Genomic DNA, 113,748 nt, shown 5'->3' on the forward strand with positions numbered 1-113,748 from the left:
TGACGACTACAATGGGTAGGTCGGCCTGATCACAGGCGAAAACAAAGGCGTGCTCATAGCGGCCGGTGGCTTCGACGACGATACGTTTGATGTTGTGGGTTTTAAGCACCTGAACGGTTTTGAGGATCTGTTCCTCATCGTTCGGGATCTGGAAATGGAGGTCCAGCGGATGCAGGACGATATCGAGTTTGGATTTGCCGACATCGACGCCGACGTTGATTTCAATTTGGCTTTCCATGCTACTCATAATAAGCTGACTCTGCCTTGCTATGCGGGCTCGAGGCCCCTATGACTGTTCGAGTTATGGCGATGGAGTCATGCAGCGCTACGCCCTTGTTACCGGTCTCTCGCAAGAGGATCCTACGTTCAATCGAGCTGCTGCATGAAGGCCCTCAATGGCCGTTGAGGGTGGGCCTCGACTTTACCCGGAAATCACACGTAATTATCCATACAAGGCATTTAAACGGAACTTGTAGTTTCCCCGCTGTAGTGGACACCTCGATCTAATGCAGACGAGGAGTGAAGTGCCAGCTTACAAGACCCAGAATAAGACGCGACAGTACACGAACGAGTCTAAAGCCAGAGCTATTAAGCTGGCACACAACGCCACTGCCTTTCTGTGACTAGGCGGCTCACTTTAGCGGCGATCACACTCTTAGCAATAACGCCCCTGTGGTTTGTCCGCTTTCCAGTAGTTGCTGCGCCTTTGCCGCCTTCGTTAGCGGCAGTATGTCGAAAATGTCGGCACTCATCCCGGCTTGCAGCTGCTGCATAACGGCCATGCCGCTGGTTTGGTATGACGCAGGGTCATCGATATATTGCAGCACGCTGGGGCGGATATAACCGACTGATTTGGGCAGTGACGAAAGCAAGATAGGGGTGGGCACTCCGGCTGCGTGACCGATACTGGCCACCAGGCCAAAAGGCGCTGCACAGGCCAGACTTTGCTCGAACGTCGCAGCACCGATGCCGTCAATGACATAGTCCACACCCCGGCCGTTTGTTAACCGTGCCACCTCTGCAACCGTATCCTGCTGCTTATACAGGATAAGATGCTCATAGCCTTTTGCTTTGGCTATAGACTGCTTGGCTTCGCTGCCGACGGTACCGATCAGGTTGACGCCTAACCGGGCCGCCCATTGGCCCAATATCTGCCCCAACCCACCGGCAGCGGCTTGAACCAGCATGGTTTCTCCAGCCTGAACCGGACGTATCCGCATCAGCAGCATATGGGCCGTCATACCTCTCAAGAGGCACGAGGCCACGACCTCCTCCGACACACCCTCAGGAATCAGCAGTAACCTGTCGGCCGGCAGATTGCGATGGCTGCAATAGCTGCCCAAGGGTAAACCTGCATAGGCGACTCTCTGGCCAATATGAAACCCTGTTACCGCGTCCCCCAGTGCTTCTACTATGCCCGTCGCTTCCACGCCGGGAACAGTTGGTAACTGGGGTAACGGATATTGTCCGGAACGAAAATAGATATCGACGAAATTCACGCCAATAAACGTTTGCCTGATGCGTACCTCTCTCGACCCCGGCGGGGGTAGGGAAGCGCTCGTTTCCTGCAGTACCGATGCAGGGCCGGTTTGCGTGATCTCAATGCGAATGGTTTCGGTCATAGTCTGTGCTCTTGCAGGGTTGAAAACGGTCGCAAGGCGCAGATTGCAACGTGCCTCGCTTGAAACCACTGTAGCCAAGACAGACCTGTATAAAAATTATCAAAAACAGCACAGGTTCTGTGCATAATTGCACAATGACTAAATTGAACTGGGACTATGTCCGCTATTTTCTGGCATTGGTGGAAGCTGGCAGCCTGTCCGCAGCAGCCCGCCAGTTGCAAGTTGAGCACAGCACCGTCGCACGCAGGCTGGACCAGTTGGAACGGCAGTTGGGCGTTCGCCTTTTTGATCGCATGCCCAGAGGGTGGCAACTGACCGGCGATGGAAAAATGTTGCTCGAGCCAGCCAGGCAGATGCAGGAAAGCGAGCTGCGGATTCAGCGCATCATGGATGGCCGCGTGTCGCTGAGCGGTCGGGTCAGAGTCTCTGTGCCGCCGATGTTGGGCCGCTATCTGCTGACGCCGCATCTGTTGGAGTTGCGCAAGCAGTTACCCCAGGTAGAGCTGGAATTGGTATCGGATCTGCAGAGCGCCGATCTTCACCGTCGCGAAGCCGATATCGCCTTGCGTCTGCACCGACCGGAACAACTGGACTTGGCTACCCGCAAATTGGCGGACCTTCCCTTTGGCCTGTTTGCCAGCCCGACGTATTTACATCTTCACGCACCGGAGCAATGGGAGTTTGTCGGCTACGAACACAGCATGAACGCGGCGCCACAGCAACAATGGCTGGAGTCTCAGTTGGGCGCACGCCGTGTAGTTTTTCGTTCCAACGATCTGCACCTTCTAGCCGCAGCCGTTGTTCAGGGCGTCGGCATCGGAATGCTGCCCCGTTTTTTGCAACCCGTTTATCCGGAATTGCAGCTCGTGTCCGATCCGGCTTGGCCGGTAAACCGCGAGCTGTGGCTGGTGATACACCCCGATTTACGTCGCTCTCCACGCGTGCGGGCGGTGGCGGATCTGATCAGTAGTTGGTTTGTGTAGAAGCGCTCTTTTCCCCATCGTGCCTATGTCGCAGATATGACAAAGGCACGTGTCTCTGTCCCACATTACACAGCCAAAGCATCTGTCGTTCGTTACAAACTCCTTTAAAAACAACGCACTTTTCGATGGCCCGCGGCTTGCAGATACCGATTCAAGCAGGTGATCTGCATCTGACAACCGGCCGCTGGCCAACTGAGGAGTGAATCCGATGGAGTTGACAGTCCTTAACGAAACACAAAGCGCAAGCAGCGGGGGATGCTCATCCAGTGGATGCGGCAGCACCGATGATCAGCTGAGCCACCTCCCCGACGATATCAAGCAGAAGGTGCACAATCACCCCTGCTACTCGGAAGAGGCGCATCACTACTTTGCCCGTATGCATGTGGCTGTGGCGCCGGCCTGTAACATTCAGTGCCACTACTGCAACCGCAAGTATGACTGTGCCAATGAGTCGCGCCCGGGCGTTGTATCCGAGCTGCTCACGCCCGATCAGGCGGTGATGAAAACCAAGGCGGTGGCCGCCAACATTCCGCAGATGACCGTGTTGGGCATTGCCGGCCCCGGCGATCCACTGGCCAACCCCGAGCGCACCTTCGAGACCTTCCGTCGCCTCAGTCAAGAAGCGCCCGATATCAAGCTGTGTGTGTCCACCAACGGTCTGGCGCTGCCCGATGCCGTTGAGGAGCTGGCCAAGCACAACATCGATCACGTCACTATCACCATCAACTGCGTTGATCCGGAGATAGGGGCCCAGATCTACCCCTGGATCTACTGGAACAACCGCCGTATCCGCGGCAAGAAGGGCGCCAAGATTCTGATCGAGCAGCAGCAGAAAGGGCTCGAGATGCTGGTTGCGCGCGGCATTCTGGTGAAGGTGAACTCGGTGATGATTCCCGGCGTGAACGACCAGCACCTCAAAGAGGTAAGCCGTATCGTCAAGCAGAAGGGGGCTTTCCTGCACAACGTTATGCCGCTGATCTCCGAAGCGGAGCATGGCACCTTCTACGGTGTCATGGGACAGCGCGGGCCGAGCAACGAAGAGCTGATGGATCTGCAGGACGAGTGCTCCGGCGATATGAACATGATGCGCCATTGCCGCCAGTGCCGTGCCGATGCCGTTGGCCTGCTCGGTGAAGACCGTGGCGACGAGTTCACCCTCGACAAGATTGCCGAGATGGATATCGACTACGAAGCGGCGATGAAAAAGCGCGCCGTCATCCATCAGGGAATCGCCGAAGAGCTGGCCGAGAAGGAGAAAAAGCGCGCAGCGCTGGCAGCGGTCAAGGTGCCCAGCGGGCCGGCGGCTGACAACACCCATTTCCGCCCGGTGCTGATGGCGGTTGCCACCAGTGGCGGCGGCATGATCAACCAGCACTTTGGCCATGCCACCGAGTTTCTGATCTACGAAGCCTCATCCAACGGTGTGCGGTTTATCAGCCACCGCAAGGTCGATCAGTACTGCATCGGTAACGATACCTGTGGCGAGAAGGAGAGTGCACTCTCGGGCAGCATTCGTGCGCTGTCCGGTTGTGAAGTGGTGCTCTGCTCCAAGATCGGGTTCGAGCCCTGGGGCTTGCTGGAAGAGGCCGGTATTCAGCCCAATGGCGAACACGCGATGGAGCCGATCGAAGAGGCGGTGATGGCGGTGTACGAAGAGATGATCGCCACCGGCCGACTCGATGAGGCCAAACCGGAAAACGCACAGATCAGCGCCTGAGGAGGTCAATCATGTCTTTGAGCATTATTGAAAGCTGCGTCAACTGCTGGGCCTGTTATGACGTGTGTCCCAGCGATGCGATCTACGACGCCAAGCCGCACTTCATGATCGATGCCAACAAGTGCACCGAGTGTGAGGGCGATCACGCCGATCCCCAGTGCGCGAGTATCTGCCCCATCGAGGGTGCGATTCTCGATGCCGCGGGTGACGCGATCAATCCGGCTGGCTCTCTGACCGGCATACCGCCTGAACTGATGGAAAAAGCGATGGCCGAGATTCAGGCCCGATAAACGGCGCGGGGGAAGGGCGATGACGCAGGTGGTGTTTTACGAAAAGCCCGGTTGCATCAACAACCGCAAGCAGAAGCAGTTGCTGGAAGCGGCGGGGCTTAAACTCGATGTGCGCAATCTTCTTGAGAGTGCATGGACACCACAAACACTGCGGCCCTTCCTCGGTGCCGATGTTTCAACCTGGCTCAACATGAGCCATCCGGGCATCAAGGCGGGCAGCGTACTGCTCGATCTTGAAAATCCCCATGCGGTGCTGGCACAGCTGTGTGCCGATCCGCTACTGATCCGACGTCCGCTGATGCAGATCGGCGGACACTATCTGCAGGGTTTCGAGACGCAGGTGCTTGAGCCTGTGTTCGGTCTGACGATACGACCGGAGGGTGATATCGAAACCTGCCCGAAGCGTCATACCGCGTCCGCGTGCACAGCGGAGGGCAGCTGAATGGCACTGGCAGCCTTGCAGATAGTAGACCGGTTCGAGCGACTGATGGCGGTCGCGGCGGGTGGAGAAACCGACCGTCATCTCGCTCACCTTTGTATAGGGCCCCGGCTGGGCCTTGGATGTCTGCCGCTGAACTTAGGGCTAAAGCCGTCAGCCTTTGCGCAGCTGATTGAACGCTGCTTTCCCGGCGGCGAGGTGCACCTGGCACTTGAAGCGCACGAGGCCCCTCTGCTGGAAACCCGCTCGGCCATGCGCGATGAACTCAGCATCCTGCGTGACGATGAGCGTCAGGAGCTGGTCGCACTACTGGAGGATTTTCGGGTGCCGTCGGTGCCGCGGGAGTTGTCACTGATTATCGCCACCGGTTGTCTGGGCGGTGATCACCTCTGGCGGGATCTGGGGTTCCCCCATCGCGGCACTCTGAGCGAGCTGATGGAGCGGGCCTACCCGGATCTGAAGGCGCTGAATAACCGAGACATGAAGTGGAAGCGTTTTTTCTACAAGCAGCTGTGCGAGCGCGGTGGGGGCTATGTGTGCCGGGCACCGAGTTGCGATCAATGCACCGCCTACCACGACTGTTTCGGGCCGGAGGAGTGACCCCGTGCGGGCGACCGGTACGGCTGAGAGCCGAACGTTAGACGATTGATCGCTAAGACGCCCGAACTGTCGGGCACTCAATTCCGAGGGATTGCTATGAGCACTGAACAGAAAATTCGTACGCAACTGGCCGAGAACCCGGTCCTGCTCTACATGAAGGGCACCCCCAGTGATCCCAAGTGCGGCTTCTCCCGCAACGCGGTGGAAGCGCTCAAGACACTGGAGGCGGATTACGCCTACGTGAACGTGTTGGAGGCCCCCTTTATCCGCGAGAAGCTGCCGAGCATATCCAACTGGCCAACCTACCCGCAGCTGTTTATCAAGGGCGAGCTGGTGGGCGGCAGTGATGTGGTGGTGGCGATGGTCGAGGACGGCAGCCTCAAGCCGATGCTGGATGCCGCAGGGGGTGCCTGATGCAGACCTGCGAAGTCGAAACGATTATCCAGGCGGCGATGCCCGAGGCGGATATCGATGTTAGCGGCGAGGAGTGCAACTTTACCGTCGCGATCATCAGTGAACGGTTCGAGGGCCAAAACCTGATGCAGCGGCAAAAAGGGGTGCTGGCGCTGTTCGAGGAGCCGCTTAAGACAGGCCGTCTGCACGCGCTGACCATCAAGGCCTTTACCCCGGCGCAGTATGCCGAGATGCAAAACACCTTTCTGGTTCAGCTGGAAAGCTGAAACCGGCATGACGATTCGAGGTGATGACGATGAAAACCACACACACGCAGGAAGATCCGGTTCAGGCACTGAATCAGTTTGAACATCTGGCCCATGAGCCGCAAAGCGGTCTTGGGCGCGGTTTGGCGCGTATCGCCATGCTGCTGGCCGCGGGCCGCTACTGTCGGCATCGTCATCTTTCGATCAGCCGCCAGTCCACTTTTCAGCGTAACCTGATGGAGAACCACCATGAGTACTGATGAAAACCTGTTTGACGAGGCGTTTGTGGAAGCGACAAACCGGCTGATCGAAATCGCCAACGAGATGGGCGCGAAGTATGGCGATCACAAGATGGGAGTAGCGTTTATCTACGCGGCGGCCCGTTATAACGCCTACATCGCGGCAGGCAGCGTCACCGATGCCGACGAGCTCGCCGGCAAGCGCGACAAGGCGGTGGAGTACTTCACCGACCGTTTTCGTCAGCTGTACGATGGCAACCTGCAGGATTACATCGCCAACTTCGATGAATACATGGGCGCGGCGGCCGAAGAAGAGGCGACAGCCGAAACCGCTCATTGAGCAGCGGTGAAGTAAAGCGGATCGACCCGTTCAAACCACCAGGTCGATCTGCTGCGATATAACGACTACCTCCCAACTAGCCACTTACCCTTCCGTATTTCCTTCGTGCTACCGATATCTCACAAATTCGGACACGAAAGTACGACTCCTTCGGCCAATGCAGACGCTTCACTTGCAGGTCTCCCTCCTTTACACTAAATTTCCAAAAACTGTCAGTTACCGAGAAAAACCATGAGCAATGGTCAGCAAGATCAAGTGATGACGCTTGAAGAGCTCTCCCTGTATCTCAAGCTGCCGAAATCCACCGTCTACAAGCTCGTGCAGGAGGGGCGCATACCCGGCCAGAAGCTGGGCAAGCAGTGGCGGTTCGGGAAACAGGCGATCGACCAATGGCTGAACACGCAGCAGACGCCGGAGGGGAGAAAATGAGCGCCTTTACTCCCCATCAAGGCACCTACTTCGCCTACTGGCTGACCCAGACCGGCAAGCTGCAGAACCAGATCTCCCGCACCATGGCGGCTGCCCGTGTGGATATGAACCCGCACCAGATCGAAGCTGCGTGTTTCGCGCTGAAATCGCCGTTGGAAAAAGGCGTATTGCTGGCGGATGAGGTGGGCCTGGGCAAGACCATCGAAGCCAGTCTTGTCATGGCGCAGAAATGGGCCGAACACAAGAAGCGTATTCTCCTGGTCGTTCCCGCGTCACTGCGCAAACAGTGGGAGCAGGAGCTGCAGGACAAGTTTGAGCTGCCCTCGATCATCATCGACAGCAAGGTAGCTGGGCGCCTGAAAAAAGAGGGGCTGAGCAACCCCTTCGATCAAATCGACAAGATCGTGATCTGCTCCTACGAATATGTGGCGAGTCAAAAGGACTGGGTACAGCTCATCGACTGGAATCTGGTGGTGTTCGATGAAGCGCATAAGCTGCGCAACATCTATCAGAACAGCAGTGGCAAGCGGGCCAAGGCGGTGGTCAAGGCGACCAAGGGCGCCGAAAGCCGGGTGTTGCTGTCTGCGACCCCGATCCAGAACAACTTGATGGAGCTTTACGGGCTCAGCCGAGTGATCGACGAACACTATTTCGGCGATGCAAAATCCTTTCGTAACCTGTATGTCAATCGACAAAAGGACAAAAACACGCTCGACGATTTGAAGCAGCGGATCCAACCGCTCTGCCATCGTACCCTGCGGCGGCAGGTGCAGCAGGAGGGGGGGATCAACTTCACCAATCGTTACTCGATCACCCAGGACTTCACGCCCACGGACGAGGAGTGGAGTCTGTACGAAAAGCTCTCCACCTACCTGCAGACCCCCGATATCCAGGCGATCGATCCCAAGGCGCGCCATCTGGTCAGCATCGGTTTGCGCAAGATACTCGCGTCCTCCACCTTCGCCGTCGCCGATACGCTGAAAGGCATGATAACGCGTCTGCAGGACAAACAGCTGCTCAATGAAGAGTCGCTGGATGATCTGGAAGAAGCCGACGACTGGATCGACGCCGATTTTGGTGAGACCGATTCAGGCGACGGGCGAGTAGAAAAGCTCAAGCAGGAGATCGAGGAACTCTCCGAGTGCTGCCGCCTGGCGTCCGAGATTACCCATAACGCCAAGGGCGACGCCCTGCTGGTCGTATTGCAAAAAGCGATGGATATGACCGAGCAGTTGGGCGGACAGCGCAAGGCCGTAGTCTTTACGGAATCCTGCCGTACCCAGCAGTACCTCAATACATTGCTGGAGAACAACGGTTTCAAGGGGCGAACGGTGCTGCTGAATGGCGCCAACAACGACGCACGCTCGCAGTCGGTCTACCGTGAATGGTTCGAAAAACACCAAGGCTCCGCCCGTATAAGTGGCTCCAAGGTAGCCGATATGAAGGCGGCGCTGGTAGATCGCTTCAAGAGCGACCAGGCCGATATCCTGATTGCTACCGAGGCAGGTGGTGAAGGTATCAACCTGCAGTTCTGCTCACTACTGATCAACTACGATCTGCCCTGGAACCCGCAGAAGGTGGAGCAGCGGATTGGCCGCGTGCATCGTTACGGGCAAAAGAACGATGTGGTGATCGCCAACTTCGTCAACCGCCGCAATCCGGCCGACAGGCGCGTATTCGAGTTGCTGCATGAAAAACTCAAACTGTTCGAGGGGGTCTTTGGTGCATCCGATGAAGTGCTGGGCGCCATTGCCGACAATATCGATATTGAACGCAGAATCTACGAGATCTATCAGCACTGCCGCACGGATGCCGCAATAGAGGAAGCGTTCAACCGGTTGCAGGACGAGATGAAAGAGGTGCTGGAGGTTCGAGAGGAAGCGGCCAGACAAACGCTGTTCAACAACTTCGACCGAGATGTGGTCTACAACCTGAAGACCCGCCGTGACGAGAGTCAGGACTTTCTCAAACACTACGAGCGTGTACTACTGGATCTCGCCAGTGCCGAGTTGCAGGGTGCAAGGATCGAGCGTAACCACTTCTTCTATCAAGGCAACCGTTATGACCTGACCTGGCCCCGGGCCGAGGAGAACGACTCTGAGTTTTTCCGGCTCCAGGCGACGGAGCACTTCCTCGCCTGGGAATTGGTACATCGCGCCAAGAAACGCATGCCGGATGCTGCCCATCTGATTTTTCATTATGATCGGCTGTCCGACGGACAGTACGCGGCACTGCAGCCCTATATCGGGCAGTCCGGCGCATTGCAGGCGATCAATATCACCTTCGAATACAACCGGGGGCGGTCGCGCGAGAACCGGATTGTCGTGTTGGCGAACACGGATAGCGGTGAAAAACTGCATCCGGATCATGCCGAGCATCTGTTATCCATCCCGGCCGCCTTGGCGGCGGGCGTGCCCGAAATCGATACCCTCTCTTTCGGGAGCTGGGTCGACTCGGTAGTGGCTGCACAGAGAGCCGCCACCGAACAACAGCTTGATCAATATCTCGAACAGGAGTCCGACAAGCTGGAACGCTGGGCGCAGGATAAACGTCAGGCCCTGATGCAAAGTGTCGAAGAGTTGGACGAGCAGATCCGCACCTTCAAGAGAGAGTCGCGTCAGTTGGCTTCGACAGCGGAGAAGATCCGGGCGAAGAAAGAGCTGCGTCAGCTGGAGCGTAAACGCGACGATGCGTTGAGTGAGTATCACGAAGCGAAAAAGGTGATCGAACGGGAAGAGGACCGCTTGCTCGACGAAGTCAGCGAAAAGCTGGAACTGAGTTGTACGGTCGATACCCTGTTCACCATTCGCTGGACGCTGCAGCGCTAAGCCCAAGACAGGCGAAGAGAGAACCTCGATGGAAAGAGAAAAACTGGTCAAAGAGCTGCTGTTCCATATTCGCCTGGGCGAAGACTCCAGCATCGAATTCAAGGCTGTCGAGTACGATGGACAGCGTGTGCGCAGCCCGAATGGGGACAAGATGGCGCACGAAATTGCCGCTTTCGCCAACGGTCAGGGTGGCCGTATTCTTCTTGGGGTTGAGGACAAGAGCCGCGATGTTATCGGAATCGAGGACGACAAGGTCTCCCTGACAGAGGAGTGGGTCGTCAACATCAGCCAGCAGAAGATAACCCCACCGGTGCGGGTGGATACCCGCCTGCTGCAGTTGCCCGACAAGGCGGGCGATCAGAAAACCGTGATCTGTGTCGAGATCCCGCGCAGCATCGCCGTGCACCAGAGCGTCGGCCGTTATTATCAGCGGGTTGGCTCTACCAAACAGGAGATGAAACCCGAGGTGCTGGCGCGGCTGTTTCAGCAGCGTTCCCAGTCGCGCCTGATCCGTTTCGACGAAACCCTGGTGCCGGGCACATCGACCGAGGATATCGACCCGAGCTTGAAACAGCGCTTCCTGCGTCCCGGCACTCCGGAGCAGATTCAGTTTCATAAACTGCACCTGACCGCGAAGGATGAATACGACGAAGGGCTCTCGGTGAGCGGTACCCTGCTACTGACGCCCAACCCGACCCAGTGGCTGCAAAACGCCTATATCCAATGCGTGCTCTATGCGGGCACAGAGCGGGATGCTCAGGACCAACTGGATGCCCAGGACTACACCGGCCCGGTGGATCAGCAGATCAACGGCGCGTTCGAGTTCGTGCGTCGCAACATGCGCGTGGAGGCGGTGAAAAGCATCGGTCGCCGCGATATCCCGCAGTACGACTTGGGTGCCGTGTTCGAGGCGGTCGTCAACGCCGTGGCACATCGCGACTACTCGATGACCGGTCGGCGTATTCGTCTGCATATGTTTTCCGATCGGCTCGAACTCTACAGCCCCGGCGCACTTTCCAACAACCTGACCATAGACGGCTTGATGGACAACACCGTGACCCGTAACGAAGCGCTGGTGAACCTGCTGAGCCGCTACTACAACGCGCGTGAGGAGGCCGGGCGTCAGGCACTTATCGAGCGGCGTGGCGAGGGGGTTCCCAAGATCGTCAATCGTAGCCGGGAACTGAGCGGTCGGGAGCCGGAGTATCGGCTGATCGACGACAATGAGCTGTTGCTGACCATCTATGCCGCAAGCAAGGAACGCTAAAGAACCATCTATGGGCCTGCAAGCACAGCTGGAAGCGCTGCTTGAACGCGGATTTGTTTAAATATCAACCGGGCTACGGACAGTTCGGCGATGCACGGCAGTTTATCGAGCAGCTTCGGAACAAACATTGGCGCAAGCGCTTTTTCTGGAGCGAAGCTGGTTATCCGAACAAATAGAAACACCTGAACGAAATTCGATCAACGGGCGCCGCCGTAACGGCGAACAAGGACACAGAATGACCGACCGCGATATACAACTGGACGGCAACTCGCTGAACACAAGCGAACAGCGCAAACAGGAACTCAAGCTGCTCTTCCCCGGCGTATTTACCGAAACGCGCAACGACCGGGGCGAACTGGTCGAGAGCATCGACTTCGAGCGGCTGAAGGCGGAGCTGGGCAGCTTCAGCGAGATCTACGACAACAAGCGCGAGCGCTACGGCATGGAGTGGCCGGGCAAGCGAGATTGCCTGCGTGTGATTCAGGCCCCCAGCCAGGCCACGCTTAAGCCCTGCCGTGATGAGTCGGTGGATTTCGACACCACCGAAAACCTGTTTATCGAGGGCGACAACCTGGAGGTGCTCAAGCTGCTGCAGAAGAGCTACTACGGCAAGGTGAAGATGATCTACATCGACCCGCCCTACAACACCGGCAAGGAGTTCATCTACCCGGACAACTTCGCCGAAAGCCTGGACACCTACCTGGACTACGCCGGACTGAAGGAGAAGGGCGGCGAAGGGCGCAAATTCAGCACCAATACCGCCAGCGAAGGGCGCTTCCACACCAAATGGCTCAATATGATGTACCCCCGCCTCTATCTGGCGCGCAACCTGCTGCGCGAGGATGGGGTGATCTTTATCTCCATCGACGATAACGAGGTGGAAAATCTACGCCGGATCTGTGATGAGATATTTGGGGAGGAGAATTTTATTGCCAATATTATCTGGCACAAAATGGATAGTCCAAAAAACTCCGCGAAGTATTTCAGCGAAGATCATGATTATGTTTTGCTATTTGCAAAGAATGCTGAAATCTGGAGGCCAAACTTACTTCCTCGTTCAGAGGAAATGATCGCTCGCTATAAAAATCCCGATAATGATCCAAGGGGGCCTTGGCTGTTGGGGGATTTGGCAGCGCGAAATTACTATAGTAAGGGTGTTTACTCAATTAAAACCCCGAGCGGTAAAGTTATACCTGGGCCTCCGGCCGGAAGCTATTGGAGAATAAGTAAAGAAAAGTTCGAAGAGTATGACGCTGATGGGCGTATCTGGTGGGGTGAAAGCGGAGATAATCGACCAGGTATTAAGAAATTCCTGTCTGAAGTGAGGCAGGGAGTTATTCCTCAGACATATTGGACTTGGAAAGAGGTTGGTAGTACGCGTAACGCGAAGCAAGAGCTGAGCAGATTGCTTGAGGCTAGCAGTGGTGACGAAATATTTGTCACCCCCAAACCTGTTGGTTTGTTAAAGCGAATTCTTCAAGTGTCTACTTCAAACTTTTCGAGGGATATTGTCCTAGATTTCTTTGCAGGGTCGGGTACTTTGTGTGAAGCAGTTTATACCCTTAACTCTCAAGACAAGGGGAATCGAAAATCAATTGCGGTTCAACTGCCTGAGGTGAGTGGCGTAAATGCGACTGTCTCTGATATGGCAAAAGAGCGCATCCGCCGAGCTAGCGCCAAAATCTGCTCCGAACTCGAACAAAAACAGGACTTCCAAACTCTGGAAAACCTCGACCTCGGTTTCAAAGTGCTGAAACTCGACCAAAGCAACTTCAAACAGTGGCAGGCTCCCGGCCGCGATATCGACGACTCGGCACTGCTGCAACAGATGGAGCTGAATGTTGATCATATCGACCCTGCTGCCACTCAGGAGGATCTGCTCTACGAGATTCTGATCAAGGCGGGCGTCAAACCCACCGAGCGGATCGAAATCATCGAGCTGGCCGGCCACAGGCTCTTCTCCGTGGGTGAAGATGCCCTATTTGTACATCTGGAGAATGAGATCGACCAACGCCTGATCGACGCCGTGCTTGAGAAAGCGCCGGGCCAGTTTATCTGCCTGGACAAGGCGTTCCACGGCAACGACCAGCTCAAGACCAATGCCGTGAAAACCTTTGCCGCCTACAACCAGGGCAAGGTAGGGATCGACCGCATCGACTTCAAGACAGTCTAAGGGACAGAGATGAAACTGAAGTTCGACCCCGGTCTCGACTACCAGAAGGATGCCATCGATTCAACGCTGGCGCTGTTCGAGGGACTGTCACGTGCGGAAAAGGTCTATACCGAGCGCGGTATCGCCAACCATCTGGACCTGAATCCGGAACTGCTGCTGAAAAACTTGCATGGGGTGCAGGAGGGCAACTTTATCGAGAAGTCGCGCAGCCTGATCGAAGATGACGATCTCTACGCCTTCCCCAACTTCTCGGTGGAGATGGAAACCGGCACCGGCAAAACCTATGTCTACCTGCGCACCATCTTTGAGTTACACAAGCGGTTGGGGCTGCGCAAGTTCATCATCGTGGTGCCCTCGGTGGCGATCCGGGAAGGGGTGCTGTCGTCGCTCAGGTTGATGAAAGAGCACTTCCAGGCGCTGTACGACAAGGTGCCGTTCGATCACTACGTCTACGACTCGAAGAACCTGCCGGTGCGCCAGTTCGCCTCCGCCAATACGCTGCAGATCATGGTGATCAATATCCAGGCGTTCCAGAAGGATGCGGATACCGAGAAGGGCGGTAACGTGATCCACCGTGAACTGGACCGCATGTCGGGTGCGCGTCCCATCGAGTTTATCCAGGAGGTGCGCCCGGTGGTCGTCATCGATGAGCCGCAGTCCGTCGATACCACGGTCAAGGCCAAACGCGCCATCAATCTGCTCAAGCCGCTGTTCGCGCTGAGATATTCGGCTACCCATAAGCACCCCTACAACCTGGTGTATCAGCTCGGTCCGGTAAAAGCCTACGACCTGAACCTGGTGAAGAGGATCGCTGTCTCCTCCATTCAGTCGGACAAGAACGTCAACCAGACCTACCTGAAGTTGGCGCAGATCGGCTACGCGGGCAAGGCCAAGACCCCGTCGGCCAAGGTGGTGATCTACGAGGACACCCCCAACGGCACCAAGGAGAAGACGGTCAAACTGAAGCAGGGCACCGATCTGTCCGATCACACCAACCGTTCCGGTTACCACGGATACGTGGTGGACGAGATCTACGCCGAGCCGGGTGCTGAATACGTGCGCTTCGCCAATGATGTAGTGTTAGAGCCGCAAGAGGAGCGCGGCAGTATTCACGACGAGGTGCTCAAGCAGCAGATCCGAGAGACGGTGGAGGAGCATTTCCGCAAAGAGCGCAGCCTGCAAAAGGCGGGGCACTCTGTGAAGGTGTTGTCGCTGTTCTTTATCGACAAGGTGGCCCACTACCGCTACTACGATGAAAACGGCGAACGCCAGAACGGCAAACTGGCGTGCTGGTTCGAAGAGGCCTATAACGCTGTAGCCGGTTCGACGCTATACAAGGACCTACCCAAACGGGACGTGGAACAGGTTCATAACGGCTACTTCGCCGAGGTGAAAAAACGCGGCAAGGTGGTGGAGCTGAAGGATACTTCGGGTACTACCGCGTCCGACGCCGATGTGTACGAGCTGATCATGCAGGATAAGGAGCGGTTGCTGGACGACGCCGAACCGCTGCGTTTTATCTTCAGCCACTCGGCGCTGAAGGAGGGCTGGGACAACCCCAACGTGTTCCAGATCTGCAGCCTGCGCGATATGGGCAGCGAGAAGGAGCGCCGTCAGACGCTTGGTCGTGGTTTGCGCCTGGCCGTCGACAGTAACGGCGATCGCATCCACGATCCGGCCGTAAACCGACTGACGGTGGTGGCCAGTGAATCCTTCGAGCAGTATGCCAAGGAGCTGCAGACCGAGATGGAGAAGGATATCGGCGGCGGCTTCAAGTTCGGCCGGGTTCCCTCCATCGCGTTCGCATCCCTGCAGCTGGAAGGCGAGGCCCCGCTGGGGCAGGAGCGCTCCAAGCAGCTATGGCATCTGCTGAAGGATGTCGGCTATCTCGACGCGAAAGGGGATATCACGGCGATGTTCCAGCCGGATGACCTGCTGTTCAAACTGCAGGTGCCCGATGAGTACGCGCCGCTCGAGCAGGATATTGTCGAGCGCCTGCGCAGCTTCATGTTTGCTGGTCGTATCCAGGACAACCGCAAGCGTGTGCAGGTGGCGTACAACAAACGGGTGGAGCTGAACCCGGATTTCGAAGCGCTGTGGCAGCGGATCAGCCAGAAGACCCGCTACTCCATCGCCTTCGATACACGGCAACTGATCGATCTGGCATCCCATAAGCTGCAGACCATGCCGCCGGTCAAGGCGGTGGCGCTGACCATCGAACAGACCCAGGCGACGTTGACCGATGCCGGTGTCGGTGCCGAACGCAAGATCCAGATACCGAAAACGCGCTACATCCATTCCCACGAAACGCTACCTGACCTGTTGGGCATCCTGCAGGAGCAGACCGAACTGACCCGCGCCACTCTGTTCGAGATCATCAAGCGGTGTAATCGCCTGCAGGAGTTCAAGGACAATCCGCAGGGCTTCATTACGGCGGCAAGCCAGGAGATTCACAAGGCGCTGAGCGAGTTGTTGGTGGATGGGATCAAGTACCAAAAGCTGGATGGCGAACAGTACAAAATGGAGCTGTTCAACGAACCGGAGCTGGAGGCGTATCTGGAGCGGGCCTATCAAGTTCAACATGGCGAGGTGGGGGGGCAGATCCAGACACCCTACGACTATATCGAGTATGACTCGATCATAGAGCTGAAAACCGCTCAGGCACTCGATGGCGCCGAGAACGTGAAGTTCTACTGCAAGCTACCGCGCTGGTTCAAGATCCCCACGCCGGTGGGCGACTATAATCCGGATTGGGCCGTGGTGTTGGAGGATGACAAGAAGGTGTACCTGATCCGCGAAACCAAGACCACGCACGATGCCGATAAACGCCGCAAGGAGGAGAACCTGAAAATCCAGTGTGGAGAAGCGCATTTCAAGGCGTTGGGCGGAGTAGATTACGCTGTCGCGACATCGGTGGCGGAGGTGGTGGCCCACGATTGAATGAGCAGATCGACCCGGTCAGACTACCAGGTCGATCTGCTGCAGCGTGCCGACAGAGCCGTTCTCATTGACATACAGCCCGGTAGAGCGGATCTGGCCGCTGAGTTGGTCACCCTGGGTGTAGAGGGAGAAGGGCGTCTCGACTGAACCGAGGTACAGCGCGCCGACTCCTTTCTCCTGAAGGCTTGCATACTGGTCTTCGCCGTCTGCCGTTCTGATCCAGATCTGCAGGCGGCCGTAGATACTGTCGCCCTCGTCGATAAAACCGTTTCCATCCTCATCGTAACGAGCCAGATCGGCAAAGCCGTTCCCGCTGATCGCGCCAAACATCTCCGAGCCATCGGTTGCTTTGCCGTCACCGTTCTTGTCCAGCATCAGCAGGCCGCTGTTGGAGGAGAGCGCCTTGATATTGTCCTGCTTCCCGTCGGCATCGATATCGAAGCTCAGCGTTTCGGCGGTCAGCTCGGCGGCTTGTCCGTTAAAGTTGATCACCAGTGGGTCTTTCATCTGCACGCCGGCGGTTATCACCACGTTCTCGCGCTCGGTTCGGCTGTACTCCATGCGAAGATCCAGCGCGATATCGATGGTCTTGCCATCGGCGGTGGTGAGTTTGCCCACCGCCGAGAAGCGGCTCGACTCAGAAACGGATGTTTCCTTGCTCCACTCGTACCGCATGCCGGTCTGGCCAGCGGTGGGCTCCGGTGCGGCCGTACCGGAATCCGGTAGCGTCACCTCCACAGGCTGGGCGTCTGTCTTAAGATCACTGGCGTCGAACAGCCTGATCTCGCGATTGCTGAACGTACTGACAATGGCGGCGAGCAGACGGATACGCGGCTCGGTTGAATCAAAATCCACAATCTTCTCATCAGTGTCGGCCGCCTCGGGCTGCGTCACCGGCTGCGGCGGCGTGCGCTCGATACGGGCCTCGGCGGTGGAGACATCCACTCTGAGTGAAGAACCGGAGTGCTCCCGCGTGACGGACCCCGTCAGATGAACATTGCCCTGTGCATCGGCCTGATAATGTTGCAGTGATTCGCGCTCATTCACGCGCTGCTGCTGATGGTGGGCGGCACTCATGCCGATCTGGCTACTGTTGATGATCATGACGTCGACACTCGGAGGAACAGAGTCGAGGTTATCGGCGATTCTGCTTAAAAATTGAGCAGAAATTATGCGGAAGAAAGGCAGCCCCTGAAGGGGCAAGGGCTGCCGGTGGCGCCGGGTCAGGCAACAGCGCCTGCGAGTTCCTCAAGCGGTCCGAAGAACTCGAAACGGATGCGCTCCTTGGGCACATTCAGCGCGCTGAGGCTCTGATAGCACGACTGCATGAAGGGTCTTGGGCCCAGGAAGTAGACATCGGGGCTTTTCTCCAGCGGCAGCAACGATGCCAGACGGGCCTGATCGAACATGCCGCTGGGTATCGCATGGTCGTGCGGCAGTGGTTCGCTGTAGCAATAGCTGACATGCAGGTTGTCGAACTCATCCTTGAGTGAGTCGACATCACTCTTAAAGGCGTGGGTCGCACTGTTCAGTGCGCCGTGAATGAAGTGAACCTCACGGCCCTGAGCCAGCGCCGGACGCAACATGCTCAGTGTGGGGGTAAGGCCCACGCCGCCGGAGAGTAGCACCAGAGGCCGATCACTTTCGTTGAGTACGAAATCGCCGCAGGGAGGTGTCAGGCGGACAATGTCGCCGGGGTTGAGATTGTCATGCAGGTGGTTTGATACAAGACCACCGGCTTCGCGCTTCACACTGATGCGGTAATAGGGTTTGTCCGGTGTGTCTGAGAGCGAGTAGTTGCGGCGGGTGGTCTGGCCGTCGATCTCGAGAATGATGGTGGTGTACTGGCCGGGCTTGAATGCGGCAACGGGCTGGCCGTCTACAGGCTCAAAGTAGAATGAGGTGATTACTTCACTCTCGCGTGTTTTGCCTACCAGCACGAACTCTCGCTCGCCCCGCCAGCCGCCTGTTTTGGCCTCGTTGGTACGATAGACGCCTTCCTCAGCGGTAATCAAGATATCCGCGAGCTGCTGGTACGCCTCACCCCAGGCGTTCAGCACTGCATCAGTGGCGGCCTCCCCGAGTACCTCCTTGATCGCAGCGAGCAGACACTCGCCAACGATGGGGTACTGCTCCGGCAGAATATTCAGCGAAGCGTGCTTGTGTACGATCAGGGATACTGCATCGCCGAGCAGCTCGAGACGATCGAGGTTGGCGGCGTAAGCAACAACGGCGTTGGCCAATGCCTGACGCTGGGTGCCCTGACTCTGGTGGGCCTGGTTGAAATAGGCTTTTACCTGCGGGTAGCGGGTGAACATCAGTGGGTAAAAAACCTCGGTGATGTCACGTGCTTTTTCCTTTACGGCGGGCAGGGTGGCGGCAACGATCTCCCGTGTTTGGTCTGACAGCATAGATCTCTCCTGTTGTGGTTGCGGCGTTTTCGCCGGATCTTTGTTGCCTGACTGTAAAGCGGGAATCGTGCCAGTTTTTAAAAGCTTGATTTTGCATGCATGTTTTGAAACCATTGTTTTTATGACGCTTTATCGGTTTTGTTAAATAAACAATGGTGTTGTCAAAATGACATCCTCTCCCATGGCGGACTCCATGATCTCGGTGGTGTCCGACCTCTCCCGCCAGATGACAGCCAACAGCCGGTATCAGCGGCTGTTGGATAGCATGCAGGGCCTTTTTCCCTGCGACGCGGTGGCTCTCTTGCAGCTGCGGGATACCACCTTGCATCCGGTGGCGGTGAGCGGGCTGTCGGACGATACGCTCGGGCGCACCTTTGTCGTTGAAGACCAGCCGAGGTTTGCGCGCATTCTACTCAGCCATGAGCCGGTTCGGTTCGAGGCTGGCTGCGAACTGCCTGATCCCTACGATGGCTTGATCGCGACAGCCGATAGTCCGCTGCATGTGCACGACTGTCTGGGTGTTGCGCTTTACATCGATGAACGGCCCTGGGGGCTGTTAACGCTGGATGCGCTCACCCCCGGAGTGTTCGACACCATCAATCCCACAGAGCTGCGCACCTTTATCCGACTGGCTGAGGCCACGATCCGGGTATCGACCCTGATTCAATCCCTGCAGCGGCAGGTGGTCCGAGAGCACGAAGTGGCGCGCTTGCTGGCCGCCGACATGAGCCGAAGTGAGTTGATCGGCGAAAGCCCCGCCATCCGAGGACTGATAGAAGAGCTTGATGTTGTCGCACGCTCGGACCTTGCGGTGCTGATCAGCGGCGAAACCGGCACCGGAAAAGAGCTTGTGGCCAGGCACCTGCACGCGGCCTCAAGCCGCGCCGATGCGCCATTGGTATACGTAAACTGTGCCGCATTGCCCGAGAATCTGGTTGAGAGCGAGCTATTCGGGCATACCAAGGGGGCTTTTTCCGGCGCCACTGGCACGCGCAGTGGCAAGTTCGAGCTGGCCGATGGCGGTACGCTGTTTCTCGACGAGATAGGCGAGATGCCACTGGCGACACAACCCAAATTGCTGCGCGCCCTACAGGCAGGCGAGGTGCAGCGAGTCGGCAGCGATCGCTACCATCGGGTGGATGTGCGTGTGATTGCAGCGACCAACCGCGATCTCAAACAGGAGGTTGCAAGCGGGCGCTTTCGTGCCGATCTCTATCATCGCCTGAGTGTCTATCCGGTACTGGTGCCGCCTCTGCGAGAGCGTGGGCGGGATATTCTGCTGCTGGCCGGACATTTTCTGGAGCTGAACAGACGCAATCTCGGGCTTGGCGCCTTGCGTCTGGATCGAAGCGCGCGTGAAGCTCTGCTCGCCCATGACTGGCCCGGTAATGTACGTGAACTGGAGCACCTGATCAGCCGTGCGGTGTTGCGTCTGTCGGCTACGCACCGAAAGCCCGGCAAGGTGCTCAGTTTGACCGCCGAGTTGCTGGCGCTGCCGTGCGATTCAACGACTCCAGTGCTGCTCTCTGACGTCACCGAGTATCAACAACGTTCACCCGGTACGCCCTCTGTTTTGAGCCTTCGGGAGGCAACCGATCAATTCCAGCGCGAACTTGTCTGCCGCGTTTTGCGACGCAAGGGGTATAACCGGACCGCCTGTGCCCGCGAGCTCAGTGTTGATCCGGGCAACTTCACCCGGCTGTTAAAGCGGCTGGGCGTGGATGTCGAGGAGATGAAACGTGAAGTCTGAACGGGATGAATCCCGGTTGAGAGCGCTGCTTGGCCTTGGTGAGAACACCACAAGCCACAACGAGAAACTGATCTCGGGGTTTGGGGCGATGCTCAGTATCTTTTTGGTGTACTACATCTCGCACTGGTATCTGGGCAGTCACAGCGGTGCGATGATGGTCGCATCCATGGGGGCGACAGCGGTGCTGCTCTTCGCTGTGCCCCATGGCACGCTCTCACAACCCTGGGCTGTGCTGGTGGGGCATACGGTATCCGGCGCCATCGGTGTAACCTGCCAGATACTGATGCCCGACAACCCGATGACGCCCGCTCTGGCGGTGGGGCTGTCGGTAGGAGCCATGCACTATCTGCGCTGTATCCATCCGCCGGGAGGTGCGACGGCCCTGACAGCCGTTGTCGGTGGCGATGCGGTGCATGCGCTGGGTTACGCCTACCTGCTGACACCGGTGCTGCTTAATCTGTTCTGCATGCTCGGCGTGGCGGTGGTGTTCAACGCGTTCTTTCCCTGGCGTCGCTATCCCGCGGTGCTGGCGCGGCGGCCCGAACACGCTGACCTGCCAGTGATGGACCGGCAGAGCAGTATGCTTACGCATGAAGACCTTGCAGCGGCGATGGAAAAGATTAACTCCTACGTGGACGTCACCTCCGAAGAGCTGGCGGAACTGTTCGACCTGGCGGTCGAGCATGCCACACAGTCACAACCGCATACGCATCCGTTGACCATTGGCGGCTATTACAGCAACGGCTCGTTTGGCGCCCAATGGGCGGTACGCGAAATACTCGATGGCCCTGATGACATGGATGCCGACCGGGACAGACTGGTGTTCAAAACAGTCGCCGGAGCCGGTAGCTACGAAACCGGCAGCTGTACGTTGCGCGAGTTTCGCGAATGGGCTAGGTTTCCCGTGGAATTCACTGGCGAGCGCTGGGTGCGCCGCCACACCTGAAGCAAGTTACTGAAAGCTGGGAATCCAGAGCTGGAATCGCAATGGCGAGAAGTGGCGTCTGGAGTTGCGTCAATCTGGAGAGAATATGGACATGCTCGCCACTGTATTTTTGGTTATATCCTTTATGGCTTTGGCTCTTTTACACCTGTACTGGGCACTCGGTGGCGAGTTTGGTGTAACGGCTGCACTGCCTGAAGCCAATGGTGCGCCGCTGTTTAAGCCGGATCTGTGGGCTACGTTGTTGATTGCGCTGCTGTTGGTGGCATTTGCAGGTCTTGCCGGGCTATTGGGGCTTGATACCGGAATATCCGAATCGCACCTTGGCCTTGCGGCGTATGCCGGTTTGGCTGTCGGGGGTGTGTTGCTGCTGAGGGCGATCGGTGAGACGCGGTATGTGGGTTTCTTAAAGCGGGTGAAGGGTACGCGTTTTGCGCGGTATGACACCTGGTTGTACTCGCCTTTTTGTCTGCTGGCGGGTTTGGCATTCCTGCATTTGGCATGGGGTAGGGTATAGCCTGAAAGCTGGCTCCTGTCGACCGAGCAGGAGCCAGCGGCTTATCAGGCCAGTGCGAGGGCGGCTTTTGTGCCGATCAGGGCGTCCCAGTCCTCTTCGATAATCTCAATCTTCTTCAGTTTGCAGAAACGGCGCTCCTTGTCGGTGGGCTCGGGTATAAAGGCCCAGCCCGCCGGTTCGTCCGCGGCGTAGATAATGTCGCTCATCACCATGCGTTCGGTGTCGCGGTTAAAGCGCATGCCAAGAAACAGGTACTGCTTATGTTGGCGGTACTCTTTCAGAAATGCAGGAATGGCAAACCCGCCCATCAACTCTGTTATGTAATCGACAAAATCCGCATCGGCAGCGATGTAGTTGGCCTCGGGCTTAGGTGCACCGTGGGGCTTGAACAGGATCGGTAGGGCCGGATTTACTGCCTCAAGCGCAATCTCCTTGTAGATGCTGCCGTCATAATGAAACAGCTTGAAGCGGTATTCGCTGGCCATGATTCGGGCCACGCCCATGATCAGGGTGTGCTCGGTGTCGGCGTAACTGTCCAGCAGTTGCGTATCGCGGTTGATGTCGACCACGTAGTTTGGCTTCAGTGCTGCCAGCCAGTCATGCAGTTGGCCGCGGCTCCACTGCTTTTCTCCATAGGTTTCGTTGAGAAAACGTGTCACGAAACTGCGGCCTTTTTTGTTCTCCATGCTCATGGCGGCACGGGGGAATTCGTACATCAGGCGCGGTGCCATCGGTTGGCCGCCGTTCATGGCCAGTATCAGGCTGTCGCTGTCGGCTGGGATGGGGCTGCCATCCAGTCGATTGGTGACATCCTTGAGCGCGCCTGCGCCGAGATAGGGGACAATCTGTCCGCTCTTAATACCGTCTGTTAGCTCTTCGTACATGGCTTTACCTTCCTGAGAGGGAGTGTGTGGGTCGCGCCGCGCCACCGGTTCTCGTATTACGGATGGAAACGGGCCCTTCTCAAGCGTCTGCAATAGTTACGCCACGCATAAGTTATTGATATTCAGAATTTATTTGTGAACGTTGCCACACATGTCACGGGCGATGTTGTGCTTTGTCGCATTTTCGACAGCTGATTTTGGCCTGACAAAGAGAAGGGTTTTTGTTGGTGTTCCGACAGCCGGGGGCTGATTTGTCGGGTCGAAAACAGCCACACGATCCCGCTGATGAGTAAAAAGTATTTATAAAACAAATAGATAGAATTTAATGCCCATTTTGGTACAGCTTTCGCAACGTTCAGGGCGAAGTTACGAAGGCCGAGGCGCTTACAGCGAAAGGCTGTGGGTCTGGGCTCGGAAGCTAAGTCCGAAACGAGGAGCAACACTATGGCAATGCGTCAATGTGCAATCTACGGTAAAGGCGGTATCGGTAAGTCTACCACTACTCAGAACCTGGTAGCCGCTCTGGCCGAATCTGGTAAGAAAGTCATGATCGTCGGCTGCGATCCGAAGGCTGACTCTACTCGTCTGATCCTGCACTCCAAAGCCCAGAACACCATCATGGAAATGGCTGCCGAAGCCGGCACCGTTGAAGACCTGGAACTGGAAGATGTTCTGAAAGCCGGTTACGGCGGTATCAAGTGCGTCGAGTCCGGTGGTCCGGAACCCGGTGTAGGCTGCGCTGGTCGCGGTGTTATCACCGCTATCAACTTCCTCGAAGAGGAAGGCGCATACGAAGACGATCTGGACTTCGTATTCTACGACGTACTGGGTGACGTTGTATGCGGTGGCTTCGCCATGCCGATCCGCGAAAACAAGGCGCAGGAGATCTACATCGTCTGCTCCGGCGAGATGATGGCGATGTACGCCGCCAACAACATCTCCAAGGGTATCGTGAAGTACGCCAACTCCGGTGGCGTGCGCCTGGCTGGCCTGATTTGCAACAGCCGTCAGACTGACCGCGAAGATGAACTGATCGAAGCTCTGGCTGAAAAGCTGGGTACCCAGATGATTCACTTCGTTCCGCGTGACAACGTGGTTCAGCGCGCTGAAATCCGTCGTATGACGGTTATCGAGTACGACCCGACTGCCGGCCAGGCTGATGAGTACCGTGCTCTGGCGCAGAAGGTCGTGGACAACAAGAAGTTTGTCATTCCGACTCCGGTAACCATGGATGAGCTTGAAGCTCTGCTGATGGAATTCGGCATCATGGACGAAGAAGACGAGTCCATCATCGGTAAGACTGCGGCTGACGAAGTCTAAGTACTGCACGTTGTCGGCAGGACGGGCAACCTGATGGTTGCCCGCTCCGAGGACGAACATGGGGCGGATTAGCCTCTGTTCGCAACCCAACATGTAAAGGAGACAGGTTATGTCTGTCATGTCACGCGAAGAGACCGAAGCGCTTATTAACGAAGTGCTCGAAGTCTATCCTGCTAAAGCCAAGAAAGATCGTGCCAAGCACCTGACCGTCAACGACCATGAGGTCGAGCAGTCCAAGAAGTGCATCACGTCCAACAAGAAATCCCTGCCGGGTGTGATGACCATTCGTGGTTGCGCCTATGCCGGTTCCAAAGGTGTGGTCTGGGGTCCGATCAAGGACATGATCCACATCTCTCATGGCCCGGTTGGCTGTGGTCAGTACTCCCGTAACGGGCGTCGCAACTATTACATCGGCACCACCGGCATCAACGCCTTCGTGACCATGAACTTCACCTCTGATTTTCAGGAGAAGGACATCGTATTCGGCGGTGACAAGAAGCTGGCCAAACTGCTGGAAGAGGTCGAAACCCTGTTCCCGCTGAACAAGGGCGTGTCTATCCAGTCCGAGTGTCCGATCGGTCTGATCGGTGACGACATCGAAGCCGTTGCCAAGAAGGCGACTGCGACAACCGGCAAGACTGTTGTACCGGTACGTTGCGAAGGCTTCCGCGGTGTATCCCAGTCACTGGGGCACCATATCGCCAACGACGCTGTACGTGACTGGGCGCTGGATAAGCGTGACGACGACAACAGCTTCCAGACTACTCCGTACGACGTTGCCATCATCGGTGACTACAACATCGGTGGTGACGCCTGGTCTTCCCGCATTCTGCTCGAAGAGATGGGTCTGCGCGTTGTGGCTCAGTGGTCCGGTGATGGCACCATCGCCGAGATGGAGCTGACGCCGAAGGTGAAGCTGAACCTGGTGCACTGCTACCGCTCGATGAACTACATCTCTCGTCACATGGAAGAGAAGTACGGCATTCCTTGGGTTGAGTACAACTTCTTCGGTCCGACCAAGACTGACGAATCTCTGCGCAAGATCGCCTCTTTCTTCGACGAGTCTATCCAGAAGAAAGCCGAAGAGGTGATCGCTAAGTACAAGGCTGAGTACAACGCGGTCATCGAGAAGTTCAAGCCGCGCCTGGAAGGCAAGAAGGTCATGCTGTACATCGGCGGTTTGCGTCCGCGTCATGTAATCGGCGCATACGAAGATCTGGGCATGGAAGTGGTCGGTACTGGTTACGAGTTCGCTCATAACGACGACTACGACCGCACCATCAAGGAGATGGGCAACGCAACCCTGATCTACGACGACGTGACCGGCTACGAGTTCGAAGAGTTCGTTAAGAAGGTCAAGCCGGACCTGATCGGTTCTGGTGTTAAAGAGAAGTACATCTTCCAGAAGATGGGTATTCCGTTCCGTCAGATGCACAGCTGGGACTACTCAGGCCCGTACCACGGCTACGATGGTTTCGCCATCTTTGCCCGTGATATGGACATGACGCTGAACAATCCGTGCTGGAAGAAACTCCAGGCTCCCTGGAAAGCGGAAGCGGCCGAAGAGGCTGCGGTTGCTGCCAGCGCCTGAACAGGCTGCTGAAGGTTCACGGCCAGTCGGTCGTGAACCCCACACCCACTTTGACCCGCTTGTTCACGGATTAGTGGCGCGGGAGGAGAGAATGAAATGAGTCAGTCAGTTGATAACATCAAGCCGAGCTATCCGCTGTTCCTTGAAGACGAATACCAGGACATGCTGGCCAAGAAGCGCGATAACTTCGAAGAGAAGCATCCGCAGACCAAGATCGATGAGGTCTTTGAGTGGACGACCACCCAGGAATATCAGGAGCTGAACTTCCAGCGTGAAGCGTTGACCGTTAACCCGGCCAAGGCGTGTCAGCCGCTCGGTTCCGTACTCTGTGCACTGGGCTTTGAGAAGACCCTGCCGTATGTGCACGGCTCACAGGGTTGTGTCGCGTACTTCCGTACCTACTTCAACCGCCACTTCAAAGAGCCGGTATCCTGCGTATCCGACTCCATGACCGAAGATGCGGCTGTTTTCGGTGGCCAGAAGAACATGTTCGACGGTCTGGAAAACGCCAAGGCGCTTTACAAGCCGGAGATGATTGCAGTTTCCACCACCTGTATGGCCGAGGTTATCGGCGACGACCTGAATGCGTTCATCAACAACGCGAAGAAGGAAGGTCATATCGAGCAGGAGTTCCCGACTCCGTTCGCACATACGCCAAGCTTTGTCGGCAGCCACACTACTGGCTGGGACAACATGTTCGAGGGTATTGCCCGTTACTTCACCCTGAACTACATGGAAGACAAGGTTGTCGGCTCTAACGGCAAGCTGAACTTCGTACCGGGCTTCGAAACCTATCTGGGTAACTTCCGCGTCATCAAGCGCATGATGGCGGACATGGATGTGGACGCCTGCCTGCTGTCCGATCCGTCTGAAGTGCTGGATACGCCGGCTGACGGCAAGTTCCGCATGTACGAAGGCGGCACCACCCTGGCCGAGATCAAGGATGCGCCTAACGCGCTGAACACCATCCTGCTGCAGCCGTGGCAGTTGGTGAAAACCAAGAAGTTCACCGAGAACACCTGGAAGCACGACGTGCCGAAGCTCAACATCCCGATGGGCCTTGAGTGGACCGACGAGTTGTTGATGAAAGTGTCCGAGATCACCGGCAAGCCGATCGGAAAGGCGCTGGAACTGGAGCGTGGCCGTCTGGTTGATATGATGACTGACTCCCACACCTGGCTGCATGGCAAGAAGTTTGCGCTGTACGGTGATGCGGATTTCGTCATGGGCCTGACCAAGTTCCTGCTGGAACTCGGTGCCGAGCCGATCCATATCCTGTGCCACCACGCCAACAAGCGCTGGAAAAAGGCGATGGAAGCGATTCTGGAAAGCTCTCCGTATGGCGCAGGTTGTGAAGTTCATATCGGCAAGGACCTGTGGCACATGCGCTCGCTGTGCTTCACCAACAAGCCGGACTTCCTGATCGGTAACTCCTACGGCAAAGAGATCTCCCGTGACACCCTCTACAAGGGCAAGGAGTTCGAAGTACCGCTTATCCGTCTTGGATTCCCGATCTTCGACCGTCACCACCTGCATCGCCAGACCACTCTGGGTTACGAAGGTGCCATGCAGATGCTGACCACCATCGTGAACGCTGTCCTGGATCGTCTCGACGACGAAACCCGCGGCATGCAGACCACCGACTTCAACTACGATCTGGTTCGTTAATTACGTACAGGATGTACGGTATCCCGCGGGCGCAAGGATGCGCAGGAGCGGGGCGATTAGAACCTAAGGTCCCTGCCGTCTGCGCAAGCAGCGGCAGGTTTCTCCACCTTGAGGGACAGGCCATGCCAAACGTAATGATCCGCCACAACGAGGGCAAGATGACCCTCTATGTTGCCAAGCGAGACCAGGAGGACGAGATCGCCTCCATCGAATTCAACTCCGACGATAGCTGGGGCGGCACCATCGAACTGACCGACGGCACCAAGTACTACGTCGATCCTCTGGATGCACCGCCGAAGCTGCCAATTACACTGCGCGCCAAGCGCGGGTAGGAGGGTAGAGCCATGGCAGACACACTTTCCCCCGAAGTTGCTCTGCGTATCGGGCTTGCCGCCCGGGCGCTCCCCGATACTGATCCCAAGCGGTTGATAAACGTGCTGGTACAGGCGCTCGGCCTGCCGATTACGCCTGCCAAGCTGGGCAGGCTTAAGGTTGCAAGGCTCAAGGTCGCGGCCGATGGTGAGCTTGGCGATATCGAGCACGAACACCTGAAAACCGCCGTTAATCTGCTCAAAGGGATCGGCGTACCGGTTGAGGATACGCCGGAACCGCTGCCGGAAGTGCAGCCCTATTCAGAAGGCGATATGCCCGGTTCTATCCGCGTTGCCTGTGCATCCAATCATGAAACACGGGTCGATGGGCATTTTGGCTCCTGCGCACGCTTTCTGATCTATCAGGTCTCGGACAGAGAGGTGCGCCTCATCGCTATCCGCAAGACGGGTCTTGCGCCTGAGGAGGTCGACAAGAATGTCTTTCGCGCCGATCTGATAGCCGATTGCCAGTTACTATACACCGTCTCCATTGGCGGACCCGCGGCGGCCAAGGTGGTCAGGGCCGGCTTGCATCCGATCAAACTGCCCAATGGCGGTGAAGCGGCCGAGTTGCTGGATGACCTCAAGAACGTTATCGGGCACAACCCGCCACCTTGGCTGGCCAAAGCGATGGGCGTCGATGCTCGTGAGCGTATCCGTTTTACCCAGACGGAGGAGGAGTTCGCATGATTGCAGAAGCCACCCTCAATGAGATCTGCGACTTCGCCTCAACTCAGGTGCTGGGTGAGGCGTTGATCAACGAGTTGCGAACCCGTTATCCCGATTACCACTTCACCTGGTGTTTCGAGGACGATATCGGCGCCACGGCCAAGCCCTGGACCGAGCGGGAAACCTTCAACCTGTATCTCGTCAACTCCAGCGACCACTGCTCGAAGTTGTCCAGCGACGCCGGGAGCGCGTCGGGCATCGTATTGGCGGAGGTGATCCCGGATGACGACTGAACGTGACGACGGAGACCTGACTCCGGTCGCCGACTGTCGCTTCTGCCGCTTTAAGGCCGATCTGCTGTTGACTGGGCGGTGCGTACCCGGCGATGTTTGCGTCGCTGCGCACAGTGGACGGCAGATCGACCGCTTTTTACGCGTCAATCCACATCTGGCGATCTACTACTTGCAGGACGCTTTCTGGGAGCGGCGCGCCATCGCCGTGCGATACGCCCCGCTCGATGCGCTCGATAAACTGATCAAAGACCCGGACGAGGCGGTGCGCCGTGCGGTGGCGTATCGCCTGCCGCGCGAGAAGTTGCTCTCGCTGATCGCGGATGAAGATCGTGAAGTACGCATCACCGTGGCCGATCGCATTCCGGTGGAGCATCTTGAGAAGCTTGCCAGTGACCCCGACTATCTGGTGCGAGCCTATGTCACCCAGCGCCTGCCGCAAGGGCGGCTGTTCCGCATGATCCGCGACCCCGACCGTCAGGTGCGCAAGCTCGTTGCCCGCCGACTGCCCCAAGTGAGCCTTGGCCTGATGATGCACGACCCTGAAGCCGAAGTGCGGCGCATCGTCGCCGACCGTCTGGAGGGGGAGGATGTCGTCCCGATGCTTAAGGATGTGGATTGGACGGTGCGACTGGCCGCGGCCATGAACGCGCCGCTGGAGGCGCTCAAGAGTCTGGTTGATGACCCCGACCCGGAAGTGCGCGATTTGGTAGCGTCGCGATTGGCGGGGTGCGCTCAACGCGAAGGCTCATGAACAGGATTCGGATCGGCCTCAAGCAGGCAGTGGCAATATTCCGTCAACCTTGAAGTCCTCAAGCTTGAACACATGGACCTCCCGAGACCTCAACTGTCGAAAGGAGGCCTCCTCTGCCGAGACTTCACAAAACCACTGGGATTGTTCCTGCGGGGTCTGCTGGGTAAACGCCTCGGGGGTAAACAACCCGACACAGAGCCCGCGTGCCCGGTCGCGTGCGGAGCGATACTCGAACACCTCCACGCCAGCGGAGCGCATGGCCGAACCGATAGACTGGGTCGCTGCATAGGTACGCGTGTGGGTTAGCTCGGATTCGTACTCGTTGAAAGGGGGCGCATGAAGCTGCACGCCCAGTGTGGTGGCATAGCTGACCGAAAAGAGCGTGTGCTCTGTCCGTATTCGGCTCTTCACCGGCTCCGCCCCCATCGAGTGCCAGAAGATGAAGCGGTAGTAAGCCGACTCGGCCAATGTAACCCCAACGCCCATGCCGCCATAAAAGAGGCTCGGCTCATGTGCACCACCAAAGCGGGAGCCCCAAAGCAGAGGAGGGTAGCGAAAGGGGGTCTTGAGCAGATAGTGAAGGTGAGTGGTGTTTTCAGGCGCTGGAGGTTTGATTTCTTCCAGCATCTCCTCCAAGAGCGCTTGCTCCTCCAGAGTATCGACATACCCCAGAGTTGCGACCTGCTCCTGGCTCTCTACCAGTCGATGCAGAGTGCCTGCTAATGGCGCGATGTGGGCTGATCCGTTGCACCTTTCCCAGATCATCAGATCTTGCCTCGAAGCCCATCTACGATTCGCGTGACGGTCATCAAGCCCTGAATGGTTGCGATCTGTTCAGCAGGGATGCCTGCCGTCAGTCTGTTGGGCGTGCGCATAAAGTGGCGTATCCACACCTGGTCGCCCCCGGTCAACGCAAACAGGGATCGCGCAAGTCTGATCAACAGCAGCGCGAGTTCGCCCTCCTTGGATTTGGGGTTCAGTACAAGGTTGCTTTTAAGTCGGCTGACAGCTGTTCTGTGTATCCCCAACACAGAGCCTAGTTCGCTTTGATTCAAACCGAGCTGTTTGGAAGCGTTTAGAACCGCTTTGGCCAACACGTTTTCAGCTTTAGGGTCGATGTGTGGAAGGGCAGACATAGTGTGTACCGTATGTTCAATGTGCACTAATTGTAGTCAAAAAGTTCATTTAGCACAAAGTTATGGATTTAGTACGGCCGGTGCATCACGTTACGCGCATGTGTGTTGCACCCATGAGGTTATGTCGGATTAGCGCCATTGCGCCTGTGGGATGTGAATTTGTCGTCTTTCGCACATTGCGACAGCAATAACAGTCAATAAAAACAACGCATTATCTGTGGCACAGCGGTTGCAACCGCACTCTGCAAGTGTTCCCCGATCGCTATTGTGTCGTGTAACCGGAGGGTCTGATGAAAGCCAAGGATATTGCCGAGCTGCTGGACGAACCAGCCTGCGAGCACAACAAAAAGTCCAAATCCGGTTGTGCCAAGCCCAAGCCTGGCGCCTCTGCCGGTGGCTGTGCCTTCGACGGGGCGCAGATAGCGCTGCTGCCGATCGCTGATGTTGCGCATATCGTGCACGGCCCGATCGCCTGTGCGGGAAGCTCCTGGGATAACCGCGGTACCCGCTCCAGTGGCCCTACGCTTTACCGTATCGGCATGACCACCGATCTGACCGAGCAGGACGTGATTATGGGCCGGGGTGAGAAGCGGCTGTTTCACTCCATAAAACAGGCGATCGACGGCTATAACCCGGCCGCCGTATTTGTTTACAACACCTGCGTGCCTGCATTGATAGGTGACGATGTGGACGCGATATGCAAGGCGGCAACCGAACGCTGGGGGACGCCGGTGGTGCCGGTGGACGGTGCCGGATTCTACGGCACCAAGAACCTTGGCAACCGCATTGCGGGCGAGGCGATGTTCAAGCACGTGATTGGCACCCGTGAACCCGATCCTGTACCCGAGCGGGCACGACGCGATGGTATCAAGGTGCACGATGTGAATCTGGTCGGCGAGTACAACATCGCCGGTGAGTTCTGGCATGTGCTGCCGCTGCTCGATGAGCTCGGTATCCGTGTACTTTGCACGCTCTCGGGCGATGCGCGTTTTCGCGAAGTACAGACCATGCACCGGGCAGAAGTGACGATGATGGTCTGCTCCAAGGCGATGCTGAACGTCGCGCGCAAGATGGAGGACAAATACGGCATCCCCTGGTTTGAGGGCAGTTTCTACGGCATCACCGACACCTCGCAGGCGCTGCGCGACTTTGCGCGGGTTATTGGTGATCCCGACCTCACAGCACGCACCGAAGCGCTGATCGAGCGTGAGGAAAAGCGCATTCGCACCGCGCTTGAGCCCTGGCGTGAACGTCTGGGCGGCAAGCGCGTACTGCTTTACACCGGCGGGGTGAAGTCATGGTCGGTGGTATCGGCACTGCAGGATCTCGGCATGAAGGTGGTCGCCACCGGCACTAAGAAGTCCACCGAAGAGGACAAGGCGCGTATCCGTGAGCTGATGGGTGAAGACACCAAGATGATCGAGGAGGGCGGCGCCAAGGAGCTGATCAATATCGTGCATGAGTACAACGCCGACATCCTGATCGCCGGCGGGCGGAATCTCTACACCGCGCTCAAGGCGAGGATTCCCTTTCTGGATATCAATCAGGAGCGTGAGTTCGGCTATGCCGGCTACGAAGGGATGCTGGAGCTGGTCCGCCAGCTGGCACTGACCATCGAAAGTCCGATCTGGTCGTCCGTGCGTGAACCCGCGCCCTGGGGGGATTATGGCGACAGCATACAACCACTACAGGTGCCGGAGGTGACCCATGGCTGAGATCAACAAGCGCAAAAAGCCGATGGCGGTGAGTCCGCTCAAAGCCAGTCAGACCATGGGCGCGGCGCTGGCGTATCTGGGGTTCAACCGCAGCATGCCGCTGATGCATGGCAGTCAGGGCTGTACGGCGTTCGCCAAGGTGTTTTTTGTGCGCCATTTTCGCGAGCCGATTCCGCTGCAAACCACGGCAATGGATCAGGTCAGCTCGATCATGGGGGCCGATCAGAACATCGTTGAAGCGTTGAAAGTGATCAGCGAAAAGCAGAAACCGGCGCTGATCGGCCTGTGTAGCACCGGTCTTGCCGAGACACAGGGCTGTGATCTGGGTGGCGCGGTGGGCGAGTTTCGCCGACGCCATCCCGAGTTCGACAAGGTTGCGGTTGTGGCTGCTAATACCCCGGATTTCAGCGGTTGCTTCGAAACCGGTTTCGCATTGGCGATGAAATCGATCATCGACACGCTGGTGCCGGAATCGGACCGTGCCGGTCGCCGTCCGCGTCAGGTCAATGTGTTGTGTGCCACCCACCTGACGCCCGGTGATCTTGAATTTATCTGTGACAGCATCGAAAGCTTTGGTCTGCGACCGCTGCTGATTCCTGATCTGTCCAGCTCTCTCGATGGCCATCTGCCCACCGAGGAGTACAGCCCGCTGACAACCGGCGGCCTGACGCTGGATGAGCTGGCCACTGCGGCTGAAAGCCGCGCCACGCTGGTGGTAGGCGAGTCGTTGCGAGATGCCGGCGCGCTGCTTCAATCGCGCACCGGCGTTGCGAGCCACAACTTCCCACACTTGCATACCTTGCAGGCGGTGGATCGCTGGATGATGACTCTGGCCGAACTTGCGGGCACTGAGGTGCCTGCGCGCTGGCGCAAGCATCGCAGTCAGTTGCAGGACGCCATGCTCGATACCCACTTCATGCTCGGTCAGTTGCGTGTGGCCATTGCCGCCGACCCCGACCTGCTGCTGGCACTGCACGATCTTGTGGTGAGCATGGGAGCCGAAGTGGTCACGGCGGTGGCACCGGCAAAAGGGCCAGCCCTGGAGCGCTTGTCGATGCCTCAGGTACAGCTTGGCGATCTGGAAGATCTTGAGCTGGATGCACGGGCTTTGCGTGCCGAGCTGCTGATCGGCAACAGCCATCTGGCTGAAACGTCCCACCGTTTGCACATACCGCTGCTGCGCGCGGGCTTTCCCCAGTATGACCATGTGGGCGGTTTCCAGCGCGTATGGTGCGGCTATCGCGGGATTCAGCAAACGCTGTTCGACATCGCCAACCTGAAGCTTTCGCAGCATGAAGAGATCAAGCCGTATCACTCGATCTACGCCCAGAAACAGGATGGCGAGCCGCTGCGACAGGTGGCCGCGGGAGCGTGATATGACACCGCTGACGCGACGGCTTGATGTCGTCGGCAATGCTGAGGAGCTGGAGATACTGCGTGTTGCCTTTGCGACAACCGACAGGGAGACGGTGAATCAGCACTTTGGTTCGGCGCTCTCCTTTGCCATCTACGGCGTGAACGACCGCACGGCCTGGCTGATCTCGGTGTGCGAGTTTGCCGATGTCAGCGAAGAGGATAACGAAGACCGCCTGCCCGCCAAAATCGAGCAGCTTGCCGGCTGTGCCGCTGTGTACTGTCGTGCCTGCGGTGCATCGGCGGTGCGCCAACTGATCGCCGAAGGGGTGCAGCCGGTGCGGGTGACCGATGAGGCCCCCATCGGCGAGCTGCTGACGGCCCTGCAGGATGAGCTGCGCGAAGGGCCTTCAAGCTGGCTGGCCAAGGCGATCAGGCGTCAGCAGGACGCATTGAAACGTTTTGATTCGATGGAAGCCGACGGCTGGGATGAGTGAGCAGCCGGGCTTTCGACAGTGGGGTTTATGACCTTGGGAGCGTAACCATGAACGATATGACGATTGAACCGGGCACCGCGCTGACCGCGCCTTTTATCCGCCAGATGGTAGTGCAGCTGCGCGCCATGGACAGCTACGGCACCTACGACAACTGGAGTGACGAGAAAGTCCTCGACCCGATGATTCTGACCAAAGAGCGGCGCCGCGAGATTCCGGTGATAGGCGATCCCGATGAGGTTGTTGTCGCCCGTATCAAGGCTTACTACAACGCCATTGCCGTGCGGGTTGAGCAGGAGAGCGGCCTGATGGCGGTGCCGATGATCAACCTGTCCCACGAAGGGTTTGGTCGTGCACTGGTGATGGTCGGCAAGCTGGTAGTCATCGATAAGTCTTTGCGCGACGTGCATCGCTTCGGCTTTGACACGGTCGAGAAGCTGGATACCGAGGCTGAAAAGCTGGTGGCCCGGGCGCTGACGACCATCGAGAAATACCGCGCCGCCGCTGAAGACTGATACCGCTGTGAGTAGGGGGACATGATGACTGACGAAGAGCTGAAAAAACTACAGAAAGAGGCCCGCAAGGCGAAGCGTATCGCGACCGAGTACGCCTCGGCGGTCCACGATCTGGTCGAGGACAGCCTCTGGACCGACTATGCCACTCTGCCGGATCTGGCGCAGAAAACGGTCGATGCCTGTCTGGCCTGGAAATCCGCTCAAGAGAAGCTGGATTCCATACAAGGTTAATCAAGGAGCCGTGAAATGTCTGCAGAGCTTATAACAGGGCGCACCCGCGGAGGTGAGCCATGGACACCCAGTTTTATCACCGGTCTGAATCAACAGACCTGCATCGGCTGCGGCCGCTGCTACAAGGTGTGTCCGCGCGATGTGTTCGAGTTGGTTGATCGGGGCGAAGCACTCGCTGACGCCGATGATGACTACGACGATTACGATGATGACGACGAAATGAAGGTGATGGCCATTGCCAATGGCGATGACTGTATCGGCTGTGAGTCCTGTTTCCGCGTCTGTCCCAAACAGTGTCACAGCCATGAGCCGGCGGCGGCCTGAGCGTGCTGTAGTCGCTAACTGATTAGAGGAGCACTCCCATGCCAAAACCTCAGGCCCATGTATTCGTGTGCAGCCAGCAACGTCCCGAAGGACACCCGCGCGGTAGCTGCGGTGCTGTCGGTGCATCGATGGTCGCCCAGACATTTTCCGAGGAGATCGCCAAGCGGGGGCTGTTTCAGCAGTTCGCTGTCACCGCCACCGGCTGCCTTGGGCCCTGCCATTTGGGGGCCAATGTGCTGATCTACCCGGGCTCGCACCTGTACAAGGCGGTGAAGCCCGCGGATGTGAATCGTATCATCGAGGAACATCTGCTCGGCGGTAATCCGGTCGCTGAACTGCTGGCACCTGAATCCGAATGGTAAGCACAGACCGCCTTACGGATAAGCCGATGGATACAACGACCCGTAACCTTTTCGAGCGTTACCAACCGTTGCTTGAGGCCGCCTGGATGTTGGGGCGGGAAACGCTGCGCCGATCCGGCATCGACAGCGACATGCTGCCGGAGCGTGCGCAGTTCGGTTTTGAGCCCCGACAGGATCCTTTCACCGGGGAGCCGACCTTAAACGGACGCTGGGCGCCGGCAGACGGCCAGCGTCGGGCGCAGCTGGTCATCAACGCCGATGGCTCCTTGATGCTCGAGTGCGATCTGATCTGCCCGCATCCCGGTTTTGAAGGGCGATGGGCAGAGCAGATCAGTATCTGGGGCCGCTCGGCCAGTGCGCTGAAGGCTGAGGTGAGTCTACTCGAACAACTGGGGGATTAGGTTTCATGCAGTCGTCCCCTGGCGCGTCACCCGTTATTGGTTTTAAGGCTCTCATGGGAGGGGCTTTATAGTATGCGTGTGATCGTTGCGCACCTGCATGCCCTGAGTGCCCGCCTGCATTTCTGGATGGTTGATTACGACGGTCGCCCCTCGGTCTGTCTGCCTCGCCCCCTGTCCGATCTCTCTACACTTCATCACGACCACAAACCCACCCGGCCGATACCCCATCCTGCGCAGATGATCAGGCCTGTCGCTGCCCAACTAGGGCTGGCGCCCGAGCAACTCAGTGTCGCAAGCTCACAGCTCGGTTGGGTTGAACAACCCGGTGAATGGGTGCCCGTAGCGCTGTTGCGCATCAACGGAGACACGCTGCCCGATATGGCCGGTGGGCGCTTTATTACGCTGATGGAGCTGCTGCAGGTGCCGGTGACCGAGCGCCTGTTGCTGCGCAGTGCCTATGAAGCGCTGCTGGGTGACTGAAACCGCCTTTAACCTGATGTAGCAAAGGCTACACAGCCCGCCAAAGTTGTTTTCCGGATACCGACAAAAATACGCTTATAAAAACTAATGGTATTTTTATATCAATGATATTAAAGGGAAAAAATATCATTCCTCAGATGGCACCTCGCTTGCACCGGCAACAGCAAGCAACTCGATCCCGCGAGGAGGGCGCCATGATACAGCTCACAGAAAATGCAATCGGTGCAGTCAGCCGATTTATCGAAAATGCCGGCAAGCCCGTTCTGGGTTTGCGTATCCGTGTCGATGGCGGCGGCTGTTCCGGCTTCAAGTACGGCATGAAGCTGGAAGAGAGTGCGGCCGATGACGATCAGGTTTTTGACATTGGCGGCCTCAAGATTCTGGTCGACCCCGCCAGCGAGCCCCTTCTGGATAATGTCACCGTCGATTTTCTCGATGGCCTGGAGGGCAGCGGCTTCAAGTTCGAGAACCCTAACGCCACGCAAAGCTGCGGTTGTGGCAAATCGTTCGCGTGTTAAACGCCAGACCGACAGAAATCGACTGAGGAGTTGAAGCGATGTGGGACTATTCCGAAAAAGTTAAAGAACATTTCTATAACCCGAAAAATGCCGGTGCAGTCGAAGGGGCAAACGGGGTTGGCGACGTGGGTTCTATCAGCTGTGGCGACGCACTGCGCCTGACGCTGAAGGTGAATCCGGACACCGAAGTGATCGAAGACGCCGGTTTTCAGACCTTCGGTTGTGGGTCGGCCATTGCCTCATCGTCGGCGCTGACCGAGATCATCAAGGGGATGACGCTGGATCAGGCGCTTGAGGTCAGTAACCAGGATATCGCCGATTTCCTCGACGGACTGCCGCCGGAGAAGATGCATTGCTCGGTGATGGGGCGCGAGGCGCTGCAGGCGGCGGTTGCCAACTACCGCGGTGAAGTCTGGGAAGACGATCATGAAGAGGGCGCGCTTGTCTGTAAGTGCTTTGCCATCGATGAGGTGATGATCGAAGACACTATTCGCGCCAATAACCTGCACACCGTGGAGGAGGTCACCAACTACACCAAGGCCGGTGGTGGCTGCTCGTCCTGTCATGAAGGGATCGAGAATATCCTTACCCGCGTGCTGGCCGAGAAGGGTGAAACCTTCCTTGCCGGTGGCGCGGCCGTTGTTGCCAAGCCTGCGGCCAAAGCGCCCGAGGCGCCCAAAATGGGTACGCTGGCGCGTATTCGCAAGATTGAAACGGTGCTCGACTCGATCCGCCCCGCACTTCAGGCCGACAACGGCGACGTGGAGCTGATCGATGTGGATGGCAACACCATCTACGTCAACCTGACTGGGGCCTGCACCGGCTGCCAGATGGCGGCGATGACGCTGGGCGGCATACAGCAACGCCTGATCGAGGAGCTGGGCGAGTTTGTGAAAGTGATCCCGGCTCCGAAAGACGCTTTGGTAAGCATGGGGGCCTGATCATGAGCGATATCTATCTGGACAACAACGCGACCACCATGGTCGCACCGGAAGTGTTCGAAGAGATGAAGCCCTATTTTTGCGAGCAGTTCGGCAACCCGTCATCGCTGCACAATTTCGGCAACAAGGTCGGTTTTGCGTTGAAGAAGGCGCGCAAACAGATTCAGGATCTGCTCGGTGCCGAGCATGATTCCGAGATCATCTTCACCTCCTGTGGCACCGAATCCGATTCGACTGCGATTCTCTCGGCACTCAAGGCGCAGCCCGAGCGCAAGGAGATCATCACCACAGTGGTTGAGCACCCGGCGGTGCTGACTTTGTGCGAGTATCTCGAGACCGAAGGTTATACGGTGCACAAGCTGGAGGTAGACGCCAAGGGGCGCCTTGATCTGGACAAATACCAGTCGCTGCTCAGTGACAAGGTCGCCATAGTCAGTGTCATGTGGGCCAACAACGAGAGTGGCACTCTGTTCCCGGTCGAGACCATGGCGCAAATGGCTGCCGAGGCCGGTGTTCTGTTTCACACCGATGCGGTACAGGCCGTGGGAAAGATTCCGCTCAACCTGAAAGAGAGCGCGATCAGCATGTTGTCACTGTCAGGACACAAGCTGCATGCACCCAAGGGAATCGGTGTCCTTTACCTGCGCCGTGGTGTGCGTTACCGCCCGCTGCTGCGCGGCGGTCATCAGGAGCGTGGCCGCAGGGCCGGAACCGAGAACGCACCGGCTATCGTGGGGCTGGGCAAGGCTTGCGAGATGGCCGCAGAGCATATGGCGTTTGAGAATACCCAGGTCAAGGCGATGCGCGACCGGCTCGAAGAGGGGATTCTAGCCGCTGTACCGAACTGCTTCGTAACCGGCGATCCGGACAACCGCCTGCCCAATACCGCGAGCATCGCGTTCGAATATATCGAGGGTGAGGCGATTCTGTTGTTACTGAACAAGGTGGGCATCGCGGCCTCATCGGGTTCTGCCTGTACATCCGGCTCGCTGGAACCCTCTCATGTCATGCGTGCCATGGGCATCCCCTACACCGCAGCACACGGTACCGTGCGTTTCTCCTTCTCGCGTTACAACACCATGGAGGAGGTCGAGCGGGTGATCAAAGAGGTGCCCGATATCGTGGCCCGCTTGCGCAAACTTTCGCCTTACTGGGGCGAAAACGGCCCGGTGGAGAATCCGGAAGCGGCGTTTGCACCGGTCTACGCCTGAGCACACGGTGCGCGCAGATGACAAGGAGGCCGAAGGCCTCCTTTTTGCCGTTCATGTGCTAAGAATTGGGCGATCAGTGCGGCCCAACATGACGTCTATTCCAGTAAAACCTTCTGGAGGTGAAAATTTGTAACCGGGGAGAGCGTTTCAACACGAACGCTCTGTCTACACTTTTCAGTAACAGCTCGTGAATGCTGTGCAGATACGTGTGAGTTTCCACGCCCCTGTCGTCTGCGCTGTTGCCTTGTAGACGGTATGCAGGGACAGGACGTTTGGTTTTCTGCTCTGAATTTATTCAGCCCACCAAGCCAATCAGCCCACACAACCTCGACCGTGTATTGCTCGGAAGGGGGAACGGTTTTTTCCACGAAAAGAATTAGAAGGTGGAGGAACGTGCCATGGCTGAATTAACGGTCCGCTCTTTGGGCGGTCAAACCTCTGTTCTCAATGATGACGCGCTTGCCGATCTTGCCTCCGGATTGCGGGGGACTCTCATTACGCCGGCTGATGCCGACTATGAAGCGTCACGCCTGATCTGGAATGCGATGATCGACCGCAAACCGGCATTGATTGTCCGATGCACGGGCGCGGCCGATGTAATCCATACCGTAAAATTTGCGCGCCGCCACGACCTGCTGGTGTCGGTGCGCGGTGCCGGTCACAACATTGCAGGTAAATCCCTCGCCGACGAGGCGTTACTGATCGATCTGAGTGGCATGACTGCGGTACGGGTCGATCCTTTGGCGCGCATCGCCGTTGTGGGGCCCGGTGCCACGCTGGGGGATCTCGACCACGAAACTCAGGCGTTTGGGCTTGCTTGTCCTGTCGGCATTAATTCGACCACCGGTGTTGCCGGGTTGACGCTCGGTGGCGGGTTTGGCTGGATCAGCCGCAAGTTCGGGCTCACCATCGATAATCTGGTAGCGGCCGATATGGTAAGCGCCGACGGTGAACTGCTGCGCTGTGACCGGGAACACAACGCCGATCTCTATTGGGCGATTCGTGGCGGTGGCGGTAACTTCGGCATCGTCACCTCGTTTGAATTCAAGCTCCATCGGGTGGGGCCTGAAGTGGTCGCCGGTCCCGCCGTGTTTCCGTTCGAACAGGCCGGTGATGTACTGAGAGCCTACCGGGATTTCTGTACCGGCGCGCCGGATGAGTTGACCGTTTGGGGTGTCATCCGCGATGCGCCGCCGCTGCCGTTTTTACCCGCGTCGGTTCACGGCACGCGGGTTCTGATTATAGTCGGGCTTTATAACGGTGACAGGGCGGAAGGGGAAAAGGCGCTGGCCGAACTGCGTAATCTGGGTAACGAGATTGCAGACGGTTTCGGGCCCTGTCCTTTTGCGGCCTTTCAGCAGGCATTTGATCCATTGCTGACGCCGGGGGCGCGAAACTATTGGAAATCCCACAACTTCACTTCGCTCAGCGATGAGCTTATCGATACGCTGGTGGATTACGGCGCACGTCTGCCCAGTGCCCAGTCCGAGATTTTCGTCGCACAACTTGGCGGGGCGATCAACCGGATAGACCCGGCTGCGACCGCCTACCCGCATCGCGATGCGGAATTCGTCATGAATGTCCACACCCGCTGGGAGGACCCGGCTCATGACAAGGCCTGCATCGACTGGGCGCGGGACTTCTACGAAGCCACCCGTCCCATGGCCACAGGGGGCGTATACGTTAATTTCATCAGTGAGGGCGAGGATCGCATCGACGGCGCCTATGGCGCTAATTACGACCGCTTGGCAGAGGTGAAAGCGGCATATGATCCGGATAACTTCTTCCGCGAGAACCAGAATATCCGGCCAAACTGAGCGTTTTAACAGGAGAAGGAAAGGGGCCTTAATGGGCCCCTTTGTGGAATAACGTTTCGATAGAAACCGTAATCAGGGCATCTGAAGTGTGCTGTTTCCGGGTGTCAGTTCCAGACGTGTCTGATCGAAACCGGCGACTTTCACGTTCACCTTCTCAAGGCTTGGGAAGTGCTCGAACAGTTTCACCTCGGCACGGTTGAACTGCTGCGGGTTGGCGCAGAGGAAAGAGTAGGTGAAATTGAGATCCATGTGTTCGGACGTTACTGAAGGCGCGTTGCCATCCATAATCTCGGGGGCAACGCCGCGACCGGAAATGACGTGATGTTTGCCCAGGTGCACCTGACTCAGCGCGCAGCCGGCCGCTTCCGGCAGCGTGATCCAGTATGCAGGGCTGCGCATGTTGCTATCGAGTTGCCGCTCGCGGGTGTTCTCTTCAGCCGTCATGGCTTGATGTTCAAACCCCACCATATCGACGGCGGGCGCACGCAGGTAGATCACCAACTCCTGATTCCTGAACGCCAGCTGTAATGTCGCATTGCCGTGGGTATGGCTATTGATGTCGCCATCGGCGAACGCCGATGTGGCGGTCAGCATGGCAGCCAGAGAAAGCGCGATGGGGTTCGGAGAGGGCATTCTGGACTCCTTGTCTGTGTTGGGTCGGTTGAACGTGCGCCTGAGTTTGTACCCTTTATAGCATCAACTGCCCTTGTTTACCCGTTGCGATACCCGCACCGAATTGGGAGGATGGGAGGTACATACAGCTGGCCGCACACAGATATACGTATGCGGACAACCCGCCTAACGGGATATCTAACATCAAGGGATACAGACAATGGGTAAAACGGTAAACGGGCCGGACGGTGAGCCGCGCTGTAGCTGGTGCGGTGAAGTGGAGGCGTTCTTCCCCTATCACGACAGGGAGTGGGGCTTTCCCGTGGACGATGATCAGCGTCTGTTCGAGAAGCTGTGTCTGGAGAGTTTCCAGTCTGGATTGAGCTGGCGCACGATTCTGGCCAAGCGGGAGAATTTCCGCAATGCGTTTCATCAGTTCGACTTCCGCAAGGTCGCGCTATTCGATGACAGCGATATCGAACGCCTGCTGCAGGATGCCGGTATTGTCCGTCATCGGGGCAAGATTGAGGCGGTGATCAACAACGCGCGACGGGCGATCGAACTGGTCGAGCGCGAAGGTTCCATCGCGGCATTTGTCTGGCGATACGAGCCGGATCCCACCCAGCTCGGCACGCCGCAAACGCAGTCAACCTCGCCAGAGTCGATTGCCTTGTCGAAAGAGCTTAAAAAACGTGGCTGGAAGTTTGTCGGCCCGACGACGGTGTACGCTTTCATGCAGGCGATGGGGCTGGTCAATGATCATGTCGAAGGCTGTGTGACCCGCGCACAGGTGGCAAAGGCGCGGGATGGGTTCGAGCGGCCTGCCTAGCATAGCGGCATGTTTTCAAGGCGTGCCCGAATAAAGGGCGACCCACACCGAAAGCGCCAGCAATATCGCCAGCAGGCGATTGAGTCCTGCACGCTGTTTTTCGGATCTCAACACCCGGTTGCTGCCGCTGCCGATCCAAGCCCAGGCAGCAATGCAGGGGGTTGTTACCAGAAAGAAGATCAGTGCCAGCGCGAGATTATGCAGTAGAGCTGCGCCGCTTACCGGGGCAAATAGGCTGCTGACGGTCATCGCCATGAGCCACGTCTTGGGGTTGACGAACTGCATCAGCATGCCGTGCTGCCAGAGGACCGGTCGGGCTGCCATCGTAACGCCATCGGGGGCATCAACCGGCGCGTGATAGAGTTTAAATGCCATCCAGGTAAGCCAGAGCGTCCCGATTATAGCGAGCGTCAGGCGAATCTCGGGGTAGTCGAAAAGCAATCGGGCTAACCCCGTCGCCGTCAGGAACAGTATTAAGGCCGCGCCAAACGACGCGCCGATCACAAACGGCAGCGTGGCTGTGAAACCCTGTCGACTGCCGCTACTCAGTGCAAGTACATTGGTCGGCCCCGGTGTGATCGATGCAATGAAGGCGAATACCGAAAAGCTCAGATACAGGCTGCTCATGGGGACTCCAGTTAAAGGTGGTCCCTGAATTTTGCGCCTGGGTATCGGTTTAATCTGGAAGCTTTGTGCAGTGGTTGCGATAGTCGGCCGGTGTCAGGTAGTAGGCGCGCTTGAACCATCGACCGAGGTGGCTTTGGTCGGAAAAGCACAGTTCGGCGGCAACCTCTGCTGGTGGCACCCCCAATCCCAGTAACTGACGGGCACGCACGAGTCTGAGCTGAATCAGATAGGCGTGGGGCGAGAGTCCATAAGCGGCCTTGAAGGCCCGATTCAATCGAAAGCGGTCTGTGCCCAACGTCTGTGCCATGTCGCTTAACCCCACATCGTTGTATAGGTGGGCGTGCAGGAAATCACGCCCGGCGCTGGCAAGGTCAGGTCGACTGCCAGTGGCACTCGCTATACGGCGCCAACTGATATGATCGGTTAAGCGCTCAAGCATCTGATCGAGACAGGCTTCACGCACAATGCGAGGCTCCCGTTCGCTAAGCGCCAGAAAGGCCCCTGAAATGCTGCCTGCCAGCCGGTGATCGGCGGCGAGGGTTTTTTCGATATGCAGTTCATAACGATCTGGCAGCTCTTCGAAAATTCCGCGCAACTGCTGGTGAAGCCAATCGGGGGGCAGGTACAGGGCGCGGTAAGTGAACCCTTCACCCTGTGGTGACTCTCCATCATGGATCTCGCCCGGTTCGATCAAAAAGCTGTTGCCCGGGGTGCTGCGTTGCACCTGTCGCCGACAATGAAATTGCTGTAGCCCCTGTTCGGTAAAGCCAATGAGGTAGCTGTCGTGCCAGTGGGGATCATAGGCATGTTCATGGCCACCGAACCGTACACGCACGAGTTCGATGCCGGTTGGCGCATCGTGTTTAAACCTGATCCAGTTGTCCTGATTAGAGTTGCTCATGGTTTGCGTGGGGCAAAGTATGTGTCGTCATCAAGGCATTTAAGCACGTGGAGTAGGTGCTGTCTGGAATAAAAGTGCGCTCAGCGATGTGTATTAGCCCAGGCAGCAGGGGCGTGCAATTTTGTTCAAGACCTCAGTGCCAGACTCAAGCACCGTAGGCTTCTATCAGATGTAAGCGGCGTAGTGTTTATACCGCTTTGGAGTATGGAGTGGCTGCAGTGCTGAACAATAAATGTGTTTTCGTGATCGATCAGAATCTTCCGCTGGGCCTGATTGCCAATACGGCCGGCGTCCTTGCGTTGAGCATCGGGGAGGCATTTCCCGGGATCATCGGTCGGGCGCTTGAGGACAGTCAGGGTGTGTTTCACCGTGGTATTACGATGTTGCCGATACCGATACTGAAGGGGACGGCGGACTCCCTCAAGGAGATGCGCGAGGCGGTGAAGGCACATGAGCCTGAGCTGACCGTTGTCGGATTCACCAATGTGGCGCAAACCGCCAAACATTACGAAGACTACTCTGAAAAGCTTGAGAGTTACGCGCCCGAGCAGATCGAGTATCTGGGCCTTGCGCTATTCGGGCCGAAAAAGGTCGTCAACAAGTTCACCGGTAATCTCGGTTTGCTCAGATAAGAGAACCTTTCTATCCGTAATGAGTCCCAAAGGGTCAGGACTGTAGTGACACCCGAGCGCGCGTGGTAACCTTAGCGCGCTTTTAACCCTTGGAATGGCTCTGCCCGGATAGCAGGTGTATGACCTCAGAGAATCGCTCCACCGATACCCCCCTGTTCAGATTCAAGAACTCCCGAGTTTCGCTTAACGAGCTGATACTGCTCGACTTCGATGCCGAGCGCCTGCGCATCGAGTTGGAGCAGCACTCGGCCCGCCTGCCTTCGCTTTTCCAGCAGATGCCCGTGCTGCTTAATCTTGATCAGATACCGGCCGAGCGCCCTTTACCGCCGCTGCAGGAGTTGCTGGAGATCTGCCGTGGCAGCCAGCTGAATCCGATCGGCGTCAAAGGTAACGAGCGGTATGACGCCGAGCTGTGCCGGAGTTTGGGACTGGCTGATTTTGGGCAGACAACACGCGGTGAGTTGGCACGAAGTGCCGCTCAGGACACAGCTGTTTCCGAACCGACGCCAGTCGCCGATAAAACGGTCGAACCGGCGGCGGCCGAGGGTAATCGGACACGCATTCTGACCACGCCCGTGCGCTCGGGTCAGCAGGTGTACGTTCAGGGAGGTGATCTGATCGTGCTGTCTTCGGTTGGCGCCGGTGCCGAGGTGATGGCTGATGGCAATATTCACGTGTATGGGCCGTTGCGGGGGCGTGCGATGGCCGGTGTCAACGGTAATACCGATGCACGTATCTTTTGTCAAAGCCTTGAAGCTGAATTGATCTCCATTGCAGGTTATTTCAAGGCAAGCGAAGATCTGCAAAGCGATCACTGGCAGAAGCCGGCTCAGGCCTGGCTGTCCGGTACACGGTTGGATACAGCGGCTCTGTAGTGCCAGGGTTTAGTCGAATAATTTGATAATCCATATTGATGGAAACTGTTTAAATGGCTGAAATTATTGTTGTTACGTCTGGTAAAGGCGGGGTCGGAAAGACGACCAGCAGTGCGGCGATCGGCACAGGACTTGCGTTGCGCGGTCACAAGACCGTACTGGTAGACTTCGACGTAGGCCTGCGTAACCTGGATCTGATCATGGGTTGCGAGCGCCGTGTGGTGTTCGATCTGGTCAATGTGATCAATCAGGAAGCGACCCTGAATCAGGCGCTGATCAAAGACAAACGCACCGAAGGGCTGTTCATCCTGCCCGCTTCGCAGACGCGCGACAAGGATGCGCTGACAGTGGAAGGCGTTGAGCGGGTGCTCAATGAGCTGTCCGAGATGTTTGATTACATCGTGTGTGACTCTCCGGCCGGTATCGAAAAGGGTGCCCAGCTGGCGCTTTACTTCGCTGACACCGCCATTGTCGTGACCAACCCTGAAGTGAGTTCGGTCCGTGACTCCGACCGTATTCTCGGTGTCTTGCAGAGCAAGTCGCGCAAGGCCGAGCAGGGTGGTTCGATCCGTGAGCACCTGCTGCTGACCCGCTATAATCCGGCACGCGTTCAGGCTGGCGAAATGCTTAGCGTCGATGACGTTAAGGATATCCTTGCGATTCCGCTGCTGGGTGTAATTCCGGAGTCCGAGGCGGTGCTGAAGGCGTCGAACCAGGGGCAGCCGGTCGTGCTGGACAAGGACAGTGATGCAGGCCAGGCGTACCTGGATGCTATCGCGCGTTTCCTCGGTGAGGAGCGTGAGCATCGTTTTCTGGATGTGCAGCGTAAAGGGCTGCTCAGCCGCGTATTCGGACGGAAGGGCTAATGGGTATTCTCAGTTATTTCCGCACTAAAAAGCAGAGCTCGGCCAGTGTCGCCAAGGAACGTCTGCAGGTTCTGGTGGCCTATGAGCGCAACCAGCGTAATCAGCCGGACTACCTGCCGCAGATGCAGCAGGAGATTCTGGCGGTGATCGCCAAGTACGTCGATGTGTCCGTGGAAGATGTGCAGGTCAATCTGGACGAGGATTGCTCTATCCTCGAACTGAATGTGACCCTGCCGGAAGCGGTCAAGGGCTAATCGTCCTGGTCTGCGCCGGGCGGCCTAGTCGAACGACAGGTTCAGCCCCGGCGACAGGCTGGCCGGACGCACCAGCCGTTCACGCTCAAGCCCTGAAACGGGGTAGGCGCAGTAATCAGCGGCATACCAGGCGCTGGGCCTGTGATTGCCGCTGGATTTCACCCCGCCGAAGGGAGCACTGCTGCTCGCGCCGGTCAGCTGGCGGTTCCAGTTCACGATCCCTGCGCGTACGCCGTGCCAGAATCGGTCGAACTCATCGGGATCATCGCTGAACAGTCCCGCGGCCAGACCGAATCGGGTCGCGTTGGCGAGCAAAAGTGCCTGATCGAAGTCGGTGTAACGCTGGATCTGTAGCAGCGGTCCGAAGTGCTCTTCATCGGGCAGAATGTCGACGCCTGATACATCGATTAGCCCGGGGCTCAGCATCGCCTGACAGCCGTTGAGGCGTTCCATCCTGCGCAAAACCCGCCCGCCTTTTGTCTCCAGCGCCTTTTGCGCGTCTAACATATTGTCTGCCGCCGTCGCTGATATCAGGCAGCCCATGTAGGGTTGTGGGTCATCGTCGTAGTAGCCAACGGCAATCAGGCCGATGGCATCTTCCAGTGCTTCGATAAACCGGTCGCCTTGGGGGCCTTCTGGCAGGATCAGGCGTCGTGCACAGGTACAGCGTTGTCCTGCGCTCAGATAAGCCGACTGGATCGTTTCGTGAATGGCCGCGGGAAGATCGCTAATGTTGCCGATGATCAGCGGATTGTTACCACCCATCTCCAGCGCCAGAATCTTTTCGGGCTGTCCTGCAAACTGCTGATGCAGCATATGGCCTGCACGGCAGGATCCGGTGAACAACAGCCCATCGATGCCCGGATGAGAAGCCAGCGCGCGTCCGGTATCGGCACCGCCTTGAATCAGGTTGATGACACCGGCGGGCAGGCCGGCGGATAGCCAGAGCTCCAGTGTTTTTTCCGCAAAACGGGGTGTTTGTTCACTAGGCTTGAAAATGACCGTGTTGCCGGCAAGCAGGGCCGGCACGATATGCCCGTTGGGCAGGTGGCCGGGGAAGTTGTAGGGCCCGAATACAGCCAGCACACCGTGAGCGCGGTGTCGGATCATCGAGCGTGCATCGCCCACTGGCTGCTCGGTTTCACCGGCGCGAATCTCCTGTGCCTTGATCGAGATCTCGATCTTGCCGATCATTGCCGCGATCTCGGTGCGGGATTCCCAAAGCGGCTTGCCGGTCTCTTCCCCCAGGCTTTGTGCCAGTGCCTCTTTCTCCTGTTCCAGCGCTTTGGCAAAGCGGCGGCAAAGTGCTACACGCTCCTCACGGGGTGCGCGGGTCCACAGATTGAAAGCACTGCGTGCGGCGGCAATTGCATCATCGATCTGTTCTGCACTGGCGGCCTTGCCGCTCCACACCGTTATATCTCGGCCCGGATTGCGGGATTCAAAAGGATCATTTTTACCGGCTAGCCATTGGTTGTTGATCAACAGATGTCCTGACATCGGCGTCTCCATCAGCTTTCGGGGCCTTCACTGATCAGCTGGTTCATGGCTCGGTCGAGCCGTGTCATCGCTTCATGAATATCGTTGTCGGGAATAATCAAAGAGGGTGTCAGTCGTATGACGTCTGGCCCCGCCATCAGCACCATCAAACCCTGATCACGTGCTGCGTCGAGTAGTCGGCGTGCTTGTCCCTGCCAGTGGTGGGCCAGCTGGGCGCCGATCAACATGCCCCGGCCGCGGATGTCGCTGAACAGTGCGTGACGCTGATTCAGCGAGTGCAGCTCGCTGACGATAAGATCGGATTTTCGTTTTACCTCAGCCATCAGATCGACATCGTCGAGGATGTCGATGATGGCACCGGACACCGCACAGGCTAACGGGTTTCCCCCATAGGTGGTGCCGTGGCTGCCGAAGCCGAAGCTCGCGGCGATACGACGGGTGGTCAGCATGGCGCCAATCGGAAAGCCTCCCCCCAGCCCTTTGGCTGACGTCAGAATGTCCGGTATGACGCCCGAGTTCATGTAGGCGTAGAGCGCACCTGTCCGTCCGGCTCCGGTCTGGACCTCATCGAATATGAGCAGTGCCTTGTACTGATCGCATAGATTGCGAGCTGCATGCAGAAATGCCGGGTCGGCAGGGATAATGCCACCCTCGCCCAGAATGGGTTCCACCACCACCGCACAGGTGCGCTCGGAAATGGCAGATTCAAGCGAGGCGATATCGTTGTAGGGAAGGTGGGTGATACCCGCCGGCACCGGCTCATAGCCTATCCGGTATTTGGTTTGGCCGCCCACGCTGACGGTGAATAATGTACGGCCGTGAAAGCTGCCCTTGAACGATATTATCTCGTGTTTGCCGATATCGCCGCCGTGGTGGTCCCAGGCGTATTTTCTTGCCAGTTTGAACGCGGCTTCGTTGGCTTCGGCACCTGAGTTGCAAAAAAACACCTGCTCTGCGAAGGTCAGTTCGGTTAGGCGCTTTGCCAGCAGCAGTGCAGGCTCGTTGGTGTAGGCATTGCTGAGGTGCCAGAGCTTGTCAGCCTGTTCCATAAGCGCCTTGATGAGCGCCGGATGTCGATGCCCGAGCGCATTGACTGCAATGCCTCCGGCCAGGTCGATATACTCGCGGTCCTCTTGATCCCAAAGACGGGATCCTTCACCCCTTACCGGGATAACATCCGGAGGCATATAGCAGGGCACCATGACCTGATCGAAAGTTGCCCGCGTAACCTTTGCCTCGCTCATGACGCACCTCAATCGACGATTCTTATGTGTTTGAGTATGAACCTGCGTCGAGATTCGTCCAGAAACTGCAAAACTCAGTGTTTCTGAAATTGTTGCGGGTTTAACAAAACTGTCACACAAGTGATTGAGACTCAGGATAGAATTTGCCGCGCGAAACTATTACATGAGCTGAGGATTACCCCATGAAGTTCAGCAAGGAAGAGAAGGCATTTGTGATTCAGTGGATCAATCGACAGTTCGAGAAAAATCCGCTGTTCCCGTCCAAGTGCGTCGTTGAAGACAAGGATGGCACCCCCGGTGTCAGCAAGGGACATGTCAAGGCGTACAAAGGCTGGTCGAAAACCGCACCGAAGCGCTCACAGATTCAGGACTGGATTGATGAGTGGCTCAACAAAGCTGATCGCAAGGCGCTGAAAGAAGCACTGGAATCTCAGCCGAAGGTGTCCGAAGAACCTGCAGCAGAAGCTGCCGTTGAGACTTCCAAAGAGGCAGGCTGACAGCCACCGGTGGTCGCCACTAATAACGATAATAAAGGCGCCATGATTTCTCCTCTTCTCCCCATCAAAGCACACCGTCACTGTACGGTGCCGCCCCACTTTTCTTTGCCGCAGCTGGCGGTGATCTGAATCAATAGCTTTCTTTACGCGTAAATGACAAGATAACTGCTTGTTTGCTATCGCATTATCCCCCCATTCTATTTGAACGAGCCCGGTGCAAACCGAGGTTCCAGTACAGCCGTGACTCTACAGGGAGTGAAGTGTACCTATGTCCGAATATTCAGGTTTGGCGGCGAGCCCGCGCTATCGTATCGGCAAATTGATCGAAAAGACCTTGTCGGCACTGGGCATGCGATCCTTGAACGCCCAGTTCCTCTTCTCGTATCTCGTCAGTTTCGTGCTCACCCTGCTGCTCGGTGTATCTGCCTGGTATGGCCTCGACAGCCAGCAGCAGGCACTTAAGCAGACCGAACAACAGTTGCTCGAAGTGGCCCGGGATGCGGTCGGCGACGCTGAACAGGGGCCGGTCATATTGCGGCAACTGGAGGCTGCCAGTCGTGAGCGGCGTGCCGAACAGCTGGCAGAGATCGAGCAGACCAAGACCGCGGTGGTACTGCTCTCCTGTGTGTTGCTGGTGATGATGATTTTTGGCCGTGTGTTCGGTCTGACGGTGATGATGAGGCAGATTACCAACCTGAGAGATCACTTGCGCTTGCTCAGCGCTCACGATTTTTCGATCCCCATTGAAGTGGACAATAAAGACAACGAGATCGGTCAGAACTACGCGGCCTATAACGACATTGTGCTGGAGATAGGGCAGCTCGTGCACAAGGTGACCATGACATCCAGTCGGATCAACACCAGTACCGATCAGGTGGTGACAACCCTTAGCGATACCAACCGGGGCGTTTTACAGCAGCAGGCCTCTATTGAGCAGGTGGCAACAGCCATTAACGAGATGGCGGCAACGGTGCAGGAGGTGGCCCAACATGCGGCCAGCGCCGCGGGAGCGGCGGAGCAGGCCAATATCTCTGCATCCGAAGGGGAGCGTTTGATGCGTCATACGGTGAGCAGTGTCGATGAGGTCGTAAAACTGGTCGATCAGTCTGATGATGTGATCACCTCGCTCGCAGACGGCTCGCGTGAGGTCAGTCAGATCCTTCAGGTCATCACTAATATTGCCGAGCAGACTAATCTTTTGGCATTGAACGCAGCTATTGAAGCGGCCAGGGCAGGGGAGCAGGGGCGAGGTTTTGCGGTGGTGGCCGATGAGGTTCGTTCACTGGCTATGCGCACCCAGAATTCGATAGAGGAGATAAGCCAGATCGTCGAGCGCCTTGAAAAAGGTGCTCATTCAGCGGTTGAGGCGATGGATCGCTCGCGTACCGCGGCGAAGAAAACCGCCGAGGACTCGCATCAGACGCGCGAAGCGCTGGAGCAGATAGTGGCCGCAGTCGGGGTAATACTGGATATGAATACCCAGATAGCAGCGGCGTCAGAGGAGCAGAGTCAGGTTGCGCAGGATATGGAGCGTAATATCATGTATATCTCCGATCAGTCGCGCAGAACCTCCTCCTACTCTGAACAGACCGTCGATGCGACCCATCAGATCACCGAGCAGATCCACACGCTTATGGAGGAACTCGGGCACTTCAAGACCAATGTAAAAGGGCTGGATCTTGGCGCGGCTAAATCGGCACACCTGTCATGGAAGGTGCGTCTTCGCAGCTACCTCGATGGCAAGTCAACGCTAACGCTACAGGAGGCGGTGTCCCATCGGGATTGTGCTTTCGGCAAGTGGTACTACAGCGAGGGCCTTGAGCGTTATTCCGGACTGTCCGAGATGAGGGAGATCGAAACGCCGCATGAGAAACTGCATGCACTGGTGAAGGATGCCATCGCCTTGCGGGAGTCCGGCGATAAGGCAGGAGCCGAAGCCCTGTACGATCAGGTTTCTTCGATCTCCGGCCGAATTGTCGAACGGTTGAATACCATTGAGGATCGGGTGCAGGCGGGGCGGGCCTAGCCCAGTCTACGCTGCCAGAAGTTGATCGATAGCTTGCGCAGCTCCTCCGAGAGTTGCGCAAGCGCCTGAGCGGAAGACTCCGTGTTCAGGCTCTCTCTTTGGAACAGGTCGGAACTGTCCCGAATGGTGGTCACGTTCCGGCTGATCTCTTCGCTGGCCGCACTCTGCTGTTCGACGGCAGAGGCTATCTGGCTGGTACGATCACTGATGCCATCGACGCTGCTGCTGATATCCAGCAACACCTGAGCGGCTTCCTGCGCTTCTAGAACGGTTTTCTCGGCCAGTGTTTTACTTGCTTTCATTGCTGATACGGCTGCCAGAGAGTGATCGCGCAGTTGGCTCAATGTCTGCTGCACCTCTTCGGTTGAACTCTGTGCTCTCATCGCCAGGGTTCGCACTTCGTCGGCTACAACGGAAAAGCCCCGACCGAACTCACCGGCACGTGCGGCCTCTATGGCGGCGTTTAATGCCAGCAGATTGGTTTGTTCTGCAATGGTATTAACGGTTTCCATTACCTGGTTGATCCGCTCGGTGCTGCCTTCGAGCTCAGTGATGATGCCGGTGGCCCGCGCGACCTCCTCGGCCAATCGTTCTGTGCTCACGCGAGCCTGCTGCACGCGGGAGTGCCCGTCGCACGCCAGTCGATGTGAGTGCAACGAGATCGCGGCACTGCTTTGCGCATGTTCGGCCACCTCCTGAATGCAGGCACACATCTCGGTCATGGCTGTGGCGACCTGATCGGTTTCGCTCTGCTGTTGTTGCAGGCCGATGGCGCCTATTTTTACGGCTTGTGCAACGCGGTCGGCATTGGTCTTTAACTGCTCGGACGAGTCAAACAGCCGACCTGCAATCGCTTTGGCCTCGGTTTGCAGACCGGTGATGACAAATCTCAGGTGAGCGGCTTCATCGTCTCTGCCTGTGTAGATTCGGGTGGCGAGGGTATCCTCGGCGATTGTGCGACTCCAGCGAATAACCTCTGCCATACGGCGTACGCTGAGCACGCCTGCTAAACCCGTGATACCGGCCAGTGCAGCGCTAATCACCAGGATCATATGGGGTGCCAGATCCGAAAGGGCTCCGAGCAATGCCATGCCTGAGAAGAAGCTCAAGGCGGCAATGAGTAACTGGCGTTCAATGAGGCTTACCGACCCTGTGATCGAGCGGCGGACAGGTTTATTGCTGTTGATGCGGGTATAGAGCTCTTGAGCACGTGCCACCTGATCAGATGCTGGTGCGGTTCTGACCGACTGATACTCGACGATGTTGCCCTCCTCCATAACAGGGGTGACATAGGCATTGACCCAGTAGAAATCGCCGTTTTTGCAACGGTTTTTGACAATACCCATCCATGAGCGTCCGGACTTTATGCGGGTCCATAGCTGCTTGAACGCGGCAGGCGGCATGTCGGGATGGCGCACGATGTTATGGCTAGTGCCGATCAGCTCTTCGTCGTCGAAGCCACTGATATCGATAAACGAGCGGTTGACGTAGGTGATTTGCCCTTTTAGATCAGTAGTGGAGAGAATGTTGATGTCATCCGGAAGTTGAACTTCCTTGTCGGTAACCGGAAGGTTTACTTTCATGGTGCTCCCTTATTGGAATTAAAATGTGGCCGCGTGAAAGTGAAGCATATTTAAGACGCATTAAATGTAGGTGAATATTGTAGGGAAGCAAGAGGGCGTGTCGGAAAAGTGACAAAACATTTTTTGGGCACAAAAAAGGGCGCCAGTTGGCGCCCTTGCGAGGGTGATACGGTTCAGGAAAGCCGGGGCTTAATCCTTCACAACGTCCACGAAATAGCGGTCTTCGCCGTCGACTGACTCACGGACAAGGCCGTGAACGTCTGTCTCGAAACCGGGGAAGCGCGAGTTGAAGTCACGTGCGAATTTCAGGTAGCTGATGATGGTCGCGTTGAAACGCTCGCCCGGTACCAGCAGCGGGATGCCCGGCGGGTAAGGCGTAACCAGCATGGCGGTCACCCGCCCCTCGAGTTCGTCGATCGATACGCGTTCTACATCGCGGTGAGCCATCTTCGCCCACGCATCGGCAGGCGTCATCGCCGGTTCGATGTTGGACAGGTACATGTCGGTGGTGATGCGCGCGACGTTGTACTCCTTGTAGACGCTGTGGATGGCGCTGCAAAGATCGCGCAGACCGATGCGCTCGTATTGCGGATGCTTAGCTGCGAACTCTGGCATTACACGCCACATTGGCAGGTTGTGGTCGTAATCATCCTTGAACTGCTGCAGTTCCGTAACCATCGAGTTCCAGCGGCCCTTGGTGATGCCGATGGTGAACATGATGAAGAAGGAGTACAGACCGGTCTTCTCGATGATGATGCCGTGCTCAGCCAGGTATTTGCTGACGATTGCAGCGGGAATACCGTCCTCGTCAAACTCGCCGTTGAGGTTGAGTCCCGGAGTGATGATGGTCGATTTGATCGGGTCGAGCATGTTAAAGCCAGACTCGATGCGGCCGAAGCCGTGCCAGGTATCATCTTCATGGATGACCCAATCGTCACGATCGCCGACACCCTCTTCGGACTGCGGCAGCGGCCCCCACACCTTGAACCACCAGTCGTCCTTGCCGAACTCTTCGTCTGCCTTGTGCATGGCGCGTCGGAAGTCGAGTGCCTCATGCAGTGACTCTTCAACCAGTGCCTTGCCGCCAGGGGGTTCCATCATCGCTGCCGCCACGTCACAGGATGCGATGATGGCATACTGCGGGCTGGTGGAGGAGTGCATCAGGTACGACTCGTTGAAGCGGTGAGTGTCCAGCTTACGGTTGGTACCGTCCTGCACAAGGATCTGGGACGCCTGGGAGAGACCGGCGAGCAGTTTGTGCGTGGACTGGGTTGCAAATACCAGCGTTTCATCTGAGCGCGGACGGCCTTCGCCGATGGCGTGCATGTTGCGATAGAAGGGGTGGAAAGCCGCGTGCGGAAGCCATGCTTCATCGAAGTGCAGCGTATCGATGGTGTTGCCCAGCATCGACTTGATTGTTTCGACGTTGTACAGGATGCCGTCGTAGGTACTCTGAGTGATGGTCAGAATACGGGGCTTCTTGTTCTTGGCCTTGCGGGCAAAGGGGTTGGCTTCGATCTTCTTGCGAATGGTTTCCGGGTCGAACTCACTTTTCGGAATCGGGCCGATGATGCCGTAATGGTTACGCGTAGGCATCAGGAACACCGGAATCGCACCGGTCATGATGATCGAGTGCAGAATTGACTTATGGCAGTTGCGATCGACAACCACGATATCGCCCGGTGCTACCGTAGAGTGCCATACCACCTTGTTGGAGGTGGACGTACCGTTAGTGACAAAGAACAGGTGGTCGGCGTTGAAGATGCGCGCGGCGTTGGCCTCACTGGCTGATACAGGGCCGGTGTGGTCCAGCAGCTGACCGAGTTCGTCTACCGCATTACACACGTCGGCACGCAGCATGTTTTCGCCAAAGAACTGGTGAAACATCTGGCCTACAGGACTCTTAAGAAATGCAACGCCTCCTGAGTGGCCCGGGCAGTGCCAGGAATACGAAGAGTCGCTGGCGTAATCCATCAGGGCACGGAAGAACGGCGGCGCGAGGCAATCCAGATACTTGCGCGCTTCACGAATGATGTGGCGTGCGACGAACTCTGGCGTGTCCTCGAACATATGAATGAAGCCATGAAGCTCACGCAGAATATCGTTGGAAATATGGCGCGAGGTACGCGTTTCACCATAGAGGAAGATGGGGATATCGTTGTTGCGCTTGCGCACTTCAGTGATGAAGTCGCGAATCGCCTTCAGCGCGATGCTGACATCTTCATCACTACCACTGCCGAACTCTTCATCGTCAATGGAAAGGATGAAACAGGAAGCGCGGCTGGCCTGCTGGGCAAAGGAGGTCAGATCGCCGTAACTGGTGAAACCGACAACCTCCATTCCCTCTTTTCCAATCGCTTCGGCCAGATCTCGAATGCCTGAACCGGAGATGTTTTCGGAACGAAAGTCTTCGTCAATGATGACAACGGGAAAACGAAATTTCATCCACTCTGCCTGTTTGGTTGTGAGTTGAGTTTTGCCTCTGAACACAGGGACAAAAACGGACTGTAGTTTAGCAGCCAGCCGAATAAGTATAAACGCGTCTACCCATTGCGAGGTATGGACAGCGGTCTATGCTGAAAACATCGCTGTACAGAGGTCTTGCCATGAGTGTGTATCGGTTTTCGCAATCAGATCTCTTTCGTTGTCCACCGGTTTTGGCAGTGAACCGCCGGCACCGCCCAATCGCGAAGGGGATCATAAACCGTCTACTGTGACAGAACAGGGTGTACAGGCGCTATACGCTTGCTCAGCTGTATCGAGCGACATGGGCCGCGTCGGTCGGCTACGGCGAGCACTGGAGGTGCAGTGCAGGTTGTAATTTGGAGTTGTGGGGAAAAAGGGGTAAAGAATGAGTTAAAACGGCCGTTTATATACAGATCATAAAAAAGGGGTAACTCACTATGAAACGCTTTGCCTGCCTGGTCAGTGCGATGTTGCTGGGCACTTCATCCTCGACCTTTGCCGCGTCCTCAATTGCGAATCCTCCGTTTTTCAAAGGTCAGGTTGTTGTCGAGGGTACGCCCGATGAGTTTCCCTCGCACGAGGTGATCAAGTTTCTGCCGCTGTCGGGGTTGACGGTACTGGCGGTGGAACCGGGGAGAGAGATGGCCGCGTTGATCAAGCAGCGCAAGCAGGGCCGCAAGGCGATGCTGAACCTGAAGGCCACTGCGTTTGCAGTCAACGACCCCTTTTTTAACGGTTATCAGTGGAATATCGACACTATCCAGGCCCAGCAAGCCTGGGGTGCAAATGCCACAGGCGCAAGCGTGACGGTCGCCGTGCTCGACACGGGCCTGGCCTCTGGCGGCTCGGACGGCATCGGCTGTGTCGTGCCCGGCTACAACACCATCAAACAGTCCGGTGATACGTCCGATGGCAATGGACACGGTACGCATGTCAGTGGCACGGTCGCGCAGACAACCAATAATGGTGTGGGCACAGCGGGTGTTGCCTACGATGCGTGCGTGATGCCGGTCAAGGTGCTCGACGATAGGGGATCAGGCAGCTTTGCCGACATTGCCGAAGGTATTTATTGGGCCGTCGATAATGGTGCCCAGGTGATCAATATGAGTCTGGGCGTAAGTGCCGACTATGGCGTGACCTCTGACGAAGTCATGGACGCAGCACTCAACTACGCCTACGCACAGGATGTGACGGTGGTCGTCGCCGCAGGTAATGACGGCAATCCGAATCTGGTGTCCTATCCTGCTATTTACGGCACCACCATCGCGGTCGGTGCAACCGGTTGGGACAACGGTATCGCACCTTATTCCAACGGCGGTACGGGGCTCACGCTGGTCGCTCCGGGCGGCAATACCTCACAAGACCTCAATAGCGATGGCTATGGTGATGGTATCTTGCAGGAGACGAAATACCGCAATCGCTGGGGCTATTACTTCTTTCAGGGAACGTCGATGGCCTCTCCGCATGTAGCCGCAGCTGCCGCGCTGTTGCTGTCTCATGACGGCACCCTGCGGCCTGACGATGTGAAAGGCCTGTTGGCCGGTACAGCGAAAGACCTGGGTGCTACTGGCTACGATGCCGTATACGGTGATGGCCTGATTCAGGTGTACGATGCCATCACCTCGTCAGGAAGCGGGACCTCCAGCAATCGTGTACCGGTCGCGCGTATTATCGATGTTCAGTGTGCCGATTTGACGTGCGACTTCGACGCATCGGGCTCCTATGATCCGGACGGGGGTGCGCTAACCTACAGCTGGAGCTTTGGAGACGGTGCCTCTGCCGAGGGTGAAGTCACCTCGCACGGGTACTTGGCAGCCGGTACTTACGATGTGGTGCTGACCGTTCAGGATGTGCAGGGGGCCAGCAGTACGGACAGCATGATGGTTTCGGTTTCGACAGCCTCTGCCGCCTGTACCGATGCTGACGGTGACGGCTTCTGCTCGGTGGAAACCGGGGGCGATGACTGTGATGACCAAAACCCCAATGTCTATCCCGGACATGCCGACAAGGACAAGGGGCGCTGGAATGACGGCCTCGATAATGATTGTAACGGCGTTATAGACGGTTAATTCTGTGCCGCGATCTACCAGGCCCCGGGCGGTGAATGGCGAGTATTCACCGCCCGGGGCTTTTTTCTTTAAGAGCCTTACAGGGTGGATTGCTCTGCTGGAAACATCCGCTGCGCGCCATGCTGAATAGAGTGTCATACATGCGTGACAGAACAGTAGATGGGGCTAAGCTGTAGGGTAGATAAGGAGCAATTAACGGCTCCAAAAGATTCCCTATAACGACAACAAAAGGGCTTTCAGCAATGAATGTCAGGTATCGCCCCGATACAGCACTGCCGACAGCACTCAATAAGCCCGGTTACACCAGCTTGCTGGATTTTGTCGATCAGGTCTGTACGCAGTATGCGGATCAGCCCGCATTTACCAGTTTCGGTCGAACGCTTAACTATGCCGAGCTTGACCGTCTATCGGCCTCTTTTGCGGTATATCTTCAGGAACATACCGACCTGCTGCCCGGCGATCGTATCGCGATTCAGTTACCGAATCTGATTCAGTACCCCGTTGTGCTCTTCGGTGCCCTGAGGGCGGGCCTGGTGGTCGTGAACACCAACCCGTTGTATACCTCGCGTGAGATGGAGCATCAGTTCATCGACTCCGGCGCCAAGGCGCTGGTCATCCACAAAAGCATGGCGCACAAGGCGCAGGGAATCCTCGATAGAACCGGTATTCGGCATATCTTCGTGACTCAGGTCGGCGATCTTCACGGGTTCGTAAAACGAACGCTGATCAACGCCACGATCAAATACATTCGCCACATGGAGCCGGATTACTATCTTCCCGGCGCTCTATCGCTTAGAGATGTGTTGCTCAAGCACCTTGGGGAGACACCCAAAACAGTGGGTGCAGCCGGTACCGATCTGGCTGTACTGCAATACACCGGTGGCACAACCGGGGTTTCCAAGGGCGCGATGCTGACCCACAACAACTTGCTGGCCAATCTGCTGCAAGGCAGCGAGTTTATCAATGCAGGCGGAACCGGCTGGTCCCGAACGGTTGTACTGCCGCTGCCGCTTTATCATATCTACGCCTTTACTGTGTCACAGATTGTCATGGCATCGGGCGGACATGTGGTGCTTATCGCCAACCCACGCGACATCGATTCGCTGATCAAGGAGATCAAGCACTGTGGCATGAGCACCTTCATCGGTCTTAATACGCTGTTCAACGCCCTGTGCAATCGTGCCGAATTCCAATCGCTCGATTTTTCGGGGCTTGAGCTGACGCTCTCGGGTGGCATGGCGCTAACCCATGAGGCAGGAGAGAGATGGCAGCAGGTCACCGGGTGCCCGGTGGTTGAGGCCTATGGTCTGACAGAAACCTCACCGGCTGTTGCGATCAACCCGAGAGATGCAATTCAGCCGGGCACCATCGGGAAGCCTTTGCCCTATACCGAGGTGGCTGTAATCGACGAACAGGGGCAGAAGCTGCCTGATGGCGAGGCTGGCGAGCTCTGTGTTCGTGGTCCTCAGGTGATGGCCGGATACTGGTTACGGCCTGAAGATACCGCGCAGGTCATGCTGCCGGATGGTTTTCTCAAGACCGGTGACGTGGCGGTGCAGCAGGTGGATGGCTATCTAAGGATCATCGATCGCGCCAAGGACGTAATCATTGTCTCGGGATTCAACGTGTACCCCAACGAAATAGAGGATGTGGTGACCTCGCATCCGGATGTACTCGAATGTGCCGCCATCGGTGTAAAAGATCCCGACAGTGGGGAGCGGGTGAAGCTCTTTGTCGTGTCGAAACGTCCTGAGTTGGACAGGGCGACAATAAGAGACTGGTGTCGGGAGCACCTGACCGCGTACAAAGTGCCGCGCGATGTGGAGTTCGTAGCCGAGTTGCCCAAGTCCCCGGTGGGCAAAGTGATTCGCCGCTGCTTGCGCAGCCTGGATAACGATCACGACGTGGAGGTGGGCAGGAGTAATTGAGATGCTGATGCAGGGGCAATATCTCAGAGTCCTATCGCTTGGTAGCGGGCTGTATGAACTTGTGTTCGACAATCAGCACGCCAGCATCAATACGCTCGACCGGGCGTGTATAACCGAATTGGGCGATGCGATCACCCTGCTTAAGGATGTTGGCGATCTGCGTGGCCTGCTGATCTCTAGCGATCATGAGAGCTTTGTGCTGGGTGGTGGGGTCGACGAGATCTACCGGCATGCACGCGTGCCCGCCGCTGAGCGGCGCGCACTGCTCATTGAAGCGAATGAGTGGCTTAACCGTTTGCAGGCGTTGTCGGCACCTACTGTCGTTGCTATCAATGGCGATGCTTTTGGAGGCGGTTTCGAGCTGACACTGGCGTGCGACATGCGGGTGATGAGCGAGACTGCTCGGGTCAGCCTCCCCTATACGCGATGGGGCGTAATACCGGGGTGGGGCGGTTGTGTGCGTCTTGCGCGTATCGTGGGGCTTGAGCACGCAATTGACTGGATCTGCACTGGACGGGAAGTCGGTGCCGGAGAGGCATTAAGTACCGGGCTGGTGGCAAACGTCATCGATTCCGAGCACCTGCGCGAAGGTGCGCTCGATCTCCTGATTCAATGCGCTAACGGTGTGTTCGACGTAACCCCTGAGCGTCAGCGTAAGGCACAACCGCTCGCGTTGAGCAAGCTGGCGCTAACGCTGGCCGTGGAGTCGGCGCGTGAACGGCTTTCGACGCTGGCCGATCGCCAAAATCCAGCTATTAATGCTGCACTGGAGACGCTGGCTGAGCAGGCATCGATGACGGCCGCTGATGCATCCAACGTCGAGGCGCAATGCTACTCCGCGCTGATGGAAAGCAATGAAGCCCGTGCACTGACCAATCTTTACCGTAACAAGTGGCGGGTAAAGGCGATTGCTGCCGCCGAGATCAAACGAGCGGCGCTTAACCGTATCGGTGTATTGGGTGCGGGGGTAATGGGGCGCGCAATAGCAGAGCGGGCAGCGCTCATGCGGTTACGCGTGGTGCTGATGGATGTTAAAGATCAGAAGCTTGAGGAGAGTCTGGACGAGATCGCCACACGATTGCGCACAGATCCAGACTTCCGGCAACTGTCCCCCGAGATGCGGCTGAATACGCTCAGGCGTATTCGCCCGACGCTGAGTTATCGCGAGTTTTCCAATGTCGATCTGGCAATCGAGGCTGTCATCGAAGATCCAGGCGTCAAGACAGCGGTGCTCAGCGCATTGGAGCGGGTTATGTCTGAGGACGCGGTATTGGCCACGAATACATCGGCCATACCGATCAGCGGATTGGCCCGCTCACTCAAACGTCCGCAACAGTTCTGTGGCATCCATTTCTTCAACCCCGTCTCAAAAATGCCGCTGGTTGAAGTGGTACGGGCTGCCAAGACCTCAGATGAGACGATTGGTCGTGCTTTGGGCTTTGCCGTGGCAATGGGTAAAACCCCCGTCGTCGTGCGCGACTGCCCGGGCTTTTTCGTTAATCGGGTGTTGAACAGCTATGTGCTGGGGTTCCTTCTGCTTGTGCGCGACGGCGTGGACCCATACCGGATCGACAAGCTTATGGAAGACTACGGGTGGCGTGCAGGGCCTGCACGCACGCTCGATGCGCTTGGTATCGATACCGCATTGAATATCACCCGGATGCTGGGAGCCGCCTACCCTGACCGGCTTATATTCCCCGGCGAGAGCGTCATCGAGCGACTGCGTGTATTACGCCAGCTGGGGCGAAAGACGGGTGTCGGATTTTACCGTTACCCGGAGGGTTTTTCCGGGGCAGCGCAATTCAACCCACGCTTGCAAGAGATGTTGGAACCGGTGGTCCAGAGCCGCGCCGATATTACGGATCGTGAGGTTATCGAACGGATGATGATCCCACTGAAAATCGAGGTGGCCCGTGTACTTGAAGAGGGCATTATCGGTACGCCTGCAGCCGCTGACGTAGCGCTTGTACTGGGGGTGGGCTATCCCGCGTTCCGAGGCGGTGCCTGCTATGCGTTGGACAACGAAGGGTTGGGACGATTTGTGGCGCGATGCCGTAAATATGAAGAGATAGGGGCGATCTATCAGCCGGGTTTGCAGCTCAGAGAGATGGCAACTGCCGGGCATACGTACGCAGAGTGGGGGGCATCGCATGACGGTTAGACCCAACGAACCGGTGGTTATCGATGCGGTCCGCTCCGCGATGACGCTCTGTGGTGATGGTGGGTTTCGCAATCTCGATGCCCAGCAACTTAGTGCCTCGGTGATCGATGGGCTGCTTGCACGTAATCCCGGTGTGGATCTTGACGGCGTCGATGAGTTGATCTGGGGGTGTGAAGATACCACCTGTGTGCAAGAGGGTAATCTGGCGCGATGGGCGCTGTTGCTCAGTCGTTTGCCGCACAGTGTGCCAGCCCAGACGGTTAACCGGTTGGGCGCATCGTCGATGACCGCTGTGCATCTCGCGGCGCAGGCGGTACTGGCAGGCAGTGGCGAGTGTTATATCGCAGGTGGTGTGGAACATTCCGGCGGGGTAATGCCACCGATGGCAAGTGGGGCACCCAGGCTTGCCCGTATTACAGCAACGGCTGCCTTGAGCCGTGACAAGGTGGGAGAACTGTTGGCACATACACATGCGATTGATCGACGGATGCAGGATGAGTATGCCCTGCGCTCTCATCGCCTGGCGCAGCGGGCCGTCGTTGACGGCACGTTTGAGCAGCAACTGGTGACCGTGCCGGGACTGGATCCTCACGGATATTTACGTCCTCTGAAGGTCGATGAGCTGATTGTGCCGGACCTGAGTCTGGACCGCTTGGCTGGATATGAACCATCGGTCAGGCGGTCGGGAGGGAGTGTCACTGAGGCCAATACGGCCGCCGCGGCCGACGGTGCATCGGCGTTACTGATCATGTCAGCCGGGCGAGCGTCGGCCTTGGGCCTTAAACCCCGTGCGCGCATACGTGCCGTGGCCGTAACGGCGTGTGATCCTGCGGTGGGTGCGCTTGCTGCCGTGACGGCACTGGAGAAGCTGCTCGATCAGAGTAGTCTGACTCTTACCGATATCGACCTGTTCGACATCCATGAAGAGGGCGCCGCGCAAACGCTGGCGATACTCAAGGAGCTGGAGCTGCTGGATCGCCTGGATGACAGCGTTAACCTGAACGGTGGTGCAATCGCTCTGGGCGACCCTTCAGGCTGCTCCGGGGCGAGAATCTGCACAACGCTTTTGCATCTGATGGCCGCGAGAGAGGCGGCGCTCGGTGCGGCTGTGATCACTGCCGGATTAGGGCAGGGCGTTGCAACGCTTTTCGAGCGTCTGGACCGCTAACGCGTCATGTCACTTTTACGACATACGACATGAAAAACGCCTGAGCTATTTGCATTTATCATCGTTGTTTACTTCCTATCTATTTGATCAGCCTTGGCTTTTTTTATAGATGTAGCGCTGGTCTGTGCTTTGCACGGCTCTTGTCTGAATTCCCACCCAGCCATTAGGGGCCGCGATGACGGTCAGGAGAGCCGCTATGAGTACAGAGAGCACGCATGCCTGTGTCGCAGATGCCGTGAAGGATACCAGTCGTTTGATCGTCGCGTTTGCCTCTCAGGAGGGGGATATTGTCGATCAGCATTTTGGATCGTCCCAGGCCTTTCATGTCTGGAGTATTAGCGCCGAGAGTGCAGAGCCTGTTGCACAGCGGAGTTTTGGCCATGAAAAGCAGGATGGCAACGAAGACAAACTCAAGCCCAAAATGTTGTGGCTGGTCGGGGCGGATGTTGTCTACTGTGGCTCCATAGGTGGTTCTGCCACACGTCAGTTAGTGGCGCTGGGTATCAATCCGATCCAGGTAAAGGGTGGCCCTGACGTGGACGAGTTGATCGAGGCGCTGCAGGCGCAACTGAATAGTGATTCCCCGGAGTTCTGGCTCGCCAACATCGTCAAACGCAAGCGCAGCGGCGGTGAGCGCCGTTTCGAAATGATGGCGAACGATAGCTGGGATGAATAAGACGGCCTAACTGATTATCGGTAGGCGCTGTTTCGCTGAAATTTAACGTCGAATCTGGCATAATGGCGCGCTTCCCGTGGGTGCTTTCCGCACCCTGATATAACAGTAAGGCTTACGATATGAGTATTGAACAGGCGCTGATCGAGCGTAGCGGTAACCGTTGTGAACTCTGCTCTTCCGAGATTGGTCTCTCGGTTTATCAGGTCCCGCCGGTCACTGAGGAGAGCGCTGATCGCGCGCTGTTGATCTGTGAGAAGTGTCACTCGGAGGTTGAATCCGACGCGGCGCTGGACGTCAATCACTGGCGTTGCCTGAACGATAGCATGTGGAGCCAGGTGCCTGCGGTTCAGGTTATGGCCTGGCGTCTGCTGACCCGTTTGATCGGTCAGGCCGAGATCTGGGCCAACGATCAGCGTGATCTCCTGTATATGGACCCCGAACTTCAGAGCTGGGCCGAGGCCGGTGTGACGGGCGGTGATTCTGACAGCGGTGCACCGACGCTGGATAGCAACGGTACCGTCTTGGAAGACGGCGATACCGTCACTCTGATCAAGGATCTGCCGGTGAAAGGTGCTGGATTCACCGCCAAGCGCGGAACGGCCGTGCGGAATATCTCGCTGACCAATAACCCCGAGCAGATCGAAGGCCGCGTTAACGGCGTGCGCATCGTGCTGCTGACCCAGTACCTGAAAAAGGCTAACTAAGCTTGTTGCAAGCCTTTCTGCTCCCGATGCTGCCGGTCGTCCTGGTCGCGGCATTGGGCGCAGTTCTCAGCCGCAGGACCGAATGGCTGAACAATCCATCGCTGGGCACACTGGTGACCAATATCGGGCTGCCGGCGCTGCTGATCCATTCCTTGCTGAAAATGGACGTCGACCTGGCCGGGATGGGTGAGTTATTGGCGGCGATGGCGTCTGCGCTGGCACTGATCGCAATGATTACCTGGCTAGTGTTGAGGCTAACGGGGCAGTCGGTGCGCGACTATCTCGCTGTATTGACCAATCCCAATACCGGGAATCTCGGTATACCCGTTGTATATGCGCTGCTGGGCGAAGATGCACTGGCACCGGCCGTGGTGATTTCGTCTGTTGTGACGATCAGCCATTTTACGCTGGGCGTCTCGGTGATGTCCGGAAGTTTTAAGCCAAAAGAGCTGGTTAAAAATATGCCTGCCATCGCGCTGATGGTGAGTGCACTGTTGATCGGATTTCAGGTTGAACTACCGGCCTTCGCGATGCGAACTCTCGACCTGCTCGGCGGTCTTACCCTGCCTGTAATGCTGTTACTGTTGGGGCGTTCGCTCGGCAACCTGAAGCTTGGCCACACCACCCGCTGGGGGCGGTTACTGGCGATGGCGATCTATCGTCCGGTCGTTGGTGTGCTGGTGGCATTCCTGATCACTCGGTTGTTCGCGATGGGGGAGATCGAGGGGTTGGTGCTGATGATCCAGTGTGCGATGCCAACGGCGGTAATCAGTTATATACTGGCGACCCGATATCAGGGGCCGGTGGATGATGTGGCGGCGCTGATAATTCTGTCGTTGCCTTTTTCCCTTATAACGGTAGCCCTGTTGAACACTCTGTTCGTATCAGCCTGATACCTTTTTGCGAAGCACCCTTGAATGTTGGCTACTCCCTTAGTGCGTGATCGCCGTCTGGATTCCCTGCGGGGCATCTTTCTGGTGATCATGCTGATCGATCACCTTGGCGGTTTTATTGCCAATTACACCTACCAACCTCTGGGCTTTGTATCCGCTGCCGAGGGATTCATCTTCTTGTCAGGGCTGATGTTCGGACAGATTTACGCCCGTTATGCCGCCGATCCGGCCACGCTTTTCAGGCGCAGTATTTCCAGGGCCTGGCTTATCTACCGCTATCACATTGTGATGGTGCTGGTTATTGCTGCGCTGGCACTGCTGCCCTTTTTCGACCAGATCTGGTATTGGGCGCTTCGCCCTTACAGCGAAAAGCCGCTTGAGACATTTTTGGCCATGCTGACGCTGGTTCACCAGCCTGGCTATCTGGATATCCTGCCGATGTATGTGATCTTCGTGCTGGTATCGCCAGTGGTACTGCTCGCGCTCGAGCGTGGACACCATTTGGCCGTTGTATTGATCAGCGTGTTGCTGTGGGGGGGCGGCCAGCTATTGGACCCGCTGGGCAGCCTCTATAAGGTCGCAGGTATCGATTTTCATGCAGGTTATTTCAACCTGTTCAGTTGGCAGATTCTGTGGATGGCGGGGCTTGCACTGGGATATGCCCGCCTTAACGCCATTGAAGGTGGATTCCTGCGTGAAAGGGGTGTGCTTTGGCTGGCGCTGGCCTTTGCGTTTGTGTTCTGGGTATGGCGTCGCGAGTTCGTCTCGCCGGGCCACTGGATTATTCCGCTTCTGGACAAGCCGGGCCTGGGGCCCTTGAGGCTGTTCAACTGCATTTTGCTGATGCTGATTGGATGGCGGGTAATGAACCTGTTCCGTCATGAACAGTGTCTGCCGTTCTTCGAACTGCTCGGCCGTTACTCGATCCAGGTATTCTCTTTCCATGCTGTCATGCTTTACACCCTGCAGTACACCAGCCAGAGCATGCGCAGTACCGGCAGTTTGGTTTACAGCCTGTACACGCTGGCGCTGGTGTTCTGTCTACTGATACCGGTTGTTGTGACGCGGCGCTGGAAGCACCAGCCGAATCGGCACCTGTTCTCGGTGCGATCCGGCGGGCTGTGACGCTTAAGCAGCTCCGCGGTTACGACAGGGCAGCGCGACCAGCTCTCGATAAAGCGTTGGGGTGGCGAGGATCAACGACAGCTCAGTATCGTTGAGCCATTCAAGCGCCTGTTGCCGACTGTCGGCATCGATCAGCTTGACGCGGGCAAGCGCTGCATTGGCTTGAAACGGGGAGCTTTCCTCTTCGAGTGCCGGGTCTGGTGTCAGTGATAGGTGGCGTTCGACCAATTCGGCAGAATCCAGCTGGAGTTGAAGTGAGGGCGTTGCACCGACCTGATGTTCGTACCAGGGCAGCACCTCGTCCTTAAGATCAACAACACGCGGCTGTTTTGTCTCCTCGGGCGTGCGCAAAATGCCAATCTTGCGGAACCACGCGCCGATCTTGAGCGAGCCGGTCAGTGCCGATAGTGGAACGGCCAGAATCAGGCCCAGTATTGCCGGTGACAACCACGCCAGCAGTGCCAGGGAGTTAGACCACGCGATCAGTGCCAGCAGCACGCCTGCGAGCGTATGCCAGCGGTGACGATAGATCAGCTGCAACCAGGGCAGGGTGCCGTCCTGACGGCGCTGGGGGTTCCAGCCGCTGTCACGACCCAGCAGGATAGAGGCCACGGCGCCGCAGTGGATACACATCATGATCGGCGCAACGGCGGCGGAGAGCAGCACCTCGCTTACAATGCTGCCGCAGAGCCTGAAAAAACCGCCTGCGCCTCGGCGCAAGCGACTCGATATCAGGAACAGCAAACTGCCGAGTATCTTCGGTATGAACAGTATGAACATCGTCAGTATGAACAGGCGTACGGCTCGGGGTGCGTCCTGACGAGGCCAGGTCGGAAACAGCGAGAAGTCGGCGCCGAAGTATTCGGGGCGGATGTACTGGGCCTGCAACGCAAGGGTGATACCCACCAGAATCAGTGCCAGCCACAATGGCGATGACAGGTAGGACATGATGCCGGTCAGCAGGTGCATGCGGCTGATCCAATGCAGGCCTTTACTGCCGATCACCTTGATATGCTGCAAGTTGCCCTGGCACCAGCGGCGGTCGCGGATGGCGAGGTCGAGTATCGAGGGCGGGCACTCCTCGTAGGAGCCGGGCAGGTCATCGGCAATGATGACTTTCCAGCCGGCGCGGCGCAGCAGTGCCGCCTCGACAAAGTCATGGCTCATGATGGTGCCGCCAAAGGGGGCTTTGCCCTTGAGGCGGGGCAACCCGGCTGCATTCATGAACGCTTCGCGGCGAATGATCGCATTGTGTCCCCAGAAGTTGCCCTCGGGGTTGGTCCAGCACGCAAGCCCGCTGCCGACGACCGGTCCGTACACCCGATTTGCAAACTGCTGCAAGCGGGCGATAAGGCTCGTACCATTGATCAAGCGGGGAATGGTTTGGATCAGTCCCGCTTCCGGGTCCTGCTCCATGCGGTACACAAGTTCGGTGAGTGTGTAGGCCGACATCAGGCTGTCAGCGTCAAGCACGACCAGATAGTCGTAGTGCGCCCCCCAATGACGGCAGAATTCGGCCACATTTCCGGCCTTGCGATCTACGTTGTATCGGCGTCGGCGATAATGGATGCGGGCTTTGCTGCCAAGTCGCTGTCTCAGCAGCGTGACGGCATGCTCCTCTTCCAGAACTCGCTTGGGATCACGGGTGTCACTGAGCAGCACCCAGTCGAACCAGGTCTGTGCTCCGCACTCTGTCAGTTCATTGACCATCGCTTCCACCGCCGCGGCCAAATGGGCCGGATCCTCGTTATAGCAGGGGATCAGGACGGCGGTATGACCTTTGGGGCGGAATAGTTCATGCGGGGTGGGTTTGCGCAGCATCGAGCATTGGCGGACAAACCCGAATACGGCACTGACGGCGGCCAGTGCTATCCAGCCGAAGGTGGACACGAACAGCCCCAGCATGGCGTATTCAAGCGGTGTGGTGCCGCCAAGCGCCAGCACCGAGTACATCTCATAACTGCCAAGACCCAGCAGCGCGAGTGCTGAGCCCAGCAGCACCCATCTTGCCAGGTGCTGTCGGGTTGTACGTGGGCTCAGGTTGTTGTGAGCCGCGGGGCGATGGCGCAGATTCTGCGTAGGCATCGGTGCCGGGCGCAGTGCCGGCATCCCCGGTTCAAACGTTCGGGTCATCGCGCAGTCCAGCGGTACAGCCAAGTCTCGGAGGGACGCTGGTCGAGGAAGTTCAGCTCAAGCCGAAGCTCTGAAAGCTTCTCTTCCTGCGGATCAAACTCAAAACTGACGCGGTAGCCGTTATTGGCCGGGTTTTCGCGCACCACCAGATTGCGTGTGGTACCGGCCGAGCTGAACAGGCGTGCCGTGGGCAGAGAGTTGGGCTTGTCTTCGCTGGGTACGGGAATGTTGTAGTCGATGACAAACAGACGGCGCTGGGTTGAATTGGCGACATCGGCACGACCGCTTCGGGTAGCTTGTACGCGAACCTCTCCCGGCTGCAGGCGGGGTTCGACACCCCAGGTCAGACGGTAGGAGTAGCTGTACTGGCTGCCGGCGGCAATCGGTTCTGCCGGTTGCCAGAAGGCCACGATATTGTCGTGAATCTCGGCGTTGGTCGGGATTTCGGTCAGTACGACGGCACCGCGTCCCCAATCTCCCAGCGGTTCTACCCAAAGGCTTGGACGCTTCTCGTAGTGTGCTTCGAGATCCTGATACTGGACGTAATTGCGGTTACGCTGAATCAGGCCAAAGCCGATCGGTGAGGTGTCGACAAAGGCGCTGATCTGCAAGGATGCAGGGTTGGCCAGCGGTCGCCACAGACGCTCGCCGCGACCGTTGACCATCAACAAACCGTCGGAGTCGTGCACCTCGGGACGGAAGTCATCGATCTGCTCGCGACCATTAAGCGAGAAATAGTACATGCTGGTGCCCGGGGCCAGCCCGACTTTGGTCAGGGTGACACGGGGGAACAGGGTCGCCTGTACATCCATCACGGTATTAACGCCCGGACGGATGGTAAAACGATAGGCACCGGTTGTGCTCTTGCTGTCGAGCAGGGCGTGAACCACGATCGAGTTGGCCAGATTGGTCGGCTTTTCAACCCAGAACGCCTTAAACACCGGGAACTCTTCCCCTTCAGCCGCACCGGTTTTCAGGGCCAATCCACGTGCGGACAAGCCGTATACCTGATCGCGACCGAGAGAACGGAAGTAGCTTGCGCCCTGAAATACCACCAGTTCGTCCCAGATATTGGACGTGTTCAACGGAGTGTGCAGGCGCAGACCGGCGTATCCGATATCTTCCAGCGGCAGGTTAAATTCGAAGCGGTTATCCAGCGTGAACTGTTCGGGGTCATAGGCCAGATGGGTGGCCTTGTCGCCCTCGACCAGCGCTATCTCCACCGGCTCACTGTAGTAGAAGCCGCGATGGAACATCTGCATGCGGTAGGGTACGTCCTCATCGGCCCAGATCGCTTTTTCAGGGCGGTAGCGGATTGCACGATACTGGTCGTAAGTGAGCCCCTTAATCGATTCGGGGATCGCCGTAGGTGTTGTCTTGAATGGGCGGCGAGCCAGCTCACGCGCGATCTCTTGCACTGTGTCGCGGTCGAAAGGACCGGTTTTGGCAAACTGAACGGCTGCAGTGGCCTGTTGCGCAAATGCAGAGCTCAGTAGCAGCAGACAAGCCAAAAGAGGCTGGAAAACGCCTGTACGGCGAGAAGAAACAGAGGGTGATACTGTGGCAGTGGGGTTCATTCGTAGTCCGCGTCTCGGGATTACAATCTCGTTGTTCTACGACCCCGGCTGACAGTCATGCAGCAGCCGAGAGCGCACCGGAATTTTCTCTAGTTGCGACAAGCAGTTACGGTAAAGGCTTAACGTGCCCGATCCGTCAACGAAACGCTCGTCGCGGAGCCGATCCAAGGGGGTAGATCGTGTCAGGCGGCAAACATTATACGCCGTTTTCTGCGGTGCAATAGATATTCCACACTAAAAGTGATACGAAATTGTATATGACTTTACAGTGCCAGGATTCGCTCAGGCTCCAATGGCCAGCGCGAACCCTTTGGGCATAGTCCTAAGAACGGGTTGGTCTTGTCATTCAGCAAAAAGTTTCATTATTGCAGGACGACAAGTTTACGTTTGGCCTCGATTTCGTCGATGCGTGAACGGGTGGCCTTGATGAAAGCCTGACTGGCAGCCATACGGGCGGCACTTTTGTCCTGCTCACGCAGGAACGCCTGGGTGATCAGCTTTTGCCGTTGATCCAGCCATGCATTCTGTTCTTTCAATTCAGTGATGCGCGCGTCGCTGGGCAGAAAGTCGAGCATGTCCTGAAAAAGAACGAACAGCTGGGCATCATAGATGTAGGCGATACTGGATAGCGTCTGGCTGCGAACGGCCGGTGAGGTATCGCTGGCGTAGGTTGCCTGCAGTTGCTCAAGGGGTTCGTCAAGGCTTGGGAACCAGTCCAGTTCTTCGCTCAGACCCTTGGCGATACGTTCGCTACGGCTCATCGGCTTGGATTGGGGCGTTTGCGTCGCAGCGGGCTTAGCTGCCTCCTGCTGTTGTTCAGCCGGCTTTTCGTTGATATAGGGGATCGACGGGAGCGAATCGCATCCGCTGATCAGTGTGGCGGCCAATAGAAGGACGCTGGCGCCGGCGACGTGCCTGAGAGTCATAGTGTGGTTCCCTGTTGTCCTTGAACGAGCGAACCATTCTAACCGAGTCCCGGCCGGTGGCCTACCGGCCGGGCGGTCGCTTTAGTAGTTCCAGCTCAGTGTCAGCATTGCTGAACGGGGAGCACCGTAGTATCCCTGAGACGTGTATAGCGAGGTGAGGTACTTCTCGTCGGTCAGGTTGTAAACGTTGACCCTTGCGCTGAGGTTGTCGTTAATTTCATATTCGCCCATCAGATCAATCAGCGCGTAATCATCCTGTCGGGTGACAATGCTGGCAGCGGCGTTCTGAACCCGGCTGATCTCGTCCTGCCAGCTCAGGCTTGCGCCAACCTTCAGTTTAGGCATCGCCTGATAGGTGGTTGCGAGTTTGACCTGCTGTTTGGGTATGAAACTGCGTGCCCCCTTGCCGTCCTCATCTTCGATATCGATGTAGGTGTAGCCTGCCGATGCCTGTAGGCCCGGTGCAAGCTCTCCGGCCAGTGTCAACTCGATACCCTGACTCTCGGTATCTTCTCCCACATAGTAAGTGGAGCCGTCACCACGATAGCCGCCGGTTTCAGCCAGATTGCTCTGGCTGGCGCTGAACAGCGCGATGCCGGTCTGGAGTTTGTCATCAAGGAACAGGCTTTTGAGACCAACCTCGTAGCTGTCTCCGGTAACGGGCTCCAGCCTGTTGCCGGAGAGGTCTGTTTCATTTTGCGGTTTGAAGATCTCGGTGTAACTGGCGTATACCGCATGCCGGTCGGTCAGGTCGTACACCACACCTGCGTAGGGGGTCAGATCGTTGGCCCGGCGGGCCTTGTCTTTGCCATACGAGTAGCCGTTACTTCTCAATCGTGTGTAGCGCGCGCCGGTGATGACGGCGAGGCGATCGGTGAGGCTCAGTCGGGTCGCACCATACAGACTGGCCGTCTTGTCGGTCCATTCGCTTCCTGTGGAAGCGCCAGAATAGGTAAAGGCCGGCCAGCTTCCTGTCCACAGATTCAGATCACCGATAGGGTCTCCGATACCGGAGCCGTAGTCGTTCATGTCGGACAGCTCCGAACGGGACCAGCTGGCACCAATAACGGCTTCATGCTCCCGTCCACCGAAGGTGTAGTTGCCGCTGGCATAGGCATCAGCCATGTACTGCTCGTTATCGAGCGTGTAATTGCTAGGGTAGGCATATAGGCCCGATTCGGTGTCAGCATCCGGTGTGCCATAAACATAGAAAAGGGATGAGTCAGACTTGCTATTGATGCGTGTCAGGGTGGTCTTGGCTTGCCAGCCGTTTGCCAGTTGCTGCTGAAGCTCTACGAATGTCTGCTCTCGAGTATTGTCCCAATAGCTCCAATCGGCCGCGGTGCTGGTTGAGCGGTCGTAATCTGTGGGAGTGCCGTCGCTGTAGTAAAGGGGCAGGGCGCCCCAGAGCACGCCGTTCGGCATCGATTTCTGGTAGCTGTGGCCGAAGGTCAGAAGTGTGGAGTCACTCAGATCGACCTCTATCACTCCGTAAAACAGGTTGCGCTCGTTGGAGTAGCGGTCAAGGTAGGAGTCACCTTCCTGACTGGCGGCCACGAACCGGCCGCGCACTGTACCGGCCTCATTCATGGTGCCGCTGATGTCGGTGCTGACCCGCTTGGTATCCCAGCTGGAATAGCTGACATCGGCCGATGCCTGAAACGCTTCGGTAGGGCGTTTGCGTACATAGTTGACGGTGGCGGAGGGGGTGCCCGTTCCGGACATCAGCCCGTTGGCGCCACGCAGAACCTCAATGCGATCGAACATGGCTGTATCCAAATCACCGTATAACAGACCATAGGTGAAGGGAAGGCCAAGCCCGTCCATCTGGAAGTTCTGGATATCATAACCACGCGCCGTAAAGTAGCTGCGGTCGGTTTCGAAGTTCTCGACGGTCACGCCGATTGTGGCGTTGAGCACATCCTTGGCACCATTGAGACCGAAGTCGTCCATCTGGGCGCGCGTCACCGTGGTGACGGTTTGCGGGGTTTCCTGTTGTGAAAGCTTCAGCCCCGTGGCACTTGAGGACACACCGCTGCGGTAGATATTTTGAGTGTCCTGAGGAGTTGTGATGGCCGTGTCGTTCACTTCGAGCGTGTTCAGCTCGAAGCTGTCGCCTTCACTGGCAGCCAGAATATTTTGGCTTGCAATAAGTGTTGCGATGGCCAGTGACAGCGCATGGGGTTTGGTTTTCATCTTGGTCTCCATTGGTACTGCTAATAAAGGACTAGGTGATTATCATTTACTATTCGTGGCGAATGGTTACGCCCTGCGCATATGCGAATAGGGTTGGGCGTGGGTGGGGTGTCTCAGTCGGCGATGAATCCCCCGCTTTGATGTGACCAGAGGCGTGCGTATAGCCCGCCTTGGTTGAGGAGGGTTTCATGGTTTCCCTGCTCGATGATCCGGCCCCCCTCCATAACGATAAGCCGGTCCATTTTGGCGATAGTGGATAGTCGATGGGCGATCGCGAGAACTGTCTTGCCTTGCATCAGCTGGTCAAGATTGCGCTGGATATCCGCTTCGACTTCAGAGTCGAGCGCGGATGTCGCTTCATCAAGCACCAGAATCGGAGCGTCCTTGATCAGGACCCGCGCGATGGCGATACGCTGACGCTGTCCGCCTGAGAGCTTGATCCCCCGCTCACCGACCAGCGTGTCGTAGCCCTGGGGCAGGCTCTGTACGAAATCATGAACGCGGGTCACGCGTGCAGCCTCGATCATCTCCTGTTCACTGGCCGAAGGGCGCCCGTACAACAGGTTGTCGCGTATGCTCCGATGCAGCAGGGCGGTGTCCTGCGTGACGACGCCGATTGACTGACGGAGGCTGCTTTGACTGACTCTGTTAACGGCTTGACCGTCGATGCGGATCGAGCCGCTCTGGCTGTCGTGAAGGCGCAGCAGCAGGTGGATCAGAGTTGACTTACCAGCCCCGGAGGGCCCCACAATCCCGACGCGTTCTCCCGGCGCGATGGCCAATTGCAGATGGTCGAACAGCAGCGGCTGATCGGGATAAGCAAAACACAGGTCACGAATCTCGATTGCGCCCTGCACTGCATGTAGCTCGGGTGCGTCTGCAGCGTCCTGAACTTCAGGTGTGTGAGAGAGTGCGTTAACGCCGTCTTTGATCGTGCCTAAATGACGGGCGAGGGCCGCGACTTCCCACATGATCATTTGGGAGAGTGATTTGATACGCAGGGTCAGCGCGATGGCAACGGCGATGGCGCCGGTGGTCACGCTCTGATCCAGCCACAGCAGTATCGCTAACGCACCGGTAGTGAAAATCAGCAGTGCATTGAGCCACCAGAGCCCCACATTGAGTCCGGTGACATTGCGCATCATAGGATAAATTGCGCTCAGGAAACGCTGCATGATGCGGCGAGTATCTTCAGTTTCCCGCTCGGCGTTTGAGAAAAGTTTTAACGTGGTGAAATGAGAATAGCTGTCAACGATATGACCGACCAGTTCCGACTGTGCCTTGGCCTGATTCTGGGCGAGCAGGTTGAGTCTCGGTAGTTGAAAGCGCATCAGCACGCCAAATAGAGCAAACCAGAACAGCAAGGGCAGGGAAAGGCGCCAGTCCGATGTGAAAATCAGAGCGGCCATGCCGGTCAGGTAGACGATCACGTACAGCACGAAGTTCATCAGCTTCAGCAGCGTTTCGCGTATCGCATCCGATGTTTGGGTGACACGCGTTGCCACCCGACCGGCGAATTCGCCCTGAAAGAACCCGCAGCTCTGATTGAGGAGGGAACGGTGCAGCGACCAGGTGACCGCTGCGCCCTGATTGACATACAGGCTTTGATGAAAAAGCATCGAGTGGATCAACACCGCAAGGGGCAGGGCAATCAGCACCAGCGCCGAGATTGTGATGAGCGTTGCACTCTGCTCCTGTAAAAAGGTATCGCGAGACTGGCTGCCAAGCCAATCCACCAGATCACCCAGAAAATTGAAAAGGTACACCTCCAGGCCTGCCAGAAAAACGGTCAGTACACCGAGCGTTATCAGCGCCCGTTCATATCCGTGAACAGACTGTCGCATGAAAGCGCGAAGGTTGCCCTCGACCGGAAGAAGGGCATTCTCCGGCAGAGGATTGGTGAGGCGTTCGAAATAACTAAACAGGTTCATGGCGTATCGTGAATCCTAGGAGCTCAGGCTGTAACCAGCCGACGACGGGAAAGCAGGTAAATGAAGTAACCGCCGCCGATAATCGCGCTCAATGTGCCCACAGGCATCAGATTGGGAACGAGTAACGTGCGGCCAAGCCCGGCCGCAAGCAGCAAAATGGCACTACCGATCAGTGCCGCGACGATGAGTTGCAACCGGATCGAGCGGGCACCGAGCAGGCTGGCCAGATGCGGTGCCAATAGCCCGACAAACGCGAGCGGACCGATACCGGCGGTAACCAGAGCGCATATAAGGCTGGCAAGCACCAGCAGCGCCATGCGCGCACGCTGCACGCCCAATCCTCTGGCCGAGGCAACAGTGGCGCCCAGCGATAACAGCGTCAGTGCTCGCTGGCTCAGCAGCGCCGGTATCAGGCACAGGGCGACGCCCGAGGCGAGCCAAAGAGCCGTGTGCTCATCGACACCTTGTGTGGAGCCCTGTAGCCATGCCAGCAGTTTAAATGTGTCGTCCCCGCCCTGGGCCAGCACGAACTGGAGCAGCGCTTCTACCAGCGCCGCTAAACAGATACCCACCAAGGCAAGCTGTGACGGTGCGAAGCCGCTGCGCAGACCGAAAAACAGTAATAGACCCAGCACGATCAAAGCACCTGAAAAAGCGGCCAGGGGTGTCAGCATTCCGGCACCTTGAATCCCGAGCAGCATGGTCAATACGATGGCAAGCGAAGCACCGGCGGATATGCCCAGTATTTCAGGGCTGGCCAGCGGATTTCTGATCAGGCGCTGCAGGATGGTGCCTGCAACAGCAAGGCCGCTGCCGGCGGCGATGACCGCGATCAGGCCCGGCCATCTGAGCTGCCAGATAACCTCGCTGGGAAACTGCAATTGCCAACCATCAGTATCGCGATCGATCAGTGCGCCAAAGAGCAATGCAAGCAACAAGGCGGTCATTGCGATAGCCGTTACCCGTGGCGCTGACGCAGGCGGTCGCAGTACTCGGGGGGCGGGGGCGGTAATTTCCCCCTGTCGTTTCTGTTTCAGAAGCCAGATCAGCACTGGGGCGCCGATCAGCGCGCTGGCGGCACCGCTGGGCACAAAGTAGCCCGCCTGCGAGGAGGAGAGTTGTGCCACGGCATCGGTCGCTAACAGCAGTAGCGGGCCCAGCCAGAGACTGCCCAGCAGCTCGCCAAGTGCCGTCCGCGCGCCGGCGATTCGGGCCAGATTAGGGGCAAGCAGACCGATAAATCCGAGCAGGCCAACCGACGCGACTGAAATGGCGCTGAGCCAGAGTGATGCGGTCAACAGCAGGAAGAATACCGGTAGCAGGCTCAAACCGCGGGCGCTGGCGTTGCCTTCACCGATCCGCAGAAGCGTGAGTGCACGAGGTGCGATGATCAATATCGGCACAATCGGTAGCAGGCGGGGTAGCAGCCACAGAACCTGATGCCAGTCGTTTTGGGCCAGATCGCCTGAGCTCCAGACGAACAGTGGCTGGGCATACTGATCGTTCAGCAGCACGAGCGCCGACGCCAGTGCACCGAGCAACAGATTGACCGCCATACCAGCCAACACCACGGGCAGGCCGCTTAGGCCACTTCGTCCTGCAATCAGGAAGACCAGTGAACTGGCGATACCGGCACCAGCAAGCGCTGCGAGGTCCGGGTGGCTAGCGGCGAAGACCGGCCAGCACAGTGTTGTGATCAACAGTGTCAGCCAGGCCCCTGAGGCTGTTCCGAGGGTCATGGGGGAGAGTAGGCGGTTGCCGGTAAGCTGCTGCAAAAGGCTTCCAGAGATGCCAAGCGCTGCACCGATCAGTATGGCCATGGCCGTTCGTGGCAGAGATCCGTAGTAAAACGCGTAGTCATAGACGGTTTCAAACGGGTGGCCGCCGATCAGTGATAACTGGTGCATAAGGGCCAGCTTTGAACCGGTCTGAAGGTGACCAGCCACGGCAATGACGAGTGCAAGGGTAATAAGGATCAGAGAACGGCTCACAGGTTAGGCTCCAGTGTCAGCAGGCTGTCTGTCATCGCCTCTGCGAGGTACAACACCGAAAAAATGCCGCCATAACTCCAGGTGGATCTTACCGGAGCGACGCGATTTCCCTGAGCCACCGGAAGTGCGTTCCAGAGAGGCGTTGCGAACAGTGCATCGGCCTTAAGGAATGGCTCGATATAGAGCAGAGCGCCGCGTTTTACATCGGCCAGTCGCGTGAGCGGGTGTCGAGAGGCGCCCCAGGTGGTGGCGGCCAGATCAAGCCCCGGCTTCAAACCCAAGCGCTTGATCGCCTCCTCAATCAGCGAGTTTCGTCCGTAGATCAGCACATGGCGGGTGTCAGCCAGACGCACGACGGTGACAGCCGGTGGGGAGGGGAAGTGTTGCGCCAGCTGCGCGGCCAGTGTTTCGAGGCGCAGGTCCAGTTCGCTGAGGCGTTGGTGTGCAAGCGCTTCGCGGTTGAAGAGCTGACCCAGTTTGAGATAGTCCTGCCGTGCACGTGCCGCATTATTGTGGTCAGCGCGGAAGCTGTCGAGGAATATGACGGGGGCTATCCGCTGGAGCTGGGTGATGAGCCCCGACTGCTGAGAACCGATCAGGATCAGGTCCGGGTGCAGGGCTGCTATACGTTCAAGGTTAGGTTGGGCACGGGTGCCGACATCACTGACCTCCTCAGGCAGCTTCGGTTGCACTACCCATTGCCGGTATCCTTGGACATCGGCTATCGCCAGAGGGGAAATATCCAGTTTGAGGAGGTTCTCTGCGCCGTTCCAGCTGAGTGCGATGACCCGTTGCGGGGGCGTGTCAAATACCTGAGAGCCGGCATCGTCGAGGAAAGTCATTGGGTAGGTTGCCGCTGCACCAAGGGCAGGTACGAACAGCAACAGGGCAACCAGTGCGTTACGGATCAACATCATGCAACTGGCTCCCGTTCAGGCGACGATGGCGACAGGTGTCGCCTGTCCCGGCTGGTCGATCAGCTGGATAGGAATGTTATAGAGCTTGCTCAGCCGCTGTTCGCACAGCAACGCTTTGGGCGTGCCAGAAAAGCAGACTTGCCCGCTGTGCAACGCGACGATTTTGTCAGCGTATCGAAGCGCCAGATTCAGATCATGAAGAATGACGATCACGCCTCGGCCTAGGTTTCGGTTGAGATGCTTCAGACGCTGCATCAGCTCGTATTGGTGAGACAAATCCAGTGCGGAAGTGGGTTCGTCGAGCAGCAGCAGGGGTGATGATTGTGCAAGCAGCATGGCGATCCATGCGCGCTGGCGTTCACCACCGGACAGGCTCTCAAGAGGCGTATTTGCGAAGCTGTCGATGTCGGTATGTTGCATAGCGTCCTCGACACACTGCTGATCCTCATCCGTCCAGCGTCTGATCAGCCCCCTCCAGGGATAACGGCCCAACATGACCAGTTCGCGAACGTTAAGGCCTGAGGTCGAAGGGAGCTGTTGCGGCATGAAGGCCACTTCGCGAGCAAAGTGTTTGGCCGGGAGCGCCTTCAGTTCGCGCCCTTTGAGACGAATACTGCCCTTTTGCAGCTTGCGCTGCCGTGCCAGTAGGTGCATCAAGGTTGATTTTCCCGAACCGTTATGGCCCAGAATCACGGTTACCTCGTTGGTATTCAGGGTGAGTTGGTCGATCGAGAGGATGGAGCGTCCTTCATGCTCGATACAAATGTTGGAGATCTCAATCATCAGAGGTGTCCTTGAGCTTTAAAGCGATTCGCTGATCCAGCGAGCGACGGGGGCAGGTGCGGCAAAGGCGCGCGTTCGCGCAGCGAAACTCCTGACAGCAGGCCTTGCGGTCGAGCATCAATAAGGATTGTCCGCCTTGGGCGGTTATGCTGCGCAGGGCACTCGCATCGGGCAGCTGCAACGCCTCGAGCCACGAGGTGGCGTGGGTCTGGATCTCACGATTATCCATGCCTGTTACAGACTGCAGCCGCAACAGGCTTGCCAGTACCCTGTCGGCGAGCAGGCGAAGGCACAGGCGCTGATTGGTCTTTCTCAATGAAGATAGGGTGTTGAGCAAGCGGTTGGACAGCATACGCAGCTCGGCGGCGTTATGATGCAGGGCATCTTTGATACTCAGTGGCACCAGTGGTTGTGTTTTGGTGAGGTAATAGCCCGCGACGCTGCCGTTCGAGTGTCGCTGTAGCAAGCCGGATAAGGTCAGGCGGCTAGGCAGAAGGTATGTCGCCGCTAAGGCTAATAGTGCTGGCTGCCAGCTGATCAGTCCCCAGGTGCGCGCACTCCAGAAATGGGGGCCAGCTTCCGGGTGGAGTTGTTCGAGATGAGTAATGATCTGTACAACGTGGTCGGTGTCATCAGCCGAGAACAGCTGGTCTTCCGTCTCACGCGCCACAGGTTGAGCAATCGGGACCAGAGTGCTAAGCCTAAGCTGCAACTCCTCAAGCAGGTCGATAGGTGCGGCGTTGGCGGAAAGGGCAGGCATGGGCATCCTTGGCACGATAGATTGGGTAGCAGAAGATATGCGTACTCATATACATAATGCGAATCATTATCATTAATATTAATTTATCTTCTATCGAAGGTGTGCGTCAACAGCGTAAGTGGTTGGCGTCGTCTAATGCGTTGCCGATGCGAGTCGAAACCGGAATGTCCACTTTCCGTCACAGATTGGTATAATCGCCCGCCTCTAAAAGTGAACCGTACGTTCGTGAACGGTTTTTGCGTAGTGCCGCGTGTCTGCTCGGGGCTACTGAATCTGGAGTAACAGGAGACAGACATGGGTGCAAAAGTGGCTATCGTGATGGGATCACGCTCCGACTGGCCGACTATGGAAGAGGCCGCCGGGATCCTCGATACGCTGGGCGTCGAGTATCACACCGAGGTGGTATCGGCTCACCGCACGCCTGATAAAATGTTCCGTTTTGCCGAGCAGGCTGCCGAAAATGGTTTTAAAGTAATCATTGCCGGTGCCGGCGGTGCTGCACACCTGCCTGGCATGATCGCGGCCAAAACACTGGTTCCTGTTCTGGGCGTGCCGGTTCAGAGCAAGGCGCTTAGCGGCAAGGACAGTCTGCTCTCCATCGTACAGATGCCGCGTGGTATTCCGGTCGGTACACTGGCCATCGGCGGTGCGGGTGCTTTCAATGCAGGCCTGATGGCCGCGCAGATGCTGGCTGTCGAGGACGCTGAGCTGGGTGCGCGTATTGCGGCATGGCGAGCAGAACAGACACAGGCCGTGCTCGACAATCCAGACCCCCGTGGTTAACAGATCGCAGGTTTAAAGATGTTGCCAAGAATCGTTGTGGCCGGTAACGGCCAGTTGGGTCAGATGCTGCAGCAGGCCGGTGCGCCTATGCAGTTGCAGGTTAAGCCGGTCGAGCCCAATCAGGATATCGAAGTTGCGTTGCATGACGACGACGTCATCACAGTCGAGATCGAGCATTGGCCGGATACGGTTACCGGTCTGCAACTCAAGAATCATCCCAATTTTCGTAACGCCTCGGCGCTGCATGCCGTGATCGATCGTCAGCGCCAGAAAAGCTTGCTGGACCGCCTTCAGGTGCCGACCGCTCCCTGGGTGGTGCTTGAGAGCGAAAACGAGCTGAGCGAAAAACTGGAAAGCCTTGGCGAGCGTGCTGTGGTTAAACGTCGCCGGGGAGGTTACGACGGCCGCGGACAGTGGCGTTGGCAGCGTGGTGGTGAGATCGAAGCCGAATGGGCGGGCACCTGTATCGCTGAAGCGATGATTCCGTTCAGTCATGAGGTGTCGCTGGTGGGTGCGCGCAACGCCAAGGGCGAAAAGGTGTTTTATCCGCTGACCCGAAACTGGCACGAGAACGGTATTCTGCGCGCCAGTGTGGCGGGCATCCCCGTACCGGAGATTCAGCAACAGCACGCGCAAGAGTGGCTGAGCCGGATCATGGACGACCAGGATTACATCGGCGTCATGGCAATGGAGTGCTTTGTTGTTGATGGTGATCTCCTGGTCAATGAGCTGGCGCCGCGTGTACACAACAGTGGTCACTGGACTCAGGAAGGGGCCACCATCAGCCAGTTCGAACTGCACCTGCGCGCATTGGCGGAACTGCCGCTGATTACGCCGGAGATCAAGGGCGTATCGGTGATGTACAACCTGCTGGGGCGTAACTGGAAGCCGGAGTGGCTCGGGATCGACGGCGTGCATGTGCACTGGTATGGCAAGTCTCTGCGTCCGGGGCGCAAGGTCGGGCACGTCAATATCAATCGTCCGACAGTCGAGCAGTTGAAACAGAGTCTGTCCGATCTTCGTGAACGGGTCGATGACGAGGACAAGATCGCGTTCAATTGGAGTCTGGATCAGCTCTGATGTCGCATCTGCCCGTTCGCGCTTGTGCGCTTGCGGGCAGATTGCTATGATCCGCCCTGCTCTTGGGGGAGTAGTCTTCCGCATCCGATAAATTCGGATCGGAGTTACCGTCAACATAATTGAGCCTCAATGCTCATGGCGGTGACGTCCACGCAAACGTGGATTGACGAGACCTGAGACACTGCATGCTGCTCATGGCGGGCCGGCATGTTGTGTCTTATGGTTAATGCCCGCCAGGATGTCTATTTGATGGATGCATTCCTCTCTTCGACGCTTGCCGTTGCCATAGCCGAAATCGGCGATAAAACCCAGTTGCTTACGCTATTTCTCGTTGCTCGTTTTGCACAGCAGCGTGGCGCTATTGTGCTCGGTATTCTCCTCTCTACGCTGATCAACCATGGTATTTCTGCCTGGCTCGGTGGCTGGCTGGTCGACTGGATTCCAGAAGGCTGGACGTCATGGATTGTCGGATTGAGCTTCATTGCCGTGGGTCTTTGGGTGCTGATCCCTGATAAAGACGATGAAGATGAAAGCGAAAGCTTGAAATACGGTGCGTTCGTCGCCACATGTATCTTGTTCTTCATCGCCGAGATTGGAGACAAGACCCAGATCGCGACGGTCATTTTGGCTGCTCGCTACGAAGACATGTTGCTGGCCGTGGTTGCCGGTACCACCTTGGGTATGTTGCTGGCAAACGTGCCGGTAGCCTACTTCGGTGGCGCACTGATGCGCAAAGTGCCGCTGCATTGGGTGCGTCGCAGTGCTTGCGGTTTGTTTGTGCTGCTGGGTGTTCTGTCTTTGATCCACTTTTAAGACAACATCTGTTTCGGGCTGAACTTCGTAACACTTTTTGGCTCTATAGCAGATATCGACTTCGATGGCCGGGGTCGGCTTAAGGGAGATAGGTCAACGTGAGAGTCCTGCTCTATCTGGTACTGATGCTTGCCTCTTTGCTGGGTGGCACCGCGCAGGTGTTTGCCAGCGATGAGCGTTTGGCTGAAAAGGTGCTGGATCAGCTACCGGGCTCGGATCACTGTCTGAACGATCATGGTCTGATACCTGATCTCCCGCCGCTCCCCGGCGATAACGAGCCTCGACTGCTTGCCAATGAAACGGTCATCGAGGTTCCGTACCACTCCTCCCCGGTCGAAACGGTGGGTGCTGGGGCTCATGCAGCCAGCGTCGTTTCGCTTTATCCTATTCGCGCACCGCCTTCACGCCTCGTTTGACAGTACTAGCCATCCCAATCTGAAACGAGCTTTAGCCGATATCCGCTATAGGTACGGGTGTCGGTATTCGAGGAGGTCGCATGATCACCGCAGTGATGTTCCGTCATGGTATTGAAAACCCCGAGGCGATGGAGCGTATTCGCAGTCGTCTTCAGCGGTTGGAATCGCGCTCGGAGCGTATCCGTCGCGTGGATGTGGTTCTGGATAAGGTCTCTTATGCGGGAGAGCCGTCGCTTAATTACCAGTGCCATATCTCGTTTCGCGGCACCGAGAAGCGTGATCTGGATATCTATGCAGACAAGCGTCAGGCCGATATGGCAATCGACGATGCGTTTGATCGACTCAACACGGCGCTCAAGTCAGGTTTGATACGCCGAATGCGTAAGCGCCGCTAACTTGAATGATGCAGGTTCGTCCTTACAACGAAGAAAAAATCGAAATGTGTAGGAGCCTCTTATGAAAAGAGCTTTGAAACTCGGTGCAGCGGCTCTGATGACCGCTGTAGCCCTGAATGCCTCAGCAGCACTGCCGATCAGCGACTCTCAGGGCAAGCAATTGCCATCGCTGGCGCCGATGCTGGAACAGGTGAATTCAGCGGTGGTCAACATTGCCACCTTTTCAACCCAACAGGTATACAACCCGCTATTGAGCGATCCGTTCTTCCGTCGATTCTTCAACATTCCCGAGGGGCAGGCTCAGCCCAAGCAGCAGCGTCGGCAGGCCAGTGCAGGCTCTGGCGTCATTGTTGACCAGAATCAGGGCACAATTGTCACCAACTATCACGTGATCAAGGGAGCCGACGAGATACAGGTGTCTCTGGTTGATGGGCGCACCTTCAAGGCAGAGCTGATAGGGGCGGATCCTGAAGTGGACATCGCCGTACTGAAGATCAAGGCCGACCATCTCAAGGCACTGCCGATCGCTGATTCCGACAGTTTGAAGGTTGGTGACTTTGTGGTTGCGATCGGTAATCCGTTCGGCCTTGGGCAGACCATTACAACCGGTGTGGTCAGTGCACTGGGTAGAACGGGCCTCGGTATCGAAGGGTTTGAAAACTTCATCCAGACCGATGCCTCCATCAACCCGGGGAACTCAGGTGGTGCACTGGTAAACCTCAATGGTGAACTCGTGGGCATCAATACCGCAATCATCGCCCCTGGGGGCGGCAACGTCGGTATCGGTTTTGCGATACCGGTCAATATGATGCGTAACGTGGCTGACCAGATTCTGGATGAGGGTGAGGTTACCCGTGGCCAGATCGGGGTGGCGATACAGGATGTAACCCCTGAGCTTCAGCAGGCATTCAATCTTGATAACGGCCAGCAGGGTGTGTTGGTCACCGATGTGCTGAAAGATTCCGAAGCTGAGAAGGCCGGGCTCAAGTCCGGCGACCTGATCCTGGCTGTCGATGGCAAAGCCACACCGAATAGCGGGCAGCTTCGCCACCGCATCGCGTTTGCCGGGGTCGGGAAAACGGTAACGCTCACGTTGATTCGTGATGGCGACAAGATGGATGTCGACGTAGAAATCGGCAAGTCCACCAGTCGTCCATCGGATCTTCGTTTGCACAAGATGCTTGAAGGCGTCGGTTTTGCAAACTCCCCCGATGGGCGTGGCGTGGTGATTTCAGAGATCGATCCGCAATCCCATGCTGCTGCCGCGGGCCTGAGGTCTAACGATGTTATCCTGAGCATTAACCGTGAACGCGTGGATAATCTTGACGATCTCAACAACGTCCTGTCCCGTGTCGACGATAAGCTGTTGCTTCAGGTAAGGCGCGGTAATGGTGTGTTCTATCTCGTGCTGCGCTAAGTCTGTTTCTGGGTAAAAAGCTGGCAAGTAAGCCGCACCCTCGGGTGCGGCTTTTTTTATTTAGAGGGTACCGAGTGCGTATAGTGATAGTGTTCTAATCTGAATGTATTACAAATATTTCAATTTATTACGTAATAAAAACAAAAATATTTCGATATATTAGGCTTGATAACCCGGTAAGCGTATGGATAATACGTAAATAAATTACATTCAGGGCGCGATAAGATGTCCTGAAGCGTGGGGGAGCAGCATGAATCCTACAGTCGCGGCAGTTACCGAACGTATCGTGGAGCGTAGTCGAAAGACTAGGTCCGATTATCTGACGAGGATGGAGCGGGCGCGCCGTAGCAAGCCGCACCGCACCGAGCTGTCCTGCGGTAACCTGGCGCATGGGTTCGCTGCATGCGAGGCGCAGGACAAAGACCGCCTGAAGATGATGCAGCGCGCCAATATCGGCATCATCTCGGCCTATAACGATATGCTCTCAGCCCATCAGCCGCTCGAAGCGTTCCCGGCCCTGATCAAGGAGGCTGCGACTGCAATGGGGTGTACGGCGCAGTTTGCAGGCGGCGTACCGGCGATGTGCGACGGCGTGACTCAGGGACAGCCGGGTATGGAGCTGAGTCTCTTCAGCCGGGACACCATCGCCATGGCAACCGCCGTTGGATTGTCGCACAACATGTTTGATGCGGTGCTCTGTCTGGGCGTGTGCGACAAAATTGTGCCGGGCCTGCTGATCGGTGCGCTGAGTTTCGGTCATCTTCCGGTTATTTTTGTGCCGGCAGGTCCCATGACCACCGGCCTGTCAAACAGCGAGAAATCGCGTATCCGTCAGTTGTACGCCGAGGGTAAGGTCGATCGCGAAGCGCTGCTTCAGTGCGAGTCCGATTCCTATCATGGCCCCGGTACCTGCACCTTTTACGGCACCGCCAACTCAAACCAGCTGCTGATGGAAGCGATGGGCGTGCATCTACCGGGTGCGTCGTTCGTCAATCCCAACACGCCATTGCGTGATGCGCTGACGCGGGCAGCAGCCGAACAAGCCTGCCGGATAACGGAGCTGGGGCGTGACTATCGACCGCTCAGTCAGGTGATCGACGAGAAAGCGATCGTCAACGGGATCGTGGCGCTGCTCGCCACAGGCGGCTCGACCAACCACACCATGCATCTTATTGCCATTGCCCGTGCAGCGGGTGTGCTGGTCGACTGGGATGACTTCGCGGATCTTTCAGCGGCGGTCCCCCTGTTGACCCGGATCTATCCGAACGGTACGGCGGATATCAACCACTTCCACGCCGCCGGTGGCATGGCACTGCTGTTCAATCAGCTGCTCAGTGCACAGTTGCTGCATGAAGATGTCCTGACAGTGGTCGGTAAAGGGCTGGAGCAGTACACAACCGAGCCTTACCTTGAGGGCGGCTCGCTGGTCTGGAAGCAGGGGCCAACCGATTCGCTGGATAGCGATGTGGTCGCCAGCGTTCGCGAGCCTTTTGCCGTTGATGGCGGGTTGAAGTTGATGCGCGGAAACCTCGGGCGCGGTGTTATCAAGATTTCGGCCGTGAAGCCGGAGCACCGTGTCGTCGAGGGGCCTGCGGTGGTGCTTCATGATCAAAATGATCTGGAGCCACTGTTTCATGCCGGGAAGCTGGATCGGGATTGTGTCGTTGTCGTGCGCTTCCAGGGGCCCTCTGCCAACGGCATGCCGGAGCTTCATAAACTGACACCCTACCTTGGCACGCTGCAGGACCGTGGATTCAAGGTAGCGCTGGTGACGGATGGTCGTATGTCGGGCGCATCGGGCAAGGTACCGGCTGCCATACACCTGACGCCGGAAGCGGCTAAAGGTGGCGTGCTGGCAAAGGTACGCGATGGAGACATCGTGCGGCTGGATGCGAAGTCCGGCGAGCTGACGCTGTTGGTTGATGAGGCTGAACTGGCCGCGCGTGAAAATGCGGTGGCAGATCTGAGTGAAAACCAGTTTGGCATGGGGCGGGAGCTATTCGGTGGTATGCGCCGACTGGTCTCCGGAGCCGAGCAGGGCGCTTGTACGCTGTTTGTTGATGAACCGGAATTGCCCGTCAGGGGCTGAATCACTGGGTCGAGAGGAGTTGAGATGAGTACACAGGCGGATGCAGTTTTGAACAGTGCGCCGGTGATGCCGGTGCTGGTGATCGAACGGGTGGAAGATGCTGTGCCGTTGGCCAATGCGCTCAAAGCCGGTGGCCTGCGAGTGCTGGAGGTGACGCTGCGCACCGATGCCGCGTTGGATGCGATTCGTGCCATGGTTGACGAAGTAGACGATGTGATCGTCGGGGCCGGCACTGTAGCAACCGTGTCTCAGCTCGCCGATGTGGAAGCGGCAGGCGCTGCGTTTGCCATCAGTCCCGGAGCAACGGCAGCACTGCTGGAGGCCGGGCGTACCAGCGCTATCCCCTATATACCGGCGATCAGCACCGTCTCTGAGCTGATGAATGGGCTGGATGCCGGTTACTCGGCGTTCAAGTTCTTTCCGGCAGAAGCCAGCGGCGGTGTTGCAACGCTGAAAGCGATTGCAGGGCCTTTCCCGGATGTGCGTTTCTGTCCCACCGGCGGCATCGGAGCGGATAACTTCACCGACTATCTGAAGCTGCCCAATGTGAGTTGTGTCGGCGGCTCATGGGTGGTGCCGGCTGGTCTGATCCGTGACCGGGACTGGGCCGGCATAACCGCCTTGGCGGCAGCCGCCGTCGCACGGGCGGGGCAGTGTGGCTAGGTTCTTGTGTGAGTCGTTTTCGGCGCGTGATTGCAGCCGAAGCGGCATTCCCCTTTGGAAAGGATCGGTACGCAAATCGGTGTGCTCCGTAGTGTCAGCCGCTGCAAGGGACCGTTTTTCTGTGCCATTTGTTTCTTTCTTGCCGCCTGCCTGAGGCGGCTTTTTTCATCTATAGCTAGGGTTAGATGTACGGTTATCGCTATCTGGCCAAAGGAGTGTGACAAAATGGGTGCCCAGCTGATCAATCATGCCTGCGATTTTATGCTTTTCGGTGCGCGGGGTGATCTGGCGATGCGCAAACTGTTTCCGGCACTGTATCAGCTGCATCGTGCCGGATTGCTGCATCCCGATACCCGCCTGATCGGCATTGCCCGCAATGATTCGACGCAGGAGGAGTTTGTAGACGCGGTGCAGGCCACGCTCAAGCGTTACCTGAAGCCAGCCGAATTCGAGGCCGAGGTTTGGGACAGCTTCAGCCGCCGTCTGCACTATCTCAAGATTGAGATGACCAAGTCACCGGACTTCAAGCAGATTACACGGTTTATCGAAGGTTCCACCAATACTCTGGTGAATTATCTGTCTACGCCGCCGGCATTGTTCGCCGATATCTGCAAGAACCTGCACAGTGCAGGGGCAATTGCGCCAAGTACACGTATCATTATCGAGAAGCCGATCGGTCATGACCTTGAAAGCTCGCAGGTGATCAACGATACCGTTGCTCAATACTTCAACGAGAATCAGGTCTATCGCATCGACCACTATCTGGGCAAAGAAACAGTACAGAACCTCATTGCGCTGCGCTTTGCAAACAACCTGTTCGGCTCACAGTGGAACCAGAATCACATCGACCACGTACAGATCACGGTTTCCGAAACCGTGGGTATCGAGGGGCGCTGGGGCTACTACGATCAGGTGGGACAGATGCGCGACATGGTGCAAAACCATGTGCTCCAGCTGCTGTGCATGGTTGCCATGGACCCACCGAGCCAGCTGACCGCTGACGGCATTCGTGACGAGAAACTCAAGGTGCTGAGGGCTCTGCGCCCGATCACCGCCGAGAACGTAGCCCGGCGCGCTGTGCGTGGGCAGTATACCTCCGGTGCTGTACGAGGTGTTGCATGCCCCGGATACAAAGAGGAGGAGGGCAGCTCGGGCCGCAGTAACACGGAAACCTTTGTGGCCCTGCGCGCCAATATCGACAACTGGCGTTGGGCCGGTGTGCCGTTCTACATCCGAGCCGGCAAGCGCATGGCAACGCGGATGGCGGAGATCGTCATTGTTTACAAGAACCAGCCGCACTACATCTTCGATCCCAAGCAGAAGAGCATGGTCAGCAACAAGCTGATCATTCGGCTGCAGCCGGACGAGGGGATCCGACTGCAGGTGGTCACCAAAGAGCAGAGTCTGGACAAGGGCATGGCCCTGCAAAGCCGCGGCCTCAATCTGAACTTCTCCGAGGGGGATGAGGGGCGGCGTACACCCGACGCTTACGAACGCCTGATTCTAGAGGCGATGCGCGGGAATCAGTCGCTGTTTGTACGCCGCGACGAGATTGAAGCATCCTGGCGCTGGTGCGATGCCCTGATTGACGCTTGGGACGAGAGCGGAGATCAGGTTAAACCCTATTCGGCCGGCAGCTGGGGGCCTATCGGGTCCATTGCCCTGATCGAGCGTGACGGGCGGTCCTGGCATGAATAAGCTTGAGTTGCATACGGAGTTGAATCAGGCGATCGAACTCAAACAGTTCGATCAGCGCGAGGCGCTTGAGGCAGCGTTGTGCACACGGATCGGCGAGCGCTTGGCAGAGAGTCTTGAGCGTCGTGGCGAAGCAGCGTTGGTGGTCTCCGGCGGGCGCACACCCGCGGCGCTGTTCGAGCGGTTGTCGCGTCTGCCGTTGGCGTGGTCGAACGTAACCGTGACGCTGGCGGATGAGCGTTGGGTCGACGAGCAGCATCAAGACTCGAACGCTCGCACTGTTCGTACCCACCTGCTACAAAACCATGCCGCTCAAGCCCGTTTCCTCCCCTTGGTTAACGAGGCGGATACCCCGCATGAGGGGCAGGCTATAACCGAGCATGCGTTGACACAGCTGCCCCGGGTGATTGATGTCGTGGTGCTCGGCATGGGCGAGGATGGCCATACTGCGTCTTTCTTTCCGCATGCCCCGGAGCTAGCTCAGGCGCTGGATCCGAAACCGGCCAGCGATTGTGTTGCCGTCACACCGCCGGCAGCGCCTTGGCATCGCATCACGCTGACGTTGCCGCGTTTGCTGGCAAGCAGAGAGATCATCGTGCATCTGTGCGGCGAGTCGAAACTGCCGGTGCTGCAGCAGGCGCTGGCGGTAGGGCCGATAGCGCAGATGCCTATTCGCGCCGTTCTGCGACAGAAGAAAACGCCGGTTGCGATCTACTGGGCACCCTGAGGGATTCTCTCAGTGGTGAGTGTTGGTCAGTAAGATTGGACGCCATGCTTAAGCAGCATACGCGGGAGTACATCGTCAAGGTTTTGCACGTCTTTGTCTTCCAGCTCAATCAGCTTGAATCCGTAGCGCTTGTATATATCCTGTTTCTGTTGTTTTCGGGCCAGGTATTTGGGGTCGTTTTCGTATCCCCAGTATTCGATATATACCTTACCCGTAGGGATGTAGAAGTCGCAGTAGACCTCTTCCTCGATCGGCAGTTTGCGCTCGTATGCATGAACAATCTCCGCCATATAGAGCCAGTTATCGATCAGCATTTCAGCCTTCGACCTTACATAGTGGCCGTCGGTGGTACGTAGCTTCGCCTCGAACTTGTCTCTAAAGCCAGTTGTTCCACCATCATTAGTCTGTTGCGCTTCTACCGATTCAATTTCCCCTTGGACTTCACCGATGGTGCTCTTAAACGCTTTGTTATCGATTATTGCAGCGGGCCACACCACGTATGGAATACCAGAGCGATAGTCTTCGCGCTGTTCGCCTCCGGCCTTGTTGCCAGAGGCGGTCAAGTTCCATCCCTTAAGTGACTTCTCTATCCACCCGAGCTCTGAAAAAATGGAGTTCATGCGATTGGCGGAAAGGTTGTAGAGCTTGCCAATTGCGGTTGCGGACAGCGTCTGGTCCGCGCCAGCGCTGCTTTGCGTATCATTTGCGCTATCGATCCGCAAATCGCTTGGCCAGCCTATGTATTGACCATACTTGGGGTGTTGAATGTATTGGCCACCAGCGTTTTCGCCTGCTGGAAGGAGTTGCCACTGATCGTCTTTGCGGCAGATATAGCCTTTTGATTCAAGTATATGGAACAGTTCTTTTGAACTGATGCCGAGAGATTTGGCAAGAGCCGATGTGGAGATGGTATCGCTCATCGTGTTAACACTCCTTGTAACCGTTAACTCCTTTAACGCCTTATTCTAGCGAGGAATACAGGGTGCTAGAAGCACAATGAGTGGTGATTGAGGACCTGCGGCCAGAGGTCTGACCGCATACTCAGAGGCGGGTTATCCCAGATCGGCCAGCGTCGGCAGCGCATCGAACGCGCCTTTTCGGGTGACGGCAAAGGCACCGCACTGCATGCCGGTGTGCAGCACCGATTCCAAAATGTCCCGATCATTGAGTGCCTTAAGCTGCACGCGGTCGATATCGCGGCTGGCCAGTGCATACAGCACGCCGCCGGTAAATGCATCGCCCGCGGCCGTGCTGTCGACGACCTGAGCCTTGGGTGGCTGCAACTGGCCGTTCAGCTCACGGCTGAAATAGCGCAGCGGGTTACCGCCGTCGGTCAGCAACACAAGGCTGACGCCCGCTTGCTGAATCCGTTCGATGACAGCGTCTTCGGTGGTATCACGGCAGAGGAACTCAAGCTCTTCGGTGCAGAGCTTGAGCAGGTCGGCCTGACCGATGGCGTCCCAGATGAACGGCAGCGGATCCGAGCCCTCGGGCCAGAGATTGTGGCGCAGGTTGATATCGAAACTGACCAGCGTGCCGCTCTCGTGCGCCTTGGCAACGCCTGCGAATGTGGCGTCTCGAATGCCCGGTTCGGTCAGGGTGTTGGAGCAGTAATGGAAGATGCCGGGCTCTTCGAACCAGGCATCATCGAACTCATCCGGGCGAAACAGCAGGTCGGCCGAGGGCGAGCGGTAAAACTCGAACGAGCGCTCGCCGTGGGCATCCAGCGATACAAACGCCAGCGCCGTTTTCGCCTCAGCGGTTTGCAACAGGTAATCGGTATGCACCCCGGCGCCTTGCATCGCCTCTCGCAGGCAATCGCCGAACATGTCCTGTCCGACCTTGCCTGCGAAATATGAGCGCCCCCCCAGCTTGCCAACCGCCACCGCTACATTGGCCGGCGCCCCGCCGGGAAAAGCCGTGAAATTCTCCGGTCCATCGGGAGCTGTGCCACCAACGCGATTGGACAGCATATCGATCAGTGCTTCGCCAAAGCTGATCACCTTTTTCATGATGGGGTACTCACCTTTTTACGTTCTGTAGCGGTTGAATCTGTAACCTTAGCGGGCTTGTCGGCAGGTGTCGCTTTATTCTGCGCCGGCGCTTGATGGAGGTGGCTGCGTACGATCTCCATAAGCCCCTGGGTGGATTGGTCGTAGTCGGCGCTTTTAAGCTCGATGTTGCGGCTGATCTCGGTGGCCAAACGCTTGCCGAGTTGCACGCCCCACTGGTCGAACGAGTTGATATTCCACACCGCGCCCTGCACGAACACCTTGTGCTCGTAGAGCGCGATCAGGGCACCGAGATTGCGAGGGCTCAGCTTTTCCATCAGCAATATGTTGCTGGGGCGATTGCCGGGACAGGTGGAAAAGTCGAGCAGCCCGCTCTTTTGATCGCCATTCATGAACGCATTGGCCTGCGCAAGCATGTTGGTGAGTAGGGCAAAGTGGTGTTCCTCAGTTTTCTCGTCCGGCTCCAGAGAGGCGATAAAATCGATGGGAACAAAGCGCGTGCCCTGATGCAGCAGCTGGAAGAAGGCGTGCTGGCCGTTGGAGCCCGTCTGTCCCCAGACGATGGGGCCGGTGGCATAGTCCACCGGATGGCCGTCCATATCCACCGACTTGCCGTTGCTCTCCATGTCGAGCTGCTGCAGGAAGGCGGGCAGCTGATGGAGTGCCTGATCGTAGGGGATGATCGCCTGCGTTTCCGCGCCCAGGAAATTGATATACCAGATGCCGATCAGCGCCAGAATCACCGGCATGTTGTGCTCAAGCGGTGCCTCCATAAAATGGCGGTCCATCTCATAGGCCCCTTCGAGCAACTCGATAAACCGGTCGTACCCTATGCTCAGCGCTATGGGCAGGCCGATGCTCGACCAGAGCGAGTAGCGCCCGCCCACCCAGGCCCAGAACTCGAAGATGTTGTCGCGGCTGATGCCGAACTCCATCGCTGCCGCCTGATTGGTCGACACGGCGATAAAGTGCTGGCTCATATCCGTCTGCATGCTGGTGTTCTCGAGGAACCAGCGCCGTGCAGTCTTGGCATTGAGCAGTGTCTCCTGGGTGGAGAAGGTTTTGGTCGAGACGATAAACAGCGTGGTCTCCGGGTCGAGGCCGCCTAGTACCTTGCGGATATGCTGGCCGTCGACGTTGGAGATGAAGTGGAAACTCAGATCCGGGTGTTTGTAGTTCAACAGTGCACGACAGACCATATTGGGCCCCAGATCGGAACCGCCGATGCCGATGTTGACGATATGGCGGATACGCTTGCCGCTATAGCCCTTCCACTCGCCGCTGCGTACCTTTTGAGTAAAGGCTTCAAGCTTTTTCAGTCCGGCCCGGATATCGGGCATCACGTCCTTGCCGTTGACCATAAGCGCATCGTCGCCGCGGTTGCGCAGCGCGGTGTGCAGCACCGGCCGCTTTTCGGTGACGTTGATGATATCGCCGGAGAACATCTGGGCGCGGCGCTGGCGCAGAGGCGAATGTTCGGCCAGTGCAATCAGCGCTTTCATTACCTCGTCATTCACCTTGTTCTTCGAATAGTCCAAAAACAGCTCGCCAAGGCGCAAACTCATCTTGTCAAAGCGTGCGGCATCCTGATTGAAATAGTCGGCGATGCGATCGGATTGGGTTTTCTCTGCAAGGGCCTGAAGCTTTTTCCAGGTCACGGATGAACTCAACTGGTACATGGCGGCGTCTCTTATTCTTGGGTGTGAGAAGGACTCTGATCGTTGGTGTTGTAGCCCCGGCAGGTAAATGGGGTATGTCGGGAAGCAGCGCCCTTTGTAACAGTTGTAACAGGGAGGCGGAGGCTCTGAAAGCTCCGAGGCAGACGATAGGAACTATAGTGCTCAGAGGGGCTAACAACTGAACAACGTGATCGACCTGTAATAATTGAAATACTGCCGGCGCGGATCTGTGATATGTAGAGCACCGGATAACAATAAAGAAGGGAGATAGGATGACAGAGCCTGTTCGTCTGCGGATTCTCGTTGTCGACGATGAAGCGGATATGCGCGAGCTGCTGCAGGATCTGCTGGAGGATAGCGGCTACGAAGTGCATACCGCCGCCAGCGGTGAAGAGATGCGCTCGGCACTGGGGGCGGCCGTCTATTCGCTGGTGATTCTGGATCTGCGCCTCAAGGGTGAAGATGGCATGCAGCTCGCGCGGGAGCTACGTCGACAGTCCAGTATTCCGATCATGATGCTGACCGGCAAAGGCGACGAAACCGATCGCATTCTGGGGCTTGAGATCGCCGCGGACGATTTCCTGATGAAACCGTTCAACAATCGGGAGCTGGTAGCTCGGGTGAGAGCGACCCTTAGGCGCTCCACGGAACTGAGCGCCCCGACCTCGCGTAACGATCAGTATCGGCATGAAAGGCTGAGCTTCGATGGCTGGATTCTGGATCTGTCCGCGCGCACGCTGGCGCGCCCTGACGGCAAGCCCGAGCCACTGACCGGTGCCGAGTTCACACTGCTTGAAGCGTTGGTTAAAGCGCATGGTCGGGTACTGAGCCGTGATCAACTGCTGGAGGCTACCCGGGGGCTGGATGCCAATGTGTTTGACCGGACCATCGATGTCCTGATTCTGCGGTTGCGCCGCAAGATTGAGCCCAATCCGCGCCAGCCTCGCTACATTCGCACCGAACGTGGCCTGGGCTACCAGTTCTGCGAAGCGGTGGTTCAGTGTTGAGGCTCTCGGCTTGAGTCAGCAAAACCGAGCGGCGGCGCGCCCCTGGATAGGCCGCCACTGGGGCGGGTTGCGTGTGCGTACCCGTCTGATGATCGCCTTCAGCGTGCTGCTCGGGGCCACGCTTGCCATCGCAATCGTCGGCTGGGTGGGGCTTAGTAATACCGGTACCGCACTTCATCAGTTTGAAGAGCAGGCGTTACCGGATATCTCACGCTCACTGGAGTTGGCCGAGCGGACCGCAAACCTCGCGGCCGTCGCCCCCTATGTCGCCAACGCCAGCAGCCCCTTCCTGTTGCAGGGCGAAAGCCAGAACCTGCGTGATCGCATCACCCTCGTGCTGGCACTTGCCGCTGCCATTCCCCAGCTGGATGCGGCGGCGCCCAAGCTGCAAACGCTGCTGCGCCAACTTGAGCGCACTGTAAACGATCTGATCGATCTCACCCGCGAGCGGTTGTTCCTGCGCGAGGATATGCGCCAGCTTGAGTATCGCCTGGGCAGCCTTGCTGCGCGCTATGGTGACGATGCCGACAAGGCACAGCTGGTTCAGCTGGCCGAGCGTCTATTGCTGGCCGCACAGGTAAGTAATCCGGCCGAGCTTGACCTGCTGGAGCAGCGCTATGCGTCCGGCCTTGCAGCGCTCAGAACTGAAGGCGGAATGCAGGAGGGCGCCGACGAGCTGGCCCGGATAGGCTCAGGCGAGCACAACCTGTTTTCCCTTCGTCTTAAACAGCTTGAGTTCGAACAGCGCAGCGCCTATCTGCTGGCCTCAACCCGTGCTATCAGCGAGCAGCTCAGCACCGAGGTGGGACAGTTCGTGGCCCATGTCGAAAGCCGGATCGAGCAGCAAAGCCGTAGGGTCGGCAACGCGATCGCCTCGGGTAAAAGCGGCATTCTGCTGATTACGCTGCTCGGTGTCGCCGTGGCGCTGGCCGGTATCTTGGTTGTGCGTTTGCTGGTCCGGGATCTCGGTGCCGTGACCGGGTTGATGACGCGACTGGCAGGCGGCGATACCGATCAGCAGACACCGGCGGTGGAGCGACACGACGAGATCGGCGATCTGGCCAGAGCCTTTCATGTGTTTCGTGAGAATGCGGTTGAGATCACGCGGATCAGCCAGTCGTTGCGTGAGCAAAGCCGACTGCTGGAAACCGTCTTCAATAACATCAACGACGGCCTGAGCGTATTCGATGCTCAGGGCAGGCTGCTGGCCTGGAACCCGGGGTATGCCGAGATTCTCCGCCTGCCGCCGGAGCGGCTGGCACCCGGCGTTACGCTCGAGCAGATACAGGAGATGCTGGCCGAGGAGGCGCGGGACAGCTGGGCGCTCGACGGTATGGCGCTGGACCGTGAGGAGCTCAATACCCTCAGGCGACAGCGTGTGCAACGTTTCGAGCGGCACTTTGCCGACGGGCGTATTGTCGAATTTCGCAGCTCGCCGTTGCCCGGTGGCGGCTTCGTAACGCTCTACAGCGATCTGACAGAGCGCAAGACGATAGAAGAGCAGCTACGACAGTCGCAGAAAATGGAGGTGCTCGGTCAGCTCACCGGCGGTGTGGCTCATGACTTCAATAATCTTCTGGCGGCGATTATCGGAAACCTTCAGCTGTTGGAAAGCAGGCTCGAACCCGAGAGCCGCGCTGCCAAAAATGCACGCCGTGCGCTGGCAGCAGCCGAGCGTGGCGGGGGCCTGACCCAGCGCCTGCTGGCCTTTGCGCGCAAGCAACGCTTACAGCCTGAAACGATCGATGTGGACCGCTTGATCGATGAGATGATCGATCTGATCGAGTACAGCGTCGGGCCCGCCATCGAGATCAGCCTTGATCTGAACGCCTCGAACTGGCTGGTTAACGTCGACCCCGGCCAACTGGAAAACGCGCTGCTGAATCTGGCGATCAACAGCGCCTCGGCGATGCCCAAGGGCGGTACGCTGCGATTTGAAACCGACCACCTTTCCAACGCCGGACTTGAAACGGGCGAAGAGGCGGTGCTGATCAGGGTGCAGGATACCGGCAGCGGTATTAGCGAGGCACATCTTGCCCGTGTGTTCGAGCCCTTTTTCACCACCAAAGAGGTAGGGCAGGGAAGCGGGCTGGGGCTGAGTATGGTGTACGGTTTCGTGAAGCAGTCACAGGGTGATATCCGTATACATAGCCGGGTCGGCGAGGGCACCTGTATCGAAATACTCCTGCCTCGCGCCCCGGCCGCCGCGACGATATCCGGGACAGATAACAAGGATACTGAGCTTGAACAAGGGCAGGGACAGTGGATTCTGGTGGTTGAAGATGACCAGCCGGTGCGCGAGATGGCGCAGGAGATGCTGGAGTCGCTCGGGTATAGGGTCGAAGCGGTGGGCGATATCGATGCAGCGTTTTCAGCGCTGACCGAGCGCGCCGATTTCGCACTGGTGTTCACCGACATTAATCTGGGAACCGCCTACAATGGGTTGAATCTGGCTCAGGAGGTGTCCGACATGTTACCGGGCCTGCCGGTGCTGCTGACCTCGGGGCTTCCGGCGGAGCAGCTGACCAGCCGCTACGGCTTGCCTGCGGGGCAATATGTGCTGGCCAAACCCTATCGCCGTGAAACACTGGCCAATGCCGTGGCCGCCACAATGGCGATGAGTCACCCAGGCGATAGTCGTGATCGTGCCGACGACAAGGAGTCCCGATGAAGTCCCTGGCGGTGAATCTACTGTTTAGCTCTCTGCTGGCGCTGTGTCTGCCAGTGGCGGCAAAGCCGCTGTCGATCGGGGTGTCGGTGTCGGATCTTGGGAACCCCTATTTCGAGCGGATCGCGCGGGCCGCCGAGCAGGAAGCGCGGCTTCAGGCCGGCAGTGAGGTACAGGTTCAGGTTGTCTCCAGCGCCTATGACCGCCAGCGGCAGACCGCGCAGATAGACCGTTTCATCGCCGATGGCGTCGATCTGATTCTGCTTTCTGCCGCCAGCTTTGACGGCCTGAACGAGCCGATAGCGCGTGCTCACATGGCCGGTATTTACGTAATCGCCGTGGATGTACGTGCTCAAGGTGCGGACGTTACCGTGACCACCGACAATCGGGCGGCAGGGGCACTGGCGTGTGACTATCTGGTCGGCAAACTTCAGGGCACGGGGCGTGTGGCGATTATCAATGGCCCGCCTGTGTCGTCGGTGCTGGAGAGGGTGAACGGCTGCCGCGATCGTTTTGCACAATCGCCCGGTATCGAGTTGCTGTCGATGGACCAGAACGGCGGTGGCAGTTTCGAGGGCGGTTTCGAGAAAATGACGCACCTGCTGACGGCCTATCCGCGTATCGATGCAGTCTTCACCATCAATGACCCGTCGGCATTGGGTGCCGAGCGCGCGGCCAACGAGGCTCAGCGTAGCGAGTTCGTGATCGCCAGCGTGGATGGCGCGCCTCAGGCACTCGAACGATTGCCCCAGCCGGATACGCTATTGGGCGCGACGGCCGCACAGTTCCCCAGTCGCATCGCCAGAAAAGCGATAGAGTTAGGGTTGCGCCTGATTCGGGGCGAAACCTTGGAACGGGATATCTGGCTGATACCGCCTGAGCTGATAACCGCTGACAATGTAGGGGACTTCAAGCAATGGTGAGAGTGCATACCGTCTTATGAGTGCTGATCAACCCACCTCTGCTCCTGCGGCAAACACCGGCTCCTGTGCGCTGGTGGCCGATATCGGCGGCACCCATGCGCGCTTTGCGCTGATGCTGCCGGACCGTTTGCGCCCGCAGCACAACGTAACGCTGGCGGTCGCGGATTTCGATGATATCGAGTCGGCCATTCGAGCCTATCTGAACCAGGCACCGCTGGCGCAGGGGCTTTGGCCTCAAAAGGCCTGTCTGGCGCTGGCGTGCCCTACCGATCGCGACATGATACGGATGACCAATCACGGCTGGTCGTTTTCCCAGGCACGGCTCAAGCGTGATCTAGGGTTTACCCAGTTAGCCGTGATCAACGATTATGCCGCTCAGGCGTACGCCATCCCCTCGCTTCAGCGGCACGAACTCTTTAACGTCGGTGGCGCAGAGGCATTGACAGAGTATCCGGTAGCTCTCATCGGCCCCGGTACGGGGCTGGGTATCGCAGGGTTGATTGACGATGGCACCGGGCCACGGGTGGTGGTGAGTGAAGGCGGGCATGCGGATTTTGCGCCCAGCGATGATCGCGAAATCGAGATTCTGCGCTACCTCATGCGCGATCACGCACATGTGTCTATCGAGCGTATCCTCTCCGGAGGCGGGCTTGTCCGGCTGTATCAGGCCCTGTGCGAGATGCAGGGCGTGAAGGCCGAACTCATGACGCCCGCCGAAATCAGTGCTGCGGCGATTGGTGACGGGGCGGGTGTCTGTTTAGATACCGTGGAAACCTTCTGTGCCATATTGGGCAGTGTCGCGGGCAATACCGCACTGACCTTTGGTGCGCGGGGCGGCGTGTTTATAACCGGTGGTATAGTGCCCCGTATGCTCGATCTGTTCGCTGCCAGCGAGTTTCGTGCCCGTTTCGAGGCAAAAGGGCGGTTGCACGATTATATGTCTGCTATTCCTACACAGGTCGTGATCGCCGAACAGCCGGGGCTCCTTGGGGCGGCGGCTGCGCTCAGAGCCATGTGAACACCTCTGCTGAACACTCAAGCGTGACGATTCGGGCAAGAATCGGATGGATTACCGATCGATCCGTGTTGATACTGGAGCCAACTGTTTGAAGTGAGGTGGCCCGAGGGTGAGATCGGGCCAAAGCGTACGATGGCGACAAATACTGTGGATCGACTGATCGAGGCGGCGCGCTACATAGAGCAGCATGCGCATGAAAGGCTGACGCTGGCAGTGCTCGGCGAGCAGGCCAGTATGTCCCCCAGCCGTTTTCAGCGTGTATTCAAGGCCGCGTTCGGCATATCACCCAAAGCCTATCAGGACGGCGTCAGGATGGGGCTGTTGAAACAGTCCTTGAGGGCGGGCAACGGCGTTACCCAGGCGATTTATGATGCGGGCTTTGGCTCTATCAGCCGTGTATACGGTGAGGCCTCACGCAACCTCGGCATGAAGCCGACAACCTACCGCGCCGGTGGCGAGGGCGAAGAGATCGTGTACGCCTGCCGTGCCACGGCACTCGGCCCCATGATGCTGGCTGCAACCGCCAGCGGTGTGTGTTTCGCCCAGTTTGATGATGACGAAGCAGCACTTTATTCACGGCTTGAAGCCGAGTTTCCCAAGGCTAGCCTGCGCGCGTCACCGGCCGGTCAATCACCACTGCTTGATAGCTGGATTGAATCCATCGACTGCCATATAAGCGCTGGTGCCCCGCGCCCGGATCTACCGCTGGATATGCGCGGTACGGCGTTTCAGATCAAGGTCTGGCAGTTTTTGATGCAGGTTCCGCGCGGGCAGGTGCTCAGCTATGGCGAGCTGGCGCAACGGGTGGGTCACCCCAAGGCGGTCAGGGCGGTTGCATCAGCCTGCGCGCGTAACAGAATCGCCGTACTGATCCCCTGTCACCGGGTTTTAAGAGGCGACGGTGGGCTGGGCGGCTATCGCTGGGGGCTGGATCGAAAACGCGCGCTCATCGCCTCAGAACGCGAGGAAAACGCCTGACAGGACAGGCCCAATGTGGGGGCTGTTAAACACACTTCATCTGCCGGGCGGGTTTGACCAACGCCCGACCGGCTGTCTATAACACCAGAAGCGCCGACAAAAACTCTAACGCTGTCAGGCCCTTATTTTATGTTCAGTACCAGTCTGGTTGTTGTCACGCTCACCTTGTACATGGCGTTCCTCTTTGCTGTGGCCCAGCTCACGGAAAGAGGGCCTGATCGCCGGACAGCCTTTACCCCCTATGTGTATGCACTGGCATTAACCGTCTATTTCACCTCGTGGAGTTTCTACGGCAACGTTGGTTTTGCCACTAATTCGGGGTTTATGTATCTGGCCACCGATGTGGGTACGCTGATCGCACTGATGCTCTGGTGGCGGGTATTGCGGCGTATGGTACGCATCAAGGAGAGCTACCACATCACCAACATCGCCGACTTCATCTCGGCGCGTTACAACCGCTCGCAGATTGTTGCGGCGCTGGTGGCGATGACGGCGCTGTTCGGCATCGTGCCCTACATCGCCCTGCAACTGAAATCGATCGTGAGCACCATCGGCATCATATTGCCTGTACGGCATGAGGACTGGAGCGGGGCGGGCCTGCTGGTGATGCTGGCAATGATCCTGTTCACCGTGCTGTTCGGTGCCCGGCGGCTGGACCCGACCGAGCGCCATCACGGTGTCATGGTGATACTGGCGCTGCAGGGTGTGGTCAAACTCGTGGCGATACTGGCGATCGGGCTGTTTGTGACCTACGGCCTGTACGATGGATTTACATCACTGATCGACGAGATCGATGCCGCAGGGTTAGAGCATCTTAAAAGCTCAAGCACGCCGCAGGGCTCGGTGACGGCACAGTGGATCACGCTGATCGTGCTGGGCATGGTCGCCATTCAGTGTCTGCCACGCCAGTTTCATTTGGCCGTGGTTGAAAACTCCAATGAGCGCGACATTCGCACCGCAATGTGGATATTGCCGGTGTATATGCTGCTGTTCGATCTGTTCATCACCCCCATCGCCGCCGCTGGTTTGCTTCAGGGGTTGCCGCCTGCTCTGGCGGACGAGTTCGTGTTGCGCCTGCCCTACATGCAGGGGGCTGAGTGGTTAACCCTGCTGGTGTTTATCGGCGGCTTCTCAGCCGCGACCGGTATGGTGATCATCAGTACCATGGCGCTCTCGACCATGGCCACCAACCATCTGATGATGCCGGTCATCGAAGGGGTGAAGGCCTGCAACTTCATGCGCCAGTACCTGCTGCAGCTGCGCTGGCTGATGATCGCGGTGATCATTCTGTGCAGTTATGGCGTCGCCTGGATCTTCAGTGGCAGTTACATGCTGGCGACCATGGGCACTATCTCGTTTGTGGCGGTGGTGCAATTCGCCCCGGCGATGTTCGGTGGCATGGTCTGGCGCGGAGCCAACCGTATCGGCGCGATTACCGGCCTGATGTTGGGGCTGCTGGTCTGGTTCTATACCCTTGTGCTGCCGGCATTCAGCCGTCAGGGCTGGATCGATACAACCTGGCTGATCTACGGCCCGGGGCGGATCGAGTGGCTGCGTCCTGAGGCGCTGATGGGCATGGATATGCTCTCGCCGATCAGCCACAGCGTGTTCTGGTCGCTGTTTTTCAATATCGCATTCTTTCTGCTGGGCTCCTGGCTTTACACGCCAACCAAAGAGGAGCGCACCCAGCTGGCGGAGTTTATGCGCGCCATGTCATCCGGTAGCCGCGTGCACACGGGACGGCTGACGGGGCTGGAAGCCTATGTGGAGTTTCGGCCGAAGTGTGCCGAAGCGGTGAAGCTGCTCTCGCGCTATCTGCCGGATAAAAAGGCCGAGCGGGAGGTGGCGCAGATTGTTGATCTGTTGCAGGCACAGAAGAAGGACCGCCTCACCATTATCGAGCTGGTGGAGTTTCATCGCATGCTGGAGATCACGCTGGCCGGTTCCATCGGCGCGGCGAGCGCACACCGGGCGATCGAGAGCGGTGTCGGCTACAGCGAAAGAGAAAAGCGCGATCTGCATGCGATCTACAGCCACATCGCGACAGAGTTGGGCGGCCCTGACTCTGCGCCGCCAGAAGGGATTAAACGCCCGGATGCCGAAGACGTCCGCTACAGCTTCGTCACCGAACTGCAGACGACAATCGAGCGCCAGAAAGGGGAGTTGTCAGCGCAAAAAGCGACGCTTGAGCACCTTCAGGAGAGGTTGGACAAACAGGACGAGGAGATTTTCGAGCAACGCGTCATCAACCAGAAGCTGACCCAGGAGCTGACGGAGCTGCGCAAACAGGTGGATAGTGAGCGTTAGCATAAAAAAGGGCAGCGAATGCTGCCCAAAGACTACAAGCACAGAGCCCCCACAAGAGATGGTTCAGGCGGCAAACGCACCGGCCGGATGTTCGTTCGGATCCATCGCGCCTGTCATGATGGCCACTGCGTCGGACATGCTGTGGGTGTCGGGCTTGATGACCGCCACGCGCTTACCCAGCCGATGAATGTGGATGCGATCGGCCACCTCGAATACGTGCGGCATGTTGTGGCTGATCAGCACAACCGAAAGCCCCCGGTCGCGCACATCCCTGATCAGGTTCAGTACCCTGCGTGACTCTTTTACCCCCAATGCGGCGGTGGGCTCATCCATGATCACCACATGTTTGGCGAACGCGGCGGAGCGCGCTACCGCAACACCCTGACGCTGGCCACCCGAGAGCGTCTCGACCGCCTGATGAATGTTCTGAATGGTCAGCAGGCCGAGTTCAGCCAGTTTTGCTTTTGCCTCCTCATGCATCGCCTTGCGGTCGAGCATCTTGAACACCTTGCCGAGAATGCCGGGCTTGAGCTTTTCCCGGCCCAGATACAGGTTGTCCGCAATATTCAGCGAGGGGGCGACGGCCAGATTCTGGTAGACGGTTTCGATACCGGCTTTGCGTGCATCCATCGGGCTTTTGAACTGAACGGGTGCGCCATCCAGCAGGATCTCACCAGCATCGGGGACCAGTGCCCCGGAGAGCGCCTTGATCAGCGATGATTTTCCGGCACCGTTATCGCCGATCACCGCCAGTATTTCACCTTCGCGCAGCTCGAAATCGGCACCGTCGATGGCGGTTACATGGCCGTAACGCTTAACCAGTTGGGTGGCTTTGAGCACGAGTTTTTGATTTTCAGTCGTCATATCACACCTTCCTGATCCACTGGTCGAGGCCGACCGCGATAATGATCAGCAGGCCCACGGTGAAGTCCTGCCAGAGTACATCGACGCCCGAGAGCGCCAGACCGTTGCGAAATACACCGACAACCAGCGCACCGAGCAGTGTGCCGAAGATTGAGCCGCGGCCGCCGAACAGTGAACAGCCGCCGATCACCACCGCTGTGATGGAGTCGAGGTTGGCCATCATGCCCGCCTGCGGGCTGACAGAGCCGATGCGGCCAATCAGTGCCCAGGCCGCAACCGCGCAGAAGAAGCCCGCGACGATATACACCGAGCGCAGAATCCTGTCGGTGCGGATACCGGCAAGGCGTGCCGCGGCCGGGTCATCCCCGGTGGCGTATACATGGCGGCCCCAGGCTGTCCAGTTCAGCGCGTACCAGACGATGGCAAACAGCACCAGCATCATCAGTGAGCCGTAGGTAAAGCGCGCGCCCAGCAGTTCAATACTCTGGCCGGTCCAGTGCAGTATCGGCGCGGCGGCGTCGATCGCCTGCGAGCGAATGGTCTGGCTACCGGAATACCAGAGATTCAGGGCGAAAAAGATGTTCCATGTACCGAGCGTCACAATGAAGGGCGGCAGGCGGAAAAACGTCACTAGCAGGCCGTTTATATACCCGGCGAGCGCGCCAGCAAACAGGCCAAAGCCCAGCGCCAGTATTGGCGAGAGCCCGTATTCAACGCCAAAGCGGCCCATGATCACAGACGTGAGCACCATGATGGCGCCGACCGACAGATCGATCCCGGCGGTGAGAATGATCAGTGTCTGAGCGATGCCCAGAATGCCGATGATGGTTACCTGCTGAACGATCAGCGAAAGGTTGAACGGGTGCAGGAAGCGGTCACCGATGAGCGTGCTGAACACGAGCACGGCCATCAGCAGCACGATGGCCGGGGCCGCGGTGGGGTAGCGGTGGAAGAAACGGTGCAGCCGGGTGAGCAGCGGCTCGGACTCGCGCTTGAACGACGCGAAGTCGCCACTGGCTGCGGCGGCAACCAGCTCATGCTCGGCGGCGGCTGATTTCACAGTAGTGTTGGACATGGGAACTCTCCGATCTGATGAATCGGGTGCAAGCAACGAGCCATTCGCCGCTTGCACCTCCTGGCGTCAGCGTGCGGGTGTTAGCCCCAGCACATATCCAATCCATCCGACGAGCTCTTGGACGCAACACCGTCGACGGGCGTGTCGGTAATCAGCTCAACACCGGTGTTCACGAAATCGAGCCCCTGTGTCGCTTCTGGCTTTTTGCCTGTTTTGGCGAACTCCAGCACCGCCTCGACACCCATGGAAGCCATTTTCAGCGGGAACTGCATGGAGGTTGCGCCGATGACGCCAGCCTTCACGTTATCGACACCGGGGCAGCCGCCATCAACCGATACCACCAGTACATCCTTGTCTCGGCCAACAGCACGCAGTGCCTCATAGGCCCCGGCAGCGGCCGGTTCGTTAATGGTGTACACCACATTGATATCAGGCTCTTTCTGCAACAGGTTTTCCATCGCCCGCCGGCCGCCCTCTTCGGCACCCTGGGTGACATCGTTACCGACTACGCGCGGATCGGTTTCATCGCCGATCCGTTTCGGGTCGGCCAGATCGATACCAAACCCCTTGAGGAAGCCCTGATCGCGGGCGACATCGACGCTGATCTGACTGGTATTCAGATCCAGCATGGCGATCTTGGCATCGGCCGCCTTGTCGCCAAGGCGCGCCGCCGCCCATTGGCCGATCAGCTCACCGGCCTTGAAGTTGTCGGTTGCAAAGGTTGCATCAGCCGCATCGGCAGGGGAGAGCGGGGTGTCCAGCGCAATCACCAGCATGCCGGCCGCACGGGCTCGGTCGATTGCAGGCACAATGGCGGCCGAGTCGTTCGGGGTAATCAGAATACCTTTTGCACCGGCAGCGATGAGGTTCTCGACAGCCTGAACCTGAGATTCATTGTCGCCATCAAACTTGCCCGAAAAGGTGCGCAACTCGATACCAACGGCTTCGGCCTTCATTGCCGCGCCCTCTTTCATCTTGACGAAGAAAGGGTTGGTATTGGTTTTGGTGATGAGGCCGACAATTGGCTTGTCTTCAGAAAATGCAGAGGTGGTGCATAGAGCGCCGGCCAGAGCCAACGCAGAAACGATCGCTTTATGTTTCATTGGGAACTCCCGTTTTTTTAATTTTTATCGAGGTTCAGCGGTAGAGCAGATCCGCCGTTGACAGCGATTACAGAACGCCGAGGTGAACGCCGAATGTCGGCGTGCGATTTTCTTGTTAACAATTGAAACAGAGAGTGGCAGGCTTTTCGGGTGTGCGATGGACTGTTTGCCCGCCAAACATTAACCGCACGGAAATGACCGCATCGGTACAATCCCTCTGGCGCACGCAAACACATCCCAAGGAACACCACACGTAAAAGGAGAGACAGTGCAGTCCATCGGTGAAAATATCTGGATCTTCGACGGCGAAGCCGTCCCATTCTTTACCTTGCCCTACACCACGCGGATGACCGTCATTCGGTTGTCAGACGGAGGGCTGTGGGTGCATAGCCCCATTAAACTGACCGCCGAGATTCGAGAGTCTCTGAACGCTTTGGGGCCCATCCAATACCTGATTGCACCCAATGCGCTGCATCATCTCTTTATCGGGGATTGGGCTGAGGCGTATCCAGAGGCGCAGCTGTGCGGCACGCGGGAGGTGATCGAGAAGCGTCCCGATGTTCACTTCAATCAAACACTGTTGCCAGATGCCGAGTACGGCTGGTCACAGGAGATCGACAGCCTGCTGTTTACCGGTTCGAAGTCGATGCAGGAGTGCGTATTTTTCCACCGTGCCTCCTCGACGCTGCTGCTGACCGATCTGATTGAAAACTTCGCCCCCGAAGCGCTGCCGCCACTCAAACGCTGGATAGCGCGCTGTGCCGGTATCGTCGCGCCCAAGGGCAAAACACCCATCGATTGGCGCATCACCTTTTACCCCAACAAGGCGCTGGTGCGGGCGCATCTAGAAACGATCCTCTCCTGGCAGCCCAAAGCGATCGTGATGGCGCACGGGGTGCCGGTGATGTCCGGTGCGCCTGCTTTTCTCAAGCGCGCTTTTGGCTGGACCGGTCTAACGCCGGGGTAAGCTGACTGCTGTATGTTTAATACGTCAATGTTTACCTGTTAAAACTGTTGTGCTTATATGCATTTACTAAAAATAATTAAAACGAGGGCATCAGCCCGGGGGATGTATGCGGTCGAAGCTCAGCTTATTCGTCTGTTTTGGCGCACTGTTTACGGCAATCTGGTGTTTTCTGGGCTACCGGATCTATACGGCGGGGCCAGAGGCCAGCGCGCTGATCGGCATCTACGGCCTCTGCTCAGTGCTCGTGCTTATGGCGGTTACGTTTGTTGCGCGTGCTATGCGCGGCGCATCCGGTGGCACCCTGCACCAGGGCGGCATCGAGTCTTTGGCGGCGCGCCTGATGAAGGGCGATCTGACGCTCGAAGGCGTATCCAGTGACTCCCGCGGTGCTGTCGCTCACCTGAGTCAGGGTATCGACAAGCTCAAGCATGCCCTTAGCCAGTTCTCCCAAAACAGCGTACTGCTTGCGCACTCGGCGCAGGGGTTGGATACCAATCTTCAGCGCATCGACCGCGCAACCGACGAAATCGTTAACCAACTGAACATGTCAGCCTCGGCCAGCGAGCAGCTGTCGGCCGCCGCCGCCGATGTGGCCCGCAACTGTGACGGTGCCTCAGAAAACTCCCGCGAGGCTAACGCCGTAGCCCTACAGGGGCAGGCGATCGTCAACAACACCATCGAGTCGATGCACCGCACGACACGTATCGTGACCGACTCGGCCGATATTATCCGCCGCCTCGGCCAGCGTTCGGACGAGATCGGGAAGATCATCGATCTGATCGGCAACATCGCTTCGCAAACAAACCTGCTAGCGCTCAATGCGGCTATAGAAGCCGCCCGCGCTGGCGATCAGGGGCGCGGCTTTGCGGTGGTCTCGGGTGAGGTGCGCCAACTGGCGGAGAAAACCACACAGGCGACCGAGCAGATTCGCAGCACGGTCGAGGCGATGCAGGTAGAGCTTGAAGAAGCGGTGCACACCATGGAGGAGGGCGTTGTGGTGGTGCAACGCGGCACCGAAGACGCCCAGCGCTCTGAATCCGCGTTGAGCGACATTCTTACCCATATTGCATCGCTGGTCGGCGAGATCGAGCAGATTGCCGTTGCTTCACGTCAAACCACGGCAACCACTGAAGAGCTCTCCAACAGCCTGCATCAGGTGGCCAAACTGATGGACGAGACATCGGGTAACGTCAATCTCAACGGCCAGATCGTATCCAAACTCTCGCGCTCGGCCAACGAAATGAAACATGTGATTGGGCAGTTCCGTTTGGTGACCAAAGCCGATGCAGAGGCGCTGGTACATCGCGCCTACGAGTATGTGCAGGCTCACGGCCGCGAGAAAGCGATTAGCGTATTCAACGACCCAGAAGGGGAGTTTGTGCAGGGTGAGCTGTATCTGCTGGTTCAGGATTACGACGGCAACATGCTGGCGCATGGCGGCAACCGCGAACTGGTCGGCAAGAACCTGGCCAATGCCAAGGACGCCGATGGCAAACCCCTGTGCCCGCCACTGGTGCAAACTGCCCGTGAAAAAGGCGAGGGTTGGTACAGCTACAGCTTCATGAACCCTCACACCGGAAAACCCGAACCCAAGCACAGCTTTGTAAAAGCGATGGGGGAGCAGTGCTATATCGCGTGTGGGATATATCAGCCGGAGGGGTGAGGGGGCTGCCTCCAAATTCTAGCTGCGGCTTGTTACCCAAAGGTGGTGATAAAGAGTACCTCGGCTTAGCGCACAAAGAGGACATTAGATGGAATAGGAGCTTATGACCCAACACGGATTCGGTACGCCTCTTGACGCAACTGGTCATCAAGCCTAAGAAGGTTTCCTTTTGCGTGTGACATTGAGGTGGTTGCAGATCTCTTTACGCTTATCATTTGTCTCAAGTTAGGCCTTATTCCCAGGCAAAAAAACGGGCCACAAGGGCCCGTTTTTAATCGGTTACTGAACTCGAGGTTCAGATCGCGGAAATGTTTTCAGCCTGAGGACCTTTCTGGCCCTGAGTAACAGAGAACTGAACTTCCTGGCCTTCAGTAAGGGTTTTGAAGCCTGAACCCGAAATCGCACTGAAATGGGCGAAAACGTCCGGACCACCGTTCTTCTGTTGGATAAAGCCGAAGCCTTTAGTTTCGTTGAACCATTTAACGGTGCCAGTAGTGGTAGACATAATAGTATTCTCGTTCAAATAAATGTTTGAACACCACAGCTAAAATGCTGAACATGTTCGGATAATGCTTTAAATAATACAATGACTTATGAAAACAGAACGAGGTACATACGATTAGGCAGGACGTCGAAAAGGCGCATAAATGCAGGTGTTACTCTCAAGCCAATTCATAGTACGCTTATTATTAGCTTGGTGATAGCTTTATTAAATTTATTTTGATAAAAGGCTGCGGCTATATATAAACCATAGCCTTTTCAACTGATTGGGGATTCTACAAACAAGTCTCTCAGCATGAGACACTTCGCACTCTGCTGTGCTGATCCCCCATGGGTTACCAACTCTCACTCTCCTTCGGTGGTGACTGTACCATCTAAATCGGTTTCTGGGGTCATTGAATCACTACATCAAGTAGCAAAGTGAATCGCCCCTAGTCCTCTAGACGCGGTAGTCCCTTGGGACCACCACTTGCAGAAGTAACCAACGACCGTTATGTGCCGATAGCTGCGCTAGGTGCACGGCACACCTTATGTCTGCAAAGGGCCAAAAACGGTCGATGCGGTAGATCTTCCATCTTGTCAGCTTCGGGTCGAATGTGGCCACTGACGTAAATGACCGCAAAGCCTGCTTCGTATGCCAAGTCGCTTAAGATAAGGGGGCCAGATACTAAGCGGAAGTAGGAGGCGCACTCAAATCAGCCGGGGTGGCCAGTCGTGATTTCTTGGAAAAACACACGTTCAAATGATGCCTTACTTTCGTGGTCCACTCTAAACGTGATCTGGAAAGTCCATGGTTGCTAACGCGGCAAAAACTTTTGCTATTTCACTGCCATCGTCAGCCAGCCGAATATGCGTTTTCGGCAGCGATGGCATGCCGTATGCCGCCGGTACTTCAACCAAATCACGATCGGCAAGTGATAGCGGCAACGCTGAAACCGCGAGATCAGCGCGCAGGGCCGCGACTTGGCCCATTGATGTGTCGCTGGAGTATGCAATCCGATAGGGCATATCTGCCTCCTGCAACGCTTGCAGGGCGGCGTCACGCCAAGCGCAGCCGACGTCGGCCACCGCAATTGGCAGAGGATCATGCTCGATTGCGCGCCCACCCTCGCGCATCAGCCATTTCAATGGCTCTGAAAACAGATCCTGTGCGTTGATCGTAGATGGCACGATGTCGTTGAAGAGAGCGACGTTGACAGCGCCGTCCGTCAATTTCTGCTTTACCGACTCACTGGTGTCAAGGCGAACATCCACCACGATGCCAGGGTGAGTCTCGGCCAGCCTCCTTAGCAGACGGGGCACCAGAGAGATTCCCAGATCATGTGGCGCCGCCAGGCGCAACCGCCCCTCAAGGGGCGAGCCTTGGAACAACGCCATCGCCTCGTCACTGATCCCGAGAAGTCTGCGGGCGACACCCAGCAAGATATCGCCGTGCTCTGTCAGACTGACGTGACGGGCGTCCCGGTGCAGCAGTTGTGTGCCAAGGAGGTCTTCGAGCTTGCGCATCTGAAGGCTGATTGCCGAGGGCGAGCGATTGACTCGCACGGCGGCTCGCCGAAAGGACCCGGTCTCGCAGATAGCCACAAAGCTACGAAGCGCATCGAGATTTAGGGTCCGGTTCGTCGGAGCGGAAACGTCGAAGGGTTCCAGTGTTGAGTTTTCCTGATTCATAGGGTTAAAACGTATCGTTTTTCTAAATCAAGATCAAAGCATAGTCTTCACCTGAAGAAAAAGAGGTAAGGAGACCCTATGTCCATTTTCTTGAATAAGCGCCTGCTCGGTCTTTTCTGGGCAGCAACGGCTATCCTAGTTTGGTCGGGGTCTTTAGTGATGCTCCGGCTTGGCGTTACAACAAGCTTGAATGCGTATGACCTGACTGCTATTCGGTTTGGCGTGGCTGGTCTGGTCCTTTTTCCGTTAGTTCTTCAACGTGGATTTGTCTTTAAGCGTGCCGGCGTGTGCGGGCTTATCGCGATGGTGGCAGGATTCGGCGCGCCCTATGTTTTACTTATCTCACTGGCGTTGAAAACCGCGCCTGCTTCGGCTGCCGGATCTATCAATCCCGGGATGATGGCGGTCACTTCGCTGTTGCTGGGCTGGATAATTTTCCGCGACCGGATCGGTAGGGTCCGTATCGGCGGTGCTGTGCTGATCCTTGTCGGGATTGCCCTTTTCACGGAATTGGTAGGCAGTTTCACCGTCGGCCATCTGATTCTCATGGGGACCGGCATCATGTGGGCGATTTATGCATTAATTGTCCGCTGTACCAATATTCCAGCGCTGAGTGCTACCGCTGTTGTTGCGATCGGATCAGCAGTCATCTATCTACCGGTCTATATCGTCGCCTTACCCAAGCGGATTGCGGCGGCGCCTTTACAGGACATACTGATGCAAGCAGGGTTTCAGGGTGTTCTGGTCAGTGTTCTTGCTATCTATGCGTTCAATCGTTCGGCTGAACTGCTTGGACCGCTGGTCGGTGCCACGCTGCCCGCACTGATCCCGGTGACCACTCTGGGGCTTGGGGTGTTATTGTTGGGCGAGACGGTGGGGATCGAGCATATGGTATCGGCCGGAGCAATTGGTACGGGCGTCGCTTTAATCCTCGCCGGTCACGCTCCCGCGTATCGGTTATGGAGGTTCGTTCGCGCTCGAGTCGCTCTGCTTAATGGTGACTGATAAGCAACACAGCTTCCGGTCCATAGCGACAGTCCTCGGTCCCCTCAACCTGTGTCGCGCTCAATGCGGTTCGACAATCCTGATAGAATCGCGGACCGAATTGAGCGTTAAGGTCAGGTGGTCATGCGGATTCTTCTTTTGTCGGCGTACGATGCGGTCAGCCACAGCTATTGGCGTAAGGGGCTGGTTGCGGCATTTCCCGAACATGACTGGACGGTTCTGTCACTGCCTGCGCGCTATTTCAGCTGGCGCATTCGCGGCAACAGCCTGAGCTGGGCCTTTGGCAAGCGCGAGGTATTAAGCCGGTCTTATGATCTGGTGATCGCCACATCGATGGTGGACCTCACCAGCCTGCGCGGGTTTATTCCTTCGCTGGCCAGCACACCGACGCTGGTCTATTTCCATGAAAACCAGTTTGCCTATCCGGAGTCGGGCCGCGAGTACCGCAGCGTCGAGCCGCTGATTCTGAATCTGTATAACGCCCTGTGCGGTGATCGGGTGCTGTTCAACTCGGCCTACAACCGTGACACCCTGCTTGAGGGGGCCGAGCGCCTGCTGCGCAAGTTGCCGGATCAGGTGCCGCCGGGGTTAATTGATCACATCCGCGCGCGCGCACAGATTCTGCCTGTACCCATGCCGGATTCGGCGTTTCTGCCGCCTGAACCAACCTCCGATGCGCTCTCGCTAGTGTGGAATCACCGTTGGGAGTTCGACAAGGGGCCTGAGCTTTTGCATGCGGCGGTCAAGGCGCTGCAGGCATCCGGTGTGCGGTTCACGCTCCATGTTGTGGGGCAGCAGTTTCGCTCGACGCCCGCGGTGTTTGATGATCTCAAGCGCGATCTTGAGTCCGGTGGCAATCTTGGCCGCTGGGGCCATATTGAGCAGGTTGCTGAGTATCGTCAGCTGTTGCAGCGCTGTGATGTGGCGCTCTCAACGGCGCTGCATGATTTTCAGGGCATCGCAGTGCTAGAGGCGGTGGCCGCGGGTTGTCGCCCGGTTGTCCCTGATAGGCTTGCCTATACCGAGCTGTTTCCGGATGAGTGCCGTTATTCGCAAGCGGATGAGAGTAGGGCGTTGGCGCAGATGGTGGCAGCTTTGGCTGAGCAAAAGGCCAAAGGCGAGGCGCTTCAGGTGCCGGATGTATCGCATCTGAGCTGGAGGGCGTTAACGCCCGCCTGGGCCGAGCTGATTGCCGGTGTAACGGCCTAACCTGTAGATCTGCGTCAATGGGGCACCCTTGCCCGATGTCGCCTCGGCCGTTATCCTGCTGCGCTTTCTGATACTGACTCTTAAGAGAGACATTTGATAGCGCACAGGGGGTGGCGGTGGTAACAGTCAAGGAGATGATCGATCAGATACTGGTTCGCGAGGGTGGTTATGTGGATCACCCGGATGATCGCGGCGGGCCAACCAAATTCGGCATTACGCAAAAAACGCTCTCGCGCTATTACGGTCGCGCGGCCACACCCTCTGAGGTGGAGGCGCTCTCTGTCGAGGTGGCGCGCGAGATCTACGAGCGCAACTACTACATAGCGCCCAGCCTCAATACGCTGCCCGATACCGTTCAGCCCTTTCTGTTCGACAGCGCCGTTAATCACGGCCCGCGCCGTGCCATTCGGTTTTTGCAGAGCGTGTGCAATCAGGCCCGCTATACCCCCGCGTTGTCAGAAGATGGCGCCGTCGGGCCCAATACCCGCAGAGCCGCTGTCTGGGCCGAGCGCGAGATGGGCCGCGTGCTGTTACGGGCATTGATAGAGGAGCGGCGCAACTTTTACCGTGTCATCGTCGAGATGCGGCCGTCACAGCGGGTGTTTCTCAACGGCTGGATGAATCGTGTGAATGAGTTTGAGCGGGGGCTGTCCTGATGGCGTGGTGGAATGTGATTACCGATCTCTTTACCGGTGGCAAGGCGGTGGCCGAAGTGTTCGTGGAAAACCGCGAAAACAGGGGGCAGCGTATCCACGACGAGCAGATGGCCGATATCGAGCGGGATCGGGCCTCGCTGGAGCAGTTTTCAGCCGAGTTTCACAATCGTCTAAGGCGCACCTGGTGGGACTCGCTGGTGGATGGCCTCAACCGCTTGCCGCGCCCGCTGTTGACCATTGCGGTGCTCAGTTTCTTTGTTCTGGCACCGATCAACCCCGAGCGTTTCCTGCTGATCGCGAAGTCGTTCGAGATCATGCCGCC

At 57.4% G+C, this 113,748-nt stretch carries 104 protein-coding genes, 1 pseudogene and 1 riboswitch (1 of these 106 only partly in view); of the genes and pseudogenes, 74 read left to right on the forward strand and 31 right to left on the reverse strand.

Annotation, left to right across the window (positions count from 1 at the left end; genetic code table 11):
- Both ADIMK_RS15255 and ADIMK_RS15260 read right to left on the reverse strand, forming a co-directional pair.
- Positions 1–247 (reverse strand): annotated as a pseudogene (locus ADIMK_RS15255) (IS110 family transposase); the annotation flags it as partial.
- Positions 248–647: 400 nt separating this feature from the next.
- Positions 648–1,622, reverse strand: coding sequence for a quinone oxidoreductase family protein (locus ADIMK_RS15260; protein ID WP_036190027.1), 975 nt, complete (start codon positions 1,620–1,622; stop codon positions 648–650).
- 134 nt (positions 1,623–1,756) lie between these two features.
- Here ADIMK_RS15260 and ADIMK_RS15265 point away from each other — a divergent pair, with 134 nt between their 5' ends.
- From ADIMK_RS15265 to ADIMK_RS15330, 14 genes are all read left to right on the forward strand, one after another.
- Positions 1,757–2,605 (forward strand): LysR family transcriptional regulator, encoded by an 849-nt coding sequence (locus tag ADIMK_RS15265; protein WP_036190029.1) that lies wholly within the window; start codon positions 1,757–1,759, stop codon positions 2,603–2,605.
- Positions 2,606–2,813: 208 nt separating this feature from the next.
- Positions 2,814–4,322, forward strand: coding sequence for a nitrogenase cofactor biosynthesis protein NifB (gene nifB, locus ADIMK_RS15270; protein WP_036190031.1), 1,509 nt, complete (start codon positions 2,814–2,816; stop codon positions 4,320–4,322).
- An 11-nt stretch (positions 4,323–4,333) separates the two neighbouring features.
- A complete protein-coding gene (locus tag ADIMK_RS15275; RefSeq protein ID WP_036190033.1) occupies positions 4,334–4,612 on the forward strand; it encodes a 4Fe-4S binding protein in 279 nt (92 codons plus the stop codon).
- Positions 4,613–4,631: 19 nt separating this feature from the next.
- Positions 4,632–5,054: a thioredoxin domain-containing protein gene (locus ADIMK_RS15280; RefSeq protein WP_036190035.1), complete on the forward strand. Its 423-nt coding sequence runs from the start codon at positions 4,632–4,634 to the stop codon at positions 5,052–5,054.
- A complete protein-coding gene (locus ADIMK_RS15285) occupies positions 5,055–5,651 on the forward strand; it encodes a nitrogen fixation protein NifQ (RefSeq protein WP_036190037.1) in 597 nt (198 codons plus the stop codon).
- A gap of 96 nt (positions 5,652–5,747) precedes the next feature.
- Complete coding sequence (grxD, locus tag ADIMK_RS15290; protein WP_036190039.1) at positions 5,748–6,065, forward strand: Grx4 family monothiol glutaredoxin; 318 nt, start codon at positions 5,748–5,750, stop codon at positions 6,063–6,065.
- Positions 6,065–6,331, forward strand: a complete 267-nt coding sequence (locus tag ADIMK_RS15295) for a BolA family protein (RefSeq protein WP_036190041.1) — start codon at positions 6,065–6,067, stop codon at positions 6,329–6,331. The genes grxD and ADIMK_RS15295 overlap by 1 nt, the downstream gene beginning before the upstream one ends.
- A gap of 29 nt (positions 6,332–6,360) precedes the next feature.
- Complete coding sequence (locus ADIMK_RS15300) at positions 6,361–6,570, forward strand: hypothetical protein (RefSeq protein WP_036190043.1); 210 nt, start codon at positions 6,361–6,363, stop codon at positions 6,568–6,570.
- On the forward strand, positions 6,560–6,889 hold the full coding sequence (locus tag ADIMK_RS15305) for a DUF3144 domain-containing protein (RefSeq protein WP_036190045.1): 330 nt from the start codon (positions 6,560–6,562) through the stop codon (positions 6,887–6,889). The genes ADIMK_RS15300 and ADIMK_RS15305 overlap by 11 nt, the downstream gene beginning before the upstream one ends.
- Before the next feature lie 231 nt (positions 6,890–7,120).
- Positions 7,121–7,318: a helix-turn-helix domain-containing protein gene (locus ADIMK_RS15310; protein WP_036190047.1), complete on the forward strand. Its 198-nt coding sequence runs from the start codon at positions 7,121–7,123 to the stop codon at positions 7,316–7,318.
- On the forward strand, positions 7,315–10,146 hold the full coding sequence (locus tag ADIMK_RS15315) for an SNF2-related protein (protein ID WP_051693000.1): 2,832 nt from the start codon (positions 7,315–7,317) through the stop codon (positions 10,144–10,146). Before ADIMK_RS15310 ends, ADIMK_RS15315 begins: the two co-directional genes overlap by 4 nt.
- A gap of 28 nt (positions 10,147–10,174) precedes the next feature.
- Positions 10,175–11,413: an RNA-binding domain-containing protein gene (locus ADIMK_RS15320; RefSeq protein WP_036190049.1), complete on the forward strand. Its 1,239-nt coding sequence runs from the start codon at positions 10,175–10,177 to the stop codon at positions 11,411–11,413.
- Between the two features lie 235 nt (positions 11,414–11,648).
- Entirely contained in the window at positions 11,649–13,586 is a 1,938-nt protein-coding gene (locus tag ADIMK_RS15325) for a site-specific DNA-methyltransferase (RefSeq protein ID WP_036190051.1), read from the forward strand.
- A 9-nt stretch (positions 13,587–13,595) separates the two neighbouring features.
- Complete coding sequence (locus ADIMK_RS15330) at positions 13,596–16,526, forward strand: restriction endonuclease (RefSeq protein ID WP_036190053.1); 2,931 nt, start codon at positions 13,596–13,598, stop codon at positions 16,524–16,526.
- 18 nt (positions 16,527–16,544) lie between these two features.
- Here ADIMK_RS15330 and ADIMK_RS15335 read toward each other — a convergent pair whose 3' ends face one another.
- Both ADIMK_RS15335 and hmpA read right to left on the reverse strand, forming a co-directional pair.
- Positions 16,545–17,630, reverse strand: coding sequence for an SPM autocatalytic domain-containing protein (locus ADIMK_RS15335; protein WP_051693001.1), 1,086 nt, complete (start codon positions 17,628–17,630; stop codon positions 16,545–16,547).
- Between the two features lie 119 nt (positions 17,631–17,749).
- The gene (gene hmpA / locus ADIMK_RS15340; protein WP_036190055.1) at positions 17,750–18,937 is read right to left on the reverse strand and encodes an NO-inducible flavohemoprotein; all 1,188 of its coding nucleotides are present in this window, start codon (positions 18,935–18,937) and stop codon (positions 17,750–17,752) included.
- A gap of 166 nt (positions 18,938–19,103) precedes the next feature.
- On the opposite strand from hmpA, the gene norR reads away from it, so the two are divergent.
- The 3 genes from norR (at position 19,104) to ADIMK_RS15355 (ending at position 22,147) form a co-directional block, all read left to right on the forward strand.
- On the forward strand, positions 19,104–20,687 hold the full coding sequence (gene norR, locus ADIMK_RS15345; protein ID WP_036190058.1) for a nitric oxide reductase transcriptional regulator NorR: 1,584 nt from the start codon (positions 19,104–19,106) through the stop codon (positions 20,685–20,687).
- Positions 20,677–21,633 (forward strand): HPP family protein, encoded by a 957-nt coding sequence (locus tag ADIMK_RS15350; RefSeq protein ID WP_036190060.1) that lies wholly within the window; start codon positions 20,677–20,679, stop codon positions 21,631–21,633. Before norR ends, ADIMK_RS15350 begins: the two co-directional genes overlap by 11 nt.
- A 124-nt stretch (positions 21,634–21,757) precedes the next feature.
- On the forward strand, positions 21,758–22,147 hold the full coding sequence (locus ADIMK_RS15355) for a DUF3995 domain-containing protein (protein ID WP_197027550.1): 390 nt from the start codon (positions 21,758–21,760) through the stop codon (positions 22,145–22,147).
- Positions 22,148–22,191: 44 nt separating this feature from the next.
- Here ADIMK_RS15355 and ADIMK_RS15360 read toward each other — a convergent pair whose 3' ends face one another.
- Complete coding sequence (locus ADIMK_RS15360; RefSeq protein ID WP_036190064.1) at positions 22,192–23,031, reverse strand: SIR2 family protein; 840 nt, start codon at positions 23,029–23,031, stop codon at positions 22,192–22,194.
- A 444-nt stretch (positions 23,032–23,475) separates the two neighbouring features.
- On the opposite strand from ADIMK_RS15360, the gene nifH reads away from it, so the two are divergent.
- From nifH to ADIMK_RS15395, 7 genes are all read left to right on the forward strand, one after another.
- Positions 23,476–24,351 (forward strand): nitrogenase iron protein, encoded by an 876-nt coding sequence (gene nifH / locus ADIMK_RS15365; protein ID WP_036190066.1) that lies wholly within the window; start codon positions 23,476–23,478, stop codon positions 24,349–24,351.
- 109 nt (positions 24,352–24,460) lie between these two features.
- Positions 24,461–25,942: a nitrogenase molybdenum-iron protein alpha chain gene (gene nifD / locus ADIMK_RS15370; protein ID WP_036190068.1), complete on the forward strand. Its 1,482-nt coding sequence runs from the start codon at positions 24,461–24,463 to the stop codon at positions 25,940–25,942.
- Between the two features lie 96 nt (positions 25,943–26,038).
- Positions 26,039–27,610, forward strand: coding sequence for a nitrogenase molybdenum-iron protein subunit beta (gene nifK, locus ADIMK_RS15375; protein ID WP_036190070.1), 1,572 nt, complete (start codon positions 26,039–26,041; stop codon positions 27,608–27,610).
- 122 nt (positions 27,611–27,732) lie between these two features.
- The gene (gene nifT / locus ADIMK_RS15380) at positions 27,733–27,942 is read left to right on the forward strand and encodes a putative nitrogen fixation protein NifT (RefSeq protein WP_036190072.1); all 210 of its coding nucleotides are present in this window, start codon (positions 27,733–27,735) and stop codon (positions 27,940–27,942) included.
- Positions 27,943–27,954: 12 nt separating this feature from the next.
- Positions 27,955–28,671, forward strand: a complete 717-nt coding sequence (locus ADIMK_RS15385) for a dinitrogenase iron-molybdenum cofactor biosynthesis protein (protein WP_036190073.1) — start codon at positions 27,955–27,957, stop codon at positions 28,669–28,671.
- Positions 28,668–28,943 carry a DUF6129 family protein gene (locus ADIMK_RS15390; protein ID WP_036190074.1) on the forward strand — a complete coding sequence of 92 codons (276 nt, stop codon included), beginning with the start codon at positions 28,668–28,670 and terminating at the stop codon, positions 28,941–28,943. The genes ADIMK_RS15385 and ADIMK_RS15390 overlap by 4 nt, the downstream gene beginning before the upstream one ends.
- Positions 28,933–29,694, forward strand: coding sequence for a 4Fe4S-binding leucine-rich repeat protein (locus ADIMK_RS15395; protein WP_036190076.1), 762 nt, complete (start codon positions 28,933–28,935; stop codon positions 29,692–29,694). Before ADIMK_RS15390 ends, ADIMK_RS15395 begins: the two co-directional genes overlap by 11 nt.
- 18 nt (positions 29,695–29,712) lie before the next feature.
- Here the strand turns inward: ADIMK_RS15395 and ADIMK_RS15400 are convergent, their stop codons facing one another.
- Both ADIMK_RS15400 and ADIMK_RS15405 read right to left on the reverse strand, forming a co-directional pair.
- Positions 29,713–30,459, reverse strand: coding sequence for an RES family NAD+ phosphorylase (locus ADIMK_RS15400; protein WP_036190078.1), 747 nt, complete (start codon positions 30,457–30,459; stop codon positions 29,713–29,715).
- Complete coding sequence (locus tag ADIMK_RS15405; RefSeq protein ID WP_036190080.1) at positions 30,459–30,830, reverse strand: MbcA/ParS/Xre antitoxin family protein; 372 nt, start codon at positions 30,828–30,830, stop codon at positions 30,459–30,461. Before ADIMK_RS15405 ends, ADIMK_RS15400 begins: the two co-directional genes overlap by 1 nt.
- Before the next feature lie 290 nt (positions 30,831–31,120).
- Between ADIMK_RS15405 and nifE the strand changes: the two genes are divergently transcribed.
- The 13 genes from nifE (at position 31,121) to ADIMK_RS15470 (ending at position 41,192) form a co-directional block, all read left to right on the forward strand.
- The gene (nifE, locus tag ADIMK_RS15410) at positions 31,121–32,545 is read left to right on the forward strand and encodes a nitrogenase iron-molybdenum cofactor biosynthesis protein NifE (protein ID WP_051693002.1); all 1,425 of its coding nucleotides are present in this window, start codon (positions 31,121–31,123) and stop codon (positions 32,543–32,545) included.
- The gene (gene nifN, locus ADIMK_RS15415) at positions 32,538–33,920 is read left to right on the forward strand and encodes a nitrogenase iron-molybdenum cofactor biosynthesis protein NifN (RefSeq protein WP_036190082.1); all 1,383 of its coding nucleotides are present in this window, start codon (positions 32,538–32,540) and stop codon (positions 33,918–33,920) included. Before nifE ends, nifN begins: the two co-directional genes overlap by 8 nt.
- Before the next feature lies 1 nt (position 33,921).
- Complete coding sequence (locus ADIMK_RS15420) at positions 33,922–34,395, forward strand: NifB/NifX family molybdenum-iron cluster-binding protein (RefSeq protein ID WP_036190084.1); 474 nt, start codon at positions 33,922–33,924, stop codon at positions 34,393–34,395.
- A 47-nt stretch (positions 34,396–34,442) separates the two neighbouring features.
- Positions 34,443–34,907: a NifX-associated nitrogen fixation protein gene (locus ADIMK_RS15425; RefSeq protein WP_051693003.1), complete on the forward strand. Its 465-nt coding sequence runs from the start codon at positions 34,443–34,445 to the stop codon at positions 34,905–34,907.
- A 24-nt stretch (positions 34,908–34,931) separates the two neighbouring features.
- Positions 34,932–35,138 carry a CCE_0567 family metalloprotein gene (locus ADIMK_RS15430; RefSeq protein ID WP_036190086.1) on the forward strand — a complete coding sequence of 69 codons (207 nt, stop codon included), beginning with the start codon at positions 34,932–34,934 and terminating at the stop codon, positions 35,136–35,138.
- Between the two features lie 15 nt (positions 35,139–35,153).
- Positions 35,154–35,462, forward strand: coding sequence for a ferredoxin III, nif-specific (gene fdxB / locus ADIMK_RS15435; RefSeq protein WP_036190088.1), 309 nt, complete (start codon positions 35,154–35,156; stop codon positions 35,460–35,462).
- A gap of 38 nt (positions 35,463–35,500) precedes the next feature.
- Positions 35,501–35,824, forward strand: coding sequence for a (2Fe-2S) ferredoxin domain-containing protein (locus ADIMK_RS15440; protein WP_036190090.1), 324 nt, complete (start codon positions 35,501–35,503; stop codon positions 35,822–35,824).
- 26 nt (positions 35,825–35,850) lie between these two features.
- Positions 35,851–36,225: a hypothetical protein gene (locus ADIMK_RS21435; protein ID WP_051693004.1), complete on the forward strand. Its 375-nt coding sequence runs from the start codon at positions 35,851–35,853 to the stop codon at positions 36,223–36,225.
- 72 nt (positions 36,226–36,297) lie between these two features.
- Positions 36,298–36,705, forward strand: a complete 408-nt coding sequence (locus ADIMK_RS15450; protein WP_036190092.1) for a hypothetical protein — start codon at positions 36,298–36,300, stop codon at positions 36,703–36,705.
- A gap of 194 nt (positions 36,706–36,899) precedes the next feature.
- On the forward strand, positions 36,900–37,223 hold the full coding sequence (locus ADIMK_RS15455; protein WP_036190094.1) for a HesB/IscA family protein: 324 nt from the start codon (positions 36,900–36,902) through the stop codon (positions 37,221–37,223).
- A 38-nt stretch (positions 37,224–37,261) separates the two neighbouring features.
- The gene (gene nifU, locus ADIMK_RS15460; protein WP_036190096.1) at positions 37,262–38,164 is read left to right on the forward strand and encodes a Fe-S cluster assembly protein NifU; all 903 of its coding nucleotides are present in this window, start codon (positions 37,262–37,264) and stop codon (positions 38,162–38,164) included.
- A 2-nt stretch (positions 38,165–38,166) separates the two neighbouring features.
- Positions 38,167–39,375: a cysteine desulfurase NifS gene (gene nifS / locus ADIMK_RS15465; protein ID WP_036190098.1), complete on the forward strand. Its 1,209-nt coding sequence runs from the start codon at positions 38,167–38,169 to the stop codon at positions 39,373–39,375.
- Positions 39,376–39,773: 398 nt separating this feature from the next.
- A complete protein-coding gene (locus tag ADIMK_RS15470; RefSeq protein ID WP_051693005.1) occupies positions 39,774–41,192 on the forward strand; it encodes an FAD-binding oxidoreductase in 1,419 nt (472 codons plus the stop codon).
- 72 nt (positions 41,193–41,264) lie between these two features.
- Here the strand turns inward: ADIMK_RS15470 and ADIMK_RS15475 are convergent, their stop codons facing one another.
- A complete protein-coding gene (locus ADIMK_RS15475; RefSeq protein WP_036190100.1) occupies positions 41,265–41,825 on the reverse strand; it encodes a ZrgA family zinc uptake protein in 561 nt (186 codons plus the stop codon).
- Between the two features lie 199 nt (positions 41,826–42,024).
- On the opposite strand from ADIMK_RS15475, the gene ADIMK_RS15480 reads away from it, so the two are divergent.
- The gene (locus tag ADIMK_RS15480) at positions 42,025–42,633 is read left to right on the forward strand and encodes a DNA-3-methyladenine glycosylase I (protein WP_036190101.1); all 609 of its coding nucleotides are present in this window, start codon (positions 42,025–42,027) and stop codon (positions 42,631–42,633) included.
- 15 nt (positions 42,634–42,648) lie between these two features.
- Here the strand turns inward: ADIMK_RS15480 and ADIMK_RS15485 are convergent, their stop codons facing one another.
- Together ADIMK_RS15485 and ADIMK_RS15490 are read right to left on the reverse strand one after the other, a co-directional pair.
- A complete protein-coding gene (locus ADIMK_RS15485) occupies positions 42,649–43,260 on the reverse strand; it encodes a LysE family translocator (protein WP_036190104.1) in 612 nt (203 codons plus the stop codon).
- A 49-nt stretch (positions 43,261–43,309) separates the two neighbouring features.
- Positions 43,310–44,161 (reverse strand): AraC family transcriptional regulator, encoded by an 852-nt coding sequence (locus ADIMK_RS15490; RefSeq protein WP_036190106.1) that lies wholly within the window; start codon positions 44,159–44,161, stop codon positions 43,310–43,312.
- Positions 44,162–44,379: 218 nt separating this feature from the next.
- Between ADIMK_RS15490 and ADIMK_RS15495 the strand changes: the two genes are divergently transcribed.
- From ADIMK_RS15495 to minE, 4 genes are all read left to right on the forward strand, one after another.
- Positions 44,380–44,793 (forward strand): DUF2000 domain-containing protein, encoded by a 414-nt coding sequence (locus ADIMK_RS15495; protein ID WP_036190108.1) that lies wholly within the window; start codon positions 44,380–44,382, stop codon positions 44,791–44,793.
- Positions 44,794–44,912: 119 nt separating this feature from the next.
- Positions 44,913–45,668 (forward strand): septum site-determining protein MinC, encoded by a 756-nt coding sequence (minC, locus tag ADIMK_RS15500; protein WP_036190109.1) that lies wholly within the window; start codon positions 44,913–44,915, stop codon positions 45,666–45,668.
- Positions 45,669–45,721: 53 nt separating this feature from the next.
- Positions 45,722–46,534, forward strand: coding sequence for a septum site-determining protein MinD (minD, locus tag ADIMK_RS15505; RefSeq protein WP_036190111.1), 813 nt, complete (start codon positions 45,722–45,724; stop codon positions 46,532–46,534).
- Positions 46,534–46,788 (forward strand): cell division topological specificity factor MinE, encoded by a 255-nt coding sequence (minE, locus tag ADIMK_RS15510; protein WP_036190113.1) that lies wholly within the window; start codon positions 46,534–46,536, stop codon positions 46,786–46,788. Before minD ends, minE begins: the two co-directional genes overlap by 1 nt.
- 24 nt (positions 46,789–46,812) lie before the next feature.
- Here the strand turns inward: minE and astD are convergent, their stop codons facing one another.
- Both astD and ADIMK_RS15520 read right to left on the reverse strand, forming a co-directional pair.
- Positions 46,813–48,288 carry a succinylglutamate-semialdehyde dehydrogenase gene (gene astD / locus ADIMK_RS15515; RefSeq protein WP_036190115.1) on the reverse strand — a complete coding sequence of 492 codons (1,476 nt, stop codon included), beginning with the start codon at positions 48,286–48,288 and terminating at the stop codon, positions 46,813–46,815.
- An 11-nt stretch (positions 48,289–48,299) separates the two neighbouring features.
- Positions 48,300–49,532, reverse strand: a complete 1,233-nt coding sequence (locus tag ADIMK_RS15520; protein ID WP_036190116.1) for an aspartate aminotransferase family protein — start codon at positions 49,530–49,532, stop codon at positions 48,300–48,302.
- Positions 49,533–49,714: 182 nt separating this feature from the next.
- Here ADIMK_RS15520 and ADIMK_RS15525 point away from each other — a divergent pair, with 182 nt between their 5' ends.
- Together ADIMK_RS15525 and ADIMK_RS21440 are read left to right on the forward strand one after the other, a co-directional pair.
- Positions 49,715–50,029 (forward strand): hypothetical protein, encoded by a 315-nt coding sequence (locus tag ADIMK_RS15525; protein WP_036190117.1) that lies wholly within the window; start codon positions 49,715–49,717, stop codon positions 50,027–50,029.
- Between the two features lie 268 nt (positions 50,030–50,297).
- Entirely contained in the window at positions 50,298–52,055 is a 1,758-nt protein-coding gene (locus ADIMK_RS21440) for a methyl-accepting chemotaxis protein (protein WP_051693006.1), read from the forward strand.
- Here ADIMK_RS21440 and ADIMK_RS15535 read toward each other — a convergent pair.
- A complete protein-coding gene (locus ADIMK_RS15535) occupies positions 52,052–53,638 on the reverse strand; it encodes a methyl-accepting chemotaxis protein (RefSeq protein ID WP_036190118.1) in 1,587 nt (528 codons plus the stop codon). The two genes, ADIMK_RS21440 and ADIMK_RS15535, sit on opposite strands and share 4 nt — an antisense overlap.
- Before the next feature lie 189 nt (positions 53,639–53,827).
- Positions 53,828–56,083: an arginine/lysine/ornithine decarboxylase gene (locus ADIMK_RS15540; protein WP_036190119.1), complete on the reverse strand. Its 2,256-nt coding sequence runs from the start codon at positions 56,081–56,083 to the stop codon at positions 53,828–53,830.
- A gap of 458 nt (positions 56,084–56,541) precedes the next feature.
- Here ADIMK_RS15540 and ADIMK_RS15545 point away from each other — a divergent pair, with 458 nt between their 5' ends.
- The 8 genes from ADIMK_RS15545 (at position 56,542) to opgC (ending at position 66,828) form a co-directional block, all read left to right on the forward strand.
- Positions 56,542–58,173 (forward strand): S8 family serine peptidase, encoded by a 1,632-nt coding sequence (locus tag ADIMK_RS15545; protein WP_051693007.1) that lies wholly within the window; start codon positions 56,542–56,544, stop codon positions 58,171–58,173.
- 242 nt (positions 58,174–58,415) lie between these two features.
- A complete protein-coding gene (locus ADIMK_RS15550) occupies positions 58,416–60,101 on the forward strand; it encodes an AMP-binding protein (RefSeq protein WP_036190120.1) in 1,686 nt (561 codons plus the stop codon).
- A 1-nt stretch (position 60,102) separates the two neighbouring features.
- On the forward strand, positions 60,103–62,262 hold the full coding sequence (locus ADIMK_RS15555) for a 3-hydroxyacyl-CoA dehydrogenase NAD-binding domain-containing protein (RefSeq protein WP_036190122.1): 2,160 nt from the start codon (positions 60,103–60,105) through the stop codon (positions 62,260–62,262).
- A complete protein-coding gene (locus ADIMK_RS15560) occupies positions 62,252–63,430 on the forward strand; it encodes an acetyl-CoA C-acyltransferase (protein WP_036190126.1) in 1,179 nt (392 codons plus the stop codon). Before ADIMK_RS15555 ends, ADIMK_RS15560 begins: the two co-directional genes overlap by 11 nt.
- Positions 63,431–63,626: 196 nt before the next feature.
- Positions 63,627–64,106, forward strand: a complete 480-nt coding sequence (locus ADIMK_RS15565) for a NifB/NifX family molybdenum-iron cluster-binding protein (RefSeq protein ID WP_036190128.1) — start codon at positions 63,627–63,629, stop codon at positions 64,104–64,106.
- 119 nt (positions 64,107–64,225) lie between these two features.
- Entirely contained in the window at positions 64,226–64,810 is a 585-nt protein-coding gene (locus ADIMK_RS15570) for a PhnA domain-containing protein (RefSeq protein ID WP_036190130.1), read from the forward strand.
- A gap of 2 nt (positions 64,811–64,812) precedes the next feature.
- On the forward strand, positions 64,813–65,703 hold the full coding sequence (locus ADIMK_RS15575; RefSeq protein ID WP_051693008.1) for an AEC family transporter: 891 nt from the start codon (positions 64,813–64,815) through the stop codon (positions 65,701–65,703).
- Between the two features lie 24 nt (positions 65,704–65,727).
- Entirely contained in the window at positions 65,728–66,828 is a 1,101-nt protein-coding gene (gene opgC / locus ADIMK_RS15580) for an OpgC domain-containing protein (RefSeq protein WP_081849815.1), read from the forward strand.
- Positions 66,829–66,831: 3 nt separating this feature from the next.
- Here the strand turns inward: opgC and mdoH are convergent, their stop codons facing one another.
- The 9 genes from mdoH to ADIMK_RS15625 all read right to left on the reverse strand — a co-directional run bounded on the left by mdoH (position 66,832) and on the right by ADIMK_RS15625 (position 80,042).
- Positions 66,832–68,961: a glucans biosynthesis glucosyltransferase MdoH gene (gene mdoH, locus ADIMK_RS15585; protein ID WP_197027552.1), complete on the reverse strand. Its 2,130-nt coding sequence runs from the start codon at positions 68,959–68,961 to the stop codon at positions 66,832–66,834.
- Positions 68,958–70,538, reverse strand: coding sequence for an OpgD/OpgG family glucan biosynthesis protein (locus ADIMK_RS15590; RefSeq protein ID WP_036190134.1), 1,581 nt, complete (start codon positions 70,536–70,538; stop codon positions 68,958–68,960). Before ADIMK_RS15590 ends, mdoH begins: the two co-directional genes overlap by 4 nt.
- Positions 70,539–70,900: 362 nt before the next feature.
- Positions 70,901–71,464, reverse strand: a complete 564-nt coding sequence (locus ADIMK_RS15595) for a DUF1311 domain-containing protein (protein ID WP_036190136.1) — start codon at positions 71,462–71,464, stop codon at positions 70,901–70,903.
- Positions 71,465–71,545: 81 nt separating this feature from the next.
- Positions 71,546–73,660 (reverse strand): TonB-dependent siderophore receptor, encoded by a 2,115-nt coding sequence (locus ADIMK_RS15600; protein ID WP_036190137.1) that lies wholly within the window; start codon positions 73,658–73,660, stop codon positions 71,546–71,548.
- A 113-nt stretch (positions 73,661–73,773) separates the two neighbouring features.
- Entirely contained in the window at positions 73,774–75,591 is a 1,818-nt protein-coding gene (locus ADIMK_RS15605) for an ABC transporter ATP-binding protein (protein WP_231517063.1), read from the reverse strand.
- Between the two features lie 23 nt (positions 75,592–75,614).
- Positions 75,615–77,582: a Fe(3+)-hydroxamate ABC transporter permease FhuB gene (gene fhuB, locus ADIMK_RS15610; RefSeq protein ID WP_036190139.1), complete on the reverse strand. Its 1,968-nt coding sequence runs from the start codon at positions 77,580–77,582 to the stop codon at positions 75,615–75,617.
- Positions 77,579–78,499, reverse strand: a complete 921-nt coding sequence (locus ADIMK_RS15615; RefSeq protein WP_051693009.1) for an iron-siderophore ABC transporter substrate-binding protein — start codon at positions 78,497–78,499, stop codon at positions 77,579–77,581. Before ADIMK_RS15615 ends, fhuB begins: the two co-directional genes overlap by 4 nt.
- Positions 78,500–78,514: 15 nt before the next feature.
- Positions 78,515–79,282 carry an ABC transporter ATP-binding protein gene (locus tag ADIMK_RS15620; RefSeq protein ID WP_036190141.1) on the reverse strand — a complete coding sequence of 256 codons (768 nt, stop codon included), beginning with the start codon at positions 79,280–79,282 and terminating at the stop codon, positions 78,515–78,517.
- Positions 79,275–80,042, reverse strand: a complete 768-nt coding sequence (locus tag ADIMK_RS15625) for a siderophore ferric iron reductase (protein WP_036190143.1) — start codon at positions 80,040–80,042, stop codon at positions 79,275–79,277. Before ADIMK_RS15625 ends, ADIMK_RS15620 begins: the two co-directional genes overlap by 8 nt.
- Positions 80,043–80,336: 294 nt before the next feature.
- Between ADIMK_RS15625 and purE the strand changes: the two genes are divergently transcribed.
- From purE to pgl, 10 genes are all read left to right on the forward strand, one after another.
- Complete coding sequence (gene purE / locus ADIMK_RS15630) at positions 80,337–80,825, forward strand: 5-(carboxyamino)imidazole ribonucleotide mutase (protein ID WP_036190145.1); 489 nt, start codon at positions 80,337–80,339, stop codon at positions 80,823–80,825.
- A gap of 18 nt (positions 80,826–80,843) precedes the next feature.
- On the forward strand, positions 80,844–81,905 hold the full coding sequence (gene purK, locus ADIMK_RS15635) for a 5-(carboxyamino)imidazole ribonucleotide synthase (protein WP_036190147.1): 1,062 nt from the start codon (positions 80,844–80,846) through the stop codon (positions 81,903–81,905).
- Positions 81,906–81,956: 51 nt separating this feature from the next.
- Positions 81,957–82,070, forward strand: a riboswitch (yybP-ykoY riboswitch).
- An 84-nt stretch (positions 82,071–82,154) separates the two neighbouring features.
- The gene (locus ADIMK_RS15640) at positions 82,155–82,718 is read left to right on the forward strand and encodes a TMEM165/GDT1 family protein (protein ID WP_036190148.1); all 564 of its coding nucleotides are present in this window, start codon (positions 82,155–82,157) and stop codon (positions 82,716–82,718) included.
- Positions 82,719–82,816: 98 nt separating this feature from the next.
- Positions 82,817–83,134, forward strand: a complete 318-nt coding sequence (locus ADIMK_RS15645) for a hypothetical protein (RefSeq protein ID WP_036190150.1) — start codon at positions 82,817–82,819, stop codon at positions 83,132–83,134.
- Between the two features lie 80 nt (positions 83,135–83,214).
- A complete protein-coding gene (locus ADIMK_RS15650; protein ID WP_036190152.1) occupies positions 83,215–83,529 on the forward strand; it encodes an HPF/RaiA family ribosome-associated protein in 315 nt (104 codons plus the stop codon).
- A gap of 61 nt (positions 83,530–83,590) precedes the next feature.
- Positions 83,591–84,946, forward strand: coding sequence for a DegQ family serine endoprotease (locus ADIMK_RS15655; RefSeq protein ID WP_036190154.1), 1,356 nt, complete (start codon positions 83,591–83,593; stop codon positions 84,944–84,946).
- A gap of 250 nt (positions 84,947–85,196) precedes the next feature.
- A complete protein-coding gene (gene edd, locus ADIMK_RS15660; protein WP_036190155.1) occupies positions 85,197–87,035 on the forward strand; it encodes a phosphogluconate dehydratase in 1,839 nt (612 codons plus the stop codon).
- 24 nt (positions 87,036–87,059) lie between these two features.
- Positions 87,060–87,698 carry a bifunctional 4-hydroxy-2-oxoglutarate aldolase/2-dehydro-3-deoxy-phosphogluconate aldolase gene (locus tag ADIMK_RS15665; RefSeq protein WP_036190156.1) on the forward strand — a complete coding sequence of 213 codons (639 nt, stop codon included), beginning with the start codon at positions 87,060–87,062 and terminating at the stop codon, positions 87,696–87,698.
- 225 nt (positions 87,699–87,923) lie between these two features.
- A complete protein-coding gene (gene zwf / locus ADIMK_RS15670) occupies positions 87,924–89,396 on the forward strand; it encodes a glucose-6-phosphate dehydrogenase (protein ID WP_036190158.1) in 1,473 nt (490 codons plus the stop codon).
- Positions 89,389–90,120 (forward strand): 6-phosphogluconolactonase, encoded by a 732-nt coding sequence (gene pgl, locus ADIMK_RS15675; protein ID WP_051693010.1) that lies wholly within the window; start codon positions 89,389–89,391, stop codon positions 90,118–90,120. Before zwf ends, pgl begins: the two co-directional genes overlap by 8 nt.
- A gap of 26 nt (positions 90,121–90,146) precedes the next feature.
- Here pgl and ADIMK_RS15680 read toward each other — a convergent pair whose 3' ends face one another.
- The 3 genes from ADIMK_RS15680 to pgi form a co-directional block, all read right to left on the reverse strand.
- The gene (locus tag ADIMK_RS15680; RefSeq protein ID WP_036190159.1) at positions 90,147–91,040 is read right to left on the reverse strand and encodes a phage antirepressor KilAC domain-containing protein; all 894 of its coding nucleotides are present in this window, start codon (positions 91,038–91,040) and stop codon (positions 90,147–90,149) included.
- Between the two features lie 132 nt (positions 91,041–91,172).
- Complete coding sequence (locus tag ADIMK_RS15685; RefSeq protein ID WP_036190161.1) at positions 91,173–92,132, reverse strand: carbohydrate kinase family protein; 960 nt, start codon at positions 92,130–92,132, stop codon at positions 91,173–91,175.
- The gene (pgi, locus tag ADIMK_RS15690) at positions 92,129–93,811 is read right to left on the reverse strand and encodes a glucose-6-phosphate isomerase (RefSeq protein ID WP_051693011.1); all 1,683 of its coding nucleotides are present in this window, start codon (positions 93,809–93,811) and stop codon (positions 92,129–92,131) included. Before pgi ends, ADIMK_RS15685 begins: the two co-directional genes overlap by 4 nt.
- Before the next feature lie 272 nt (positions 93,812–94,083).
- Between pgi and ADIMK_RS15695 the strand changes: the two genes are divergently transcribed.
- The 6 genes from ADIMK_RS15695 to ADIMK_RS15720 all read left to right on the forward strand — a co-directional run bounded on the left by ADIMK_RS15695 (position 94,084) and on the right by ADIMK_RS15720 (position 102,712).
- Positions 94,084–94,818: a response regulator gene (locus tag ADIMK_RS15695; protein WP_036190163.1), complete on the forward strand. Its 735-nt coding sequence runs from the start codon at positions 94,084–94,086 to the stop codon at positions 94,816–94,818.
- A gap of 10 nt (positions 94,819–94,828) precedes the next feature.
- Positions 94,829–97,489 (forward strand): PAS-domain containing protein, encoded by a 2,661-nt coding sequence (locus ADIMK_RS15700; RefSeq protein WP_156042950.1) that lies wholly within the window; start codon positions 94,829–94,831, stop codon positions 97,487–97,489.
- The gene (locus ADIMK_RS15705; RefSeq protein WP_036190165.1) at positions 97,486–98,409 is read left to right on the forward strand and encodes a substrate-binding domain-containing protein; all 924 of its coding nucleotides are present in this window, start codon (positions 97,486–97,488) and stop codon (positions 98,407–98,409) included. Before ADIMK_RS15700 ends, ADIMK_RS15705 begins: the two co-directional genes overlap by 4 nt.
- A 16-nt stretch (positions 98,410–98,425) precedes the next feature.
- Positions 98,426–99,427 (forward strand): glucokinase, encoded by a 1,002-nt coding sequence (locus ADIMK_RS15710; protein ID WP_051693013.1) that lies wholly within the window; start codon positions 98,426–98,428, stop codon positions 99,425–99,427.
- Positions 99,428–99,559: 132 nt separating this feature from the next.
- Positions 99,560–100,405 (forward strand): bifunctional transcriptional activator/DNA repair enzyme AdaA, encoded by an 846-nt coding sequence (locus ADIMK_RS15715; protein ID WP_051693035.1) that lies wholly within the window; start codon positions 99,560–99,562, stop codon positions 100,403–100,405.
- A 129-nt stretch (positions 100,406–100,534) separates the two neighbouring features.
- Positions 100,535–102,712: a hypothetical protein gene (locus ADIMK_RS15720; protein ID WP_036190166.1), complete on the forward strand. Its 2,178-nt coding sequence runs from the start codon at positions 100,535–100,537 to the stop codon at positions 102,710–102,712.
- 63 nt (positions 102,713–102,775) lie between these two features.
- Here the strand turns inward: ADIMK_RS15720 and ADIMK_RS15725 are convergent, their stop codons facing one another.
- From ADIMK_RS15725 to ADIMK_RS15735, 3 genes are all read right to left on the reverse strand, one after another.
- A complete protein-coding gene (locus ADIMK_RS15725; RefSeq protein ID WP_036190168.1) occupies positions 102,776–103,576 on the reverse strand; it encodes an ATP-binding cassette domain-containing protein in 801 nt (266 codons plus the stop codon).
- Between the two features lies 1 nt (position 103,577).
- Positions 103,578–104,651 (reverse strand): ABC transporter permease, encoded by a 1,074-nt coding sequence (locus tag ADIMK_RS15730; RefSeq protein ID WP_036190170.1) that lies wholly within the window; start codon positions 104,649–104,651, stop codon positions 103,578–103,580.
- Between the two features lie 80 nt (positions 104,652–104,731).
- Positions 104,732–105,754 (reverse strand): sugar ABC transporter substrate-binding protein, encoded by a 1,023-nt coding sequence (locus ADIMK_RS15735; protein WP_036190172.1) that lies wholly within the window; start codon positions 105,752–105,754, stop codon positions 104,732–104,734.
- A 268-nt stretch (positions 105,755–106,022) separates the two neighbouring features.
- On the opposite strand from ADIMK_RS15735, the gene ADIMK_RS15740 reads away from it, so the two are divergent.
- Together ADIMK_RS15740 and ADIMK_RS21445 are read left to right on the forward strand one after the other, a co-directional pair.
- Positions 106,023–106,721, forward strand: coding sequence for a DUF4336 domain-containing protein (locus ADIMK_RS15740; protein ID WP_036190174.1), 699 nt, complete (start codon positions 106,023–106,025; stop codon positions 106,719–106,721).
- A gap of 106 nt (positions 106,722–106,827) precedes the next feature.
- Positions 106,828–108,384 carry a methyl-accepting chemotaxis protein gene (locus tag ADIMK_RS21445; RefSeq protein WP_051693014.1) on the forward strand — a complete coding sequence of 519 codons (1,557 nt, stop codon included), beginning with the start codon at positions 106,828–106,830 and terminating at the stop codon, positions 108,382–108,384.
- Between the two features lie 295 nt (positions 108,385–108,679).
- On the opposite strand, the gene cspE is transcribed toward ADIMK_RS21445, so the two are convergent.
- Complete coding sequence (gene cspE, locus ADIMK_RS15750; RefSeq protein WP_036190176.1) at positions 108,680–108,889, reverse strand: transcription antiterminator/RNA stability regulator CspE; 210 nt, start codon at positions 108,887–108,889, stop codon at positions 108,680–108,682.
- Positions 108,890–109,653: 764 nt separating this feature from the next.
- The gene (locus ADIMK_RS15755; RefSeq protein WP_051693015.1) at positions 109,654–110,556 is read right to left on the reverse strand and encodes a LysR substrate-binding domain-containing protein; all 903 of its coding nucleotides are present in this window, start codon (positions 110,554–110,556) and stop codon (positions 109,654–109,656) included.
- A gap of 78 nt (positions 110,557–110,634) precedes the next feature.
- Between ADIMK_RS15755 and ADIMK_RS15760 the strand changes: the two genes are divergently transcribed.
- From ADIMK_RS15760 to ADIMK_RS21450, 4 genes are all read left to right on the forward strand, one after another.
- Entirely contained in the window at positions 110,635–111,561 is a 927-nt protein-coding gene (locus tag ADIMK_RS15760) for a DMT family transporter (protein WP_036190178.1), read from the forward strand.
- A 123-nt stretch (positions 111,562–111,684) separates the two neighbouring features.
- Positions 111,685–112,770 (forward strand): tRNA-queuosine alpha-mannosyltransferase domain-containing protein, encoded by a 1,086-nt coding sequence (locus tag ADIMK_RS15765; RefSeq protein WP_036190180.1) that lies wholly within the window; start codon positions 111,685–111,687, stop codon positions 112,768–112,770.
- Between the two features lie 116 nt (positions 112,771–112,886).
- Positions 112,887–113,426: a glycoside hydrolase family 108 protein gene (locus ADIMK_RS15770; RefSeq protein ID WP_156042952.1), complete on the forward strand. Its 540-nt coding sequence runs from the start codon at positions 112,887–112,889 to the stop codon at positions 113,424–113,426.
- Positions 113,426–113,748 carry the 5' portion of a 3TM-type holin gene (locus ADIMK_RS21450; RefSeq protein ID WP_051693016.1) on the forward strand. 289 nt of this gene lie beyond the right edge of the window, so the window shows 323 of its 612 coding nt (coding positions 1–323); the start codon lies at positions 113,426–113,428; the stop codon falls past the right edge of the window. Before ADIMK_RS15770 ends, ADIMK_RS21450 begins: the two co-directional genes overlap by 1 nt.

Origin of the sequence: Marinobacterium lacunae (genome assembly GCF_000705555.1) — a bacterium.
Taxonomy (GTDB): Bacteria; Pseudomonadota; Gammaproteobacteria; order Pseudomonadales; family Balneatricaceae; genus Marinobacterium_D; species Marinobacterium_D lacunae.

What these genes read in the sequence shown, in the direction of transcription:
- hmpA (WP_036190055.1), bottom strand. Translation starts at nt 18,937, where the DNA reads ATGCTGTCAGACCAAACACGGGAGATCGTTGCCGCCACCCTGCCCGCC.
- ADIMK_RS15560 (WP_036190126.1), top strand. Translation starts at nt 62,252, where the DNA reads ATGACGGTTAGACCCAACGAACCGGTGGTTATCGATGCGGTCCGCTCC.
- pgi (WP_051693011.1), bottom strand. Translation starts at nt 93,811, where the DNA reads ATGTACCAGTTGAGTTCATCCGTGACCTGGAAAAAGCTTCAGGCCCTT.
- ADIMK_RS15475 (WP_036190100.1), bottom strand. Translation starts at nt 41,825, where the DNA reads ATGCCCTCTCCGAACCCCATCGCGCTTTCTCTGGCTGCCATGCTGACC.
- nifE (WP_051693002.1), top strand. Translation starts at nt 31,121, where the DNA reads ATGAAAGCCAAGGATATTGCCGAGCTGCTGGACGAACCAGCCTGCGAG.
- ADIMK_RS15625 (WP_036190143.1), bottom strand. Translation starts at nt 80,042, where the DNA reads ATGCCTGCCCTTTCCGCCAACGCCGCACCTATCGACCTGCTTGAGGAG.
- nifN (WP_036190082.1), top strand. Translation starts at nt 32,538, where the DNA reads ATGGCTGAGATCAACAAGCGCAAAAAGCCGATGGCGGTGAGTCCGCTC.
- ADIMK_RS15705 (WP_036190165.1), top strand. Translation starts at nt 97,486, where the DNA reads ATGAAGTCCCTGGCGGTGAATCTACTGTTTAGCTCTCTGCTGGCGCTG.
- minD (WP_036190111.1), top strand. Translation starts at nt 45,722, where the DNA reads ATGGCTGAAATTATTGTTGTTACGTCTGGTAAAGGCGGGGTCGGAAAG.
- ADIMK_RS15455 (WP_036190094.1), top strand. Translation starts at nt 36,900, where the DNA reads ATGATACAGCTCACAGAAAATGCAATCGGTGCAGTCAGCCGATTTATC.
- zwf (WP_036190158.1), top strand. Translation starts at nt 87,924, where the DNA reads ATGGGTGCCCAGCTGATCAATCATGCCTGCGATTTTATGCTTTTCGGT.
- ADIMK_RS15260 (WP_036190027.1), bottom strand. Translation starts at nt 1,622, where the DNA reads ATGACCGAAACCATTCGCATTGAGATCACGCAAACCGGCCCTGCATCG.
- ADIMK_RS15620 (WP_036190141.1), bottom strand. Translation starts at nt 79,282, where the DNA reads ATGATTGAGATCTCCAACATTTGTATCGAGCATGAAGGACGCTCCATC.
- ADIMK_RS15395 (WP_036190076.1), top strand. Translation starts at nt 28,933, where the DNA reads ATGACGACTGAACGTGACGACGGAGACCTGACTCCGGTCGCCGACTGT.
- ADIMK_RS15600 (WP_036190137.1), bottom strand. Translation starts at nt 73,660, where the DNA reads ATGAAAACCAAACCCCATGCGCTGTCACTGGCCATCGCAACACTTATT.
- nifU (WP_036190096.1), top strand. Translation starts at nt 37,262, where the DNA reads ATGTGGGACTATTCCGAAAAAGTTAAAGAACATTTCTATAACCCGAAA.
- ADIMK_RS15430 (WP_036190086.1), top strand. Translation starts at nt 34,932, where the DNA reads ATGACTGACGAAGAGCTGAAAAAACTACAGAAAGAGGCCCGCAAGGCG.
- ADIMK_RS15390 (WP_036190074.1), top strand. Translation starts at nt 28,668, where the DNA reads ATGATTGCAGAAGCCACCCTCAATGAGATCTGCGACTTCGCCTCAACT.
- ADIMK_RS15755 (WP_051693015.1), bottom strand. Translation starts at nt 110,556, where the DNA reads ATGAATCAGGAAAACTCAACACTGGAACCCTTCGACGTTTCCGCTCCG.
- ADIMK_RS15715 (WP_051693035.1), top strand. Translation starts at nt 99,560, where the DNA reads ATGGCGACAAATACTGTGGATCGACTGATCGAGGCGGCGCGCTACATA.
- ADIMK_RS15295 (WP_036190041.1), top strand. Translation starts at nt 6,065, where the DNA reads ATGCAGACCTGCGAAGTCGAAACGATTATCCAGGCGGCGATGCCCGAG.
- ADIMK_RS15540 (WP_036190119.1), bottom strand. Translation starts at nt 56,083, where the DNA reads ATGAAATTTCGTTTTCCCGTTGTCATCATTGACGAAGACTTTCGTTCC.
- ADIMK_RS21440 (WP_051693006.1), top strand. Translation starts at nt 50,298, where the DNA reads ATGTCCGAATATTCAGGTTTGGCGGCGAGCCCGCGCTATCGTATCGGC.
- ADIMK_RS15330 (WP_036190053.1), top strand. Translation starts at nt 13,596, where the DNA reads ATGAAACTGAAGTTCGACCCCGGTCTCGACTACCAGAAGGATGCCATC.
- nifK (WP_036190070.1), top strand. Translation starts at nt 26,039, where the DNA reads ATGAGTCAGTCAGTTGATAACATCAAGCCGAGCTATCCGCTGTTCCTT.
- ADIMK_RS15315 (WP_051693000.1), top strand. Translation starts at nt 7,315, where the DNA reads ATGAGCGCCTTTACTCCCCATCAAGGCACCTACTTCGCCTACTGGCTG.
- ADIMK_RS15605 (WP_231517063.1), bottom strand. Translation starts at nt 75,591, where the DNA reads ATGAACCTGTTTAGTTATTTCGAACGCCTCACCAATCCTCTGCCGGAG.
- ADIMK_RS15480 (WP_036190101.1), top strand. Translation starts at nt 42,025, where the DNA reads ATGGGTAAAACGGTAAACGGGCCGGACGGTGAGCCGCGCTGTAGCTGG.
- norR (WP_036190058.1), top strand. Translation starts at nt 19,104, where the DNA reads ATGACATCCTCTCCCATGGCGGACTCCATGATCTCGGTGGTGTCCGAC.
- ADIMK_RS15730 (WP_036190170.1), bottom strand. Translation starts at nt 104,651, where the DNA reads ATGTCCAACACTACTGTGAAATCAGCCGCCGCCGAGCATGAGCTGGTT.
- ADIMK_RS15665 (WP_036190156.1), top strand. Translation starts at nt 87,060, where the DNA reads ATGAGTACACAGGCGGATGCAGTTTTGAACAGTGCGCCGGTGATGCCG.
- ADIMK_RS15615 (WP_051693009.1), bottom strand. Translation starts at nt 78,499, where the DNA reads ATGATGTTGATCCGTAACGCACTGGTTGCCCTGTTGCTGTTCGTACCT.
- nifH (WP_036190066.1), top strand. Translation starts at nt 23,476, where the DNA reads ATGGCAATGCGTCAATGTGCAATCTACGGTAAAGGCGGTATCGGTAAG.
- nifT (WP_036190072.1), top strand. Translation starts at nt 27,733, where the DNA reads ATGCCAAACGTAATGATCCGCCACAACGAGGGCAAGATGACCCTCTAT.
- ADIMK_RS15300 (WP_036190043.1), top strand. Translation starts at nt 6,361, where the DNA reads ATGAAAACCACACACACGCAGGAAGATCCGGTTCAGGCACTGAATCAG.
- ADIMK_RS15760 (WP_036190178.1), top strand. Translation starts at nt 110,635, where the DNA reads ATGTCCATTTTCTTGAATAAGCGCCTGCTCGGTCTTTTCTGGGCAGCA.
- nifB (WP_036190031.1), top strand. Translation starts at nt 2,814, where the DNA reads ATGGAGTTGACAGTCCTTAACGAAACACAAAGCGCAAGCAGCGGGGGA.
- ADIMK_RS15640 (WP_036190148.1), top strand. Translation starts at nt 82,155, where the DNA reads ATGGATGCATTCCTCTCTTCGACGCTTGCCGTTGCCATAGCCGAAATC.
- ADIMK_RS15655 (WP_036190154.1), top strand. Translation starts at nt 83,591, where the DNA reads ATGAAAAGAGCTTTGAAACTCGGTGCAGCGGCTCTGATGACCGCTGTA.
- ADIMK_RS15595 (WP_036190136.1), bottom strand. Translation starts at nt 71,464, where the DNA reads ATGACTCTCAGGCACGTCGCCGGCGCCAGCGTCCTTCTATTGGCCGCC.
- ADIMK_RS15565 (WP_036190128.1), top strand. Translation starts at nt 63,627, where the DNA reads ATGAGTACAGAGAGCACGCATGCCTGTGTCGCAGATGCCGTGAAGGAT.
- ADIMK_RS15305 (WP_036190045.1), top strand. Translation starts at nt 6,560, where the DNA reads ATGAGTACTGATGAAAACCTGTTTGACGAGGCGTTTGTGGAAGCGACA.
- ADIMK_RS15555 (WP_036190122.1), top strand. Translation starts at nt 60,103, where the DNA reads ATGCTGATGCAGGGGCAATATCTCAGAGTCCTATCGCTTGGTAGCGGG.
- ADIMK_RS15355 (WP_197027550.1), top strand. Translation starts at nt 21,758, where the DNA reads ATGGCTTTGGCTCTTTTACACCTGTACTGGGCACTCGGTGGCGAGTTT.
- opgC (WP_081849815.1), top strand. Translation starts at nt 65,728, where the DNA reads ATGTTGGCTACTCCCTTAGTGCGTGATCGCCGTCTGGATTCCCTGCGG.
- ADIMK_RS21435 (WP_051693004.1), top strand. Translation starts at nt 35,851, where the DNA reads ATGGATACAACGACCCGTAACCTTTTCGAGCGTTACCAACCGTTGCTT.
- astD (WP_036190115.1), bottom strand. Translation starts at nt 48,288, where the DNA reads ATGTCAGGACATCTGTTGATCAACAACCAATGGCTAGCCGGTAAAAAT.
- ADIMK_RS15385 (WP_036190073.1), top strand. Translation starts at nt 27,955, where the DNA reads ATGGCAGACACACTTTCCCCCGAAGTTGCTCTGCGTATCGGGCTTGCC.
- ADIMK_RS15490 (WP_036190106.1), bottom strand. Translation starts at nt 44,161, where the DNA reads ATGAGCAACTCTAATCAGGACAACTGGATCAGGTTTAAACACGATGCG.
- ADIMK_RS15335 (WP_051693001.1), bottom strand. Translation starts at nt 17,630, where the DNA reads ATGATCATCAACAGTAGCCAGATCGGCATGAGTGCCGCCCACCATCAG.
- minE (WP_036190113.1), top strand. Translation starts at nt 46,534, where the DNA reads ATGGGTATTCTCAGTTATTTCCGCACTAAAAAGCAGAGCTCGGCCAGT.
- ADIMK_RS15400 (WP_036190078.1), bottom strand. Translation starts at nt 30,459, where the DNA reads ATGATCTGGGAAAGGTGCAACGGATCAGCCCACATCGCGCCATTAGCA.
- ADIMK_RS15545 (WP_051693007.1), top strand. Translation starts at nt 56,542, where the DNA reads ATGAAACGCTTTGCCTGCCTGGTCAGTGCGATGTTGCTGGGCACTTCA.
- purE (WP_036190145.1), top strand. Translation starts at nt 80,337, where the DNA reads ATGGGTGCAAAAGTGGCTATCGTGATGGGATCACGCTCCGACTGGCCG.
- ADIMK_RS15695 (WP_036190163.1), top strand. Translation starts at nt 94,084, where the DNA reads ATGACAGAGCCTGTTCGTCTGCGGATTCTCGTTGTCGACGATGAAGCG.
- ADIMK_RS15550 (WP_036190120.1), top strand. Translation starts at nt 58,416, where the DNA reads ATGAATGTCAGGTATCGCCCCGATACAGCACTGCCGACAGCACTCAAT.
- ADIMK_RS15525 (WP_036190117.1), top strand. Translation starts at nt 49,715, where the DNA reads ATGAAGTTCAGCAAGGAAGAGAAGGCATTTGTGATTCAGTGGATCAAT.
- ADIMK_RS21445 (WP_051693014.1), top strand. Translation starts at nt 106,828, where the DNA reads ATGCGGTCGAAGCTCAGCTTATTCGTCTGTTTTGGCGCACTGTTTACG.
- ADIMK_RS15470 (WP_051693005.1), top strand. Translation starts at nt 39,774, where the DNA reads ATGGCTGAATTAACGGTCCGCTCTTTGGGCGGTCAAACCTCTGTTCTC.
- edd (WP_036190155.1), top strand. Translation starts at nt 85,197, where the DNA reads ATGAATCCTACAGTCGCGGCAGTTACCGAACGTATCGTGGAGCGTAGT.
- ADIMK_RS15450 (WP_036190092.1), top strand. Translation starts at nt 36,298, where the DNA reads ATGCGTGTGATCGTTGCGCACCTGCATGCCCTGAGTGCCCGCCTGCAT.
- ADIMK_RS15275 (WP_036190033.1), top strand. Translation starts at nt 4,334, where the DNA reads ATGTCTTTGAGCATTATTGAAAGCTGCGTCAACTGCTGGGCCTGTTAT.
- ADIMK_RS15685 (WP_036190161.1), bottom strand. Translation starts at nt 92,132, where the DNA reads ATGAAAAAGGTGATCAGCTTTGGCGAAGCACTGATCGATATGCTGTCC.
- ADIMK_RS15765 (WP_036190180.1), top strand. Translation starts at nt 111,685, where the DNA reads ATGCGGATTCTTCTTTTGTCGGCGTACGATGCGGTCAGCCACAGCTAT.
- minC (WP_036190109.1), top strand. Translation starts at nt 44,913, where the DNA reads ATGACCTCAGAGAATCGCTCCACCGATACCCCCCTGTTCAGATTCAAG.
- grxD (WP_036190039.1), top strand. Translation starts at nt 5,748, where the DNA reads ATGAGCACTGAACAGAAAATTCGTACGCAACTGGCCGAGAACCCGGTC.
- ADIMK_RS15320 (WP_036190049.1), top strand. Translation starts at nt 10,175, where the DNA reads ATGGAAAGAGAAAAACTGGTCAAAGAGCTGCTGTTCCATATTCGCCTG.
- ADIMK_RS15405 (WP_036190080.1), bottom strand. Translation starts at nt 30,830, where the DNA reads ATGTCTGCCCTTCCACACATCGACCCTAAAGCTGAAAACGTGTTGGCC.
- ADIMK_RS15590 (WP_036190134.1), bottom strand. Translation starts at nt 70,538, where the DNA reads ATGAACCCCACTGCCACAGTATCACCCTCTGTTTCTTCTCGCCGTACA.
- cspE (WP_036190176.1), bottom strand. Translation starts at nt 108,889, where the DNA reads ATGTCTACCACTACTGGCACCGTTAAATGGTTCAACGAAACTAAAGGC.
- ADIMK_RS15520 (WP_036190116.1), bottom strand. Translation starts at nt 49,532, where the DNA reads ATGAGCGAGGCAAAGGTTACGCGGGCAACTTTCGATCAGGTCATGGTG.
- ADIMK_RS15425 (WP_051693003.1), top strand. Translation starts at nt 34,443, where the DNA reads ATGAACGATATGACGATTGAACCGGGCACCGCGCTGACCGCGCCTTTT.
- ADIMK_RS15420 (WP_036190084.1), top strand. Translation starts at nt 33,922, where the DNA reads ATGACACCGCTGACGCGACGGCTTGATGTCGTCGGCAATGCTGAGGAG.
- pgl (WP_051693010.1), top strand. Translation starts at nt 89,389, where the DNA reads ATGAATAAGCTTGAGTTGCATACGGAGTTGAATCAGGCGATCGAACTC.
- ADIMK_RS15485 (WP_036190104.1), bottom strand. Translation starts at nt 43,260, where the DNA reads ATGAGCAGCCTGTATCTGAGCTTTTCGGTATTCGCCTTCATTGCATCG.
- ADIMK_RS15650 (WP_036190152.1), top strand. Translation starts at nt 83,215, where the DNA reads ATGATCACCGCAGTGATGTTCCGTCATGGTATTGAAAACCCCGAGGCG.
- nifD (WP_036190068.1), top strand. Translation starts at nt 24,461, where the DNA reads ATGTCTGTCATGTCACGCGAAGAGACCGAAGCGCTTATTAACGAAGTG.
- ADIMK_RS15310 (WP_036190047.1), top strand. Translation starts at nt 7,121, where the DNA reads ATGAGCAATGGTCAGCAAGATCAAGTGATGACGCTTGAAGAGCTCTCC.
- ADIMK_RS15440 (WP_036190090.1), top strand. Translation starts at nt 35,501, where the DNA reads ATGCCAAAACCTCAGGCCCATGTATTCGTGTGCAGCCAGCAACGTCCC.
- ADIMK_RS15720 (WP_036190166.1), top strand. Translation starts at nt 100,535, where the DNA reads ATGTTCAGTACCAGTCTGGTTGTTGTCACGCTCACCTTGTACATGGCG.
- nifS (WP_036190098.1), top strand. Translation starts at nt 38,167, where the DNA reads ATGAGCGATATCTATCTGGACAACAACGCGACCACCATGGTCGCACCG.
- mdoH (WP_197027552.1), bottom strand. Translation starts at nt 68,961, where the DNA reads ATGACCCGAACGTTTGAACCGGGGATGCCGGCACTGCGCCCGGCACCG.
- ADIMK_RS15280 (WP_036190035.1), top strand. Translation starts at nt 4,632, where the DNA reads ATGACGCAGGTGGTGTTTTACGAAAAGCCCGGTTGCATCAACAACCGC.
- ADIMK_RS15680 (WP_036190159.1), bottom strand. Translation starts at nt 91,040, where the DNA reads ATGAGCGATACCATCTCCACATCGGCTCTTGCCAAATCTCTCGGCATC.
- ADIMK_RS15285 (WP_036190037.1), top strand. Translation starts at nt 5,055, where the DNA reads ATGGCACTGGCAGCCTTGCAGATAGTAGACCGGTTCGAGCGACTGATG.
- ADIMK_RS15725 (WP_036190168.1), bottom strand. Translation starts at nt 103,576, where the DNA reads ATGACGACTGAAAATCAAAAACTCGTGCTCAAAGCCACCCAACTGGTT.
- ADIMK_RS15360 (WP_036190064.1), bottom strand. Translation starts at nt 23,031, where the DNA reads ATGTACGAAGAGCTAACAGACGGTATTAAGAGCGGACAGATTGTCCCC.
- ADIMK_RS15710 (WP_051693013.1), top strand. Translation starts at nt 98,426, where the DNA reads ATGAGTGCTGATCAACCCACCTCTGCTCCTGCGGCAAACACCGGCTCC.
- purK (WP_036190147.1), top strand. Translation starts at nt 80,844, where the DNA reads ATGTTGCCAAGAATCGTTGTGGCCGGTAACGGCCAGTTGGGTCAGATG.
- ADIMK_RS15265 (WP_036190029.1), top strand. Translation starts at nt 1,757, where the DNA reads ATGACTAAATTGAACTGGGACTATGTCCGCTATTTTCTGGCATTGGTG.
- ADIMK_RS15570 (WP_036190130.1), top strand. Translation starts at nt 64,226, where the DNA reads ATGAGTATTGAACAGGCGCTGATCGAGCGTAGCGGTAACCGTTGTGAA.
- ADIMK_RS15735 (WP_036190172.1), bottom strand. Translation starts at nt 105,754, where the DNA reads ATGAAACATAAAGCGATCGTTTCTGCGTTGGCTCTGGCCGGCGCTCTA.
- fdxB (WP_036190088.1), top strand. Translation starts at nt 35,154, where the DNA reads ATGTCTGCAGAGCTTATAACAGGGCGCACCCGCGGAGGTGAGCCATGG.
- ADIMK_RS15325 (WP_036190051.1), top strand. Translation starts at nt 11,649, where the DNA reads ATGACCGACCGCGATATACAACTGGACGGCAACTCGCTGAACACAAGC.
- ADIMK_RS15535 (WP_036190118.1), bottom strand. Translation starts at nt 53,638, where the DNA reads ATGAAAGTAAACCTTCCGGTTACCGACAAGGAAGTTCAACTTCCGGAT.